Source organism: Streptomyces sp. NPDC060028 (genome assembly GCF_042736725.1).
In the GTDB taxonomy this organism is placed as follows: domain Bacteria; phylum Actinomycetota; class Actinomycetes; order Streptomycetales; family Streptomycetaceae; genus Streptomyces.
This window is the reverse complement of the sequence record NZ_JBHWVJ010000014.1, coordinates 1-111,066: the sequence shown is the minus strand read 5'-3', so window position 1 is coordinate 111,066 and position 111,066 is coordinate 1. Positions and strand designations below refer to the sequence as shown.

110 protein-coding genes, 1 pseudogene and 1 riboswitch (1 of these 112 only partly in view) are annotated in these 111,066 nt (G+C 72.2%); of the genes and pseudogenes, 66 read left to right on the top strand and 45 right to left on the bottom strand.

Annotation, left to right across the window (positions count from 1 at the left end):
* Positions 1-914, bottom strand: the 5' portion of a protein-coding gene (gene tkt, locus ACFWBF_RS10475; RefSeq protein WP_385598249.1) for a transketolase. Its footprint begins 1,189 nt before the window's first position; the window shows 914 of its 2,103 coding nt (coding positions 1-914); it begins with the start codon at positions 912-914; its stop codon lies off the left edge, out of view.
* A 272-nt stretch (positions 915-1,186) separates the two neighbouring features.
* On the opposite strand from tkt, the gene ACFWBF_RS10470 reads away from it, so the two are divergent.
* The 3 genes from ACFWBF_RS10470 to ACFWBF_RS10460 all read left to right on the top strand — a co-directional run bounded on the left by ACFWBF_RS10470 (position 1,187) and on the right by ACFWBF_RS10460 (position 3,726).
* Positions 1,187-2,128, top strand: a complete 942-nt coding sequence (locus ACFWBF_RS10470) for a heme o synthase (RefSeq protein ID WP_385598246.1) — start codon at positions 1,187-1,189, stop codon at positions 2,126-2,128.
* A gap of 24 nt (positions 2,129-2,152) precedes the next feature.
* A complete protein-coding gene (locus tag ACFWBF_RS10465; RefSeq protein ID WP_385598244.1) occupies positions 2,153-2,515 on the top strand; it encodes a hypothetical protein in 363 nt (120 codons plus the stop codon).
* A gap of 110 nt (positions 2,516-2,625) precedes the next feature.
* A complete protein-coding gene (locus tag ACFWBF_RS10460; RefSeq protein WP_385598241.1) occupies positions 2,626-3,726 on the top strand; it encodes an amidohydrolase in 1,101 nt (366 codons plus the stop codon).
* Positions 3,727-3,746: 20 nt separating this feature from the next.
* Here ACFWBF_RS10460 and ACFWBF_RS10455 read toward each other — a convergent pair whose 3' ends face one another.
* The 4 genes from ACFWBF_RS10455 to ACFWBF_RS10440 form a co-directional block, all read right to left on the bottom strand.
* Positions 3,747-4,715, bottom strand: a complete 969-nt coding sequence (locus ACFWBF_RS10455) for a heme A synthase (protein ID WP_385598276.1) — start codon at positions 4,713-4,715, stop codon at positions 3,747-3,749.
* A gap of 25 nt (positions 4,716-4,740) precedes the next feature.
* On the bottom strand, positions 4,741-5,877 hold the full coding sequence (locus ACFWBF_RS10450; protein ID WP_385598238.1) for a hypothetical protein: 1,137 nt from the start codon (positions 5,875-5,877) through the stop codon (positions 4,741-4,743).
* A gap of 80 nt (positions 5,878-5,957) precedes the next feature.
* A complete protein-coding gene (locus tag ACFWBF_RS10445; protein WP_385598234.1) occupies positions 5,958-6,725 on the bottom strand; it encodes an ABC transporter permease in 768 nt (255 codons plus the stop codon).
* Positions 6,722-7,648: an ABC transporter ATP-binding protein gene (locus tag ACFWBF_RS10440; RefSeq protein ID WP_385598231.1), complete on the bottom strand. Its 927-nt coding sequence runs from the start codon at positions 7,646-7,648 to the stop codon at positions 6,722-6,724. The genes ACFWBF_RS10445 and ACFWBF_RS10440 overlap by 4 nt, the downstream gene beginning before the upstream one ends.
* 331 nt (positions 7,649-7,979) lie before the next feature.
* Here ACFWBF_RS10440 and ACFWBF_RS10435 point away from each other — a divergent pair, with 331 nt between their 5' ends.
* The 9 genes and pseudogenes from ACFWBF_RS10435 (at position 7,980) to ACFWBF_RS10395 (ending at position 16,120) form a co-directional block, all read left to right on the top strand.
* Positions 7,980-8,741: a helix-turn-helix transcriptional regulator gene (locus ACFWBF_RS10435; RefSeq protein ID WP_385598228.1), complete on the top strand. Its 762-nt coding sequence runs from the start codon at positions 7,980-7,982 to the stop codon at positions 8,739-8,741.
* Positions 8,738-10,153, top strand: coding sequence for a Fe-S cluster assembly protein SufB (sufB, locus tag ACFWBF_RS10430; RefSeq protein ID WP_073914009.1), 1,416 nt, complete (start codon positions 8,738-8,740; stop codon positions 10,151-10,153). The genes ACFWBF_RS10435 and sufB overlap by 4 nt, the downstream gene beginning before the upstream one ends.
* 60 nt (positions 10,154-10,213) lie before the next feature.
* Positions 10,214-11,392 (top strand): Fe-S cluster assembly protein SufD, encoded by a 1,179-nt coding sequence (gene sufD, locus ACFWBF_RS10425; protein ID WP_385598224.1) that lies wholly within the window; start codon positions 10,214-10,216, stop codon positions 11,390-11,392.
* Positions 11,392-11,709: a bifunctional 3-phenylpropionate/cinnamic acid dioxygenase ferredoxin subunit gene (locus tag ACFWBF_RS10420; RefSeq protein ID WP_385233765.1), complete on the top strand. Its 318-nt coding sequence runs from the start codon at positions 11,392-11,394 to the stop codon at positions 11,707-11,709. Before sufD ends, ACFWBF_RS10420 begins: the two co-directional genes overlap by 1 nt.
* Before the next feature lie 7 nt (positions 11,710-11,716).
* On the top strand, positions 11,717-12,481 hold the full coding sequence (sufC, locus tag ACFWBF_RS10415; RefSeq protein ID WP_385598221.1) for a Fe-S cluster assembly ATPase SufC: 765 nt from the start codon (positions 11,717-11,719) through the stop codon (positions 12,479-12,481).
* On the top strand, positions 12,478-13,734 hold the full coding sequence (locus ACFWBF_RS10410; protein WP_385598218.1) for a cysteine desulfurase: 1,257 nt from the start codon (positions 12,478-12,480) through the stop codon (positions 13,732-13,734). The genes sufC and ACFWBF_RS10410 overlap by 4 nt, the downstream gene beginning before the upstream one ends.
* Before the next feature lie 20 nt (positions 13,735-13,754).
* Positions 13,755-14,216 carry a Fe-S cluster assembly sulfur transfer protein SufU gene (gene sufU / locus ACFWBF_RS10405; RefSeq protein WP_385598215.1) on the top strand — a complete coding sequence of 154 codons (462 nt, stop codon included), beginning with the start codon at positions 13,755-13,757 and terminating at the stop codon, positions 14,214-14,216.
* Positions 14,213-14,545 (top strand): annotated as a pseudogene (locus ACFWBF_RS10400) (metal-sulfur cluster assembly factor); the annotation flags it as partial. The gene sufU and the pseudogene ACFWBF_RS10400, both read left to right, overlap by 4 nt.
* A 267-nt stretch (positions 14,546-14,812) precedes the next feature.
* Entirely contained in the window at positions 14,813-16,120 is a 1,308-nt protein-coding gene (locus ACFWBF_RS10395) for a DUF3616 domain-containing protein (protein WP_385598273.1), read from the top strand.
* Here the strand turns inward: ACFWBF_RS10395 and ACFWBF_RS10390 are convergent.
* The gene (locus tag ACFWBF_RS10390; protein WP_385598212.1) at positions 16,107-16,889 is read right to left on the bottom strand and encodes a hypothetical protein; all 783 of its coding nucleotides are present in this window, start codon (positions 16,887-16,889) and stop codon (positions 16,107-16,109) included. The two genes, ACFWBF_RS10395 and ACFWBF_RS10390, sit on opposite strands and share 14 nt — an antisense overlap.
* Before the next feature lie 131 nt (positions 16,890-17,020).
* On the opposite strand from ACFWBF_RS10390, the gene ACFWBF_RS10385 reads away from it, so the two are divergent.
* Both ACFWBF_RS10385 and ACFWBF_RS10380 read left to right on the top strand, forming a co-directional pair.
* On the top strand, positions 17,021-17,341 hold the full coding sequence (locus ACFWBF_RS10385) for a DMT family transporter (protein WP_385598209.1): 321 nt from the start codon (positions 17,021-17,023) through the stop codon (positions 17,339-17,341).
* Positions 17,341-17,877, top strand: a complete 537-nt coding sequence (locus ACFWBF_RS10380) for a TetR/AcrR family transcriptional regulator (protein WP_385598206.1) — start codon at positions 17,341-17,343, stop codon at positions 17,875-17,877. Before ACFWBF_RS10385 ends, ACFWBF_RS10380 begins: the two co-directional genes overlap by 1 nt.
* A gap of 59 nt (positions 17,878-17,936) precedes the next feature.
* Here the strand turns inward: ACFWBF_RS10380 and ACFWBF_RS10375 are convergent, their stop codons facing one another.
* Positions 17,937-18,809, bottom strand: a complete 873-nt coding sequence (locus tag ACFWBF_RS10375) for a winged helix-turn-helix transcriptional regulator (RefSeq protein ID WP_385598204.1) — start codon at positions 18,807-18,809, stop codon at positions 17,937-17,939.
* Between the two features lie 94 nt (positions 18,810-18,903).
* Here ACFWBF_RS10375 and ACFWBF_RS10370 point away from each other — a divergent pair, with 94 nt between their 5' ends.
* Both ACFWBF_RS10370 and dapD read left to right on the top strand, forming a co-directional pair.
* Positions 18,904-20,133: an MFS transporter gene (locus ACFWBF_RS10370; protein WP_385598271.1), complete on the top strand. Its 1,230-nt coding sequence runs from the start codon at positions 18,904-18,906 to the stop codon at positions 20,131-20,133.
* Positions 20,134-20,142: 9 nt separating this feature from the next.
* Positions 20,143-21,123 (top strand): 2,3,4,5-tetrahydropyridine-2,6-dicarboxylate N-succinyltransferase, encoded by a 981-nt coding sequence (gene dapD / locus ACFWBF_RS10365; protein WP_385598201.1) that lies wholly within the window; start codon positions 20,143-20,145, stop codon positions 21,121-21,123.
* Positions 21,124-21,217: 94 nt separating this feature from the next.
* Here dapD and ACFWBF_RS10360 read toward each other — a convergent pair whose 3' ends face one another.
* The 3 genes from ACFWBF_RS10360 to ACFWBF_RS10350 form a co-directional block, all read right to left on the bottom strand.
* Positions 21,218-21,472: a hypothetical protein gene (locus ACFWBF_RS10360; protein WP_385598199.1), complete on the bottom strand. Its 255-nt coding sequence runs from the start codon at positions 21,470-21,472 to the stop codon at positions 21,218-21,220.
* Between the two features lie 159 nt (positions 21,473-21,631).
* A complete protein-coding gene (locus ACFWBF_RS10355) occupies positions 21,632-22,069 on the bottom strand; it encodes a GNAT family N-acetyltransferase (RefSeq protein ID WP_385598196.1) in 438 nt (145 codons plus the stop codon).
* Positions 22,070-22,131: 62 nt separating this feature from the next.
* Complete coding sequence (locus ACFWBF_RS10350) at positions 22,132-23,973, bottom strand: endonuclease/exonuclease/phosphatase family protein (RefSeq protein ID WP_385598193.1); 1,842 nt, start codon at positions 23,971-23,973, stop codon at positions 22,132-22,134.
* Positions 23,974-24,253: 280 nt separating this feature from the next.
* Here ACFWBF_RS10350 and ACFWBF_RS10345 point away from each other — a divergent pair, with 280 nt between their 5' ends.
* Both ACFWBF_RS10345 and ACFWBF_RS10340 read left to right on the top strand, forming a co-directional pair.
* On the top strand, positions 24,254-25,834 hold the full coding sequence (locus tag ACFWBF_RS10345) for a hypothetical protein (protein WP_385598190.1): 1,581 nt from the start codon (positions 24,254-24,256) through the stop codon (positions 25,832-25,834).
* Positions 25,835-26,057: 223 nt separating this feature from the next.
* Complete coding sequence (locus ACFWBF_RS10340; protein ID WP_385598187.1) at positions 26,058-27,497, top strand: alkaline phosphatase PhoX; 1,440 nt, start codon at positions 26,058-26,060, stop codon at positions 27,495-27,497.
* Positions 27,498-27,608: 111 nt separating this feature from the next.
* On the opposite strand, the gene ACFWBF_RS10335 is transcribed toward ACFWBF_RS10340, so the two are convergent.
* From ACFWBF_RS10335 to ACFWBF_RS10320, 4 genes are all read right to left on the bottom strand, one after another.
* Positions 27,609-27,785, bottom strand: a complete 177-nt coding sequence (locus ACFWBF_RS10335; RefSeq protein ID WP_385598184.1) for a hypothetical protein — start codon at positions 27,783-27,785, stop codon at positions 27,609-27,611.
* A gap of 102 nt (positions 27,786-27,887) precedes the next feature.
* Positions 27,888-29,174, bottom strand: a complete 1,287-nt coding sequence (locus tag ACFWBF_RS10330) for a TerD family protein (RefSeq protein WP_385598181.1) — start codon at positions 29,172-29,174, stop codon at positions 27,888-27,890.
* Positions 29,175-29,267: 93 nt separating this feature from the next.
* The gene (locus ACFWBF_RS10325; RefSeq protein ID WP_385598178.1) at positions 29,268-29,489 is read right to left on the bottom strand and encodes a hypothetical protein; all 222 of its coding nucleotides are present in this window, start codon (positions 29,487-29,489) and stop codon (positions 29,268-29,270) included.
* Between the two features lie 42 nt (positions 29,490-29,531).
* Positions 29,532-31,103 (bottom strand): aldehyde dehydrogenase (NADP(+)), encoded by a 1,572-nt coding sequence (locus tag ACFWBF_RS10320; protein ID WP_385598175.1) that lies wholly within the window; start codon positions 31,101-31,103, stop codon positions 29,532-29,534.
* Positions 31,104-31,250: 147 nt separating this feature from the next.
* Here ACFWBF_RS10320 and ACFWBF_RS10315 point away from each other — a divergent pair, with 147 nt between their 5' ends.
* The 8 genes from ACFWBF_RS10315 (at position 31,251) to ACFWBF_RS10280 (ending at position 39,356) form a co-directional block, all read left to right on the top strand.
* The gene (locus ACFWBF_RS10315; protein WP_385598172.1) at positions 31,251-32,042 is read left to right on the top strand and encodes an IclR family transcriptional regulator; all 792 of its coding nucleotides are present in this window, start codon (positions 31,251-31,253) and stop codon (positions 32,040-32,042) included.
* Positions 32,043-32,172: 130 nt separating this feature from the next.
* The gene (locus tag ACFWBF_RS10310) at positions 32,173-33,198 is read left to right on the top strand and encodes a hypothetical protein (protein WP_385598169.1); all 1,026 of its coding nucleotides are present in this window, start codon (positions 32,173-32,175) and stop codon (positions 33,196-33,198) included.
* Between the two features lie 62 nt (positions 33,199-33,260).
* Positions 33,261-34,631 (top strand): sensor histidine kinase, encoded by a 1,371-nt coding sequence (locus ACFWBF_RS10305; protein ID WP_385598268.1) that lies wholly within the window; start codon positions 33,261-33,263, stop codon positions 34,629-34,631.
* Complete coding sequence (locus ACFWBF_RS10300; RefSeq protein WP_385598166.1) at positions 34,628-35,287, top strand: response regulator; 660 nt, start codon at positions 34,628-34,630, stop codon at positions 35,285-35,287. The genes ACFWBF_RS10305 and ACFWBF_RS10300 overlap by 4 nt, the downstream gene beginning before the upstream one ends.
* A 73-nt stretch (positions 35,288-35,360) precedes the next feature.
* A complete protein-coding gene (locus ACFWBF_RS10295; protein ID WP_385598163.1) occupies positions 35,361-36,818 on the top strand; it encodes a peptidoglycan D,D-transpeptidase FtsI family protein in 1,458 nt (485 codons plus the stop codon).
* Between the two features lie 80 nt (positions 36,819-36,898).
* Positions 36,899-37,378, top strand: coding sequence for a GNAT family N-acetyltransferase (locus ACFWBF_RS10290; protein ID WP_385598160.1), 480 nt, complete (start codon positions 36,899-36,901; stop codon positions 37,376-37,378).
* 64 nt (positions 37,379-37,442) lie between these two features.
* Positions 37,443-38,198, top strand: coding sequence for a DsbA family oxidoreductase (locus ACFWBF_RS10285; RefSeq protein WP_385598156.1), 756 nt, complete (start codon positions 37,443-37,445; stop codon positions 38,196-38,198).
* Positions 38,199-38,285: 87 nt separating this feature from the next.
* A complete protein-coding gene (locus tag ACFWBF_RS10280) occupies positions 38,286-39,356 on the top strand; it encodes an aminotransferase class V-fold PLP-dependent enzyme (RefSeq protein WP_385598153.1) in 1,071 nt (356 codons plus the stop codon).
* A gap of 2 nt (positions 39,357-39,358) precedes the next feature.
* Here the strand turns inward: ACFWBF_RS10280 and ACFWBF_RS10275 are convergent, their stop codons facing one another.
* Positions 39,359-40,459 carry a pyridoxal-phosphate-dependent aminotransferase family protein gene (locus tag ACFWBF_RS10275; protein WP_385598150.1) on the bottom strand — a complete coding sequence of 367 codons (1,101 nt, stop codon included), beginning with the start codon at positions 40,457-40,459 and terminating at the stop codon, positions 39,359-39,361.
* Between the two features lie 145 nt (positions 40,460-40,604).
* Here ACFWBF_RS10275 and ACFWBF_RS10270 point away from each other — a divergent pair, with 145 nt between their 5' ends.
* On the top strand, positions 40,605-41,681 hold the full coding sequence (locus ACFWBF_RS10270; RefSeq protein ID WP_385598147.1) for an amidohydrolase family protein: 1,077 nt from the start codon (positions 40,605-40,607) through the stop codon (positions 41,679-41,681).
* Between the two features lie 305 nt (positions 41,682-41,986).
* Positions 41,987-42,925 (top strand): SCO1860 family LAETG-anchored protein, encoded by a 939-nt coding sequence (locus ACFWBF_RS10265; RefSeq protein WP_385598143.1) that lies wholly within the window; start codon positions 41,987-41,989, stop codon positions 42,923-42,925.
* Positions 42,926-42,953: 28 nt separating this feature from the next.
* Here ACFWBF_RS10265 and ACFWBF_RS10260 read toward each other — a convergent pair whose 3' ends face one another.
* Complete coding sequence (locus tag ACFWBF_RS10260) at positions 42,954-44,201, bottom strand: CapA family protein (protein ID WP_385598140.1); 1,248 nt, start codon at positions 44,199-44,201, stop codon at positions 42,954-42,956.
* 104 nt (positions 44,202-44,305) lie between these two features.
* Positions 44,306-45,727 carry an Rv2231c family pyridoxal phosphate-dependent protein CobC gene (cobC, locus tag ACFWBF_RS10255; RefSeq protein WP_385598136.1) on the bottom strand — a complete coding sequence of 474 codons (1,422 nt, stop codon included), beginning with the start codon at positions 45,725-45,727 and terminating at the stop codon, positions 44,306-44,308.
* A 98-nt stretch (positions 45,728-45,825) separates the two neighbouring features.
* Here cobC and ACFWBF_RS10250 point away from each other — a divergent pair, with 98 nt between their 5' ends.
* Entirely contained in the window at positions 45,826-46,569 is a 744-nt protein-coding gene (locus ACFWBF_RS10250; protein WP_385598133.1) for a ZIP family metal transporter, read from the top strand.
* A 2-nt stretch (positions 46,570-46,571) separates the two neighbouring features.
* On the opposite strand, the gene ACFWBF_RS10245 is transcribed toward ACFWBF_RS10250, so the two are convergent.
* The 7 genes from ACFWBF_RS10245 to ACFWBF_RS10215 all read right to left on the bottom strand — a co-directional run bounded on the left by ACFWBF_RS10245 (position 46,572) and on the right by ACFWBF_RS10215 (position 55,200).
* A complete protein-coding gene (locus ACFWBF_RS10245) occupies positions 46,572-47,972 on the bottom strand; it encodes a cobyrinate a,c-diamide synthase (protein WP_385598130.1) in 1,401 nt (466 codons plus the stop codon).
* A complete protein-coding gene (gene cobO, locus ACFWBF_RS10240) occupies positions 47,966-48,565 on the bottom strand; it encodes a cob(I)yrinic acid a,c-diamide adenosyltransferase (protein ID WP_385598127.1) in 600 nt (199 codons plus the stop codon). Before cobO ends, ACFWBF_RS10245 begins: the two co-directional genes overlap by 7 nt.
* Entirely contained in the window at positions 48,565-50,712 is a 2,148-nt protein-coding gene (locus ACFWBF_RS10235; RefSeq protein ID WP_385598125.1) for a putative cobaltochelatase, read from the bottom strand. The genes cobO and ACFWBF_RS10235 overlap by 1 nt, the downstream gene beginning before the upstream one ends.
* 175 nt (positions 50,713-50,887) lie before the next feature.
* Positions 50,888-52,408, bottom strand: coding sequence for a cobyric acid synthase (locus ACFWBF_RS10230; RefSeq protein WP_385598122.1), 1,521 nt, complete (start codon positions 52,406-52,408; stop codon positions 50,888-50,890).
* Complete coding sequence (locus ACFWBF_RS10225) at positions 52,405-53,367, bottom strand: cobalamin biosynthesis protein (protein WP_385598119.1); 963 nt, start codon at positions 53,365-53,367, stop codon at positions 52,405-52,407. Before ACFWBF_RS10225 ends, ACFWBF_RS10230 begins: the two co-directional genes overlap by 4 nt.
* Before the next feature lie 37 nt (positions 53,368-53,404).
* Positions 53,405-53,548: riboswitch (cobalamin riboswitch) on the bottom strand.
* Between the two features lie 124 nt (positions 53,549-53,672).
* Positions 53,673-53,894, bottom strand: coding sequence for a hypothetical protein (locus ACFWBF_RS10220; protein ID WP_385598116.1), 222 nt, complete (start codon positions 53,892-53,894; stop codon positions 53,673-53,675).
* Positions 53,895-53,922: 28 nt separating this feature from the next.
* Complete coding sequence (locus tag ACFWBF_RS10215; protein ID WP_385598111.1) at positions 53,923-55,200, bottom strand: anion permease; 1,278 nt, start codon at positions 55,198-55,200, stop codon at positions 53,923-53,925.
* Positions 55,201-55,492: 292 nt separating this feature from the next.
* Between ACFWBF_RS10215 and ACFWBF_RS10210 the strand changes: the two genes are divergently transcribed.
* Positions 55,493-56,635, top strand: a complete 1,143-nt coding sequence (locus tag ACFWBF_RS10210) for an alpha/beta hydrolase family protein (protein WP_385598108.1) — start codon at positions 55,493-55,495, stop codon at positions 56,633-56,635.
* 117 nt (positions 56,636-56,752) lie between these two features.
* A complete protein-coding gene (locus ACFWBF_RS10205) occupies positions 56,753-58,159 on the top strand; it encodes a hypothetical protein (RefSeq protein WP_385598105.1) in 1,407 nt (468 codons plus the stop codon).
* A 74-nt stretch (positions 58,160-58,233) separates the two neighbouring features.
* On the opposite strand, the gene ACFWBF_RS10200 is transcribed toward ACFWBF_RS10205, so the two are convergent.
* Together ACFWBF_RS10200 and ACFWBF_RS10195 are read right to left on the bottom strand one after the other, a co-directional pair.
* Positions 58,234-58,629 carry a VOC family protein gene (locus tag ACFWBF_RS10200; RefSeq protein WP_385598102.1) on the bottom strand — a complete coding sequence of 132 codons (396 nt, stop codon included), beginning with the start codon at positions 58,627-58,629 and terminating at the stop codon, positions 58,234-58,236.
* An 85-nt stretch (positions 58,630-58,714) separates the two neighbouring features.
* On the bottom strand, positions 58,715-59,608 hold the full coding sequence (locus ACFWBF_RS10195; RefSeq protein ID WP_385598099.1) for a neutral zinc metallopeptidase: 894 nt from the start codon (positions 59,606-59,608) through the stop codon (positions 58,715-58,717).
* A gap of 260 nt (positions 59,609-59,868) precedes the next feature.
* Between ACFWBF_RS10195 and ACFWBF_RS10190 the strand changes: the two genes are divergently transcribed.
* The 8 genes from ACFWBF_RS10190 to amaP all read left to right on the top strand — a co-directional run bounded on the left by ACFWBF_RS10190 (position 59,869) and on the right by amaP (position 65,272).
* Positions 59,869-61,467, top strand: a complete 1,599-nt coding sequence (locus ACFWBF_RS10190) for an ABC-F family ATP-binding cassette domain-containing protein (RefSeq protein ID WP_385598096.1) — start codon at positions 59,869-59,871, stop codon at positions 61,465-61,467.
* Positions 61,468-61,808: 341 nt separating this feature from the next.
* Positions 61,809-62,030 (top strand): helix-turn-helix domain-containing protein, encoded by a 222-nt coding sequence (locus ACFWBF_RS10185; RefSeq protein ID WP_007263382.1) that lies wholly within the window; start codon positions 61,809-61,811, stop codon positions 62,028-62,030.
* Positions 62,031-62,202: 172 nt separating this feature from the next.
* Positions 62,203-62,982: an enoyl-CoA hydratase/isomerase family protein gene (locus ACFWBF_RS10180; RefSeq protein WP_385598094.1), complete on the top strand. Its 780-nt coding sequence runs from the start codon at positions 62,203-62,205 to the stop codon at positions 62,980-62,982.
* 146 nt (positions 62,983-63,128) lie between these two features.
* Positions 63,129-63,560, top strand: coding sequence for an Asp23/Gls24 family envelope stress response protein (locus ACFWBF_RS10175; RefSeq protein WP_385598091.1), 432 nt, complete (start codon positions 63,129-63,131; stop codon positions 63,558-63,560).
* 27 nt (positions 63,561-63,587) lie between these two features.
* Positions 63,588-63,779 carry a hypothetical protein gene (locus ACFWBF_RS10170; RefSeq protein WP_385598088.1) on the top strand — a complete coding sequence of 64 codons (192 nt, stop codon included), beginning with the start codon at positions 63,588-63,590 and terminating at the stop codon, positions 63,777-63,779.
* 7 nt (positions 63,780-63,786) lie between these two features.
* Complete coding sequence (locus ACFWBF_RS10165) at positions 63,787-64,167, top strand: hypothetical protein (RefSeq protein ID WP_385598085.1); 381 nt, start codon at positions 63,787-63,789, stop codon at positions 64,165-64,167.
* The gene (locus ACFWBF_RS10160) at positions 64,164-64,709 is read left to right on the top strand and encodes a DUF6286 domain-containing protein (RefSeq protein ID WP_385598083.1); all 546 of its coding nucleotides are present in this window, start codon (positions 64,164-64,166) and stop codon (positions 64,707-64,709) included. Before ACFWBF_RS10165 ends, ACFWBF_RS10160 begins: the two co-directional genes overlap by 4 nt.
* 5 nt (positions 64,710-64,714) lie before the next feature.
* Positions 64,715-65,272 (top strand): alkaline shock response membrane anchor protein AmaP, encoded by a 558-nt coding sequence (gene amaP, locus ACFWBF_RS10155; protein ID WP_385598080.1) that lies wholly within the window; start codon positions 64,715-64,717, stop codon positions 65,270-65,272.
* Positions 65,273-65,303: 31 nt separating this feature from the next.
* On the opposite strand, the gene ACFWBF_RS10150 is transcribed toward amaP, so the two are convergent.
* The 5 genes from ACFWBF_RS10150 to ACFWBF_RS10130 all read right to left on the bottom strand — a co-directional run bounded on the left by ACFWBF_RS10150 (position 65,304) and on the right by ACFWBF_RS10130 (position 69,580).
* Complete coding sequence (locus tag ACFWBF_RS10150; protein ID WP_385598077.1) at positions 65,304-66,059, bottom strand: SDR family oxidoreductase; 756 nt, start codon at positions 66,057-66,059, stop codon at positions 65,304-65,306.
* Positions 66,060-66,069: 10 nt separating this feature from the next.
* Entirely contained in the window at positions 66,070-66,867 is a 798-nt protein-coding gene (locus ACFWBF_RS10145; protein ID WP_385598075.1) for an SURF1 family protein, read from the bottom strand.
* Between the two features lie 101 nt (positions 66,868-66,968).
* Positions 66,969-67,202, bottom strand: coding sequence for a hypothetical protein (locus ACFWBF_RS10140; protein WP_385598073.1), 234 nt, complete (start codon positions 67,200-67,202; stop codon positions 66,969-66,971).
* Positions 67,203-67,455: 253 nt separating this feature from the next.
* Complete coding sequence (locus ACFWBF_RS10135) at positions 67,456-68,439, bottom strand: DEDDh family exonuclease (protein WP_385598070.1); 984 nt, start codon at positions 68,437-68,439, stop codon at positions 67,456-67,458.
* Positions 68,440-68,929: 490 nt separating this feature from the next.
* A complete protein-coding gene (locus tag ACFWBF_RS10130) occupies positions 68,930-69,580 on the bottom strand; it encodes a TetR/AcrR family transcriptional regulator (RefSeq protein WP_385598067.1) in 651 nt (216 codons plus the stop codon).
* A 141-nt stretch (positions 69,581-69,721) separates the two neighbouring features.
* Between ACFWBF_RS10130 and ACFWBF_RS10125 the strand changes: the two genes are divergently transcribed.
* Genes ACFWBF_RS10125 through ACFWBF_RS10110 form a run of 4 tightly spaced genes read left to right on the top strand, consistent with a single transcriptional unit; the run spans position 69,722 to position 73,935 of the window.
* Positions 69,722-70,519, top strand: a complete 798-nt coding sequence (locus ACFWBF_RS10125) for an acetoacetate decarboxylase family protein (RefSeq protein ID WP_385598064.1) — start codon at positions 69,722-69,724, stop codon at positions 70,517-70,519.
* Between the two features lies 1 nt (position 70,520).
* Positions 70,521-71,405, top strand: coding sequence for an SDR family NAD(P)-dependent oxidoreductase (locus ACFWBF_RS10120; RefSeq protein WP_385598062.1), 885 nt, complete (start codon positions 70,521-70,523; stop codon positions 71,403-71,405).
* 17 nt (positions 71,406-71,422) lie between these two features.
* Positions 71,423-72,715, top strand: a complete 1,293-nt coding sequence (locus ACFWBF_RS10115) for an amidohydrolase family protein (protein WP_385598265.1) — start codon at positions 71,423-71,425, stop codon at positions 72,713-72,715.
* Complete coding sequence (locus ACFWBF_RS10110; protein ID WP_385598059.1) at positions 72,712-73,935, top strand: amidohydrolase family protein; 1,224 nt, start codon at positions 72,712-72,714, stop codon at positions 73,933-73,935. The genes ACFWBF_RS10115 and ACFWBF_RS10110 overlap by 4 nt, the downstream gene beginning before the upstream one ends.
* Positions 73,936-73,959: 24 nt before the next feature.
* Here the strand turns inward: ACFWBF_RS10110 and ACFWBF_RS10105 are convergent, their stop codons facing one another.
* The gene (locus ACFWBF_RS10105; RefSeq protein ID WP_385598057.1) at positions 73,960-77,082 is read right to left on the bottom strand and encodes an NACHT domain-containing protein; all 3,123 of its coding nucleotides are present in this window, start codon (positions 77,080-77,082) and stop codon (positions 73,960-73,962) included.
* Positions 77,083-77,196: 114 nt separating this feature from the next.
* Here ACFWBF_RS10105 and ACFWBF_RS10100 point away from each other — a divergent pair, with 114 nt between their 5' ends.
* From ACFWBF_RS10100 to ACFWBF_RS10090, 3 genes are read left to right on the top strand one after another with little or no spacing between them, the layout of a single operon-like run.
* A complete protein-coding gene (locus ACFWBF_RS10100) occupies positions 77,197-78,084 on the top strand; it encodes a sterol desaturase family protein (protein WP_385598054.1) in 888 nt (295 codons plus the stop codon).
* A complete protein-coding gene (locus ACFWBF_RS10095; RefSeq protein WP_385598052.1) occupies positions 78,081-78,770 on the top strand; it encodes a lysoplasmalogenase in 690 nt (229 codons plus the stop codon). Before ACFWBF_RS10100 ends, ACFWBF_RS10095 begins: the two co-directional genes overlap by 4 nt.
* Positions 78,771-78,804: 34 nt before the next feature.
* Complete coding sequence (locus ACFWBF_RS10090) at positions 78,805-79,848, top strand: zinc-dependent alcohol dehydrogenase family protein (RefSeq protein WP_385598049.1); 1,044 nt, start codon at positions 78,805-78,807, stop codon at positions 79,846-79,848.
* Between the two features lie 69 nt (positions 79,849-79,917).
* Here the strand turns inward: ACFWBF_RS10090 and ACFWBF_RS10085 are convergent, their stop codons facing one another.
* Positions 79,918-81,462 carry a S8 family serine peptidase gene (locus ACFWBF_RS10085; RefSeq protein ID WP_385598047.1) on the bottom strand — a complete coding sequence of 515 codons (1,545 nt, stop codon included), beginning with the start codon at positions 81,460-81,462 and terminating at the stop codon, positions 79,918-79,920.
* 274 nt (positions 81,463-81,736) lie between these two features.
* Between ACFWBF_RS10085 and ACFWBF_RS10080 the strand changes: the two genes are divergently transcribed.
* From ACFWBF_RS10080 to moaA, 3 genes are all read left to right on the top strand, one after another.
* The gene (locus tag ACFWBF_RS10080; protein WP_385598044.1) at positions 81,737-82,099 is read left to right on the top strand and encodes a DUF485 domain-containing protein; all 363 of its coding nucleotides are present in this window, start codon (positions 81,737-81,739) and stop codon (positions 82,097-82,099) included.
* Positions 82,096-83,736: a cation acetate symporter gene (locus tag ACFWBF_RS10075; RefSeq protein ID WP_385598041.1), complete on the top strand. Its 1,641-nt coding sequence runs from the start codon at positions 82,096-82,098 to the stop codon at positions 83,734-83,736. The genes ACFWBF_RS10080 and ACFWBF_RS10075 overlap by 4 nt, the downstream gene beginning before the upstream one ends.
* Before the next feature lie 196 nt (positions 83,737-83,932).
* Entirely contained in the window at positions 83,933-84,922 is a 990-nt protein-coding gene (gene moaA / locus ACFWBF_RS10070) for a GTP 3',8-cyclase MoaA (RefSeq protein ID WP_385598038.1), read from the top strand.
* Between the two features lie 29 nt (positions 84,923-84,951).
* On the opposite strand, the gene ACFWBF_RS10065 is transcribed toward moaA, so the two are convergent.
* Together ACFWBF_RS10065 and ACFWBF_RS10060 are read right to left on the bottom strand one after the other, a co-directional pair.
* Positions 84,952-85,227, bottom strand: coding sequence for a hypothetical protein (locus tag ACFWBF_RS10065; protein ID WP_385598035.1), 276 nt, complete (start codon positions 85,225-85,227; stop codon positions 84,952-84,954).
* A gap of 146 nt (positions 85,228-85,373) precedes the next feature.
* A complete protein-coding gene (locus ACFWBF_RS10060; RefSeq protein WP_385598032.1) occupies positions 85,374-85,706 on the bottom strand; it encodes a DUF3099 domain-containing protein in 333 nt (110 codons plus the stop codon).
* Between the two features lie 178 nt (positions 85,707-85,884).
* Between ACFWBF_RS10060 and ACFWBF_RS10055 the strand changes: the two genes are divergently transcribed.
* Positions 85,885-86,163, top strand: coding sequence for a GlsB/YeaQ/YmgE family stress response membrane protein (locus ACFWBF_RS10055; RefSeq protein WP_385598029.1), 279 nt, complete (start codon positions 85,885-85,887; stop codon positions 86,161-86,163).
* Positions 86,164-86,269: 106 nt separating this feature from the next.
* On the opposite strand, the gene tyrS is transcribed toward ACFWBF_RS10055, so the two are convergent.
* The 3 genes from tyrS to ACFWBF_RS10040 are packed head-to-tail and all read right to left on the bottom strand — an operon-like array spanning position 86,270 to position 90,545.
* A complete protein-coding gene (tyrS, locus tag ACFWBF_RS10050; protein ID WP_385598027.1) occupies positions 86,270-87,535 on the bottom strand; it encodes a tyrosine--tRNA ligase in 1,266 nt (421 codons plus the stop codon).
* 50 nt (positions 87,536-87,585) lie between these two features.
* Entirely contained in the window at positions 87,586-88,983 is a 1,398-nt protein-coding gene (locus ACFWBF_RS10045; RefSeq protein WP_385598024.1) for a metallopeptidase TldD-related protein, read from the bottom strand.
* Positions 88,983-90,545 (bottom strand): TldD/PmbA family protein, encoded by a 1,563-nt coding sequence (locus ACFWBF_RS10040; RefSeq protein WP_385598022.1) that lies wholly within the window; start codon positions 90,543-90,545, stop codon positions 88,983-88,985. The genes ACFWBF_RS10045 and ACFWBF_RS10040 overlap by 1 nt, the downstream gene beginning before the upstream one ends.
* A gap of 147 nt (positions 90,546-90,692) precedes the next feature.
* Here ACFWBF_RS10040 and fabG point away from each other — a divergent pair, with 147 nt between their 5' ends.
* The 3 genes from fabG (at position 90,693) to ACFWBF_RS10025 (ending at position 92,872) form a co-directional block, all read left to right on the top strand.
* Positions 90,693-91,412 (top strand): 3-oxoacyl-[acyl-carrier-protein] reductase, encoded by a 720-nt coding sequence (gene fabG / locus ACFWBF_RS10035; RefSeq protein WP_385598018.1) that lies wholly within the window; start codon positions 90,693-90,695, stop codon positions 91,410-91,412.
* 5 nt (positions 91,413-91,417) lie between these two features.
* Positions 91,418-92,188, top strand: coding sequence for an enoyl-ACP reductase FabI (fabI, locus tag ACFWBF_RS10030; protein WP_385598015.1), 771 nt, complete (start codon positions 91,418-91,420; stop codon positions 92,186-92,188).
* A gap of 237 nt (positions 92,189-92,425) precedes the next feature.
* Positions 92,426-92,872, top strand: a complete 447-nt coding sequence (locus ACFWBF_RS10025; protein ID WP_385598012.1) for a hypothetical protein — start codon at positions 92,426-92,428, stop codon at positions 92,870-92,872.
* A 3-nt stretch (positions 92,873-92,875) separates the two neighbouring features.
* Here ACFWBF_RS10025 and ACFWBF_RS10020 read toward each other — a convergent pair whose 3' ends face one another.
* The gene (locus ACFWBF_RS10020; RefSeq protein ID WP_385598010.1) at positions 92,876-93,553 is read right to left on the bottom strand and encodes a FadR/GntR family transcriptional regulator; all 678 of its coding nucleotides are present in this window, start codon (positions 93,551-93,553) and stop codon (positions 92,876-92,878) included.
* A gap of 99 nt (positions 93,554-93,652) precedes the next feature.
* On the opposite strand from ACFWBF_RS10020, the gene ACFWBF_RS10015 reads away from it, so the two are divergent.
* The 4 genes from ACFWBF_RS10015 (at position 93,653) to ACFWBF_RS10000 (ending at position 96,084) form a co-directional block, all read left to right on the top strand.
* Positions 93,653-94,942 (top strand): CynX/NimT family MFS transporter, encoded by a 1,290-nt coding sequence (locus ACFWBF_RS10015; RefSeq protein ID WP_385598007.1) that lies wholly within the window; start codon positions 93,653-93,655, stop codon positions 94,940-94,942.
* A 5-nt stretch (positions 94,943-94,947) separates the two neighbouring features.
* Positions 94,948-95,067: an SGM_5486 family transporter-associated protein gene (locus tag ACFWBF_RS10010; protein ID WP_385236225.1), complete on the top strand. Its 120-nt coding sequence runs from the start codon at positions 94,948-94,950 to the stop codon at positions 95,065-95,067.
* A gap of 159 nt (positions 95,068-95,226) precedes the next feature.
* Entirely contained in the window at positions 95,227-95,442 is a 216-nt protein-coding gene (locus ACFWBF_RS10005) for a hypothetical protein (RefSeq protein WP_385598004.1), read from the top strand.
* A 120-nt stretch (positions 95,443-95,562) separates the two neighbouring features.
* Entirely contained in the window at positions 95,563-96,084 is a 522-nt protein-coding gene (locus ACFWBF_RS10000; protein ID WP_385598001.1) for a SixA phosphatase family protein, read from the top strand.
* Positions 96,085-96,154: 70 nt separating this feature from the next.
* On the opposite strand, the gene serB is transcribed toward ACFWBF_RS10000, so the two are convergent.
* Positions 96,155-97,354 carry a phosphoserine phosphatase SerB gene (serB, locus tag ACFWBF_RS09995; RefSeq protein WP_385597998.1) on the bottom strand — a complete coding sequence of 400 codons (1,200 nt, stop codon included), beginning with the start codon at positions 97,352-97,354 and terminating at the stop codon, positions 96,155-96,157.
* A gap of 328 nt (positions 97,355-97,682) precedes the next feature.
* Here serB and ACFWBF_RS09990 point away from each other — a divergent pair, with 328 nt between their 5' ends.
* Positions 97,683-100,178: an FHA domain-containing protein gene (locus tag ACFWBF_RS09990; protein WP_385598263.1), complete on the top strand. Its 2,496-nt coding sequence runs from the start codon at positions 97,683-97,685 to the stop codon at positions 100,176-100,178.
* Between the two features lie 131 nt (positions 100,179-100,309).
* Here ACFWBF_RS09990 and ACFWBF_RS09985 read toward each other — a convergent pair whose 3' ends face one another.
* Positions 100,310-100,966 (bottom strand): transglycosylase SLT domain-containing protein, encoded by a 657-nt coding sequence (locus tag ACFWBF_RS09985; protein ID WP_385597995.1) that lies wholly within the window; start codon positions 100,964-100,966, stop codon positions 100,310-100,312.
* A gap of 477 nt (positions 100,967-101,443) precedes the next feature.
* Between ACFWBF_RS09985 and ACFWBF_RS09980 the strand changes: the two genes are divergently transcribed.
* The 3 genes from ACFWBF_RS09980 (at position 101,444) to ACFWBF_RS09970 (ending at position 103,630) form a co-directional block, all read left to right on the top strand.
* Positions 101,444-102,601: a GAF domain-containing sensor histidine kinase gene (locus tag ACFWBF_RS09980; protein ID WP_385597992.1), complete on the top strand. Its 1,158-nt coding sequence runs from the start codon at positions 101,444-101,446 to the stop codon at positions 102,599-102,601.
* Positions 102,594-103,244, top strand: coding sequence for a response regulator (locus ACFWBF_RS09975; RefSeq protein ID WP_385597988.1), 651 nt, complete (start codon positions 102,594-102,596; stop codon positions 103,242-103,244). Before ACFWBF_RS09980 ends, ACFWBF_RS09975 begins: the two co-directional genes overlap by 8 nt.
* A 140-nt stretch (positions 103,245-103,384) precedes the next feature.
* The gene (locus ACFWBF_RS09970; protein WP_385598261.1) at positions 103,385-103,630 is read left to right on the top strand and encodes a chaplin; all 246 of its coding nucleotides are present in this window, start codon (positions 103,385-103,387) and stop codon (positions 103,628-103,630) included.
* Positions 103,631-103,753: 123 nt separating this feature from the next.
* Here ACFWBF_RS09970 and ACFWBF_RS09965 read toward each other — a convergent pair whose 3' ends face one another.
* Complete coding sequence (locus tag ACFWBF_RS09965; protein ID WP_385597984.1) at positions 103,754-104,533, bottom strand: hypothetical protein; 780 nt, start codon at positions 104,531-104,533, stop codon at positions 103,754-103,756.
* A gap of 145 nt (positions 104,534-104,678) precedes the next feature.
* On the opposite strand from ACFWBF_RS09965, the gene ACFWBF_RS09960 reads away from it, so the two are divergent.
* The 4 genes from ACFWBF_RS09960 to ACFWBF_RS09945 all read left to right on the top strand — a co-directional run bounded on the left by ACFWBF_RS09960 (position 104,679) and on the right by ACFWBF_RS09945 (position 107,921).
* Entirely contained in the window at positions 104,679-105,473 is a 795-nt protein-coding gene (locus ACFWBF_RS09960) for an ABC transporter ATP-binding protein (protein ID WP_385597981.1), read from the top strand.
* Between the two features lie 102 nt (positions 105,474-105,575).
* The gene (locus ACFWBF_RS09955) at positions 105,576-106,004 is read left to right on the top strand and encodes an NfeD family protein (protein WP_385597978.1); all 429 of its coding nucleotides are present in this window, start codon (positions 105,576-105,578) and stop codon (positions 106,002-106,004) included.
* 85 nt (positions 106,005-106,089) lie between these two features.
* Positions 106,090-107,067, top strand: a complete 978-nt coding sequence (locus tag ACFWBF_RS09950; RefSeq protein WP_385597975.1) for an SPFH domain-containing protein — start codon at positions 106,090-106,092, stop codon at positions 107,065-107,067.
* Between the two features lie 83 nt (positions 107,068-107,150).
* Positions 107,151-107,921: a sulfite exporter TauE/SafE family protein gene (locus tag ACFWBF_RS09945; RefSeq protein WP_385597972.1), complete on the top strand. Its 771-nt coding sequence runs from the start codon at positions 107,151-107,153 to the stop codon at positions 107,919-107,921.
* Positions 107,922-107,982: 61 nt separating this feature from the next.
* On the opposite strand, the gene ACFWBF_RS09940 is transcribed toward ACFWBF_RS09945, so the two are convergent.
* From ACFWBF_RS09940 to ACFWBF_RS09930, 3 genes are all read right to left on the bottom strand, one after another.
* The gene (locus tag ACFWBF_RS09940; protein ID WP_385236186.1) at positions 107,983-108,486 is read right to left on the bottom strand and encodes an HNH endonuclease; all 504 of its coding nucleotides are present in this window, start codon (positions 108,484-108,486) and stop codon (positions 107,983-107,985) included.
* Positions 108,487-108,648: 162 nt separating this feature from the next.
* On the bottom strand, positions 108,649-109,182 hold the full coding sequence (locus tag ACFWBF_RS09935; protein ID WP_385597969.1) for a YbhB/YbcL family Raf kinase inhibitor-like protein: 534 nt from the start codon (positions 109,180-109,182) through the stop codon (positions 108,649-108,651).
* 39 nt (positions 109,183-109,221) lie between these two features.
* On the bottom strand, positions 109,222-110,004 hold the full coding sequence (locus tag ACFWBF_RS09930; RefSeq protein ID WP_385597966.1) for a sporulation protein: 783 nt from the start codon (positions 110,002-110,004) through the stop codon (positions 109,222-109,224).
* 98 nt (positions 110,005-110,102) lie between these two features.
* Between ACFWBF_RS09930 and ACFWBF_RS09925 the strand changes: the two genes are divergently transcribed.
* Positions 110,103-110,744 carry a DNA-3-methyladenine glycosylase gene (locus tag ACFWBF_RS09925; RefSeq protein ID WP_385597963.1) on the top strand — a complete coding sequence of 214 codons (642 nt, stop codon included), beginning with the start codon at positions 110,103-110,105 and terminating at the stop codon, positions 110,742-110,744.
* The last annotated feature ends 322 nt before the right edge of the window (positions 110,745-111,066 follow it).

Here is a 111,066-nt window from a genome sequence, read left to right as displayed (position 1 = left end):
TCGAAGGTCTGCTCCGGGTCGAAGCCGAGCACGCGCTTGGTGGCCGCGACCTCGTCGTTGCCGAGGGCGGAGCCGTGCGAGGCCTCGGTGCCCTGGGCGTGCGGGGCGGGCCAGGCGATGATCGAGCGGGCCGCGATGAAGGACGGGCGCCCGGTCTCGGCCTTGGCGGCCTGGAGGGCGGCGTACAGCGCCTTCGGGTCGAGGTCGCCGTTGTCCTGCTGCGCGACGCGCTGGACGTGCCAGCCGTACGCCTCGTAGCGCTTGAGCGTGTCCTCGGAGACGGCCGTCTCCGTGTCGCCCTCGATGGAGATGTGGTTGTCGTCCCACAGCAGCACCAGGTTGCCGAGCTTCTGGTGACCGGCCAGCGCGGACGCCTCGTGGGAGATGCCCTCCTGCAGGCAGCCGTCGCCCGCGATCGCGTAGACCATGTGGTCGAACGGGGAGGTGGCCGCGGGGGCCTGCGGGTCGAACAGACCGCGCTCGTAGCGGGCGGCCATGGCCATGCCCACCGCGTTGGCGATGCCCTGGCCCAGCGGGCCGGTGGTGGTCTCGACGCCGGCCGTGTGGCCGTACTCCGGGTGGCCCGGGGTCTTCGAGCCCCAGGTGCGGAACGCCTTGAGGTCGTCCAGCTCCAGGCCGAAACCGCCCAGGTAGAGCTGGGTGTAGAGGGTCAGGGACGAGTGGCCCGCGGAGAGCACGAAACGGTCGCGACCGACCCACTCCGGGTCCGCCGGGTCGTGGCGCATCACCTTCTGGAAGAGGGTGTACGCGGCGGGGGCCAGGCTCATCGCCGTGCCCGGGTGGCCGTTTCCGACCTTCTGGACCGCGTCCGCGGCCAGGATGCGGGCGGTGTCAACGGCCCGCTGGTCCAGTTCGGTCCACTCGAGCTCTGTGGTGGTCGGCTTGGTGCTCACCGTTTTTCAGGGCTCCTCTCCACATGTCTGTTCCCGGTACGAACGGTGCACCGGCGCGATTCCGAGCCTACCCCCGCCACGGCGTGCAGCTATTCGAGTACCCACGGTCCGTCGTGACGTCTGGGCGCCGATCGGACCAACACGGGGTGACCCCCGCGCGGGACGGGATCAGAGCTACGTCTACAGTGGCGTGGTACGCGCAAGTCCTTACCGGGCCTTCCTATCCGAAGCGTCTGCGCCGGAGCTTGCTGGATTCTCTGTCAGGGGTGTGCGTGACGGCCGTCGAATCCCGTCCAGCGGGGGTGCTCGGGACGAGCCCCGGTCACCGGCCGCTCGGGGCCCGGGCCATGGCTTTCGTGGCATTGACCAAGCCGCGGATCATCGAACTTCTGCTGATCACCACAGTGCCGGTGATGTTCCTCGCCGAGCAGGGCGTGCCCTCGCTCTGGCTGGTCCTCACGACCTGCTTCGGCGGCTACCTGTCCGCGGGCGGCGCCAACGCGCTGAACATGTACATCGACCGCGACATCGACGCGCTGATGGACCGCACCTCGCAGCGACCGCTGGTGACCGGCATGGTGAGCCCGCGCGAATGCCTGGCGTTCGGCATCACCCTGGCCGTGGTTTCCACCCTCTTCTTCGGCCTGCTCGTCAACTGGCTGTCGGCCGCGCTCTCGCTCGGCGCGCTCCTCTTCTACGTCGTGGTCTACACGATGCTGCTGAAGCGGCGCACCTCGCAGAACATCGTCTGGGGCGGCATCGCGGGCTGCATGCCGGTGCTCATCGGCTGGTCGGCCGTCAAGAACGAGGTCTCCTGGGCCGCGGTCATCCTCTTCCTCGTCATCTTCTTCTGGACGCCGCCGCACTACTGGCCGCTGTCGATGAAGGTGAAGGACGACTACGCGCGTGTCGGCGTCCCGATGCTCCCGGTCGTGGCCGGCAACCAGGTCGTGGCGCGCCAGATCGTCCTCTACAGCTGGGTGATGGTGGCGGTCTCGCTGCTGCTGACCCCGCTGGGGTACACCGGCTGGTTCTACACCGCGGTCGCGCTGGTGGCGGGCGGCTGGTGGCTGTGGGAGGCGCACGCACTGCACGCGCGGGCCAAGGCCGGCGTGACGGGCGCGAAGCTCAAGGAGATGCGGCTGTTCCACTGGTCCATCACCTATGTGTCGCTGCTCTTCGTGGCGGTGGCCGTGGATCCCTTCCTCCGTTGATTACTCGCCGGTAGCATGCCTTCCATGGCAGACACCACGGCAGAGACCGCAGGCAGCGAAGGCGCCGCGGACAAGAAGCAGGAGCGCACGGCGGCGAAGCTGGCCAGGCAGATCGGCGCGTTCGCCAAGCTGCACGGCGGCGCCGAGGGCCAGCTCGCCCACATCGGGCAGGCCGGCACCCGGATCGTGCTCGTCGGCACGGACGGCGGCTGGGGCGACCTGGTGGCCCCGACGTACGAGGTGGCGCAGCTCGCCGCCGAGAAGGCCGGGCTGACCCTCCACGAGGAGTTCGACGGGGAGTTCGCCGCGCGCGTGAAGACCGGACCGTACGAGTGGGACCGGATGGCCGGCATCCAGCTCGGCGGAACCGCGCACCCGGCGGCCTGACCCCGCGCCCCGGGGAGCGCTCGGTCAACAGCGCGAGCAACACCTCACACCCCGCTCACCCGTTAGGACGTGTGGAAGCCCCTTCCTCACGTCCGCAACGGGATGCCCGGATGATCGAAACGCCGCCCCTGGTGGACCAGTACTGCCAGGGAGTGCTCCGCACGGAGCTGGGTCTCGGCACCTTCGAGGCCCAGTTGATCCGCTCCGCCGGCCCGCCCGCCGCCGGCACCACCTTCTTCGACACCCAGACCGGGTTCGCGGTGCGCCGCTGGTGCCCGCCCCTGCTGGGCCTCGAACCGCACTGCGCTCCCGCCCGGTACCTGGCCCGGCGCCGTGAACTGGGCGCCGCCGAGTCCGCACGGCTGCTCCTGCGGGGCTCGGGCGTCGCCGCGTACCTGGTCGACACCGGTGCGGACGGTGACCTCACCGGGCCCAAGGAGCTGGCGCTCGCCGGGGACGCCGAGGCCTTCGAGGTGGTCCGGCTGGAACTGCTGGCCGAGCGGGTCGCCGACACCTCCGGGACGGTGACCGCCTTCCTCGCCAACCTCGCCGAGGCCGTCCACCACTGCGCCGCCGGAGCCACGGCCTTCTCCTGCGGCGCCGCCGCGGCCCTGGACCCCGAGCCGCCCGGCCCGGGGGAGGTGCGCGGGGCGGCCGGCCGGTGGCTGGCCGGCCGCACCAGGGGCGAGGCCGTACGGGACCCCGTACTCCTGCGGCACCTGCTGTGGAGCGCGGTGTCGTCCGGGCTGCCGCTGCAGCTGCACACCGCCGCGGCCGCGGGTGCGGGCCTGGCCGGGGGCGATCCGGGGCTGCCGACCGGGTTCGTACGGGCCACCGCGGGCCTGGGCACGCGCCTCGTGCTGCTCGGCGGATACCCGCACCACCGCCGCGCCGCGCAGCTGGCGGCGGCCTTCCCGCACGTGTACGCCGATGTCGGCGCGGCCCTCGGGCAGACCGGGGCCCGGGCCTCGGCGGTCCTCGCCGAGCTGCTGGAGCTCGCGCCGTTCGGGAAGCTGCTCTTCTCCAGCGGCGGGCGGAGGCTGCCCGAACTGCACGTGGTGGGCGCCCTGGTGTTCCGGGAGGCCCTGGGCCGCGTACTGGGCGGCTGGGTCGCCGACGGGGCCTGGTCCTGGCCGGACGCGGGCCGGGTCGCCGCCATGGTCGCGGCGGGCAACGCCCGCCGCGTCTACCGGCTGGACGGGCGCGTCTGACGCTCCGGCCGGCCGGAGCGTCAGACGGTGGAGAGCTGCGCGTCGCCCTGGGCCGGGATCTCCGCCTGCGCCGCCGGCCGCTCGCGCAGGCTCAGCGCGACGCGGAGCACCGCGATCCACACCAGACAGGAACCGAGCATGTGGGCGGCGACCAGGGCCTCCGGCACCTTGGTGAAGAACTGCACGTAGCCGATGCCGCCCTGGGCGAGCAGCACGATCAGCAGATCGCGGGCGCGCGCCCGGGTGTCGGTGGGGGCGTCCACCACGCGCAGCACCAGCCACATGGCCACGGCGAGCGCGCACACCAGCCAGGCGGCGACGGCGTGCACGTGGGCGGTGGTCGACCAGTCGAACGGCATGCGCTTGATCTCGCTGCTGTCGCCGGCGTGCGGACCGGAGCCGGTCACGACCGTGCCCGCCGCGATGAGCACCAGGGTGGCCACGAGCATCGTCCACGACAGCTTGCGGACCGGACCGGGCACGCGCGGCCGGGCCTCGGTGTCACCCTCGCGGGTGCGCTGCCAGGTGATCGTCGCCACGGTGATGAGCGAGGTGGCGAGCAGGAAGTGCCCGGCCACGCTGTAGGGGTTGAGCCCCGTCATGACGGTGATGCCGCCGAGCACGGCGTTGCCCATCACGATGGCGAACTGGAGCCAGCCGAGCCGGGTGAGCGAACGGCGCCAGGGCTTGGCCGAGCGGGCGGCGATGATCCCCCAGCCAACGGCCGCGCAGAGCACGTACGTCAGCATGCGGTTGCCGAACTCGATGGCGCCGTGGATGCCCTGTTCCCGGGTCGCGACCAGGCTGTCGTCGGTGCACTTGGGCCAGGTGTCGCAGCCGAGACCTGATCCGGTCAGCCGCACCGCGCCGCCGGTGACGACGATGACCACGCTCATCAGGAGCGCGGCGGCCGCGGCCCGCCGGACGGTCCGGGGTGACGGAGTCCAGCGGCTGGCGATGTAAGCGAGAGGGGTCAACACGGCCCTTATCGTACGCGGACCCTTGTGCAAACTTTCACGAGGGGGTGGCCGCCGGGGCGTCCGGGCCGACGACCAGCCGGAACCTGGCCCCGGCGGGGTCGCCTTCGGCGTGCCACCAGACGCGGACCCGCCAAAGGGCGCTGTCGCCGGGGTAGTCGGCCGACGCCGCGAAGCCCCGTACCAATTCGGCCCCTACGTCCTCGGCTGTCCTGTTCCTCACCTCTGCACCGTTGTGCCACGGATGGCCCGGTACGTTCCACAGCCCGTCAGGACCCCGCACCTCGACGCGCCACACCGCGACCCAAGGGGTGACCTCCAGCATCGTGCGCACCTGGTCTCCCTCCAGGTGCAGCCGGACCGCGATCTCGGACTCCGCCGCGCCCTGGATCCGGGCCGCCACCACGGCCTGGGGCAGCAGCCGTTCGGGCAGCAGACCCCGGGTGCGCAGGCTGACCAGGGAGTCGAAGGACAGGAAACGCAGCCGCAGTTCGAGCTGGCGGCCGATGTGGTCCAGCGCCTCCTCGGCCTCCTGGGACTCCTCGGAGCCCGGATCCGCGAGCAGCAGGCGCCGGAAGTGGCCCTCGGCGTCCACCGCCCAGGCCACCGCGTCCTCGGCGAGACCCAGCTCCGCGAGCCGGTCGCCGAGGAAGACCTTCGCCTGCGCGAGCCCCCACTGGTTGACCGGGTCCTCCTGGTCCAGGGAGGCCCAGACGCCGACCGCGCCGCGGGTCAGGTCGCGGGCGCGCTCACCGGCCGCCCGCTCCATGGCACTCGGGCCGTTCTCGGACCCCGGGCCGAGCGGGTGCCGGGGGAGCCGCTCCCCGTCGCTCAGCGGCCAGGACAGCCAGACCCCCTGGTTGATCAGGCCCCGGGCGTACCAGCGCGCGTACTCCGGGGCGTGCCCGGCCGCCTGCTGGGAGAACCGCAGCCCCTCCTCGATCGCGGACAGCGCCCCGGCCCGGTCGCCGCCCGCGAAGCGCCGGGCCGCCAGGTCACCCAGGCGCAGCCCGAGCCGGGCGGCGCACTCCGCATCCGTACGGGCCGGCTCACGCAGGGCCCCGATCAGCTCGGCCAGCAGCGCGTCGGCCTCAGCCGGCTCCGCGTGCGCCGCGCCCGACCGGATCCGTGCCCACTGCTCGTCCAGCCGCAGAACGGCCTCCCGCTGCGCCATGCCCGCCCCCCGGCGTCTGTGGTGCGCTGTCGTGTGGAGGCGCCCATCCTCCTCGCAACGTCAAGCCCAGGGGAAGGGATTCACTCCCAGCGGAAGTAGCGCGCGGCGGCGCCCAGACCGAGTACGGACCAGCCGGCCAGCACGGCCGCGTCGCCCCACGGCAGCGCGGCCCCGTGCTGGAGCACCTCGCGCAGACCATCGGACAGGGCCGAGATCGGGAGCAGGGCGAGGACGGACTGCACCGCACCCGGGAACTTCTCCAGCGGCACGATCACCCCGCCGCCGACCAGCAGGAGCAGGAAGACCAGGTTGGCGGCGGCCAGGGTCGCCTCGGCCTTGAGGGTGCCCGCCATCAGCAGTCCGAGGCCGGAGAAGGCGGCCGTGCCGAGCAGGACCAGCAGGGCGGCCGAGAGCGGGTTGCCGTGCGGGGACCAGCCCAGGGCGAACGCGATCGCCGTCAGCAGCGCGATCTGCAGCACCTCGGTGACCAGCACGGACAGGGTCTTGGCGGCCATCAGCGCCCAGCGCGGCAGCGGCGAGGCCCCGAGCCGCTTCAGCACCCCGTAGCGGCGGTCGAAGCCGGTGGCGATGGCCTGGCCGGTGAAGGCCGTGGACATCACCGCGAGCGCGAGGATCCCCGGAGCCAGGAAGTCGACCGACTTCTCGCTGCCCGTGTCCACGATGTCGACGGCGGAGAAGAGCGTCAGCAGCAGCGCCGGGATGATCACGGTCAGCAGCAGCTGCTCCCCGTTGCGCAGCAGCATCCGGGTCTCCAGCGCCGTCTGCGCCAGGATCATCCGGGACACGGGCGCGGCCCCCGGGCGGGGGGTGAACGTACCGGCGCTCATGCGCGCAGCTCCTTACCGGTCAGTTCGAGGAAGACGTCTTCGAGTGTGTGCCGCTCGACGGAGAGGCTGTCCGGCATCACGCCGTGCTGCGCGCACCAGGAGGCGACCGTGGCCAGCAGCTGCGGGTGGACGTCGCCGGTGACCCGGTAGGTGCCCGGGACGAGCTCGGCGGCCTGGGTGCCGTCGGGCAGCGCCTTCAGCAGCGAGGCGAGGTCGAGGGCGGGGCGGCCGGTGAAGCGCAGGGTGTTCTCGGCGCCGCCGCGGCACAGCTGCTCGGGGGTGCCGTGGGCGATGACCTTGCCGGCGTCGATGATGGCGACCTCGTCCGCGAGCTGCTCGGCCTCGTCCATGTGGTGGGTGGTGAGGACGACGGACACCCCGTCGGCGCGCAGTTCCCGTACGAGGTCCCAGGTCGCGCGGCGGGCCTGCGGGTCCAGGCCCGCGGTCGGCTCGTCCAGGAAGACCAGCTCGGGGCGGCCCACGACGGCCATGGCGAGGGCCAGGCGCTGCTGCTGGCCACCCGAGAGCCGGCGGTAGGCGGTGCGGCCGCAGCCGCCGAGGCCGAGGCGTTCCACGAGGGTGTCGACGTCGAGGGGGTCGGCGTACAGCTTGGCCATGTGGCGCAGCATCTCGACGGCCCGGGCGCCGGAGTAGACGCCGCCGGACTGGAGCATCACGCCGATGCGGGGGCGCAGGGCCTCGGCCCGGGTGACGGGGTCGAGGCCGAGGACGCGGACGGTTCCGGCGTCGGGGCGGCGGTAGCCCTCGCAGGTTTCCACGGTGGTCGTCTTGCCCGCGCCGTTGGGGCCCAGGACCGCGGTGACGCGGGCCCTGCGGACGGTGAGGTCCAAGCCGTCCACCGCTGTCTTGGGGCCGTACCGCTTCACCAGTCCGCGGATCTCCACGGCGGGGTCGTTGCTCATGAAGGGTGAGTCTACGGAGCCGGGGGAGGTGTCCGGAGAGGGGTCGTACGTCGCGAACACGGCTCTTTTCAGCCTTGCGATCCTGGATGGCCCAACCGCATTCGGTGATCTTTTCCGGAACCCGATGTTTACCGGGCCGGGAACGTCGTGGGCGGGGGATTGCTGGTGGGGCCGTGTACTGGACCACCGGCGGGGCTCTGCGGCAGAGCAGAGAATCGACCCCCGCTTAACTCTCCGTGGATAAATAAGGTAACCCTTAGTGATGGAGGCCACCTGGAGTGGCCTCGGTCACGGCTTGTCGGAGCTCGACTAATTACGCAACAATGGCGTTGTGAAATACGGCGAACGGCAGACAGAGACCCCCCAGGGGGAACTGGCGACCGGGGAGCGGTCAACCCGCAACCGGGTCGCGCGGTCCATCCTGGACCACGGTCCGTCCACCGTCGCCGACCTCGCCCAGCGCCTCGGCCTCACCCAGGCCGCCGTCCGCCGCCACCTCGACACGCTCGTCGCAGACGACGTGGTCGCACCCCGCGAGCAGCGCGTGTACGGCGCGCGCACCCGGGGCCGGCCCGCCAAGGTCTTCGCGCTGACCGACTGCGGCCGCGACGCCTTCGACCAGTCCTACGACACGCTCGCCGCGGACGCCCTGCGCTGGATCGCACAGTCCGTGGGCGGCGGGGAACAGGGTGAGGCGGCCGTCGCCGCCTTCGCCCGGGCCCGGATGGAGACGCAGGCGGTGAGCTACCGGGAAGCCCTGGAGGCGGCCGCCCCCGCGCAGCGGACCGAGGCCCTCGCCAAGGCGTTGACCGCGGACGGGTACGCTGCTACGGCCAAGAGCGCTCCTGGTCCGCACAGCGGTGAACAGCTCTGCCAGCACCACTGCCCGGTCGCTCACGTAGCCGAGCAGTTCCCGCAGCTCTGCGAGGCGGAGACCGAGGTCTTCTCCCGCCTGCTCGGGACGCATGTGCAGCGTCTCGCCACGATCGCCCACGGCGACGGGGTGTGCACCACGTTCATTCCGCGAGGCGCGGGCGCGACACACACCGACACATCAGCATCTGCAAGCACGGCCGGGAGGAACCCCGCATGACCACGGAGACTGCTCACCCTGAGCTCGATGGCCTGGGCACCTACGAATACGGCTGGGCCGACTCCGACGCGGCCGGCGCCGCTGCCAAGCGGGGTCTGTCCGAGGATGTCGTCCGCGACATCTCGGCCAAGAAGTCCGAGCCGGAGTGGATGCTGAAGCTCCGCCTCAAGGGCCTCAAGCTGTTCGACAAGAAGCCCATGCCGAACTGGGGCTCCGACCTCTCGGGCATCGACTTCGACAACATCAAGTACTTCGTGCGCTCCACCGAGAAGCAGGCCGCTTCCTGGGAGGACCTGCCGGAGGACATCAAGAACACGTACGACAAGCTCGGCATCCCGGAGGCGGAGAAGCAGCGCCTCGTCGCCGGTGTCGCGGCCCAGTACGAGTCCGAGGTCGTCTACCACCAGATCCGCGAGGACCTGGAGGAGCAGGGCGTCATCTTCCTCGACACGGACACCGCGCTCAAGGAGCACCCGGAGCTCTTCCAGGAGTACTTCGGCACGGTCATCCCGGTCGGCGACAACAAGTTCGCGTCGCTGAACACCGCCGTGTGGTCGGGCGGCTCGTTCATCTACGTGCCCAAGGGCGTCAAGGTCGACATTCCGCTCCAGGCCTACTTCCGTATCAACACGGAGAACATGGGCCAGTTCGAGCGGACGCTGATCATCGTCGACGAGGACGCGTACGTCCACTACGTCGAGGGCTGCACCGCCCCGATCTACTCCTCGGACTCGCTGCACAGCGCCGTGGTCGAGATCATCGTGAAGAAGGGCGGCCGCTGCCGCTACACGACCATCCAGAACTGGTCGAACAACGTCTACAACCTGGTCACCAAGCGCGCCGTGGCGTACGAGGGCGCGACCATGGAGTGGGTCGACGGCAACATCGGTTCCAAGGTCACCATGAAGTACCCGGCCGTCTACCTGATGGGCGAGCACGCCAAGGGCGAGACGCTGTCCATCGCCTTCGCGGGCGAGGGCCAGCACCAGGACGCCGGCTCCAAGATGGTCCACATGGCGCCGTACACCTCCTCGAACATCGTCTCCAAGTCGGTGGCGCGAGGCGGCGGCCGCACCTCGTACCGAGGCCTCGTCGAGATCGGCGAGGGCGCCCACGGCTCGAAGTCCAACGTGCTGTGTGACGCGCTCCTGGTCGACACCATCTCCCGCTCGGACACGTACCCCTACGTGGACGTGCGCGAGGACGACGTGTCCATGGGCCACGAGGCGACCGTCTCCAAGGTCTCCGACGACCAGCTCTTCTACCTGATGAGCCGCGGTCTGACGGAGTTCGAGGCCATGGCGATGATCGTGCGCGGCTTCGTCGAGCCGATCGCGCGTGAGCTCCCGATGGAGTACGCGCTGGAGCTGAACCGGCTGATCGAGCTGCAGATGGAGGGCTCGGTCGGTTAGTCCCGACCGCCCGATTTCCGCAGACATTCTTTGACGTAGGAAGAGAGCACGAAGACAGCCATGGCTGAGGCTCAGAACATTCCGGCGGGTTCGACCACCGCCGGCGCGATCGCGGTGGCCGCCGAGTCCACCGTCGCCACCCGGACGAGCGCCCCCCCGTCCTTCGACGTGGCGGACTTCCCCGTGCCCCACGGCCGCGAGGAGGAGTGGCGCTTCACCCCGCTGGCGCGCCTGCGTGGTCTCCACGACGGCACCGCGGTCGCCAACGGCACCATGAAGGCCCAGATCGACGCGCCCGAGGGCGTCACGATCGAATCGGTGGAGCGCGACGACGCCCGCATCGGCAAGGCCGGCACCCCGGTGGACCGGGTCGCCGCGCAGGCGTTCTCGTCGTTCGCCAAGGCCACGGTCGTCACCGTGCCCAAGGACGCCGTCCTGACCGAGCCGGTGCGCGTCTCGCTGCACGGCGAGGGCGGCACCACCTTCGGCCACACCGTCTTCGACGTACAGGCCTTCGCCGAGGCCGTCATCGTCATCGACCACACCGGTGACGGCGTGCGCGCCGCCAACGTCGACTTCCTCGTCGGCGACGGCGCCAAGCTCACCGTCGTGTCCGTGCAGGACTGGGACGACACCGCCGTCCACTGCTCCCAGCACAACACGCTGGTCGGCCGCGACGCGACCTTCAAGTCGATCGTGGTCACCTTCGGCGGCGACGTCGTACGCCTGCACCCGCGCGTGACCTACGCCGGCCCCGGCGGCGACGCCGAGCTCCTCGGCCTGTACTTCACCGACGCCGGCCAGCACCAGGAGCACCGTCTCCTGGTCGACCACAGCGCCCCGCACTGCAAGTCGCACGTGGTCTACAAGGGCGCGCTCCAGGGCCAGGACGCCCACGCGGTCTGGATCGGCGACGTGCTGATCGAGAAGACCGCCGAGGGCACCGACACCTACGAGATGAACCGCAACCTCGTCCTCACGGACGGTGCGCGGGTCGACTCGGTGCCGAACCTGGAGATCGAGACCGGCGAGATCGTCGGCGCCGGGCACGCCTCGGCGACCGGCCGCTTCGACGACGAGCAGCTCTTCTACCTGCAGGCCCGCGGCATCCCGGCCGACGAGGCCCGCCGCCTGGTCGTGCGCGGCTTCTTCGCCGAGCTCGTCCAGCAGATCGGTGTCCCGGACATCGAGGAGCGCCTTCTCGCGAAGATCGAGGTCGAGCTCGAGGCGTCGGTCTGATGACGTACCTCAAGGCCTGTGCGCTGAGCGAGCTGGAGGAGAACACCCCCAAGCGGGTGGAACTCGACGGCACGCCGGTGTCCATCGTCTCCGCCGAGGGGGAGGTGTTCGCGATCAACGACATCTGCTCGCACGCGAACGTCTCGCTCTCGGAGGGCGAGGTCGAGGACTGCATGATCGAGTGCTGGCTGCACGGGTCGTCCTTCGACCTGCGCACCGGCAAGCCGTCCAGTCTGCCCGCGACGCGCCCCGTACCCGTATACCCCGTAAAGATCGAAGGGGACGACGTGCTCGTCTCCCTCACCCAGGAGTCCTGAGGTATCCATGGCAACGCTTGAAATCCACGACCTGCACGTCTCCGTCGAGGCCGAGCACGGCGCCCGCGAGATCCTCAAGGGCGTCGACCTCACCGTCAAGCAGGGTGAGACGCACGCCATCATGGGTCCGAACGGCTCCGGCAAGTCCACCCTGGCGTACTCCCTCGCCGGTCACCCGAAGTACACCATCACCCGTGGCACCGTGACCCTCGACGGCGAAGACGTCCTGGAGATGTCCGTCGACGAGCGCGCCCGCGCCGGCGTCTTCCTCGCCATGCAGTACCCGGTCGAGGTCCCCGGCGTCTCGGTCTCCAACTTCCTGCGTACGTCGGCCACCGCCATCCGCGGCGAGGCGCCGAAGCTGCGTACCTGGGTGAAGGAGGTCAAGTCCGCCATGGAGCAGCTCCAGATGGACACGGCCTTCGCCGAGCGCAACGTCAACGAGGGCTTCTCCGGCGGTGAGAAGAAGCGCCACGAGATCCTCCAGCTGGAGCTCCTCCGGCCGAAGATCGCGATCCTCGACGAGACCGACTCCGGCCTGGACGTCGACGCCCTGCGCATCGTCTCCGAGGGCGTCAACCGCGTCCGCGAGACCGGTGAGGTCGGCACCCTGCTGATCACCCACTACACGCGCATCCTGCGCTACATCAAGCCCGACTTCGTGCACGTGTTCGCGAATGGCCGCATCGCCGAGTCCGGTGGCGCCGAGCTCGCCGACCAGCTGGAGGCCGAGGGCTACGACAAGTACGTGAAGGGTGGCGCGACCGCGTGACACAGCTGCCTGGCCTCCTCGACATCGAGGCGATCCGCAAGGACTTCCCCCTGCTGGATCGTGTGGTCCACGACGGGAAGAAGATCGTTTACCTGGACAACGCGGCGACTTCGCAGAAGCCGCGCCAGGTGCTCGACGCGCTGAACGAGTACTACGAGCAGCACAACGCCAACGTCCACCGTGGCGTGCACGTGCTCGCCGAGGAGGCCACGGCGCTGTACGAGGGCGCTCGCGACAAGGTCGCCACCTTCATCAACGCACCGAGCCGCAACGAGGTGATCTTCACCAAGAACGCCTCGGAGTCGCTCAACCTCGTCGCGAACATGCTCGGCTGGGCGGACGAGCCCTACCGCGTCGACCGCGAGACCGAGATCGCCATCACGGAGATGGAGCACCACTCCAACATCGTGCCGTGGCAGCTGCTCTCGCAGCGCACCGGCGCGAAGCTGAAGTGGTTCGGCCTGACCGACGACGGCCGCCTCGACCTGTCCAACATCGAAGAGGTCATCACGGAGAAGACGAAGATCGTCTCCTTCACGCTGGTCTCCAACATCATGGGCACGGTCAACCCGGTCGACGCGATCGTGCGCCGGGCGCAGGAGGTCGGCGCGCTGGTGCTGATCGACGCCTCCCAGGCCGCTCCGCACATGCCGCTGGACGTCCAGGCCCTCGGCGCCGACTTCGTGGCCTTCACCGGCCACAAGATGTGCGGCCCGACCGGCATCGGCGTGCTCTGGGGCCGCCAGGAGCTGCTCGAGGACCTGCCGCCGTTCCTCGGCGGCGGCGAGATGATCGAAACCGTCTCGATGCACTCCTCGACGTACGCCCCGGCGCCCCACAAGTTCGAGGCCGGTACGCCCCCGATCGCCCAGGCCGTCGGCCTCGGCGCGGCCGTGGACTACCTGACCGCGATCGGCATGGACAAGATCGCCGCGCACGAGCACGCGATCACCGAGTACGCGATCAAGCGCCTCGCCGAGGTGCCCGACCTGCGGATCATCGGCCCCACCACGGCCGAGGACCGCGGCGCCGCGATCTCCTTCGTGCTCGGTGACATCCACCCGCACGACGTCGGCCAGGTTCTGGACGAGCTGGGCATCGCGGTCCGCGTGGGACACCACTGCGCCCGCCCGGTCTGCCTCCGGTACGGAATTCCGGCGACGACGCGAGCGTCTTTCTATCTGTACTCCTCTCCGGCCGAGGTCGATGCACTGGTCGACGGGCTGGAGCACGTACGGAACTTCTTCGGATAGCGACGAGGCGACGAGGCGCAGTGAAGCTGGAATCGATGTACCAGGAACTGATCCTGGACCACTACAAGCACCCGCGCGGGCGTGGCCTGCGCGACGGCGACGCCGAGGTGCACCACGTCAATCCGACATGCGGCGACGAGATCACGCTGCGCGTGAAGTATGACGGCGAGACGCTCACCGACGTCTCCTACGAAGGCCATGGCTGCTCCATCAGCCAGGCCGGCGCGTCCATACTGAACGAGCTGCTCGTCGGCAAGGAGCTCGCCGAGGCTCAGAAGATCCAGGCCGTGTTCCTGGAGCTGATGCAGTCCAAGGGCAAGATCGAGCCCGACGAGGAGATGGAGGAGGTGCTGGAGGACGCGGTCGCGTTCGCCGGTGTCTCCAAGTATCCGGCGCGGGTGAAGTGTGCTCTGCTGAGCTGGATGGCGTGGAAGGACGCGACCGCCCAGGCACTGGGCGACGCCGAGAGGAAGACGGCATGACCGAGAACGCGACACCCGAGGCGTCGATCAAGCCGGCCACCGAGGAAGAGGTCCGCGAGGCCCTCTACGACGTCGTCGACCCCGAGCTGGGCATCGACGTCGTCAACCTGGGCCTGATCTACGGCATCCACGTCGACGACGCGAACATCGCCACCCTGGACATGACGCTGACGTCGGCGGCCTGCCCGCTGACGGACGTCATCGAGGACCAGGCGAAGTCGGCGACGGACGGCATCGTCAACGAACTGCGCATCAACTGGGTCTGGATGCCCGGGGGGCCCCCTCAAACTAACTCGTCCGCGGGCGGTCCGCCGCTGCGCGCGCCCGGAATCACCTACTCACCCACCGCATGTCGAGACGGCCCCCCGGCACCGCCGGGGGCCCTTCTCGTTCTCCGGCGTCCCGGGAGGCCCTCCGTGTTCGTCCGGCGGACGGGTGACGTGCACCGGGAGTTGGCCACGGTGGCCGAATCTTCTCGACGGCCGTCACGACGTGGCGCCCCACACCACTCCTGGGGGACACCGATGAAACCGATGAAGAAGCAGTTGGGCATCGCGGGGCTCGCGGCGCTGGTCGTCGCCGGGACGGTCTCGGTCATGCCGGCGCAGGCGGTGACGTACGGTACGCCGACCATCAGCCTGTCCGCCGCGTACCTGTCCGGGGCCGTCGGCGCGGTCGGCGACCCGGTCGTGGACGTGACCGTGGGCCAGAGCGGGGCGGACGTCTCCGCGCTCACCGTCAGCGCCTCGGCGTCGAGCAGGTCCTCGGTCGCCGGGACGGGCGACGTGACGGTGACCGGGGCCGGTGCGGTACGGCAGCTGGCCGTCACCGCGCGGGGGCGCGGTTACACCAACCTCACCGTCAAGGTGACCGGGCTGGGCGGCAAGAGCGCCACCAAGACCCTGTCGTACGCGGCGTCCCCCGCGGTGCTGAACCCCGCCGACGCCCGCTACTTCACCGGCGCCTCGGACTCCTCGGCCGCCGTGGACGTGGGCGGCGGCTACACCGTCGTCGCCGACGACGAGTCCAACGTGCTGCGCCTGTACGACCGTTCCCGCTCGGCCGCGCCGGTCAAGACCTGGGACTTCAGCTCGCAGCTCGGGGTCAGCAAGGAGGTGGACATCGAAGGGGCGACCCGGATCGGCAACACCGTCTACTGGACGGGTTCGCTCGGCAACAACAAGGACGGCGAGTACAAGGCGCCCCGCAACACCGTGTTCACCACCACGGTGAGCGGCTCCGGACCGGGTACGCAGCTCGCGTACGGGCGCTCGTACAAGAAGCTCCGCGACGACCTGGTGGCCTGGGACACGGCGAACGGCAACCGCTACGGATTCGCGGCGGGGACGGCAGCCGGCGAGGCCCCGAAGCAGATCGACGGGTTCAACGTGGAGGGGCTGGAGTTCGCCCCCGGCTCGACGACGACCGCGTACCTCGGCTTCCGTGCCCCGCTGGCGCCGGCGATGCCGGGCGGCAAGGCGCTGATCGTGCCGGTGACCAACTTCGACATGGTGCTCTCCAGCGGCGCCAAGGCGGCCTTCGGGGCGGGCATCGAGCTCGACCTCGGCGGGCTCGCGATCCGCGACATCCGCAAGAACACGGCCGACCAGTACCTGATCCTGGCCGGCTCCTGGGCGGCGGACGACAACTCCGACCCGTACGCCCTCTACCAGTGGGACGGCGTCGCGGGTCACGCCCCCGTCAAGCGCGCCGACCTGCCGACCTCCGACCCGGGCGGCTGGGAGGCCATCGTGGACGTGCCCGACCTGTCGGCCGCGGGGGCGCGGGTGCAGCTCGTCACCGACAGCGGGTCCGCGGACCTGTACGGCGACGGCACCGAGGCCAAGGACCTGACGCACCCGGAGTGGAAGAAGGCACGGGCGGCCTGGTTCACGCTGGGCTGATGCCGTGGCGCAGCCGCCGGTCCACGTGGTGCAGGCCGGCGGCCAGCTGGGGGAGGGTGAGCAGGAGGGCGGGCGCGATCAGCGCGCCGAGTGCGCCCAGCCACAGCACCACCGCTGCGGCGGCCCCCGCCGCCAGCACCCCGGCCGGCACCGTGACCGCGAAGGTCCGCCACCACGCGCCGCGCACCAGGCGGGCCGAGCGGCGCACGGCGGCCGCCGGGCCGAGCCCCTCGTACCCGGCGGCGGTCGGCGCCAGGGCGAGCAGCACCCCGAGCCAGAGGGCGACCGGTACGAGGGGCAGCAGGGCGGCCGCGGGGAGCCCGGCGGCGAGGAGGGCCGCGGCGGGGCCCGCCACGGCGAGCAGCACCAGCAGCTGGGTGCCGAAGACGGCCGGGACCCGGGGCGCGGCGGCCCGCAGCAGCCCGGGCACGCTCACCGGCCGCCCGAGCACCGCGGGCCGGAGCAGGGCCGAGACCAGGGCGGCGGCCAGCGCGCAGCCGAACAGCAGGAACAGTGCCGCCGTCGGGAGCAGGGCGTAGACGAAGACCCGGCTGCCGGCCGAGCGGGAGAGCGAGGCGAGCGTGGCCGCCCCGGCGATGACGGCGACCGGGAGCAGCGCCGCGGCCTGGCCGAGCAGCAGCGCGCCGAGCAACCGGCCGCCGTACCGGCCGAGGGTGGCGAAGGCGCCGCCGAGTATCTCCCCGGGCCGCAGTGGGCGCAGGGGTACCACCCCGGCCCGGGGCGGCTGAGGCATCCAGTACTGCGCCATGCGCGGGCCCCCTGTTTCCCCGGAGGCGGCCAGGGTAGCGCGGCGGGGGGCAGGAGTCCCCGGGCGTGCGTGGATCCGTGCACCGGCATCGATGTGTACGAACGTACGCAACGCTGTGTACACTCGTACACATGCCTTACGTACTGCTTGCCGCGGCCATCGCCGCAGAGGTCGCCGGGACCACCGCAATGAAGTACAGCGAGGGCTTCACCAGGCTGTGGCCCTCGCTGATCACGGTGGTCGGCTACGTCATCGCCTTCTCGCTGCTCGCCCAGACCCTCAAGTCGATGTCGGTCGGCACGGCGTACGCGATATGGGCGGGCGTCGGCACGGCCGCCATCGCCGCCATCGGGATGGTGTTCATGGGCGAGGCCGCGACGGCCGCGAAGATCGCCGGCATCGCGCTGGTGATCGGCGGCGTGGTGCTGCTGAACATGGGCGGGGCCCACTGATGCCCCCGGGCGCGCGGCGTTACGACCCCGACCGGCGGCAGCGGATCATCGACGCGGCGATCCGGGTGGTGGGCGCGAAGGGCATCGCGGGGCTGAGCCACCGGAGCGTGGCCGCGGAGGCGGACGTCCCGCTGGGTTCGACGACGTACCACTTCAGGTCACTGGACGACCTGCTGGTGGCGGCGCTGCGTCAGGCGAACGAGGCCTTCGCGCCGGCCCTGGCCGTGCGGGAGGGCGGTGACCTCGCGGCGGCGCTGGCGCGATTGCTGGGGGAGCTGCTGTCGGCGGACCGGGGCCGGGTGGAGCTCGAGTACGAGCTCTACCTCGCGGCCCTGCGGCGCCCGGCGCTGCGTCCGGTGGCGGCGGAGTGGGTCGAGGCCGTGGCCGCGGCCCTGGCCCCGCGGACCGACCCGGGCACGGCCCGCGCGCTGGTCGCGGTCATGGACGGCATCAGCCTGCAGGTCCTGCTGACGGACGCCGAGTACGACGAGTCGTACGCCCGCGAGATCCTGCGGCGCGTGCTGGGTCGCCGCTAGTGCTGTGACCGGCCCGGCCAGGCGTCTGCGTCCGGGTCCGGGCCCGCGGCCGGGACCGGTTACGCCGCGCGGACGGCCGCCAGGGCCGCGGTGACGCTCGCCTCGATGTCGACGATCGGGTAGAGCACCTCGCGGACCGTGCGGTCCCGGTCCACCACCAGGGTCAGCCGCTTCAGCCGGCTCACCCCCGCCGCGCGGAACGTCGGCAGCCGCAGCGCCGCCGTCAAGGTGAGCTCCGCGTCCGAGAGGAGCGGGAAGCGCAGCCGCTCCTGCTCCGCGAACTCCCGCTGCTCGTCCGGCCGTTGTGTCGAGACCCCGTGCACCGTGGCCCCCGCCGCCGTGAACTCCTCCAGCTGGTCGCGGTACGTGCACGACTCGAACGTACAGCCCTTGGCGCCCGGGATCCCGGCCCAGCCGGGCGGGTAGGCCTCGGCCCGGGCGTACGCGCCGGGGAAGCAGTACAGGACCGTGAACGGCGTGTCCGCCACCGGGTCGCGCAGCTCGCCGAAGCGGTCCGGCAGCAGCAGCCCGGGCAGGCGGGTGCCGCGCAGCGCGTGCACGCGTACCGCCTCCCGTGAGGCCTCGTCCGTCGTCGCCGTCATCTCTCCCTCTCCCAGGACCCAGGTGTCTCCCCAGTCCTGGAGGGCCACCAGGACCGGCAGCAGCCCCCGCCCGCGCGGGGTCAGCCGGTATTCGTGCCGCACCGGGCGTTCCTGGTACGGCTCGCGCGTCAGCACCCCGGCCTCGACCAGCAGCTTCAGCCGCTCGGCCAGCACCTTGCGGGAGACCCCCAGCTCGCGCTGGAACTCCTCGAAGCGGTGCACACCGCGTGCGGCGTCGCGGACGATCAGCAGTGTCCACCAGTCGCCCACGACGTCGAGGGCCTGGGCGATGGAGCAGTCCGCGTCGCCGAGGTGCGTGCGCTGGGCCATGGGCACTCCTTTGTCCGTTGACCCAAGGCTGTCATGCTGACATAGTCAGTTCCCAAAAGGAACTGACCAGTCTGAAGGCGGGGGCCACGGTGTGCTGCAGGGGTTCAAGGACATACCGAGGGTCGTGTGGCTGCTGGCTGCGGGGGTCTTCGTCAATGCCGTCGTCAGCTGCACCTTCGTCTTCGTCTTCGTCTACCTGACCGGTCCGCGCGGCCTCGGCACCGCCCAGGCGGGGCTGATCGTCGGCGTCGGCGGCCTGGGCCTCGTGGCGGGGAACTTCACCGGCGGCTGGTACGGGGACCGCTTCGGCCACCGGAGCGTGCTGCTCACCGCCTCCGCGCTCGGCGGGGCCGTTCTCATCGCCCTGCCGGCGCTGCCCACCGGCCCGCTCACCCTCGCCCTGCCCGTCGCCCAGTACGCCGCAGGGGTGATCCGCGCGGCCCACTCCGCGCTGGTCGCCGTCACCGTGCCGGAGGGATCCCGCCGGCAGGCCTTCGCCGTCACCCGCTGCCTGTCCAACGGCGGGTTCACCATCGGCACGCCGCTCGCCGCCCTGGTCGCGACCGGGCTCTCCTATGACTGGCTCTTCGTCGCGGACGGCCTCGGCACCCTCTTCTTCGCCCTCTGGACCGCCCGTGCCGTTCCGGCCCGAGGCGCCGCCCGTCCTCCCGCGGCCCCGGACGGGGGTCTGGGCCGCGGGGGGCTGTGGAAGGAACTGCGCGCGCGGCCCGCCGTACTCGTCCTGCTCGGCGCGATCGTCGTCGTCGACGTCGTCTACCGGCAGCACTACACGACCTTCCCCGTCTTCCTCGCCGACCACGGCCTGGACACCCGTGCGTACGGACTCCTCATCGCCATCAACGGCGGCGTCATCCTGCTCCTGGAGATCCCCGCCGCCGTCGCCCTGCGCAAGCGCTCCCCGTTGCACATCATCGGCGCCGGACTGGTGCTGGTGGGCGGTGGCTACGCCATGCTGGCGCTCGGCGTGGGCGTGGCCCCGGCCGTCGCCATGATGCTGCTCCTCACCCTCGGCGAGATCCTGTACAAGACCACCGCCACCGCCTACGTCGCCGACGAGTCACCCGAGCACGCGGTGGGCCGCTTCCAGAGCCTGTACGCGGGAGTCTCCGTCAGCGGCGTGGTCCTCGCCGCCCCGCTCGGCGGCGCCCTGTACGCGGCGGCGCCCGACCTGCTGTGGCCGCTCTGCTCGGTGCTCGGCGCCGGCGCCGGCGCGACCGTGCTGTTCGTGGGCGCTCGGTTGGCACGACGACCCGCGCGACCGGCACATGAGACCGGTTCGCCCGCGGCGGCCGTCGCCGGTTAGGTTTCGGACATGACTGCTACGCGTACCACCGGCGCCGTCGCCGCCGGACTTGCCACCATCACCGCCGACGGCACCGTCCTCGACACCTGGTTCCCGGCGCCCGAGCTGGTCGCCGAGCCCGGCCCGGCCGGCACCGAGCGCCTCACCGCCGAACAGGCCGTGGAACTGCTGGGCGCCGCCGCGGCCAAGGCCCTGCGCGCGGACGCGGTCCGCGGGGTCGAGGTCGTAGCCGTCCGCACGGTCATCTCCTCGCTGGAGGACAAGCCGCTGGACGCGCACGACGCGTACCTGCGTCTGCACCTGCTCAGCCACCGCCTGGTCAAGCCGCACGGCCAGAACCTGGACGGCGTCTTCGGCCTGCTGGCCAACGTCGCCTGGACCTCGCTCGGCCCGGTCGCGGTCGACCAGGTGGAGACCGTACGCCTCAACGCGCGTGCGGAGGGCCTGTACCTGCAGGTCACCTCGATCGACAAGTTCCCGCGGATGACGGACTACGTCGCCCCCAAGGGCGTCCGCATCGCCGACGCGGACCGCGTCCGCCTCGGTGCGCACCTCGCCGAGGGCACCACGGTCATGCACGAGGGCTTCGTCAACTTCAACGCCGGCACGCTGGGCACCTCCATGGTCGAGGGCCGCATCTCGGCGGGCGTCGTGGTCGGCGACGGCTCCGACATCGGCGGCGGCGCGTCCACCATGGGCACCCTCTCGGGCGGCGGCAAGCAGATCATCTCGATCGGCGAGCGCACCCTGATCGGCGCCGAGGCGGGCGTCGGCATCGCGCTGGGTGACGAGTGCGTCGTCGAGGCCGGCCTCTACGTGACCGCGGGCACCCGCGTCACCCTCCCGGACGGCCAGATCGTCAAGGCCCTGGAACTCTCGGGCGCCAACAACATCCTCTTCCGCCGCAACTCGGTCACCGGCGCCGTCGAGGCCCGCCCGTACAAGGCGGCCTGGGGCGGCCTGAACGAGATCCTCCACAGCCACAACTGACCCACCACCGGGCCCGCGCCGCCTGCGGGGGCCGGCTGTCGCAGCGCCCCTCGTCCCCCAGCCGGGGGCGGGGGCGTTCTGCTTTCGGACCGGGTCAGCGCAGGGGGATGGTGCGGATCAGGCCCGCGAAGGCCTGCTGTTCGGCCTCGGTCAGTTCCACCGACTCCATCGGGTGCGCGGCCGAGCCGCGCTGGGCCGGGATGACCCCGAGGCCGTCGAAGGCGCTTGGCTGCGGGTGGTGGAAGCGGCTGTCCCACATCATGTGGCCGAGACCGACGACCCAGACGACAGCGGCGACGAGCAGGACGGCGAGGCCGATTTCCTGGGCGAGGGAGATGGAGGGGAACACGCGGTCCTCCAGGGAGTGCGAGCGGTCCGGGGCGGTGCAAGATCGAGCGTGGGGACACTCAACACCAGAACGGGCCGAATGGGTAGCGATGTGGCGAGCCTCACGCCAGGGCCGAAAGTCCCCCTCGTTCCCGCCATCCGCCGCGGCGCGCTCAGGTCGTCAGCGCGTCAGCGCGAGCTTGAAGCCCTCGTGGCTCCGGGCGAAGCCCAGCCGCTCGTAGAAGCGGTGCGCGTCGGTCCGCCGCTTGTTGCTGGTCAGCTGGACCAGGCCGCAGCCCCGCTCGCGGGCCCGCGCCACAGCCAGTTCCATCAGCTTCGCCCCCAGGCCGCCGCCCCGCCGGTCCGCGCGGATCCGTACCGCCTCCACCAGCGCCCGCTCCCGGCCGCCCTGGCCGAGGCCCGGGATGTAGGTCAGCTGGAGGCAGCCGAGGACCTCGTCCCCGTCCGTGAGGACGAGCAACTCGTTGCGGGGGTCCGCCTCGATGTCGGCGAAAGCCCGCTCCTGGGCTTCGCCGAGGGCGGTCGGCTCCCGGCCCTCCTCGGCCAGCAGGGCGAGGACGGCGGGCAGGTCCTCGCGCGTGGCGGTACGGAAGATCATGCCCAGGAGTGTGGCAGGAGGCCCGGTCGGGACGGCGACCGGGCCTCCTGCGGTACAGGGGACTACGGACGGAAGCGCAGCACCTGCGGGTCGTGGTCGCTGTTCTGGGCCGCGAACTCGGCGTTGACGTGCACGCTGTCGTACGTGAACGACTTGATCGCCGGGCTGGTCAGGATCTGGTCCAGCACCTGGGCGTTGCCCTGGTAGACGTACGAGTACCGCTCCGCCTTCGGCAGCGACTTGATCGCCGGGTACAGCGCCCCGCCGTCCGCCAGCGCGTTCGCCGTCGCCGAGAACTCGAAGTCGTTGATGTCGCCGAGGGCGATCACGTTCGCGTTCTTCTCGGTCGCCAGGATGTCCTTGACGAAGCCGTTCACGGCCTGCGCCTGGAGCAGTCGCTTGGCCTCCGAAGAGCGCACCGGCGGCTGGTGGTGCGAGACCAGGCCCTCGTCGCCGCCCTTGGAGCCGAAGTGGTTGGCGATCACGAAGACCGTCTTGCCGCGGAAGACGAACTCCCCGGCCAGCGGCTTGCGGCTGTCCGCCCACGCCGGGTTCGCCGGGTCGATGCGGCCGGGGGAGTGGGTCAGGGCGGCCTTGCCGTTCTCCTTCACCACGCCGGTCGCGGTCACCGCGTCACCCGGGGCGCGCTCGGTGAAGGAGACCCGCGCCGGGTTGAAGAGGAACACCTGGCGGATGTTGCCGCCGGGCTCGCCGCCGTCCTTCTTGTCCTCGGGGTTGACGGTCCGCCACTGGTACGCCGGGCCGCCCGCGGCCGCGATGGCCGCGGTGAACTTCGTCAGCGTCTGCTCGGCCGAGACCGTGCCGTCGTTCTTGGCGCCGTTGTCGTCCTGGATCTCCTCCAGGGCCACGATGTCGGGGGAGGCGAGGTTCTCGACGACCGCCTTGGCGAGGTTGTCGAACTTCTCCTGCGGGTCGGTCGGGTCGAGGTTCTCGACGTTGTACGTGGCCACCGCGAGCTCGTTCGCCGCCTGCGGCTTGGTCTTCTCCGGGGCGAGGGTGCCCGCCTTGACGGTGCCGAGGGTGCGGGCCACCAGCGTGTAGCCGCCGAACTGGTTGAAGTCCAGCGGGCCTTCGGTGGTGCCGGTCAGCTTGTCGCCGACGTTGGCCACCGGGAAGGGCTGCTGCGCGAGGGGCGCGAGCTGCTGGATCTGGAGGCGGCCGGTGTTCTGGGACTCGTAGGAACCGTAGATCGTGCCCCCGCGCTTGGCCTGGTTCTCCCAGCCCTTCACGGTGACCCACAGCTCCGCGTACGGGTCGGTGGCGCCGACCACGCGCGAGGTGCCGATCTGGACGTTCATGCCCTCGAGGGACTCGTAGTAGTCCAGGGCGTAGCGCGCGGGGTCCAGGGTCAGGCCGTTGATGCTGCCCGCGGCGGCCGGGTCGCCGGCCGGGGCGTACTCGGCGGGGACCGAGTACTCGTTGACGGCGGTGGCCGCGGGCAGGGCGTTGCCCGAGGAGACGACGGTCACGGCCGGCTTGGAGATCTGGGTGACCGACTGGTTGCCGGAGGAGACGCCGCCGGGTATGTACTCGCCGACCAGGCCGGAGACCTTGACCGCGTCGCCCACGGCGACGGTCGGGACGGAGCTGGTGAAGACGAACACGCCCTCGCTGGTGGCGGCGTTGTCGTCCGCGTCCGGGTCCTGGATCCAGAAACCGCGCGAGCCGTACGTGCGCACGCCCGTCACGATGCCCTCGACGTCGATGACCTGCTTGCCGTTGAGCGGGGATATCCGGGTGGCGCCCTGAATGTCGTGGATGCGTATCGGATCGGCCGACGCGGCGCCCTCGGCGGCGTCGGCGGAACCGGCGAGCAGGCCGGTGGCCAGTGCGGTGGCGACGAGGGCCGCGACGGCGGCGGAGCGGGGATGCGAGGAGCGCATGGGCAGGAACTCCGGTGTGAGTTGAGGAAAGCAGAGATCTACGCGCGTCAATTTCCTTCTTGGTCAGCAAAGTTGTCAAGCCCTACAGGGGATACGAAAGCTGTCTGTGGGATGAACCAAAAGGGATGCCCCGCCGGGCGCGCCCGAAATGCGTCTACGCTGGAGCGCCGCAAGAAGGTCACGACCGCCTGCCGCCCGGCCGCACGGCTGCCAGGCCGCCCCGCCGCAGGGCTGTCCGACCGAACCATCGCCCCACCGCGCCCGCGAGGAGAACCGCCCCATGTCCGCAGAGTCGCACCCCACGCTGCCGCCGGTCCGGCTGCTCTCCGACGCGGAGCTGGCCCGAGACGCGCTCGCCGCCCCGCTGTTCGCCCGCGCGGTACGCCTGGCCCGCTGGGCCGGACCCGACACCCGCGTGGACGTCGGCGGCGAACTCGTCGCCGCCCAGCTGCCCGACGCCGTCGCGGTGCTCGGCCTCGACGCCGCCGACGAGGACTCCCCGGTGTACGCGAGCCAGGCCTGGCGGGTCGCCGTGGACACCGGCCTGGTCGACGTGACCGAGCCCGACGAGGACGAGGCGGCGGACGAGGCAGCGGACGCGGCGGCGCAGGAGGCGCCGGGCGCGGCGGCGGACGAGGGCGCGGCCGACGGGGACCGGGGCGAGGCCGAGGAGGCGCGGGACTTCGGCACCGCGGCGCCGGGCGAGGACCTCGCGCTGGTCACGGGCGGCGCCCCCGGCGACGTGCTCGACCTGTGGCTCGCGGCCCTGGACACCGTCCTCGCGGACGCGGCGGTGCCGGCCCTGGACGACCTCGTGGACGCGCTCGACGCGGGCGGTGAGATCGACTTCGACCAGCTCGACTGGAACCCGCGCCGCGAGGCGGACTTCCTCGACGGGGTCCTCGCCAACCTCTACCTGCTCACCGTCGCCGAGGGCGGGGCGGCCGACAGCCCGGTTCCGCTGCCCGTGCTGGCCGCCTCGATGGTGGTGCCCGACGACATGGGCGAGCCGACCGACGCCGTCCTGGAGCAGGTCTCGGACGCGATGATGCGCCTCGACGACCAGTTCCGGCAGTTGGAGCCGATCGGTCTCGTCGAGTTCCGCCCGGTCGACGAGGACCTGCTCGCGGAGGCGGGCGAGGAAGAGCCGGCCGCCGCGGGACCGGAGGGCGCCGAGGGCGACGACGAGGACGAGGACGATGTCGCCCGGTACGGGATGGTGCGCCTGACCCCGCTCGGCCTTTACGGGATCCGCGCCCGCATGCTGGAGGCCGGGGTCGAGGCGCCGGCCATCGGCGAACTGGCCGACAAGGGCGCCGACGCACTGCTCGACGCGATCTCCCACTACCCCGAGGGCGCGGCCCAGGCGGAGATCGAGCAGTGGCTGGCCGACCGCGCGCTGCCCGCGGCGGCCGCCGAGCTGCTCGCCGCCGCCAAGGGGGACGACGAGAGCGCCCCGCTGCGCCGGCTGCGCTGCCAGCAGGCCCTCGCCCCGGCCGGGGCGCAGGCCGAGCCGGCACTCCGCGCGGTGCTGGACGACCCGCAGCTGGGCGGTCTCGCCCGGGTCTGGCTGGCGGAGCGCGGGGCGGCCGACGTACCGGCGCCGGACGGGGCGATGGTGTTCTGGCTGACGGTCGACACGATCGCGGCGCAGCTCGGTGCGGACGGGGAGACGGAGGAACTGCCGGCCCTGGTGGAGACGCTGACCGCCCATCACGCGGGGTTCTTCGACGAGGTGTGGCGGGTGGAGCACCCGGCGACGGCGGACGTCTTGGAGGCGATGGGACGGCTGCACCCGGACAAGAAGATGGCGAAGGAGGCCCGCAAGGCCGCGTTCAAGGCGCGTTCCCGGCAGCCGTGAGGCGACGCGGGAGGCGACGCGGGAGGCGCGGGTGAGGCATGCCTGAGGCACGCCTGAGGCGTCGGTAATGAGACGTTCCTGAAGGGGAGTTGGCCATACCGAACCGGGCGAAGGGGTCGCTTCGTTTTCGTGGGTAGTTCAGCGGGCGTTCAGGTGCGGGCGGGAGCGTGTGCGCCGACGACTGCACCGCAGGCGCACCACCTCCCCACCCCCAGGAGACCCGATGCCGCTCAGCCGTAGAGACTTCACCGCCCGCACCGTCATCGCAGGTGCCGGCGTCGCGCTCACCGGGACGGTCGGCGCACTCGCCACCGCCCCGGGGGCGCTGGCGGCCGACGACAGCACCCACCAGGACGAGCGCGGCCGCCCGAACGGCCCCGGCTACGGCCCGCTGGTCCCCGACCCGGCGGGCCTCCTCGCGCTCCCCGCCGGGTTTTCGTACCGCGTCGTCACGCACAGCGGTGTCACCACGCTCGAATCGGGCGAGTCCACCCCGTCCAACCACGACGGCACGGCCGCCTTCGAGGGCCACCGCGGGGTCACCCTCCTCGTCAACAACCACGAGCTGAAGGGCCCGCGCTCCGACTGGGCGCACCCCGTACCGCTCACCGAGGGCCTCGTCTACGACCCGGGCGCGTCCGGCGGCTGCACGGTGGTCGAGGTCCGGTGCGGCGGCGAGGTCGCCGAATGGGTGGGCATCGCCGGTACGTCGACCAACTGCGCGGGCGGGGCCACTCCCTGGAACACCTGGCTGACCTGCGAGGAGAACGAGGACCTGGCGGGCAAGAACGGCATGACCAAGGACCACGGGTACGTCTTCGAGGTGGACCCGCACGACCGCCGCGCCAACCGCGACCCGAAGCCGGTCAAGGCCTTCGGCCGGTTCGCGCACGAGGCCGTGGTCATCGACCCCAAGCAGGGCCACGCCTACCTGACCGAGGACGCCTCCGGCCCCAACGGGCTGCTCTACCGGTGGACACCGCCGCGCGGGTTCCACCACGGGCGCGGCAAGCTGCGTACCCTCGCGGACGACGCCGGGGTGCTCGCGGCCGCCAAGTGCTTCGACAGCTCGGGCGTGTTCGTCGACGACCTCTCGCGGGCGACGAAGATCGGCACCGTGTACGGGGTCGACTGGGCGCCGGTCGCGGACCGTGACGCGCGGACGGTCCCGGTGCGCAAGCAGTTCGGGGCCGGCGCCGTGACGCGGGCGCGCAAGCTGGAGGGGATGTGGTGGGCCGACGGCGGTACCTACTTCGTCTCCTCGTACGCCCGTACGGAGAGCCCCGGCGCCCCGCACGACGGGCAGGTGTGGTTCTACGACCCCAAGCGGCGCACGATCCGGCTGACGGTGCTGTTCGGAGTGAACGCGGACCCGGCGGCCGACGGCGGATACGACGGCCCGGACAACATCACGGTCTCCCCGTACGGCGGCCTGGTCATCGCCGAGGACGGCTCGGGCCTGCAGCACCTCTTCGGCGCGACCGAGTCGGGGCGTACGTACCCGCTGGCGCGCAACGAGCTGAACATGGGGACCGCCGAGGAGCCGGAGTACTCGGAGTTCACGGGGGTCTGCTTCTCGCCGGACGGGCGCACGCTGTTCGCCAACATCCAGGACCCGGGCATCATGCTCGCCATCACGGGCCCGTGGCGGCGTACGCGCTGACGCCCGGCACCCGGCACGACTGAGCCGCCGGGCGGTGGGCCCGGCGGCTCGGAGCCCGTGGCTCATGGAGTCGGCGGCCCGGCCATTCGGAGGCCGGGCCGCTTCAGAGCTTCATCGGTTGGGATATGCCTCGGCGCGGCTGGCCGCGGCCCACTCCTCCAGCAGGAATTCATACGCGTCGGAGGGCCACTCGCCATCCACCCGAGTCTCTACGAGGTGCCGGATCGCGTCGTTCGCCTCGGCGGCGGACGGGCGCGCGGGACCCGCGGGCTGGAGTGTCTGGTGCATGGGATCCAGGCTACGGGTGGGCACTGACAGCCACCGCCCGATTAAGGGTGGAATCGATCACCCGGAGCAGTGATCGGTGGCTCCATGTGCCCGCCCACCTGCTCAGAGTGCCTGGGAAGCGGGCTTGACCATGCCGCGCACTGTGCGGGACTTCACAAACTCGCCCATGGCCGTCATCTCCCATTCGCCGGAGAACTGCTTGATCAGCTTGGCCATCATCACGCCGGTCTGGGGCTCCGCGCCGGTGAGGTCGAAGCGCACCAGCTCCTCGCCGCTCGCCGCGTCGATCAGGCGGCAGTAGGCCTTGGCCACCTCGGTGAACTTCTGGCCGGAGAAGGAGTTGACCGTGAAGACAAGCCCCGTCGCGTCGGCGGGGAGCCGGCCGAGGTCGACCACGATGACCTCGTCGTCGCCCGAGCCCTCGCCGGTGAGGTTGTCGCCGGAGTGCTTGACGGCCCCGCCCAGGATGGACAGCTTGCCGAAGTAGCAGCTGTCGATGTGGTTGCGCTGCGGGCCGTACGCGATGACCGAGGCGTCGAGGTCGATGTCGCGGCCGCCGAACGCGGGCTCCCAGCCCAGGCCCATCTTGACCTGGGAGAGCAGCGGGCGGCCGCCCTTGACCAGGGACACGGTCTGGTTCTTCTGGAGGGTGACGCGGCCCTTGTCCAGGTTGACCTTGCCGCTTCCGGGCGCGGCGGCGGGGGCCGACGGGGCGGCGGGCGCCGCGGGCGCGGCCGGTGCGGCCGCCGGGGAGCTCGGCCAGGAGGCGGCGGTCGGGGCCGAAGGGGTGGGCGTCTGGCCGCCGAGCCAGGGGGAGACCGGATGGGCGGGCGCCGTCGGAGGGGCGGGGGGCGCCGGGGGCGCGACCGGCGCCGGGGCCGCCGCCGCGGGGGCGGGCTCCTCGTCCACCGAGACCCCGAAGTCGGTCGCGATGCCGGCCAGGCCGTTCGCATACCCCTGGCCGACCGCGCGGACCTTCCAGGCGCCGCCGCGCTGGTAGATCTCGACGACCACGAGGGCCGTCTCGGAGCCGAGCTGCGGCGGGGTGAAGGTCGCGATCACCGAGCCGGCCGCGTCCCGTACGGTCGCGGTCGGCTCGATGCCCTGGAAGGTCTGCCCGGCGGCATCGGGGCTGGCCGTGACCACGATCCGCTCGATGCCCGGCGGCAGCGCGCCGGTGTCCACGGTGATCGAGTCCGGTGCCGCACCGCCGCCGGACCGGTAGGTGACACCGGGGCCGGAGGGCTGGTTGTAGAAGATGAAGTCGGCGTCGGAGCGCACCTTGCCGTCCGCCGTGAGAAGGAGCCCGGACACGTCGAGCCGCACCGGAGCAGCCACGTCCACCGTCACGCTGACGGAAGGGAGCGGCAGATTGGAACCAGGGGTCATAGCGGTCATGCATCCAGAACGACCGACGCAGCTTTACCGTTCCCTTACCCTCGCGCGAGATTTCGTACGGGGCGAACGCGGCGGAGGCAGGCCTCAGCGCCGGTTGCGGGGGTGGTTCTTGGCCATGCGCTCGTTCCCGAACTTGTACGCGCCGGTCCAGCGCGCCATGACGAGCTGCGCGTCCCCGGACTCCACCTCGGCCAGGAACTTCTCGGCCCGGCCGCCCCGCAGGGTGCCCGCGGCCCGCCCCTGGTGCGTGATGACGACGCTGTGATCGCCCAGTTGTTCGTACGAGAATCCGTGCGGCTTCGGCATGGGCGGCAGCCTGCCCCGCCCGGGGCGGGGCAGGCAACGGGATCAGGGGGTGACCCGGCGCGGCAGCCCCAGCGGATTGGCCTCGCGCAGCTCCGGCGGGAGCAGCGCGTCGGGCACCGACTGGTAGGCCACCGGGCGCAGCCAGCGCTCGATCGCGGTCCCGCCGACCGAGGTGGAGTGGGAGGTCGCCGCCGGGTAGGGGCCGCCATGGTGCTGGGCCGGGGCCACGGCCACCCCGGTGGGCCAGCCGTTCACCACGACCCGCCCGGCCAGCGTCGTGACCTGCGCGATCAGCTCCGCGGCGGGACCGGCGCCGCCCTCGGTCTCGGCCGCCGACAGGTGCAGCGTGGCACTCAGGTTCCCGGAGAGCAGGCCCAGTACCGCGGCCGCCTCGCCTTGGTCGGCGTACCGGACGACCACGGTGACCGGGCCGAAGCACTCCTCCAGCAGGACCTCGTGGCCGCTGCCGCCGCTGCCGCCGGCGCCGGCGCCGGCGTCGGCGTCGGCGCCGACGGTGCCTTCCACGAGGGCGCGCGCCGGCACGGTCAGGTAGCCCGCCCCCACGGAGTGCTCGCCGCCCGAGCCCGGGGTGACGGGCGCGGTGACCGCGGCCAGCGCGGCCCGCTCGCGGACGCCCGCGATGAAGTTCTCCCGCATCCGGTGGTCCAGCAGCACGCCCGGCTCGGTCTCCCCGAGCGCCTTGGTCAGCGCCCCGGTGACCCGGTCGCCGTCCGCCCCCTCGGGCACCAGCACCAGGCCCGGCTTGACGCAGAACTGGCCGACGCCGAGGGTGACCGAGCCCGCCAGCCCGGCGCCGATCTCCTCGGCGCGCTCGGCGGCGGCCGCGGCGGTGACCACGACGGGGTTGAGGGAGCCGAGCTCCCCGTGGAAGGGGATCGGCACGGGCCGGGCGGCCGCCGCGTCGAAGAGGGCCCGCCCGCCCCGGATGGACCCGGTGAACCCGGCCGCCGTGACCAGCGGATGGCGGATCAGCTCCAGGCCCGCGTCGAACCCGTGGACCACGGCCACCACCTCGGGCGGCAGCCCGGCGGCGACGGCCGCCCGGCGCAGCAGCGAGGCGCACAGCTCGGAGGTGGCCGGGTGGTCCGGGTGCGCCTTGACCACCACGGGGCAGCCGGCCGCCAGGGCGCTCGCGGTGTCGCCGCCGGGCACGGAGAAGGCGAGCGGGAAGTTGGAGGCGGCGTAGACCGCGACCACGCCCAGCGGCACCTTGTAGCGGCGCAGTTCAGGGCGCGGCGGAGTCAGGGCGGGGTCGGCGCGGTCGATGCGGATGTCGAGGTACGCACCCTCGTCGACCGCATCCGCGAAGGCCCGCAGCTGTCCGGTGGTGCGGGCGAGTTCGCCCGTGAGGCGGCCCGGGCCGAGCGCGGTCTCGGCGTCCGCGGCCTCCACGACATGGGCGGCCGACTCGTCGAGGAGGTCGGCGGCGGCGCGCAGGAAGGCGGCGCGGACGACGGCGTCGGCGAGCGCACCGCGGGCGGCGTGGGCCGCGCGTACGGCCTCGTCCACCTCCCGGGATGTGGCTTCGACCGCAACCTGCTCGCGCTGCTTCCCGGTGCGGGGGTCCACACTCCAGACTGGTGTTGCTGTCATGGCGCACTGCCTCCTGGATCTACGCTGACCCGCGCGATGTCGTTCAGTATTCTGAACGCCGTTCCGATGGATGAATGATCACATCCATCGTGGACTCTATTTCCGCGTCTTCCGGGTTGACAAGGGACAAGAGGGGCACGAAGGCGAATGACCACAACCGAGTCGGAGGCCTCGTCGGGCCCAGGCGCGTCGGCGGCAGTGAAGTCGGCGGTGCGCACGGTCCTGTTGCTGGAGCACTTCGCGGCCCGGCCGGGGCTGCACAGCCTGGCCGACATCCAACACGACCTGTCCCTGCCCAAGTCCAGCCTCTACATGCTGCTGCGCACCCTGGTGAACCTGGGGTGGGTGGAGACGGACGCGACCGGGACGAGGTACGGCATCGGCGTACGGGCGCTGCTCGTCGGCAGCTCGTACATCGACGGGGACGAGGTGGTCGCGGCCGCCAGGCCCACCCTGGACCGGCTGTCCGACGACACCACGGAGACCATCCACCTGGCCCGGATGGACGGGACGAGCGTGGTCTACCTGGCCACGCGCCAGTCGCAGCACTACCTGCGGCCCTTCACCCGGGTCGGGCGCCGGCTGCCCGTGCACACGACGGCGCTGGGCAAGGCGCTGCTGGCCACGCACACGGACGAAGAGGTACGGGGACTGCTGCCCCGGCGGCTGGAGGCGGTCACCGAACACACCGTCACCGACCGGGAGCGGCTCATCGAGGAGCTGGCCCTGGTGCGGGAGCAGGGCTACGCCGTGGACCGCGAGGAGAACACCCTGGGGCTGCGCTGCTTCGGGGTGGCGCTGCCCTACCGCACGCCGGCGCGGGACGCGGTGAGCTGCTCGGTGCCGGTGGCGCGGCTGACGCCGGTGCACGAACGGGCCATCAAGGACGCGCTGTTCGAGGCGCGGGACCGGCTGTCGGTGGTGACTCGGCGGATGTGACCCGGGGGACGTGCCGGGGAGGGCGGCGGGGAGGGTGGTCGGGGGAGGCGGTGGTTTCTCCCCCGGGTGGGGGAGGCGGTTCCCCTTCACGGGGGAGGTGGCGGGGCCGCGGGCGCGGGACCGTTGGGTCATGACCACACGAGCCGTTCACACCCCGTCCGAGTTGCAGGTGAAGCAAGCGAAGCAGGCGAAGCAGGCGAAGCAGGCGCCGGCCCCCGGCCCGGGGACGGGGACCGGGCGGCGGATCCTGCGGGCGGTGGCCCTGGCCGCCACCGTGCCGTACCTGTGCCTGAAGGCCGCCTGGCTGTCCGGGAGCCGGATCGGGATACCCGAGGGCAGCGTGCTGCTGGAGCCCGGGCTGTTCCTCACCCTGGCCAATGCCCTCACGCTGGCCATGGACGCGAGCGTGATCCTGCTCGTGCTGGTGCTCACCCGGCCGTGGGGGAGGCGGGTGCCGGCCTGGCTGCTCACCGTCCCGGCCTTCGTCGCCACCGGGCTGCTCACCCCGATCCTCACCGGGTTCCCCGGCCAACTGCTCATACGGGCGCTGGGCCTGGGGGCGGGCGGCCCCGGGAAGACGTACCAGGCGCCCTTCCTCGACCCGTGGGTGTTCACGGTCGTCTACACCGGCTTCACGGTCCAAGGACTCGCCCTGGCCGGACTGTTCGTGCCCTATGCGCGGGAGCGCTGGGGGCGGCGGTGGCAGGGCGCGGCGGGTAAGCGGCTCCCGCCGTCCACGGGGGTGGTGGCGGGAGCCGCGGCGCCGGCCGGACTGATGGTGGGGGCGGTGCATCTGTACTGGGCCTTCGGCGGTACGGCGGCATTGGGCGCCGAGCGGGCGGCCGAGTACTCGGCCGCGGCGGGAGTGGTGTCCGCGGTGCACGGCGCGTGCGCGCTCGCCGCCGGGGCGGGGGCGGTGCTCCTGGCCCGGGGCCGGGAGTGGGGTGGGCGGTGGCCGCTCGCCCTCGCCTGGACGGGGTCGGCGGCGGCGCTGACCTGGGGGCTGTGGATGCTGATCGCCTCGCTGGGCCCGGAGTTGGACGGCGGCGAAGGGCCCACCCGCGCCACCCTGCTGATCTACGCTGGCCAGATGATCACCGGATCCCTCGGAGCTGTCGTCCTCACCCGGTTCCTCACCTCCCGCCGAGAGGGGTGATGCGTGACGGGGCGATGCGCGAGGGGCGGGGCGAACCGAGCCGGCTGGGACGGCTGGGACGGCTGGGACGGCTGGGACGGCTGTTGGGGGTGCGGGCCCGGCTGCGCTGGGTGCACCTGATACTCGGCGGGGCCCTGCTGATGCCGTACTTCCTGCTCGCCCAGGTGGTGGTCGGCGTGGCCGCCGGCGGGGTCAACGCCCTCGCCTCCCTCCCGTTGAGTTTCGCCGCCTACGCGGCCGCCCTGCCGCTGGTCGCGGTGACGGCGGTGTCCCCGCTGGTCCGGCCGATGTCGGTGGCCGCGGTCCGGGCCATGTGCGGGGTGCCGGGGGAGCGGCTGGCCGACGGCCCGGCCCGGTCCTGGGCGGCCCGGGGGCGGACCGCGGCCTGGTGGACCCTCCACCTGGGGCTCGGCGCGCTCGTCAGCGGGGCGAGCCTCGCGGTGCCGCCCATGGCTGCGGTGCTGATCGCGCTGCCGTTCGTGAGGGGGCTGCGCGGCAAGGGGCTCGGGCTGGGCTGGTTCGGCACGCAGGCCGAGCCGTACCTGGCACCCCTGCTCGGGGCCGGGCTGCTGGCCGGGCTGGTCCTGTGCGCCGCCGGGGCGGGGGCGCTGCTGGCCCGGCTGGCACCCGTACTGCTCGGGCCGACGGCGGCGGACCGGCTGGCGGCGGCCGAGGAGCGGGCCGCCGACCTGGCGGTGCGCAACAGGCTGGCGCGGGAGCTGCACGACTCGGTCGGGCACGCGCTGAGCGCCGTCACCCTCCAGGCGAGCGCCGCCCGGCGGGTGCTCGACAGCGACCTGGGCTTCGTACGGGAGGCGCTGGCGGCGATCGAGGACACCACCCGGCGTACGGTCGGCGAGCTGGACGCGGTCCTCGGACTGCTGCGCGACGGTGACCCGGACCGGCCGGACGCCGCGCCCGCGCCGACCCTCGCCGCCGACCTCGAAGGGCTGCTGGCCCGCACCCGGGCGGCCGGCACTCCGATCACCGCCCACCTGGACCCGGGGGCGGCCGGGGGCTGGGCGCAGCTCCCGGTGATCGTCTCCCGCGAGGCGTACCGGATCGTCCAGGAGGGCCTGAGCAACGCCCTGCGGCACGGCGAGGGCCCGGTGGAAGTGCGGATAGCCGTCCGCGGCGCGGGCGATCCGGGTCGCGGGGGCCGCGGGGAGCAGGGGGATGAAGCGAGTGAAGGGGGCGAACGGGGCGAAGGGGGCCAGGGGGGCGAGGGAATGAACGGACCCGTTGAACTGGAGATCACCATGACCAATCCGCCGGCCGCCCCGGAGGGTGGAGAGCCCCGGACCACCGGGGGCCGCGGCCTGCGCGGCGCAGCCGAGCGGGCCGCGCTCCTCGGGGGCCGCGTCGAGGCGGGCCGCCACGAGGGCCGGTGGCGGCTGCGGGCCGTCCTTCCGCTGGGCGGGGGCCCCCGATGAGCCGGCCGCCGCTGCGGATCGTGATCGCCGACGACGAGCGGATGGTCCGTACCGCCCTGCGGGTCATCCTCGAGGCCGAGCCCGACCTGGAGGTGGCGGGGGAGGCGGCGTCCGGCGCCGAGGCCGTCTCCCTGGTCCGGGCGCTGGCCCCGGACGTGGTGCTGATGGACGTCCGGATGCCCGAGGTCGACGGCATCCGGGCCACCGAGCAGATCCTGGCGACCATGGCCGACCCGCCCCGGATCCTCGTCGTCACCACCTTCGAGAACGACTCCTACGTGTACGGGGCGCTGCGCGCGGGCGCCGCCGGGTTCCTGCTCAAGCGGGCCGACCCCGACGAGCTGATCGGCGCGGTCCGGCTCGTGGCCCGCGGCGACTCGGTGCTCTTCCCGGCCGCGGTCCGCTCCCTGGCCGTCGCCCACGCGCCCGGGGCTGCGGCCGCGCCGTGGGTGGCCCGGCTCACCGACCGGGAGGCCGACGTACTGCGCCTGATGGCCACCGGGCTGTCCAACCACGAGATGAGCGAGCGCCTCGGCGTCGGGCCGCAGACCGTCAAGACGCACGTCGCCGCGGTCCTGGCCAAGACCGGGTCCCGGGACCGCACCCAGGCGGTCATCGCGGCGTACGAGGGAGGCTTCCTCCCGAGGAACAGATGAAGAAAAGCTGAGAACCCCGCCACAATCGGGGCAGAGCGGAACGGTCGGGGCCCTTGAGACGTCCTTCAGGGGGATGAACAAAACGATCAGGCGTGCGTCGGTCTTCTGTCTTCTCCTGGTGCTGGCCCTTTTGGTGCGGGTCACCTGGGTGCAGGCATACCAAGGCCAGGCCCTCGCAGACGACAAGAACAACCGACGGAACACGATCGACCAGTACGCGAACCCGCTCGGGAACATCATCGTGGGCGGAGAGGCGATCACCGGCTCGACGAAGACCACCGATGACAAGGACTTCGGGTACAAGCGGACGTATGTCGACGGCCCGCTCTACGCGCCGATCACCGGCCGCAGCTCGCAGGTGTACGGCACGAGCATGCTGGAGGGTGTCTACAAGGACGTCCTCAACGGCTCCGACAGCCGACTGAAGTCGATCATGGACGTGCTGACGAACAAGCGGGCCGCACCGGGCAACGTCCTGACCACCATCGACAAGGACGTGCAGAAGGCCGCGTACGACGCGCTCCAGGGCAAGCAGGGCGCCGCCGTCGCCATCGATCCCGCCACCGGCTCGATCCTCGCCGTGGTGAACAACCCGTCCTTCGACCCGGGCCGCATCGCGGGCGCCAACGACGGGGCCGCCTGGAAGGAGTACCTCGGCGAGGACGGCAAGGGCAAGGCCATGGACAACGTGGCCCTGCGCAAGCCGCAGGCACCGGGCTCCACCTTCAAGCTGGTCACCCTCGCCGCGGCGATCGAGAACGGGCTGGTCACCAACATCGACGCGCCGACCGGCATCGCGGCCCCGTACACGATCCCGGGCACCGTCACCAAGCTGCCGAGCGAGGTCGGCGACGAGGCCTGCAACAACGTCTCGGCGCGCGACGCCCTGAAGAAGTCCTGCAACAACGTCTTCGCGGAGTACGCGCACCGGCTGGGTCAGGACAAGATGCGCGCGATGGCCGAGAAACTCGGCTTCAACAAGGAGATCGACACCCCGGTCCGCACCAGCCCGTCGAGCAAGTACCCGGAGAAGAAGATGTCGGTCGACGAGGTCGCGCAGACCGGTATCGGCCAGTTCGACGTGCAGGCCACGCCGTTCCAGATGGCGATGGTCACGGCCGCGATCGAGAACGGCGGCGAGCTCGTGGCCCCGCACATGGTCTCCGAGGTCACCGACTCCAACGGCAACGTGCTGGAGAGCTTCAAGCACCCGGAGTCGGAGCAGGTCATGAGCGCCAGGACCGCCTCGATGCTCCGGGACGCCATGCGCACCGTGGCCACCGACGGCGGCGGTAAGAGCGCACAGGTGCCGGGCGCAGAGGTGGGCGGCAAAACCGGCACCGCGCAGCGCGGCGTCAACAACAGCCTCGACCCGCTCGCCTGGTTCACCTCGTACGGAAAGGCCAACGGCAAGCAGATCGCGGTGGCCATCGTGATCGAGAACTCCAGCACCGAGCGCAGCGAGATCGGCGGCGGCAAGCTGGCCGCGCCGATCGCCCAGAAGATGATGGCGGCCTGGCTGAAGCAGTAGCCGCCTCGCGGGGCTGGCCGAATCGCGCGGGCACCGAACGCGCCGGGAACCGACAGGCTTCCCGGCGCGTTTTCTTTCCCATGATCAGAATCGCGCGACCCGCCGACCTCGACGCCATAGCCGCCCTCCACACCCGGGCCCGCGCCACGTACTACCAGGGCCGGATTCCCGAGGAGGAGTACGGAGGCGTCGGCGAGCTCGCGCGGACGCGCGAGGGCTGGTCCGCGGCCATCGCCCGGGCCGGCGCCGACGGCGGGGTGCTCTGCGCCGAGCAGGACGGCGCACTCACGGGGATCGCCGCGTTCCGCACGACGGCCGGCGAGACCACCCTCACCCAGCTCCATGTGGACCCCGTCCACTGGCGCCGTGGCACCGGGGCCGCCCTGCACGCCGCGTGCGTCGAGGCCTGGCGCCGGGCCGGCGTTGACCGGGTCCGCCTGGAGGTCTACGAGCACAACCTCCGCGCCCAGGCCTTCTACGCCGCCCACGGCTGGCTCCCGGCCCCCTCCGGGCCCCGCCCCGGCTCCCACCGCATCCTCTGGCTCGGCCTGGGGGAATGACTCCCCGAGCCGGTTGGTTGAACTCGGAACAGTCCGTTCCGGGATCGAGGAGAGAAGAAGCAACATGCGCGTCGAGATCTGGGCGGACATCGCCTGTCCCTGGTGCTTCGTAGGCAAGGCGCGGTTCGCCAAGGGGTTGGCCGGCTTCGCTCATCGCGACGAGGTGGAACTCGTCTTCCGGTCCTTCGAGCTCGACCCGAACCGCGCCAAGGGTGAGGTGTCGCCCGTTCTGGAGCTGCTGGCCCGGAAGTACGGCCGCAGCCTCGACGAGGCGCGCGCGATGGAGGAACACGTCGCCGCCGCTGCCCGTGCCGAGGGGCTGGAGTACCGGACCGAGGGGCGGGACCACGGCAACACCTTCGACATCCACCGGCTGCTGCACCTGGCCGCCGCGCGCGGTCGGCAGGAGGAACTGCTCGACCTCGCGTACCGGGCCAACTTCGCCGAGGAGCGGTCCGTCTTCGACCCCGAGGTGCTGGTCGCGCTCGCCGTCGAGGCCGGGCTGGACGAGGCCGAGGCCCGCGCGGTGCTCGCCGACGACTCCGCTTACGCCGCCGAGGTGCGGGCCGACGAGCGCGAGGCGGCCGAGCTGGGGGCCAACGCCGTGCCGTTCTTCGTCCTCGACCGCCGTTACGGGATCTCCGGCGGGCAGCCCGCCGAGGTGTTCACCCGGGCGCTGGAGCAGGCGTGGGCCGAGCGCGGGGCCGTCGAGCCGGAGCCCGCCCGGCCCGCGGACGCCGAGCGCGAGCCCCACGTGGGAGCCGGGGCCGGGGCCGAGGTCTGCGAGCCCGAGGGGGCCTGCGCGGTCCCGCAGTCCTGACGAGCGAGGGGACCATAAGGAATCCTTTGGTGGGGCGCAGGTAATTCGGCCATGGACTTTGGGTGGATCCTCGCGCAGAGTGGTCGCATGGATCTTCCGCTCTCCCAGGCGAACCGCGCGGTGATCGACGCCGAGTTCGCGCCCACCACCACCTACCTCAACACCGCCACCTGCGGGATCCTCCCGCGTTCCGCCGTCTTGGCGGTACGGGAGCTGGCCGAGGCCACCGCGGCCGCAGTCCCCGCCGGTTTCGGGGACTTCGACCGCGTGAACCGCGTGCGGGAGTCCTTCGCGCGGTTGGTCGGAGTCGCCGCCGAGCGCGTGGCCGTCGGCTCGACCGTGGCCACCCACGTCGGGCTGGTCTCGGCCTCGCTCCCGGCGGGGGCCGAAGTCCTCTGCCCGGAGGGCGACTTCGCCTCGGTGATCAACCCCTTCGTGGTGCGGGACGACCTCAAGGTCCGCTTCGCCCCGCTGGAGGCCCTCGCCGAAGCCGTAGGCCCCGACACCGCCCTGGTCGCGCTGAGCGCCGTACAGTCCGCCGACGGCCGTACGGCGGACCTGGCCGCGGTGCGCGCCGCGACGGCCGCGCACGGGGCGCGGATGCTCGTGGACGCCACCCACGCGGCGGGGTGGCTGCCCTTCGACGCCTCCCCGTACGAGTACACGGTCACCGCCGGGTACAAGTGGCTGCTCGGCGGGCGCGGGGCCTCGTACCTCACGGTCTCGGAGGAGGCCCAGCAGACGCTGGTGCCGCTGCACGCCGGCTGGGTGGCGGCGGAGTCGATGTGGGACGCGACCTACGGCCCGATGCCGGAACTGGCCCACGGGGCACGCCGGTTCGACGAGTCGCCGGCCTTCCTCGCCTACCACGCCGCCGAGCCCTCGCTCGCGCTCCTGGAGCGGATCGGCGTGGAGGCGGTCCTGGCCCACGACACCGCCCTGGCCGCCCGCTACCGGGAGGGCCTCGCCCGGCTGGGCCACGAGCCGGTCCCCGGCACCGCGCCCATCGTGTCGGTACCGGGCCTGGCCCACCGTCAGCCCGCCCTCCAGGCGGTCGGCATCGCCACCGCCGCCCGCGACGGCGGCCTGCGCGCCTCCTTCCACCTCTACAACACCGAGGCGGACGTGGACCGGCTGCTCGACGTGCTCTCCGGCTGACCTCAGGCCGCGGGAGCGCCCGGAGCCGACGCCGCCGACCAGGCGGCGGCGGCGCCGGCGACGGCCGGCGCCGGGTCGGCCGCCAGGGCCGTCGCGAGCGCCGTCAGGGAGGCCTGGACCGCATCGAGGGCGGCCGCCGGGCCGTAGTGGTTGACCCGGATCATCTCGCCGGCCGGCGCGCCGCCGCCCGCCGCGAGCGGAACCGACGGGTCCGCCGCCAGGGCCTTGGCCACCACCAGCGAGGCCTCCGGGACGCGCAGGGTGGTGGCCACCGGGGCCGCCGCCGACGCCCCGCCGACGTACGGGGAGATGCCCAGCGCCGCCGCGCCCGCGCGGGTCGCCGCCGCGGCAGCCGCGTGGCGAGCCATCAGCGCGGGCAGCCCCTCGGCCGCGATCCGGTCCAGGCACGCCTCCAGCGCCAGCATCTCCAGCTGCGCCGGCGCGTGCAGCAGCGTCTTGCGCCCGCCGTCGATCCAGCGCTCCTTCCAGTCCAGCAGGGACAGGTACGAGCGGCGGGGCGCGGCCGGGTTCTCGGCGAAACGGGCCCAGGCCCGGTCCGAGACCGACACCATCGAGACGCCCGCCGGGCCGCCCATCGCCTTCTGCGCGCCGATCACGCACAGGTCCACGCCCCACGCGTCGGGCAGCAGCGGCTCGGCGCCCACCGACGCCACCGCGTCGAGCATGAACAGCGCCCCGTGGGCCCGTACGACCTCGCCGATCTCCGCGACCGGGTTGGTGTTGCCGGTGGCCGCCTCCGCGTGGACGAGCGAGACGAAGTCGATCGCCGGGTGCGCCGCCAGCGCGTCGGCGACCTGCTGCGCCGTCACCGCCGTGTCGAAGGGGACCGCCAGGTCCACCACCGTCGCGCCGCAGTCGCGCAGCCAGTTGCCGAAGGTGGTCCCGTACGGGCCGGTGACGATGTTCAGCGCCGTCGAACCGGGCCGCGCGCCCGACCGGATGCACCCCTCCAGCGGCAGCAGCGCCTCGCCCTGCGTGATCACCACGTCCTGCCGGGTGGAGAGGAGGTCCGCGACCCCCCGCTCGATCGACGCGAAGTGCTCCGCGGTGAGCGGCGGAAGGTCCAGGAAGGGGTGGGTCACGGCGGTGCTCTCTTCGTCCGGGGTTACCGCGAAAGCCTATCGAGCACGCACGTAAGGTGCCGACATGAGCGATGCGAGCGCAGTGAGCGGTCCCAGCCGTCCTGGCCCTCCCGGCCCTCCCCGCGGTTCCGGCGACCCGAGTCCGGTGCTGCACGTGAAGGGGCGGGTGCTCATCGGCCCCGACGAGGTCCGCGACGAGCTGTGGGTGGTCGGCGGCCGGATCTCGTACGAACGCCCGCGCGCCGCCCGCGAGATCACCGAGGTCGCCGGCTGGGTCCTGCCGGGACTGGTCGACGCGCACTGTCACGTGGGACTCGATGCCCACGGGCCGGTCGACGCCGAGACCGCCGAACGCCAGGCGCTGGAGGACCGTGCCGCGGGCACCCTCCTCATCCGCGACGCGGGATCCCCCTCCGACACCCGATGGACAGACGACCGCGAGGACCTGCCGAAGATCATCCGGGCCGGCCGCCACATCGCCCGCACCCGGCGCTACATCCGCAACTACGCCCACGAGATCGAGCCGGCCGACCTCGTCGAGTACGTCGGCAGGGAGGCCCGCCGCGGCGACGGCTGGGTCAAGCTGGTCGGCGACTGGATCGACCGCGACGCCGGGGACCTGACCGCCTGCTGGCCGCGCGCCGAGGTGGAGGCGGCCATCGCCGAGGCGCACCGGCTCGGCGCCCGGGTCACCGCGCACTGCTTCGCCGAGACCGCGCTGCGCGACCTGGTCGAGGCGGGCATCGACTGCATCGAGCACGCGACCGGGCTCACCGAGGACACCATCCCGCTGTTCGCGGAGCGCGGGGTCGCGATCGTGCCGACCCTGGTGAACATCGCGACCTTCCCGAAGCTGGCGGCCGGCGGCGAGGCGAAGTTCCCCACCTGGTCGGCGCACATGCGCCGGCTGCACGAGCGCCGCTACGACACCGTCCGGGCGGCCTACGACGCGGGCATCGGGGTCTACGTCGGCACGGACGCGGGCGGCGCGCTGCCGCACGGCCTGGTCGCCGCCGAGGTGGCGGAGCTCGTGAAGGCCGGGATCCCGCCGCTGGAGGCGCTCTCGGCGACGGCGTGGGCGGCCCGCGGCTGGCTCGGCAGGCCCGGTCTGACCGAGGGGGCGCCGGCGGACCTCGTCGTCTACGCGAGCGACCCGCGGGCCGACGTACGGGTGCTGGCCCAGCCGCTGCGCGTCGTCGTCAACGGCCGGGTCGTGGCCTGAACCTGGCCCGAACCGTCCGGTTGACGGGGCGTGACGTCGGCGGCCCGTCGCTCGTTGTGAACGGTCTCGCCGGGCGGCGGCGGGGCTTGGTGTCCGTCATGTCCGGGGACTGAGGGAACTCGAGTTCCTCATGAGGCGCAACAATTCGAATGTATGCGTGGAAACCACCCTTTGGGGTGAACTCACGTCAGGTTGCCGCCCGTTCACTCACAGTGCGTAAAGATTCCGGGGTCGAGGCCGTCGGCGCGCGCAATGTCCCCCATTGGCGGCGCGACGGCTCCCATCTCCCCGGGGGTTCCACCAACTTGAACAGCAACACCTTCCGCATGCCCGCGGCCGCTCTGCTCGCCACGGGGGCGGTCGCCCTGCTCGCCGCTCCGCCCGCCTTCGCCACGGGAGGCGGCCCCGCCGGGGGTGAGGGCAAGGCCAGTGCCGTCGTCCTGCGCGCCGGACTGGACGTGGGCCTGCTCAACAAGACCGTGCACGTCCCGCTGACCACGACCCTCAACGAGGTCAGTGCCCCGGCGTCCGCCGGGAAGACGGCGCTGACCGTGACCCTGGACGGCGTCGAAGGGGGGCAGCCCGTCAGCGTGCTGCGGGCCGACGTCGCCACGTCCAAGGCGACCGCGGACAAGAACCGGGCCGAGGCGGAGGCCAACCTCGCCAAGGCCCGCGTGCACGTGCCGGGTCTGCCCGGCCTCTCGCTCATCGAGGTGGAGAAGGTCACCTCCAAGGCGGTCTGTGAGGCGGGCCGCAAGCCCGTGGCCACCTCGAACGTCCTCGGCACCGTGACCGCGCTCGGCAAGAAGGTCACCCTCTCCGCGGGCGGCCCCACCAAGATCGAGGTGCCGGGCGTGGGCCTGGTCAGCCTGGAACTGTCCGGTACCGAGACCACCTCCACCACGGCCGCCGCGGCGGCCCTGCGCCTGAAGGTCTCGGTGAACCCGCTCAACCTGAACGTGGCGCAGGTGGAGGGCGAGCTCGTGCTCGCCGAGGCACGCTGCGAGTCCCCCGCGGGGCCGGCGCCGAGCCCGGCCGTCACGCCCGGCACCACGCCCGGCACCACGCCCGACGTCAAACCCCAGACGGGCGCCTCCGGGACCGGATCGGCCCTCACCACCGAGGCCAACCTCGCCGAGACCGGCGGCGGTTCGCTCACCCCGTACGTCGCGGGAGGCGCGCTGATCCTGCTCGGCGTCGGCGCGGGCGCGCTGGTGATCACCCGGCGCGGCAGGGCCTCGTAGGCAGGTCGCGCCGCCGCAGGCTCCCGCGTCAGCGGGTCGCGTGCGCCAGCCCCTGCTCCCCGGCGCCACGTGACATCACGGCCGCGCTGACCTGGCGGTCGACGGCGGCGTACGCGGCCCGCTCGGCGGCGGGGAGGCCGGGGTCGGCCGCGGCGCAGGAGGCGCACACGACCCGGAACGGCGGCCCCGTGTCCGCATGCTGCGTGAGGTATTCGGCCTTCACCACCTCCCAGCGGCCCGGGTGCGCGGCCGCCGGGGCGAAGGTGAAGCGCGGGATGGAGGACATGTTGCCGCGCAGTTTGTCGGCCTCGTAGAAGCTGGCCACCTGGTCGCCCATGCCGTAGACCACCCAGGTGTCGTTGATCTTCTCGTAGGGCTGCGGCACGTGGTTGTGCGTGCCGATGATCAGATCGATGTCGGGGAGTCCGTCCGCCCCGCGGGACGCGGTCAGCACCTGTGCCAGTTCGCGTTGCTGCCGGTCGGGCGCGGTCTGCCACTCGGTGCCCCAGTGGACGCTGAGGACGACGACGTTCGCGCCGGCCGCCCGGGCGGCGCGGGCGTCGGCGATGATCCGGTCCTCGTCGATCAGACTGACCGCCCAGGGCTTGTCGGCCGGGAGCGGGATGCCGTTCGTGCCGTACGTGTAGTCCAGTTGCGCGACCAGGGCGCCGCCGGCCCGGAGCAGGGCCGGGGCCCTGGCCTCCTCGGCGCTGCGGGCCGAGCCGACGTGCTTCACGCCGACGCGGTCGAGGTGGTCGAGGGTGCGGGCGAGGCCTTCGTACCCGTCGTCCAGGGTGTGGTTCGAGGCGGTCGAGCAACTGTCGTACCCGGTGTCCCGCAGGGCGTCGGCGAGCTCGTGCGGAGCCTTGAAGAGCGGGTAGCCGGCGTAGGGTCCGCCGGGCCGCCCGTACGGTATCTCGTGGTGGCATATCGCCAGGTCGGCCCCGGATATGAGGGGTTTGACCCCGGCGAGGATGGGCCGGAAGTCGTACGCCCCGGCCTTCCCCGCGTCATCCGCCGCCCGCCGGATGATCGACGGGTACGGGATGACGTCACCGGTCGCGACCAGGGTGAACGGCTGCCCGGCGGGCGAGGGCGCACGCGGGCTCGGGGCCGGGCTGGGGCTGGGGTCCGGCCTCGCCTGGAGCCGCTGCTGCGCGGCGGCCCCGCCACCCTTGCCGGGCAGGCGCGGCGCGGCGTCGATCCCGCCGCCCACGGCCACGCCCACGACCGCGAGCCCGGCGATCGCCGCGCCCGTCCTGGCGGATGCCCTCATCCTCGAACCCCCGTTGCCGTGCGGCCGACGCCTCCGGGGATCCTTGCCCACCCGCGGCCCCGCCGCCATCGGAAACGGGCCGTCCGGGTGACGAACGGGCCTCCCTAGGGCATCCCGAGCGCGAGCGCGTGGTCGAGGGCCTGCAAGAGCCGTCCCGTCGTCGCCCGGTCGCGGACCGCCAGCCGCAGCCAGGACCGGTCCAGCCCCGGGAAGGTGTCCCCGCGGCGCACGGCGAAGCCGAGGGCCCGCAACCGGGTCCGCACCTCCGCCGCGCCCGGCACCCGGATGAGGACGAACGGGCCCTCGGCCACCCCCGCCACCGAGACCTCGTCGAACTCCGCGAGCCCGGCCAGCAGGTGCGCCCGGTCCACGGCGATCTGCCGGGCCGCCGCCTGTGCCTCGGCCAGCGCCCCCGGGGTCATGCAGGCCTCGGCCGCCACCAGCGCCGGCGTGGAGACCGGCCACAGCGGCTGCGCCGCCGCCAGCTTCGCGATCACCTCCGGCTCGGCCAGCACGTAGCCGATCCGCAGCCCGGCCAGCCCCCAGGTCTTGGTCAGGCTCCGCAGCACCACCAGCCCGGGGACGTCCATCCGCCCGGCCAGCGCCTCCCGTTCGCCCGGGACCGCGTCCATGAACGCCTCGTCCACCACCAGGATCCGGCCGGGCCGGGCCAGCGCGGTCAGCGTGGCCGCCGGGTGCAGCACCGAGGTCGGGTTGGTCGGGTTCCCGACGATCACGAGGTCCGCGTCCTCGGGCACCGCCGCCGGGTCCAGCCGGAACCCGTCCGCCGCCCGCAGCAGGACCCGCTCGACTTGGTGCCCGGCGTCCCGCAGAGCCGCCTCCGGCTCGGTGAACTGCGGGTGCACCACCACGGGCCGGACGGCGCCCAAGGCCCGCGCCACGAGTACGAACGCCTCCGCGGCCCCCGCTGTCAGCAGCACCCGCTCGACCGGAAGCGAGTGCCGATCCGCCACCGCCGCGCGGGCGGAGCGGCCGTCGGGGTACGCGGCGAGATCGCCGAGGGACGCCGCGATGTGCTGTTTGAGCCAGTCCGGGGGAGTCAGCGCCCGTACGTTCACCGCGAGGTCGACCAGCGACCCGTCGGCGTCCACCACCTCCGCGTCCCCGTGGTGGCGCAGGTCGTGACCCTGGGCCGTCGCGACCGCGCACGTCGCCGCCACGGACCGCCGCTTGGGTACGAGGAGCTCCCCGCCCCCCGCGAGCGCCGCGGCCTCCGCCACCGACGGCGTACCGGCCGCATCGCGCGCGGAGTCCGAGGGATGCGGGACCTCGATGGCGGCCAGCCGCTCGGCGGGATAGCTGAGCAGGGGCACGCCGAAACGTTCCGCCGCGCCCGCTATCCCCGCCTCGGCCGCCTTCGCCTCCACCGTCGCCAGCGCCGTCACCGACCCGGCGGCGAGCCCGGCCCCGCGCAGCGTCTCCTCCACCAGGGCGCAGACCTCCGCCACGGAAACCCCCGCGCGGCCGCCCACACCGACCACCAGCTGCGCCGCGTACTCGCCCACCGGGATCACCCCTCTTCCGTCGTCTTCGTCAACAGTCCGTGGTCCGCTACCCGCGCGGGGAAGTGCGCGCACGGCGAGGAATCGGTATTCAGGGGCACATGGCCGTGATCGTGGCGTTGGGTGCGTTCCTGATGACCCTGGCAGGCGGATGGACGGCGCAGCGCGTCACCGACCGCCGCCACCTGGTGCTGGGCCTGGCCGGGGGGTTGATGCTCGGCGTGGTCGGCCTCGACCTGCTGCCCGAGGCACTGCGGGCGGCGGGCGGGAAGGTCTTCGGCGTCCCGCTCGCCCTGCTGCTGTTCGTCGGCGGGTTCCTCGTCGCGCACGTCGCGGAACGCGTCCTGGCCGTCCGCCAGGCCGCGCACGGCGCCGACAACGACGACGGGCACGCGGGCCAGGGCCGGGCCCCGGAGGTCGGCCTGACCGCGGCCGCGGCGATGGTCGGCCACAGCCTCGCCGACGGGGTGGCCCTGGGCGCCGCCTTCCAGGTCGGCGGCGGGATGGGCGTGGCCGTGGCGCTGGCCGTCATCACCCACGACTTCGCCGACGGGTTCAACACGTACACGCTCACCCGGCTCTACGGCAATGCCCGCCGCAAGGCCCTGATGATGCTCTTCGCGGACGCGCTGGCGCCCGTGGTGGGAGCGGCGTCCACTCTGCTGTTCACCCTTCCGGAGGAACCGCTCGGTGCGTACCTCGGCTTCTTCGGCGGGGTGCTGCTGTACCTGGCGGCCGCCGAGATCCTGCCCGAGGCGCACCACAAGCACCCCGCCCTGTCCACGCTGATGTGCACGGTGGGCGGGGTGGCCGGGATCTGGCTGGTCGTGGGCCTCGCGGAGTGACCTCACCGGTTGCCGGCCGCGGCTCGGGCGAACCGGAGCGCGACGGAAGGCTCCGCCGCCCAGTGCGTGTGCAGGTAGCTCGCGTGCACGCCCTGCTGTACGAAGCCCTCGACGCGGCGCTCCGGACGGGTGAACCCCCATGCGGGCGCGGCTCCGGCGCCGGGCTCGACCACCGTGCGGTGGAACTCGTGGCCGCGCAGCCGGGTGCCGGTGGCCGCGAGCGGGCTGTCGGACACCGCCACCGCCTCGCGGTAGCCGAGGGTGAGGCGCTCCGACATCCGCGCGTCGGCGTCGAGCACCCCGCACATGGGCTTCCCGTCGAGCGACCGGGCGAGGTAGAGCAGCCCGGCGCACTCGGCGGCCACGGGGCCGCCTCGTGCGGCGAATGCCGCCACGGCCTCGCGCAGCCGCTCGTTGGCGGACAGCTCGGGCGCGTACACCTCGGGGAAACCGCCGCCGATGACCAGGCCGGCAGTGTGTTCCGGGAGCGACTCGTCGCGCAAGGGGTCGAAGGTCACGACCTCCGCTCCGGCGGCGTTGAGCAGTTCCGCGTGCTCGGCGTAGGAGAACGTGAACGCCGGGCCGCCCGCGACGGCGATGACGGGGGGCCGGCCGGGGCTCCGCCCCAGATCCCGCGCCTCACATGCCGGCGAGGCCGGATCGGCCCCCTCCGGGGACCACGGCTCGCACGCCATCGGCGGAGCGGTCCGGGCCAGGGCCATCAGCGCGTCCAGGTCGCAGCCGGCCCGGACCTGCTCGGCCAGGGCCGCCACCGCGGCGAGCGCGTCGGCGCGGCGTTCCGCGACCGGGACCAGGCCCAGGTGGCGGGACGGCGCGGCGACCTGGGGGGCCCGCCGCAGGACGCCCAGTACCGGCATCCCGGCCTCCTCCAGGGCCTCCCGCAGCATCACCTCGTGCCGGTCGGAGCCGACCTTGTTCAGGATCACGCCCCCCAGCCGGACCTGCGGGTCGAACGAGGCGAAGCCGTGCACCAGCGCCGCCACCGACCGCGACTGCGAGGACGCGTCCACCACGAGCACCACCGGCGCCCGCAGCAGCTTCGCGACCTGCGCCGTCGACGCCAGCTCGCCCCGCCCCGCGGCCCCGTCGTACAGCCCCATCACGCCCTCGACGACCGCGAGGTCACACCCCGCCGCCCCGTGCGCGAACAGCGGGCCGACCAGCTCGGGCCCGCACATGAAGGCGTCCAGGTTGCGCCCCGGCCGGCCGGTGGCCAGCGCGTGGTAGCCGGGGTCGATGTAGTCGGGCCCGGCCTTGTGCGGGGACACGGCGAGGCCGCGCTCCGAGAAGGCCGCCATCAGGCCCGTCGCGACGGTGGTCTTGCCGCTGCCGGAGGACGGCGCGGCGACGACCAGCCGCGGTACGTTGAGCGAGGTCACCACTCGATGCCCTTCTGGCCCTTCTGGCCGGCGTCCATCGGGTGCTTGACCTTGGTCATCTCGGTGACGAGGTCCGCGAACTCCACCAGCTTCTCCGGCGCGTTGCGGCCGGTGATCACCACGTGCTGGGTACCGGGACGGTTGCGCAGCACCTCGATGACCTCGTCCACGTCGATCCAGCCCCAGTGCATCGGGTACGCGAACTCGTCCAGCACGTACAGCCGGTGCGTCTCGGCGGCCAGGTCGCGCTTGACCTGCTCCCAGCCCTCCTTGGCCGCCTGCTCGTTGTCGAGCTGGGCGTCGCGCTGGACCCAGGACCAGCCCTCGCCCATCTTGTGCCAGACGACCGTGCCGCCCTCGCCGGAGGCGCCGAGCACCTTGAGCGCGTTCTCCTCGCCGACCTTCCACTTCGCCGACTTGACGAACTGGAACACCCCGATCGGCCAGCCCTGGTTCCAGGCGCGCAGCGCCAGCCCGAAGGCGGCGGTCGACTTGCCCTTGCCCGGTCCGGTGTGGACGAAGACGAGCGGGCGGTTACGGCGCTGACGCGTCGTGAGTCCGTCGTCGGGAACGACGGTCGGCTGTCCCTGAGGCATTACGCGGCCCTCCTGTTGCTGCTGTGCGAAGCGTGGGATGCGACGGATGTACGTACGTTCTTGACGAGCCCGGCCAGCGAGTCGGCCCGCAGCCCGTCGAGGCTGACGGCCGGACCGCCCAGATCGGCGGCCAGCACGCCGGCCAGCCCCAGCCGGACCGGGCCGGTCTCGCAGTCCACGACCACCGACGCGACCCCTTCGGCCGCGAGCAGCCGGGCCCCGCGGCCCGCGAGGGCGCGCGGATCGCCGCCGAGGGAGCCGGCCGAGGTGGCCCGCCCGTCGGTGACGACCACGAGCAGCGGCCTGCGCGACGGGTCGCGCAGCCGCTCGATGCGCAGCACCTCGTGGGCCTTGAGCAGCCCGGCGGCCAGCGGGGTGCGGCCGCCGGTCGGCAGCCGCTCCAGACGGGCCGCGGCGGCGTCGACGGACGAGGTGGGCGGCAGGGCCAGTTCGGCGGCCGCTCCCCGGAAGGTGATCAGGCCGACCTTGTCGCGCCGCTGGTAGGCGTCCAGCAGGAGCGAGAGGACCGCGCCCTTGACCGCGCTCATGCGCTGCCGGGCGGCCATCGAGCCGGAGGCGTCGACCACGAACAGCACGAGGTTGCCCTCGCGTCCTTCGCGCGTCGCCTGGCGCAGGTCGTCCCCGCGCACCACGAGCCCGCGCCCGCTGCGGCCGCGCGCCTTCTGGTGCGGGGCGGCGGCCTGGATGGTCGCGGCGAGGTGCAGCTTCGTCAGCTGGCCCCGGGGGCGGACGGCGCCGGTGGTGCGGCCGTGCGCGGTGCGGGCGCGCGAACGGCGTCCGGCCGCGCCCTCGCCGAGCCCGGGGACGCTGAGCATCTTGGTGCGGAACGGCTCGCCGGCCCGTACGGCGGCCTGCTCGGGCGCGTCCGCTCCCCGGGCGGAGGGCTGCCCCTCGGGGGCCTCGGCCTGCGCGGGGGCCGGCTCCTCGGCCGGAGCCTGCGCGGGGTCGTCCGGAGTTCCGGATTCCGGGGTCTCGGCGTCGCCGTGCGGGCCTTCGCCCTGCGGGGGCACGCCGCCGCCGTCGCCGTCCGGGCCGTCGCTGCCGTCGCCGCCGTCGCCGCCGTCGTCCGGGCCCTCGGGCTCCGGGTCCGGGTCGGGGTCGTGGTCCGGTTCCTCGTCGGGGAAGCGGTCCAGGATCTCGTCGAGCTTGTCCTCGTCGAGTCCCGGCGCGTCGAAGGGGTTGCGGCGCCGCCGGTGGGGGAGCGCCAGCAGCGCGGCCTGCCGTACGTCCTCCTTGCGTACGCCGGTCCGTCCGGCCCACGCGGCCAGCGCGGTCGCGGTACGGGCCATCACGATGTCGGCGCGCATGCCGTCGACCTCGAAGGCGGCGCAGGTCGCGGCGATCTGGAGCAGCGAGTTGTCCCCGAGGACGACCTGCGGGAGCAGCGCCCGCGCGGCCACCACCCGGGCGCGGACCTCGTGTTCGTCTCCGGCCCACCGGGTCGCGAAGCCCGCGGGATCGTCCTCGTACGCGAGGCGGCGGCGCACCACCTCCACGCGCTGGGCGGGTTCCCGCGAGGCCGCGACCTCGACGGTCAGCCCGAACCGGTCCAGGAGCTGCGGCCGGAGCTCGCCCTCCTCGGGGTTCATCGTGCCGACGAGCAGGAAGCGGGCCGCGTGGCGGACCGAGACTCCCTCGCGCTCGACGTAGGAGGCGCCCATCGCGGCGGCGTCGAGCAGGAGGTCGATCAGGTGGTCGTGGAGCAGGTTGACCTCGTCGACGTACAGGATCCCGCGGTGCGCGTCGGCGAGCAGGCCGGGCTCGAAGGCCTTCACGCCCTCGGCGAGGGCGCGTTCGATGTCGAGGGCGCCGACGAGGCGGTCCTCGGAGGCGCCGACGGGCAGCTCCACCATGCGGGCGGGGCGGGCGGCGCCGGGGCCGGACTCGTGGGGGCCGTCGGGGCAGGCGGGGTCGGGCGCGGTGGGCGCGCAGCTGAAGCGGCAGCCGGGTACGACGTCCACCTGCGGCAGCAGGGTGGACAGGGCGCGGACGGCGGTGGACTTGGCGGTCCCCTTCTCGCCGCGCACGAGCACGCCGCCGACCGCGGGGCTCACCGCGTTGAGCAGGAGCGCGAGCCGCAGGTCGCTCTGGCCGACCAGTGCGGTGAACGGGTAGGGCGTGCTCATGCGTTGCTCACTCCTTCTAGTGTGCGGACCGTTGCCGGGGCTCCGCCCCGGACCCCGCGCCTCAAACGCCGGCGGGGCTGAAAGTCAGCCCGTCCGGCGTTTGAGGACCGGGTCTGGGCGGAGCCCAGTTTCGGGAAGGGGCGGGGTGGGGGAGAGCCTCGCAGGGCCCGGCCCGTCACGGGGCGCCCGGCGGTAGAAAGGGCAGGCCCGTCGGGGCGCCCGACTCGATCAGCCGCAGCAGCGCAGCGGTATCGGCGTGTTCCTCGATCAAGTCCCCCAGCAGGTCCAGCTGTTCCTCCCGCAGCGCGGCGAAGGACGTGTCCGGGGCCGGGACGAAGCGGCGCCCGGCCGCCGAGGCCACCTCGCGCAGGAACGCCCGGCGGAAGCCGTCCGACTCCAGCGAGCCGTGCCAGTGCGTCCCCCACACCGAACCGACCCGGCATCCGTCCAGGAACGGGGTCCCGCCCAGGACTTCGGCCACGCCGTGGTGGATCTCGTACCCCTCGACCGGCTCGCCGAGCGCCGAGCCCACCGGCCGCGCGAGGGTCTTCTCCCGCTCGAAGCGGATGCGTACCGGCAGCAGGCCGAGGCCGTCCACCGCTCCCGCCCGGGATTCGACCTCGTCCTCGATGTGCTCGCCCAGGACCTGGAACCCGCCGCAGATCCCCAGCACCGGCCGCCCCTGCGCGGCCCGCCGCACCAGCGCGTCCGCGAGGCCGCGCTCGCGCAGCCAGGCCAGGGCCCTGACCGTGCCGCGGGTGCCGGGCACGACGACCAGGTCCGCGTCGGCGAGTTCCTCCGCCCGGTCCACGAACCGCACGACCACTCCCGGCTCCGCCGCGAGCGCGTCCACGTCCGTGAAGTTCGACATCAGCGGCACCGCGCACACCGCGACCCGCAGCACGTCCTCGCCGACCGGCGGGGCGACCACGGACTCCCGTACCGCGCCGCGCAGCGAGACCCGCAGTCCGTCCTCCTCGTCGATGCCGAGCCCGTGCTGGAACGGCAGCACCCCGTACGTCGCCCGCCCCGTGAGCCCGCGCAGCATCTCCATGCCGGGCTCGAGCAGCGAGACGTCGCCGCGGAACTTGTTCACCAGGTACCCGGCGATCAGCGACTGGTCCTCGGGCGACAGCAGCGCCGTCGTCCCGAAGAAGGACGCGAAGACCCCGCCCCGGTCGATGTCCCCGACCACCACCACCGGGAACCGCGCGGCCCGCGCGATCCCCATGTTCACGATGTCGGTCCGGCGCAGGTTGATCTCGGCCGGACTCCCCGCCCCCTCGCAGATCACGGCGTCATACGTGCCCCGCAGCTGCTCCAGGCAGTCCGTGACGATGCCGAGCAGCTGCTCCTGGCGCCCCCCGTGGTAGCCACGGGCGCTCATCTCGCCCACCGGCTTGCCCAGCAGCACCACCTGGCTGCTCCGGTCGCTGCCGGGCTTGAGCAGCACCGGGTTCATCAACGCGGTCGGCTCCACGCGCGCGGCCTGCGCCTGCATCGCCTGCGCCCGCCCGATCTCGGCGCCCTCCCGCGTCACGAACGAGTTCAGCGACATGTTCTGCGCCTTGAACGGGGCCACCTTGACGCCCTGTCGGGCCAGCCAGCGGCAGATGCCCGCCGTGACCACGCTCTTGCCCGCGTCCGATGTCGTACCGGCGACCAGCAGTCCGCCGCCGCGCCTCGCGCCGCTCATGCGCGCCGCCCCTTCCTCTTCGTACGGGAGACCAGCAGCCGGGCCGCCACGCAGGCCCCCAGCGCCAGCCACGTCACCTGCCGCGAAAGACGTACCGCCCGCTCGATGTCCGCGACCTCCACGGGCCGCCCCGCCCCGCCGTTCAGCACGGCCCGGTGCTCGACCCGGCCCCCGTACGCGAGCGTCCCGCCCAGCCGTACGCCGAGCGCCCCGGCGAACGAGGCCTCCACGGGCCCGGCGTTGGGGCTCGGGTGGGCGGCGGCGTCCGCGCGCCAGGCCCGTACGGCCCCCCGCCGGTCGGGGCCGGCCACCACGGCGGCGAGCGCGGTCAGCCGGGCGCCCGGCCAGCCCGCGACGTCGTCCAGCCGGGCGGAGGCCCAGCCGTAGCGCAGGTGGCGGGGCGACTTGTGGCCGACCATCGCGTCCAGGGTGTTCACCGCGCGGAACGCGAGCAGCCCGGGGACGCCGGCGAGGGCTCCCCACACCAGGGCCCCGACGACCGCGTCGGAGGTGTTCTCGGCGACCGACTCCACGACGGCGCGGGCCATCTGCTGCTCGTCCAGGGCCTGTGGGTCGCGCCCGCACAGGTGAGGCAGCCGCTCCCGGGCCACCTCGGCGTCCCCGGCGGCGAGCGCCCCGCCGATGGCGCGGGCCTCCCGGCCCAGCGAGGTGCCGCCCACGACGGCCCAGGTGGCGGCCGCGGTCAGGGCGATACGGGCTGCCGCGGGCCGGGAGCGCACGGCTCGCGCGCCCAGCGCGCCGACGGCGGCCGCGCCCCCGGCGCACAGCAGGGTGTGCAGGACGCCTCGGGCGCGGTCGTCGCGCCACAGGGCGCGCTCGACGGCGGCGGCGGTTCGTCCGAAGGCTGCCACGGGGTGCCCTCGGCGCGGATCCCCGAGGATCCGGTCGCCGATCAGGCCCGCCGTGGCCCCGTACGCGAAAACGCGATCGGCACGCATGGTGGCAGGTATGTCCTCACTCAGGGTCCGCGCCCTGGTTCGACGTGACCGGCGACGAGAGTTCCTGGCTCCCGGATCGCACTCGGCCGAGTGGTCCGGTGACAGTGGCGGGACCGCGCCGGATTCGCACCGGACTTCCTCTCCATGCCGCCGTATTGGCTCGGGCAGTCCACCACGCACCGCGAAGGCCCGTCAACTCGCCGTTGACCTGGGACGGGGCAGGCGACGGGGTAGGCGACGAGGTATGCGAAAGCTCCCCCCGGGACAAACCCGGAGGGAGCCTTGACGCGTGGTGCGCAGGTGCCTCAGCTGATGATCAGGTAGATGCCGTACGTCACGGCCACCGCGCACAGCGCGAAGCAGGCGTACGCGCCGCTGCGGGCCAGGGTGGCGGCGCCGCCCTGCTCGGTGGCGGACTCGTGCTTGGAGAGGCCCACGAGACCCAGGGTGAAGAGGGCCACGAGCGCGACGGTGGCGGAGAGGCTGACCCCGAAGACGGAGCCGAGTGCTGCCCAGTCGATCTTCATACTGCCGTTTCCTCTGTCGTTCTCGGGGTCAGACCGCGGCGGCCGGAGCCGCAGGGGTCGTGAGGGTCGCCGTCGCGGCCGGGATGGTGGCCTTGAGGTCTTCGTCCGTCACCGCGGCGGTCGTGCCCGCGGTCGGCGGGACGGCCACGGCGGCCATGGCGGCGGTGACCACGCCGGGCTGCTCCGCCTCGGTGGCGGCGAGCGGCTCCACGTCGTTGACGTTGTGGTGGTCGACGACCTGGCGGCGGGAGATGACCCAGATGGCGAAGCAGGAGGCGACCAGGAAGAGCGCGACGGCGACGACGCCGACGTCACCGGTCCGCATGACCAGCTCGGCGCCGGAGGCGACCAGGGCCGCGGCCGGCAGGGTCAGGCCCCAGGCGATGAACATGCGGGTGGCGGTGGACCAGCGGACCACACCGCCCTTGCGGCCCAGGCCCGCACCCATGACCGCGCCGGAGCAGGCGTGGGTGGTGGAGAGGGAGAAGCCGAGGCTGGAAGAGGCCAGGATGACGCTGGCGGCCGAGGTCTGGGCGGCGAAGCCCTGCTGCGGCTGCAGCTCGGTCAGACCGCTGCCCATGGTGCGGATGATGCGCCAGCCGCCCAGGGAGGTGCCCAGCGCGATGGCCATGCCGGCGGAGACGATGACCCACACCGGCGGGTTGGAGCCGGGGGCGAGCGCACCGCCGGCGATCAGCGCCAGGGTGATGATGCCCATCGTCTTCTGCGCGTCGTTGGTGCCGTGCGCGAGGGAGACGAGACCGGCCGAGGCGATCTGGCCGGCGCGGTAGCCCTTGGTGGAGGTCTTCTCGCCGACCTTGTTGCCGAGCTTGTACGTGACCTTGGCGGCCAGCAGCGCGGCGATTCCGGCGACCAGGGGCGCGGCGAGCGCGGGGATGAGCACCTTGGTGACGACGACGCTGCCGTTGACGGCGTCGAGGCCGGCGGAGGCGACCGCGGCACCGATCAGACCGCCCATGAGGGCGTGGGAAGAGCTGGAGGGGAGCCCGACGAGCCAGGTGACCAGGTTCCAGAGGATCGCGCCGACCAGGGCGGCGAAGATCACTTCTGGCTGAATGCCCTCTTCGTTGACCAGGCCCTTGGAGATCGTCTTGGCGACCTCCACGGACATGAACGCGCCAACGAGGTTCAGCACGGCGGACATGGCCACCGCAGTCTTGGGCTTGAGGGCGCCGGTCGAGATGGTGGTGGCCATCGCGTTGGCCGTGTCGTGAAAACCGTTCGTGAAGTCGAACACGAGAGCGGTGATGATCACGATCCCGAGGAGAAGCGTTATGTGCTCCATTTACCCAGGCTTCTGTTTGACGTCAGTGGCTCGTGGACCGTAAGCAACCTGGATGAACGGAAGGTGAACTGACATGGGCGGTGTGGTGTCTGCCCGAGACGTGTGATCGGGACGTTTGTCCCCCCACTGGCGTAGATATACCCATTAATGCACGTCAGGGCCCGGTGAACGGAACCCACGGCAAGGGACTTCCGGCGCCCCGGCTCCCTCGCACGGCCCCGCGAGGAGATCCAGATCACCCTCCGTGGCGCGCCCGGTGGCCCCCGGGAGCCCCGGCCCCGACACTGGAGCGGTGCGCACCGCTACAGCGACGGCAGCGGCCGTCACCACGACCCTCCTGGGTACCGGCGCGGCCGCGGTCGTGGCCGCCGTCCTGGCCGGCCGGTACGCCGCCGACGCGGCGCTGCGGCCCGAGCTCGGCCGCCCCCTGCCCGGCGGGCCCCGGCTCAGCGTCCACTCCACCGCCGCCGGCCGCATCGAACTGACCCGCTCCCTGGCCTCCCTGCGCGCCGGTACCTACGGACTGACCGCGCCCGGGGTGCACGCGGTCGTCGGCCCGGTGATCGCCGACGCCCCGCACGATCCCGACACCGTCGTACGCCGTCTGCTCGCCGTCACCCACGGCAGCCTCGACCCGGGCACCCGCGTCACCCTGACCCCGCAGGTGCACCTGGGCAATCCGCGCACCGCCCTCGGCCTCGACCACGCCGACGTGGACATCCCCGGCGAGCTCGGGGCGCTGCCCGCCTGGTTCGTGCCCGCCGCCCGCGACACCTGGGTGATCACCGTCCACGGGCTCGGCGCCACCCGCGAGCACCCGATGGTGGTGATGCCCTTCCTGCACCGCCACCGGCTGCCCGTCCTCGACGTGGCCTACCGGGGTGACCTCGGCGCCCCCGCCTCCCCGGACGGTCTCGGCCACCTCGGCGAGTCGGAGTGGCGCGACCTCGACGCCGCCATCCGCTACGCCCTGCGCTACGGCGCCCGCCGCGTGATCCTGCACGGCTGGTCCAGCGGCGCGGCCATGGCCCTGCGGGCCGCCGAGCGCTCGGCGCTGGCCGACCGGATCTCCGGGCTGGTGCTCGACTCGCCCGTCCTCGACTGGCACGCCACCCTGCGCGCGCTCGCCGCGGCCCGCCGCACCCCGGCCGTGCTGCTGCCCTTCGCGGTCCGGGCGGCCGAGGCGCACGCCGGACTGCGGGCCGACCACCGGGCGCCGGGGGCGGACCCCGGCGCGCTGAAGGTGCCCGTCCTGATCTTCCACGGCCCGGACGACACCCTCGCCCCTTGGGAGCCCGCCCGCCGGCTCGCCGCCGCGCGGCCGGACCTCGTCACCCTGCGCCCCGTTCGCGAGGCCGCGCACGGGGCGATGTGGAACGCCGACCCGGCGGGTTACGAGGAGGCCTTGCGCCGCTTCCTCACCGCTCTTGTGTAAAGGCCGTGTGCCGTAGGAGGCAGGGTGGGTGGTTTGTCCTATTATCTCCCGGTGGTCACAGGTGGAACTGGCTGGTTCCGTTTGGGCTTTCGGCCGGTGACGGGCGAGACTGCTTCCGTGACGTCCCGAAAGCCTGATGAGCAGTTGGCTCGCGACTCCAGACTCCGCCTCGTCTCCCCGCGGTCCGTTGCCACGGCCCGCAAGGCGGTGACCGACCGGCGAACCCGGACCACCCCTAGGCCTCCGGCGGGCACCCCCGCCACGGCCGACCTCGCGAACCGGGCCCGCGCCTCGCTGGCCGACGCCGTACGGCTGGCGCGCTGGGCCGAGCTCAACCTCGGTGCCGGGGACGGCGGTCGGCCCGCCCCCGCGGCCGCGCTGCCCGCCTCCGACGTCGAACGTGCCGCCGCCGAACTGCACCTGACGCACGGCCAGATCCGGGTCGGCTGGGACCGGTCCCGGCTCGCCGGCCTGGTCGAGGTGCACGGTGGCCATGCCCGCCCCGGTTGGCGGCTGCGCGCCTGGGACCGCGACGACACCGCCGTACTGCGCGGCTGGGTCGCCCTCTTCGACGCCTGGTCGCTGGTCCACCCGGCCCCCGCCGACATCGCCCCCGCGGTCGTCGCCGAGGTCGTCGAGGCCATGCCCCAGCTGCTCTCCCTGCTCCAGCTGTCCGCCGGACCCGTGAGCGTCCCCGACCTGCTGGACCTGCTCGGACAGCGCGTCGAGGAACTGCGCGACGAACGGTGCGAGATCCCCTACGAGACCGCCGCGCCGGACGCCATGCCCGCCGTGGCCCCCGTGCCGCTCGCCCGCCTGCTGCGCTGGGCGCTCGGCGGACTCGCCGCGGTCGACGCCGTCACCCTCGGCCCGGCGCAGGCCACCCTCACCCCGCTCGGCAGCTGGGCGGTGTGGGTCAAGCTGGAGCAGATCTGCGTCGCCGCGCAGAGCCCGGCCGGGAACATCGAGCAGTCCGCCGCCGCCATGCTGCACGGGTGCGCCCGGCTCACCCCGGGCCCGGCCCGTGCCGAGTACCAGGCCTGGCTCGCCGCCCGGCCGGTCGGCCACGCCGTTTCCGAGCTGCTGCACGCGGCCCGCGGCGAGGACGCCCTGCTGCGCGGCCTGGCCTTCGAGGCCTTGCGCGTGGTCGGCGCCCCCGCCGAACCCGACGTGCGGGCGGCCTCGCGCGAGGCGACGCTGCGCCCCTACGCGCTGCTCTGGCTCGCCGAGCACGACGGGGTGGACCCCGACGAGGCCCAGGACGTCCTGACCGCCGAGGAGTCGACCTGGCTCTGGGTGGACACCGCGGCCGCCATCGCCGACCACGGCGAGGCCGACCTGCTGGCCCGCCACCTGGACTCGGCCGTGCGGACCACCGTCCCGCGACTGCTGGACGAGGTCCGCGCGGTCGGCCACCCCCGCACCGTGCAGGTGCTGGTCGCGCTGGCCGCCGCCCACCCCGACCCGGCCCTCGCCAAGGCGGTGCGCCGGGCGGCCTTCCAGGTCCACACCGGCGGCGCGTAGCGCCCCGTACGAGGGCAGTGGGGGGCGGAAGTGGAACCGGAAGCGGAACCGGAACCGGAAGCGCCGCGGGTCGGTCAGACCTGCGGCGCGTAGGTCCCGAAGCTCCAGATGTTGCCCTCGGCGTCTTTGGCCATGTAGTCCCGCGACCCGTAGTCCTGGTCGGTCGGCTCCATCAGGATCTGCACCCCGTGCTCGACGGCTCGGCGGTGGTGCGCGTCCACGTCGTCGACCACGACATAGACCCCCACCGGGCCCGCGCCCTCCATGGCCTTGTCGAAGACGCCGCCCCGGCCCTTGCTGCCGAGCATCACCGCGCCGTTCCCGTACGACAGCTCCGCATGCATCACGGCGCCGTCATCCCCTTCGTACACAGCCACCTGGGTGAAGCCGAAGGCCTCCGTCAGCTGCTGGATCGCGGACTTGGCGTCGCCGTAGAGCAGCGTCGGGTAAATGGACGGAACACCTGCCATGACGATCACTCCCTCTCGTGCAGTGCGGGTCGGTCAATGGGCCGGCAAGTGACCCGCACCACAGCATGGCAGGCGCCGCCGACAGTCAGCGGAAGGTGTTGCACTGGGCCATGTCGCCCGTGCGGTACCCCTGGTAGAACCACTGCTGGCGCTGCTCGGCGCTGCCGTGGGTCCAGGACTCCGGGGTCACCCGGCCCTGGAACTTCTCCTGGATCCGGTCGTCGCCGACGGCGGCCGCCGCGTCCAGGCCGTCCCGGATGTCCTGGTCGGTCAGGCTGGTGATCAGCGGGCGGCCCGTGGACTCGTCCGGCGTCGTCGTCGCGTGGCGCGCCCACACCCCGGCGTAGCAGTCGGCCTGGAGCTCGACCTTGACCGCGTTGCTGTTCGCGCCCTGCTGCCCGTCCTGGGCCCTTTGCAGGGTGCCGGTCAGGTTCTGGATGTGGTGCCCGTACTCGTGGGCGATCACGTACGCCTGGGCGAAGGGTCCACCGGAGGCGCCGAACTTCGTCCTCAGGTCGCCGAAGAAGCCGAGGTCCAGGTAGACCTGCCGGTCACCGGGGCAGTAGAAGGGGCCGACCGCCGCGGTCGCCGCCCCGCAGGCCGTGTTCACCCGGCCGGTGAAGAACACCGTCTGCGCCGGGCTGTACTGGCCCTGGCGCCGCTGGAATTCCTGCTTCCAGAAGTCCTGGACGCTGTTGACCACCGCGACCATCCGGCAGTCCTCCCGCTCGTTCGCGTCCTTGCCGGTCTTGCACGTCTGCTGCACCTGCGCGACGGAGGAGGAGGTCGCCGTGGGCTCCGAGCTGCCGTCGGTCAGGCCCAGCTGCTCCGGACCCACGCCGAACAGCAGCCCCATGATCAGTGCGATGAGACCGACGACGCCGCCGCCGATCGTGGCCTTCCCGCCCGGGATCCGGCCGCCGCCGCGCACGTCCTTGACCTCGGAAGTGTCCAGGTTGGCGTTGTCGTCGAACTGCATCCCGCACCGCCCTCGCATCCTCGTGGCCGCCCCTGCGGCGAGTATCAACCCGTTCATCCTGATGCGCGCCCGGGCGCACCGGCGTGATCCGTGGGCCGAACGGGGGACCCGGGGGCGAGGAGGCCGGCCGTCCGGCGGCCCGGAAAGTAGTTGCGCACCCCCGGTAGAATGACTCTCATGGCAAATCTCCTCGCGGATTAGCGGCGTCGAAGCTTCGCGTCCTGCCTTCCGCCGTCCCCACCCCGCCCTGGAGTATTTCCGTGATCACCGCCACCGGCGTCGAGCTGCGCGCCGGCGCCCGCGTCCTCATCGAGTCCGCTTCCTTCCGCATCGCCAAGGGCGACCGCATCGGCCTGGTCGGCCGCAACGGAGCGGGCAAGACCACCCTCACCAAGTGCCTCGCCGGCGAGGGTCAGCCCGCCGCCGGCTCCATCGCCCGCTCGGGCGAGGTCGGCTACCTCCCGCAGGACCCGCGCACCGGCGACCTCGACGTCCTGGCCAGCGACCGGATCCTGTCCGCGCGCGGTCTCGACGTCCTGCTCAAGAAGATGCGGATGAACGAGGAGCGCATCTCCAACGGCGCCGGCGCCACCCGCGAGAAGGCGATGCGCCAGTACGAGCGCCAGGAGACGGAGTTCCTCACCAAGGGCGGGTACGCCGCCGAGTCCGAGGCAGCGACCATCTCCGCGGCCCTCGGCCTTCCCGACCGGGTGCTCGGCCAGCCGCTGCACACCCTCTCCGGCGGTCAGCGCCGCCGCGTGGAGCTCGCGCGCATCCTCTTCTCCGACGCCGACACCCTGCTCCTCGACGAGCCCACCAACCACCTCGACGCCGACTCGATCGTGTGGCTGCGCGACTACCTGAAGAACTACCGCGGCGGCTTCATCGTGATCTCCCACGACGTCGACCTGGTCGAGACCGTCGTGAACAAGGTGTTCTACCTGGACGCCAACCGCGCCCAGATCGACGTCTACAACATGGGCTGGAAGCTCTACCAGCAGCAGCGCGAGGCCGACGAGAAGCGCCGCAAGCGCGAGCGCCAGAACGCCGAGAAGAAGGCTGCGGCCCTCAACTCGCAGGCCGACAAGATGCGCGCCAAGGCGACCAAGACCGTCGCCGCGCAGAACATGGCCAAGCGCGCCGAGCGGCTGCTGTCCGGCCTGGAGGCCGTCCGCGTCTCCGACAAGGTCGCCAAGCTGCGCTTCCCGGACCCGGCGCCCTGCGGGAAGACCCCGCTGACCGCCGAGGGCCTGTCGAAGTCGTACGGCTCGCTGGAGATCTTCACCGACGTCGACCTGGCCATCGACAAGGGCTCCCGCGTCGTCATCCTGGGCCTCAACGGCGCCGGCAAGACCACCCTGCTGCGCCTGCTGTCGGGCACCGAGAAGCCCGACACCGGCACGGTCGTCCCGGGCCACGGTCTCAAGCTCGGCTACTACGCCCAGGAGCACGAGACCCTGGACCCCGAGCGCACGGTGCTGGAGAACATGCGCTCCTCCGCGCCGGACCTGGACCTGGTCGCGGTACGCAAGACCCTCGGCTCCTTCCTGTTCTCCGGCGACGACGTGGACAAGCCGGCCGGGGTGCTCTCCGGCGGCGAGAAGACCCGTCTGGCCCTGGCCACGCTGGTCGTCTCCTCCGCCAACGTGCTGCTGCTCGACGAGCCCACCAACAACCTCGACCCGGCCAGCCGCGAGGAGATCCTGGGCGCGCTGCGCACGTACAAGGGCGCGGTCATCCTCGTCACGCACGACGAGGGGGCCGTGGAGGCGCTGGAGCCGGAGCGGATCATCCTGCTCCCGGACGGCGTGGAGGACCTGTGGGGCCCGGACTACCGGGACCTCGTGTCGCTTGCCTGACGTGTGATCCAGTTCCTTATGGATCATTCGGCTCAGGCGTGATCCATCATCTGAGTGAGACGGTCTCGTACCGCTGCACGCTCTTCGACGGCCCCGGCCGCATCCTCGCGGATGCGTGACCGGGGTCGCTCTTTTTCGACGTCCGGCCCCTGACCTGGTGATTCCTGCCGAGCGGTAAGGAGTGTGACGCAGGTCATGCGGCGGAAGAGGAGATTCCGTTCTGCTCGCATGTCCACTCCTCGGGAAATGCCGTCGTACCGACCTTGCTGAATGGGTGGCCAGGAAGCGTGGGAGGGGTGATCATGAGAAGTCCAGAGCGCACTTCCCATGAGGAGGCACGGGTGGCCGAGACTCTGAAGAAGGGCAGCCGGGTAACCGGCGCCGCGCGCGACAAGCTCGCGGCAGACCTGAAGAAGAAGTACGACTCCGGTGCGAGTATCCGGGCGCTGGCCGAAGAGACCGGCCGGTCCTACGGATTCGTCCACCGGATGCTCAGCGAGTCCGGAGTCACGCTGCGCGGTCGCGGTGGCGCGACGCGTGGCAAGAAGGCGGCTGCGGCCTGACCCACCGGTTCCACATTTGGTCCCGATCAGTCCCAATGGTTCCCATGGTTCCAGGGGTTTCAGCTCCGACGGTTCCTTCGGTGACCCCCGGTCGGCCCCATGGCCGGCTGGGTGGTTACTGTGCAGTCACTTAGGCCGAGATCGCGGCCGACTGCACACCGGAGGCACACAGATGGCTCTGCTCGACAAGGACGGCGTACGGCTCACCGTCGACGACACGGTCGCCACGGTGACACTGACCAATCCGGCCAAGCGAAACGCTCAATCCCCCGCGCTCTGGCGGGCGTTGACGGAGGCCGGACGGTCGTTGCCGGGCACCGTCCGGGTCGTCGTGCTGCGCGGCGAGGGCAAGTCCTTCTCCGCAGGGCTCGACCGGGCGGCATTCACCCCCGAGGGCTTCGAGGGTGAGCCTTCCTTCCTTGACCTGGCGCGCGGTTCGGACGAACTGCTCGACTCCACCATCGCCGAATACCAGGAGGCATTCACCTGGTGGCGGCGCAACGACGTCGTCTCCGTCGCCGCCGTGCAGGGGCACGCGATCGGTGCCGGCTTCCAGCTCGCGCTCGCGTGCGACCTGCGCGTTGTCGCTGACGACGTGCAGTTCGCCATGCGCGAGACCAGTCTGGGCCTGGTGCCCGACCTCGCCGGCACCCACCCGCTGACCTCCCTGGTCGGCTACGCCCGCGCGCTCGAGATCTGCGCGACGGGCCGCTTCGTGCATGCCGAGGAAGCCGAGCGCGTCGGCCTCGCCAACCTGGTCGTACCGGCCGAGGAGCTCGACGCCGCCGTCCAGGACCTCACCACCGCGCTGCTGGCTGCGCCGCGGGACGCCGTGGTCGAGACCAAGGCGCTGCTGCGCGGCGCCGGGTCCCGGGCGTACGACGAGCAGCGCACCGCCGAGCGTGCGGCGCAGGCCCGCCGGCTGCGCGACCTGGCCGGCCTCTCCGACTGACCCGCGGCTCCACCCCTGGGGCTCCACCCCCTGGGGCGGGGGTCCGGGCGGAGCCCCGGACTCCGCCGACGGGAGGTGGTGCCGCGCGGTCGCGGGCTCGGAGGCATACCGTGGTGGGGGAGTCCGTACGCGCGAAGGGACAGCCGATGACCGATTCCGTTTCAGGGAGCATCGCCAAGGACCCCGGCGACCGGGGCCGCACCACCATCGCCGACGGAGTGGTCGAGAAGATCGCCGGGCTGGCCGCCCGCGAGGTGGTCGGCGTCCACGCCATGGGCAGCGGCAGCGGCCTCTCCCGTACCTTCGGCGCCGTCCGGGACCGGGTCCCCGGCGGCTCCAAGGCGTCCGTCAGCCGGGGCGTGAAGGCCGAGGTCGGCGAGGTCCAGACCGCTCTGGACCTGGAGATCATCGTCGATTACGGCGTGTCGATCCGGGACGTGGCCCGGGCCGTCCGTGAGAACGTCATCTCGGCGGTGGAGCGGATGACCGGCCTGGAGGTCGTCGAGGTGAACATCGCGGTCAGCGACGTCAAACTTCCGGACGAGGAAGACGAGGAGCCGGAATCACGGCTCCAGTAGCCGTTCCTCTTGCCGAAGGGAGCTCGTATGAGCATGGCGGTCGTCGGCCTGTTGGCCGGCATGGCACTGGGGTTCGCCGGCTACTTCGGCGGATTCGGGGCCTTTCTGCTGGTGGCCGCCCTCGGCGCCATCGGCTTCGTCGTCGGCCGGTTCCTCGACGGCGATCTGGATCCGGGCGACCTCTTCCGCCCCCGCAACCGCGACGACCGGCGCAGGTGAGGCCCCGATGAGCGCACCGCGCACCACCCCGCCCCGGGTGGCCGCCGCCGATCGGGGGACCACCCGTATCGCCGACCGGGTCGTGGCCAAGATCGCCGCGCAGGCAGCCCGGGAGGCGCTCGCCGCGCAGCGCGGCGCGAGGAGTACGGGCGCACCCCCTCCGCATGCCGTCGTCACCGTGCACCATGACATCGCACGCGTACGGGTGAGCCTGGAGCTCGACTACCCCAGCGACCTCGCCGCCCAGTGCGCGGCCGTACGAAGCCTGGTCGCCGACCGCGTGGAGGCGTACGCGGCGATGGCCGTACCCGAGGTGGACATCGACGTCGAGCACCTCCACGCCCCGCCGACGGGGCCCGCCACCGGCCGGGTCCGGCGGCTGCGGTGACGGCTCGGCTGCACTCCGCCCGGCGGGTCCCGGCCGCCCTCGCCGCGCTCGTCGTGCTCGGGGTGGCGGGCCTGTTCCTCTATGACCTGGCCGCCGTACGGGCCCACCGGCCCGGGATGCGCTGGCGCCGCGAGCTCGCCCACCAGCTGGAGCGCCACACCCCGGCGGACCTGTGGGTGCTGGTCGCGGGCGTGATCCTCGCCGTGGCGGGGGCCGTACTCCTCACGCTCGCCGTCACCCCGGGGCTGCGCGGGCTCCTGCCGATGCGCACCGCGACCGCCGGGGTCCGCGCCGGGCTCGACCGCAAGGGCGCCGCGCAGGTGCTGCGGGACCGGGCCATGGAGGTGTCCGGGGTGCGCTCGGTACGGGTCCGCGTGGGCCGCAGCCGCGTCGGGGTCCGGGCCGCCTCGCACTTCCGCGAGCTGGAGGACGTACGGGCGGACCTGGACGCGGTGCTCGCCGTCGGCATCGAGGAGCTCGGGCTGGCGGACCCGATGGCGTCCCGGGTACGGGTGAACCGCGCCGCCCGGGACAAGCGGTGAGCGGGATGCCCGGAGCCGTGAACCGGGCGCTGCTGGCGCTGTGCGGGCTCGCGCTGCTGGCGGGCGGGGTCTTGCTGCTGGCGGCTGCCGGGCCGTTCGGCGGGCGCCACGCACCGCTGCTGAGCGCCGAGGCACGGCGCCGCTACTGGCACGCCGAGGGCTGGTGGTGGTGGGCGGTGGCGGCCGGGCTCGCGCTGTGCGTGCTGATGGCGCTGTGGTGGCTGCTGTCCCAGCTGCGGCGCCCCCGGGTGGCGGCGGTGCTGGTGGACACCGGGGACGGCGCGTTCGCCGTGCTGCGGGGCCGGGCGCTGGAGGAGGCGGTGGCCGCGGAGACGCGCGCCCTGGACGGGGTCGCGCGGTGCCGGGTCGCGCTGGTGGGCCGCCGGGGCGCGCCGCGCCTGCGGGTGGCGGTGGAGCTGGAGCCCCACGCGGTGCCGGCCGACGTGCTGGCCACTCTGGTGGGCCCGGTGCTCGAACACGCCCGCACCTCGACGGGTCTGCCCGAGCTGCCGGCCGAGGCCCGCCTGGAGGTGACCTCCCACCGGGCGCGGCGGGTCGTGTGACGCGCGCGCCCCGCCCGGTGGCGCGGGCCCGTCAGAAGCCGTGCCGGGCGCCGCCGTCCACCGGGAGCATCAGGCCCGTCAGGTAGGAAGCCGCCGGGGAGAGCACGAAGGCGGCCGTGCGGCCGAACTCCTCCGCGGTGCCGTAGCGGCGCAGCGGGATGCGGGACTCGTGCCCCGCGCGGGCCGCCCGCGCGTCGCCGGACAGGGCGTCGAGCTCCCGCACCCGGTCGGTGTCGATCCGGGCCGGCAGCAGGCCGACCACCCGGATCCCGCGGGGGCCGAGCTCCACCGACAGGGACTTCGCGAAGCCCGCGAGCCCGGGGCGCAGCCCGTTGGAGATGGTGAGGCCCGGGATGGGCTCGTGGACCGAGCCCGACAGGACGAGGCCGATGACCCCGCCCTCGCCCAGTTCCGCCGCCGCCGCGCGGGCGAGGCGCACCGCGCCGAGGAAGACCGACTCGAAGGCCGCCGTCCACTGCTCGTCGGTGTTGTCCTGCGCGGAGCCGGGGGCCGGGCCGCCGACGCTGATGAGGATGCCGTCGAAGCGGCCGAAGTGCTCACGGGCCGCGGCGATCAGCCGGGAGGCCGCCGCCGGGTCGGAGTTGTCCGCCGCCACGCCCAGCGCGTTCGGGCCCAGTTCGGCGGCGGCCCGCTCGGCGCGCTCCGCGTCGCGGCCGGTCACGATCACCTTCGCGCCGTCGGCGGCCAGTTCGCGGGCGGAGGCGTAGCCCAGGCCCCGGGTGGCGCCGGTGACGACGTAGACGCGGTCCTTCAGTCCAAGATCCATGCGGCCAACGCTACGCGGTCGTCGGCTCCAGGTCCGCGGCCGCGGCGGCCTCCTTGGCCGCGGCCTCCTCACGGTCGCGCTTCTCCCGCCGGACCAGGACCACCCAGCCCGCCGGAACGCCCAGCGTGAAGAGCCACCACTGGATGGCGTACGCCATGTGCGGGCCGATCGAGTCGTGGTCGGGCTCGGCGACCGGCTCGGGGCTGCCGTCCGACGGGACCGGAGCGGTGAGTTCCAGGTAGCCGCCGAGGACCGGCTTGCCCAGGGACTCCTGCTGCTGCTCGCTGTTGATGAGCATCACCTGGCGGTCGGGCAGGCCCTTGCGGTCCTTGATGCCGCTGCCGCCGCTGGTCTCGTCGGCCTTCAGCCGTCCGGTCACCGTCACCTCGCCCGAGGGCGCGGCCCGCACCGGCGGGTAGGCGCGCGGGTCGTCGCCGCCCGGCACCCAGCCACGGTTGACCAGCACCACGTGGCCGTCGGCGAGCACCAGCGGGGTCAGGACCTGGAAGCCGACCTTGTCGTCGTTGGAGGTGCGCATGCGTACGACGACCTCGTGCGCGGGGTCGTACGTGCCGGTGGCGGTGACGGCGCGCCAGAAGTCGGCGCGCGGGACCTCGTGGCCGGGGGCGGTGATCTCGGCCATGGGGACCGGCTTCGCGGACAGGTTCGCGGCGATCAGCTCGTTCTGCGCGACCCGGTGCTCATGGCGGTGGAACTGCCAGAACCCCAGCCTGATCATCGCGGGGATGAGGACGAGGCCGATGAGGGTGAGGCACACCCACTGCCGGGTCAGCACAAAGCGGTACACGCCCAAGACGGTACCCCCAGCGACGAGGACCCCGGTGGCCGGGTGGCCGTCCGGGGTCGAAGGAAGGGGGGAAGGGGGAGGGGGTGTCGGGGGAGCGGGAGTCAGACGCGGTCGGTGATGCCCGCCTTCCCCTCCGCGCGGGCGCAGTGCCCGCCGCAGAACCACTGGCCCTCGACCTCGACGCCCTGACCGATGATCTGGACCCGGCAGTGCTCGCAGATGGGCGCCATGCGGTGAATGGCGCAGGAGAAGCAGTCGAAGACGTGCACGGCGCCCTGCGCGTGCACCTCGAAGGACATGCCGTAATCGTTTCCGCAGACTTCACAACGTGCCATGGGCCGCATGCTGCGCAGGGCGGCCCCCCGGAACAAGATCCACCGGGGTGAGTCGTCGCGCCTGCACCCGCCCGGCCCAACGCGGGGCCCAACGCCGGGCCCACCGCCTCGGTCCCGGCGGAGTCTCCGGCTCGCGCCTCGGGCTCCCGCGCGTCGGGCTCGCGCGTCGGGCTCGCGCCTCGGGCTCACCGCCTCCGCCTGGCGGCCCGGGCCCGCCGCCTCGGGTTCCCGTCCCTTGGCTGCGGCCCCGGGCTCAGACGCAGTCCTGCGCCGGAGCCACGTCCCGCAGCAGCTGCGTGAAGGCGGCCTCGTCGACGACCGGCGTGCCGAAGGCCTTCGCCTTGACCGTCTTGGAGGTCGCCGAGTCCGGGTCGTTGGTCACCAGCAGGCTCGTGAGCCGCGACACGCTCGTCGCGATGTGCAGCCCCGCCTCCACCGCGCGGTCCTCCAGCAGCTCCCGGTCCACCGAGGTGTCGCCGGAGAACGCGATCCGCATGCCCTGCTTGAGCGGCTTGCCGTCCTCGAAGCGCCCCGGGTTCGGGTGCGGGCACGGCGGCCGCTTGCGCGAGGGCCGCCAGCTGCCGCTCCCGTACGAGGCCTGGTACCCGATGCGCGGGACGGCGGGGGAGTCCGACCACTCCGTCAGCGGCCGGCACTCCAGCAGCGGCAGCCGCACGTTGTCCCGCGCGGCCGTGTGCAGCGACGGACGGAACGCTTCCGCCAGCACCCGGGCGTCGTCCAGCGCGTGGTGCGCGCGCTGCTGGACCACGCCGAAGTGCGCCGCGAGCGACTCCAGCTTGTGGTTGGGCAGCGGAAGGTTCAGTTCCTTCGACAGGGCGATGGTGCACAGCCGCTGACGGGTCGGCGCGGTCTCGGCGGCCCGCGCGTACTCCCGGGCGATCATCTGCCAGTCGAAGATGGCGTTGTGCGCGACGAGCACCCGGTCCGCGAGGCGGCCGGCGAACTCCTCGGCGATGTCCTTGAAGAGCGGCGCATCGGCGAGCACGTCACTGGTGAGCCCGTGGATCCACACCGGTCCGGGGTCCCGCTGCGGGTTGACCAGGGTGTACCAGTGGTCCTCCACATTGCCGTGCGCGTCGAGCCGGTAGACGGCGGCAGAGACTATCCGGTCGTCACGAGCGAGCCCGGTGGTCTCCACGTCGACGACCGCGTACCCCTGTGGGTAGGCGGTCGGCCACGTCGTCTCTGTGGTCGTACGGTCGGCGAGCATGGTCACAGAGGATATCGGCCCGGACCGACAGCCGGGGCCCGATGTCCTGTCAGCCCCGTTCCGTCACGAGGTCCCCGGCGCTCACCCGGGCGAAGGAATCCGGTACCCCGGCCGGCCCGGGGAGGAGCCGGTACGCCGTACCCGAAGCCCTTCGGGGCCACGCTCGCGGCCGTCAGCGCCGGGAACGCCCGCCCGTCCGCGGCCGGTTCGGCGGTGGCCGCGTCGGCGTCAGCGCGCGGCGTCCGGGCCTGCAGCGGCTCCAAGGCCGCGATCCGGGCGGCGAACCCGGCGGGCTCCCCGGAGGCCTGCGCCCGGGTGCGGGCGCGGCAGGTGGTCGAGGCGGCGTACGAGCTCCCCCGTGCGCTGACCGGCGAGCGCGGCCGCGTCCCCCTCGGCGAGGGCCTGCTCCAGCCGCGTCCGGGTGCGCGGCGGCGCTCTCCGGCAGCCCGGCCCCGAACGCCGCGCCGGGCGGCGGTCCCCCGTCGCCTTGATCCCGTCACGGGCGTCCGGCCGGGGGGAACCGACGGGCGTCGGGCTGCAGCAGGGCCGCGACCAGGGCCCGTACGGAGAGCCGGAAGAGCCGTTCGGGATCCGCCGGGCGGGCCAGGGCGCGGGCGAGCGGCGGGTCGTGGGGGGCGCCCGCCGGGTCCCAGAGCTCGCTTTCGGCCGGGGACTGGGCGGGGGAGCGCTCGCGATTGCGCTCCACGAGCACGAAGCCGATGATCTGGAACTGGATCGCGCGCACCGCGTCGGCGGCCCGGGCGCCGCGCAGCCCGGCCGCGTGCACCTCGTGGACCAGGGCCTGCTGCGAGGGCAGGAACATCCGCTCGGTGAGACCGCGTTCGTGGACCATCGCGATCAGGTGCGGACGCGCCCGCAGTTCCCGGCGCAGGATTCGGGCCACCGAGAGGATCCGCTCGGCGGGGGTCCGGCCGGCCGGGCGGATGGCGCCCATGTCCTGCACGGTCCGCTCCACGAGGGCGTCGAGCAGGGATTCGCGGTTGCCGACGTGCCAGTAGATCGAGGTCACCGCCGTGCCCAGCTCGGCGGCCAGTTTGCGCATGGTGAGGGCGGCCGGACCGTGCTGTTTGACGAGCAGCGCGGCGGCGTCCAGCACCTCGTCGCGGGTCAGGTTGGTTCTGGCCATGGGATCCGCCCACCTTTCTGTCGGTCCGTCAGTTCTCTTGGGTGCAGGGGTCTTTACCCTTCATCGGTGTCGGTGTAACTGTGTTACAGACCTTCCTCCCGGCTACCGCTGGGCGGTACCCCCAGAAGGGTGGTGCGAGTCATGGCACGCGTACGGTACGGAGCGCGCACGGAGGCCGAGATCGCGGCGTCGCGCGAGAAGAGTTCCAAGCTCCCCGACATCTGGTCCACCGGGGTGGTGGCCGTCTGGGAGAGCGACCCGGACGTGGTGGCGGCGGTGCTGCCGCCGCCGCTCAAGCCGGCCGAACGGCCCCTCGTACGGGCCAACATCAGCAAGGTGGACCTGCCCGGCTACCCGCTCGGCGCCGGCTCGGTGGCGGTCGCCGCCCAGCACGGCGGCGTCGAGGGCTGGTACCCGCTGGTCATGCCGATGACCCACGAGCGCGCCCTGGTCGGCGGCCGCGAGGTCTTCGGCGAGCCGAAGAAGCTGGGCGAGGTCACCGTGGAGCGCGAAGGGCTCGTCGTACGGGCCTCCCTCGCCCGGCACGGGATCGCCTTCGTGGAGGTGCGCGGCGCGGTGGACCGCGAACTGCCGCCGCCCGAGCCGACGGTGAAGACCGACTTCTACTTCAAGTTCCTTCCCGCCGTGGACGGTTCGGGCTTCGACGCCGATCCGGTGCTCGTGCACTGCACGCGCAACGAGAAGGTCCGCAAGCTGGAGCACGTCACCGGGGACGTGGTGCTCCGCGAGTCGATGTTCGACCCCGTGGCAGACCTCCCCGTACGCCGGATCGTGGAGATCACCATCGGCGAGAAGACCACCGACCAGAAGGGCCGGGTCGTCGAGAGGGTCAGCGCCCAGGCCCTGCTCCCCTACATCCACCAGCGCTACGACGACCCGATGCAGATCCTCGACGGGCCGCCCGAGGGGAGCGTCTGACATGCGACTCGAACCGGGACAGGTGGCCGTCGTCACCGGCGCCGCGAGCGGCATCGGCCTCGCCATGGCCCGCCGCTTCGCCGCCGAGGGCCTCAAGGTCGTCCTCGCCGACGTGGAGGAGGGCGCCCTGCGCAAGGCGGCCGAGGAACTTTCCGCCGAAGGGGCGCAGGTGCTGGCCAGGCCCGTCGACGTGAGCGAGCGCGACTCCGTGATCTCCCTCGCGGACGCCGCGTACGAGACCTTCGGAGCCGTGCACGTGCTCTGCAACAACGCGGGCGTCGGCTCCGGCGCCGAGGGCCGGATGTGGGAGCACGAGCCCAACGACTGGAAGTGGGCCTTCTCCGTCAACGTCTGGGGCGTCTTCCACGGCATCCAGGCCTTCGTACCCCGCATGATCGCCGCGGGCGGCCCCGGCCACGTCGTCAACACCTCCTCCGGCGACGGCGGCATCGCCCCGCTGCCCACCGCGTCCGTGTACGCCGTCACCAAGGCCGCCGTGGTCACCATGACCGAATCCCTCTACGCCCACCTCAAGGCGGAGGGCACGGACATCGGCGCCTCCGTCCTCTTCCCCGGACCGCACATGCTGCGCACCGGGCTGTGGGAGTCGCACCGCAACCGGCCCGAGCGGTATGCGAAGGAGAAGCCGCGCAAGGCCCCGTACCGCAGCCTCGACCAGTACGAGGCCGCGATGAAGCAGGCCGGCCACGAGGTGAACTTCACCCCGGTCGAGGAGGTCGCCGACCACGTCGTGGACGGCATCCGCGCCGGCCGCTTCTGGATGCTCCCGGCCAGCGAGCACAGCGACCGGCAGATCCGCGCCCGGTCGCAGTCGATGCTCGACCGCGCCAACCCCGCCTACCTGGAAAGCTTCATCCTCGACTGAGGGGCTCAGCCGTGACCGTGCCAGACGCCGCACACGAAGACCCGTATCTGATCATTTCCTCCGACTGCCACGCGGGCCTGCCGACCGAGCAGTACCGCCCCTACCTCGACTCCCGCTTCCACGCCGAGTTCGACGAGTTCCTCGGCCAGCAGGGCGCCCGCCGAGAGGAGGCCACCCGGCTCGGCGTGCGCAACGAGGCCTTCGCCGAGAAGTGGTTCCACGACCACGAGGAGGGCCTCAAGGGCGGCTGGGACTGCACCCAGCGGCTCAAGGAACTCGACGGCGACGGCGTGGCCGCCGAGGTCGTCTTCCCGGACGCCGACGCCGTCGACAGCCAGACCGCCGCCCCCTTCGGGGTGGGCCTCGGGCTCTCCGGTGACCAGGACCCCGAGCTCGGCATGGCGGGCGCGCAGGCGCACAACCGCTGGCTCGCCGAGTTCGTGGGCCAGAACCCCGAACGGCACTGCGGGGTGGCCCTGCTGCCCATCACCGGCGAGCCGTCGAAGGTGGTCGCCGAGATCCACCGGGCCAAGGAGTCCGGGCTGGGCGCGCTGATGATCCCCTCGATGTGGGTGGACAAAGCGCCGTACCACGACCGCCGCTACGACCCCGTCTGGGCGGCGGCGGCCGAGACCGCGATGCCGATCGTCACCCACTCGGGGGCCGCGCCCCGCCACGAGTACGGCGACCACCTCGGCATCTACGTCTCCGAGGTCACCTGGTGGCCGGCCCGGCCGCTGTGGTTCCTGCTCTGGTCCGGAGTCTTCGAGCGGCATCCCGGCCTGAAGTTCGGCGTCGCCGAGTCGGGCTGCTGGTGGTTGCCGAACCAGCTGTGGTTCATGGACCGGCTCTACCTCGGCGCGCACGGCGGCAAGAAGCTCTCGCCGTTCTCCGAGCTGAAGCGGCCGCCGAGCGAGTACCTGGACCGCCAGGTCTTCGTCTGCGCGACGAACACCAAGCGCCGGGAGCTCGCGCAGCGCTACGAGATCGGCGTCGACAACATCCTGTGGGGTTCGGACTTCCCGCACCCCGAGGGCACGTGGCCCGACACCCGCAACTGGCTGAGGAACACCTTCCACGACATCCCAGTCGGCGAGAGCCGCCGGATGCTGGGCCTGGCCGCGGCCGACGTCTTCGGCTTCGACACCGCGAAGCTGGCCCCGATCGCCCGCCGCATCGGCCCCACGCCGGCCGAACTGGGCCAGAGCGCGGACCAGGCGGCGGTGGAGGCCTCCTGGGCCCGCTCGCGCGAGGTGGGCCGCCACTGGCTGACGGACAACGACTTCCCGGTGCTGGGGGTGAACCCGTGACGTCCGCCGAGCGTTACACCGTCATCTCGGCGGACTGCCACGCGGGCGCGGACCTGCTGGACTACAAGCCGTACCTGGAGAAGCGGTACCACGACGACTTCGACGCCTGGGCCGCCACCTACGTGAACCCGTACGAGGACCTCCTCGCGGACACCGCCGACCGCAACTGGAACTCCCGGCGCCGGCTCTCCGAGCTGGAAGCGGACGGCATCGTCGCCGAAGTCGTCTTCCCCAACACCATCCCGCCGTTCTTCCCCAAGACCTCCCTGATGGCGCAGCCCCCGACGGCAGCGGAATACGCGATGCGCTGGGCCGGGCTCCAGGCCCACAACCGGTGGCTGGCGGACTTCTGCGCGGACGCGCCGGGGCGCCGCGCCGGGGTGGTCCAGATCCTGCTCAACGACGTGGAGGCGACGGTTCGCGAGATCCGCCGCACGAAGGAGGCGGGCCTGACGGGCGGCATCCTGCTTCCCGGTGTCCCGCCGGGCTCGGGCATCCCGGAGCTGTACTCCGCCTCCTACGACCCGATCTGGGCGGTGTGCGACGAGCTGGACGTCCCGGTCAACCACCACGGCGGCTCGGCCTCGCCGCCGCTGGGCGACGAACCGGCGGCCCGCGCCGTCTTCATGGTGGAGACCACCTGGTTCTCGCACCGAGCCCTGTGGCACCTCATCTTCGGCGGTGCCTTCCGCCGCCATCCCGGGCTGAAGCTGGTCCTGACGGAGCAGGGCTCCGGCTGGATCCCGGGCGTGCTGGAGATGCTGGACTACTATCACGGCCGCCTGGTCGCGGCCTCGGCGACGGCCGAGTCCAAATTCGGCGCGGGCCTCGCCGAGTCCATGGGCAAGGGCCCGGGGGAGGTCTGGCGGGACAACTGCTTCGTGGGCGCGAGCTTCATGCGCCCCCACGAGGTCCCGCTGCGGGACCGGATCGGCCTCGACAAGATCATGTGGGGCAGCGACTACCCCCACGACGAGGGCACCACCCCCTACTCCCGCGAGGGCCTGCGCATCGCCTACGCGGGCCTCCCGCGCGAGGAGGTGGCCGCCATGGTCGGCGGCAACGCGGCCCGCGTCTACGGCTTCGACCTCCCCCGGCTCGACGCGCTGGCGGCGAAGCACGGCCCGACGGTCACGGAGATCGCCGAGCCCCTGACAAAGGTCCCGCCCGAGGCCACCAGCCCAGCCTTCGCCCGCGGGGGCTCGGTCCGGGTCTGGTGACACCGCGGTCCCGCCGGGGTGGTTTCAGGCACCGAGCCTGAGTCGCCCCGGCGGGAACGCCCCGGTGCCCAGCACCTGGGTACTGCCCGAGAAGCTGACCCGTAGCTGCTCCAGATCGCCCAAGGGGCCGAGGTCGATCCCCGGACCGCACTGGTGGATGCTGAGCTGGGTCAGCGCCGGCAGCTCGCGCAGCGGTTCCAGCCCGGTGGCCAGTGTGCTGGTGCTGAGGTACAGGTCGGTGATCCCCTGATGGCGCACCAGAGCGTTCAGGTCGAGGGCGGACTGGTCGGACAGCTGAAGCGTTCGCAGCCGTGGAGGGGGAGCCATCTGCTCCAGCTCTGCGGCCTGCGCATCTCCGCTGAGGGTGAGCCAATCGAGGCCCGTCCACTCCTCCATGCCCTCCAGTCGTATCCGCCGCGCTCCCTTGTACAGCCCGAGGCCTTGGAGCGGACTGCTGACGGGCAGGTCAGCCACCCGGTCGATGCCGGGGGCCGGCTCGAAGTCGAGCCCGAGGTGGGCGAGGGCCGGCAGATCGGAGAGCGGCGACAGGTCCAGAGCGTCGGGGAGCCGGTAGAGGTAGAGGGTTTCCAGGGGGAGGCCGCGCAGCCCGTCCAGGCTCACGGTCCGACAGTCGTCGAGGCCCAGCAGGGCGAGGTGCTCCAGCGCGGCCAGTGCCGAAAGATCGCCGAGCCTGCTGTTGCCGCTGAAGAAGAGCCGCTTGACTTCCCGATGCCCCAGGATCTCGCGGGGGACCCCGAACTCGCCTTCCAGGCGTATCCGATCCAGGTGCCGTAGCCGCGGCAGCAGCGCCAACTGTTGTGCGGTGTACACCTGCAGGAAGGCGGCAGGTCCCAGGGTGCAGTCGGCGAGCAGTGCCTCGACGTACTCGACGGCGTCGAACCTGCGCCAACTGCCGGACAGTTCGTGGCAGACCGAGAAGCGGGTGTCCTCGCGGAAGGCGGCGACCAGGTCGAGTGCACGTGGCCCGCCCACGAGCGCCGCCGTACGGATGGTGGACGCGGCCTCCATCTCGGTCAGACCGGCCGGCTCGGGCAACAGCTCCAGCACCAGCTCGCCGGCCTGGGCGAGCTCCTCCGCCTGCGACAGGGACTTGGGCGGCAGCAGCTCCGCCGTACGGTCCTTTATCCGGCTCCAGACTGCCGGTGCCAACTCGGGTGCGTGCTCCAGACTGGTCGCGGCGAGCATGACCAGCCGGTGGTGATGGCCGGGTGAGGCGTCAGCCCGCTTCAGCAGCCTGTCGAGGAGGCGGTTGCGCTCGTCGAACCGGGCGTGACCCACAGCCATCCGGACGACGTCCTCCCAGGTGTCCTCGTGGGCGTGGCGGACGAGGAGGCCGAAGTCCCGCGCCTCCACGGCGGCTTTCGCAGCGAGGAAGTCCTGGAAGGTGCGGTGCACGAAGTCCACCGTGCCCTTTGCGGGCTCACGGAGCAGCCCGCTGCGGATCAGCAGGTGTTGGAGCATCCTGTCCGCTCCTCCCTGCACCGCGACGTGCGGCATGGCCGCCAGCCATTCGTGGAGCAGGTCGACCGCTTCGCCCCGTGTCACCTCCAGCCGGTCATTGCGGATCATCCAGTAGGCCAGGCGCTGCAACAGCACGATCTGCTCGTCCCTGGTCGAGTGGATGCTGTCGGCGATCTCCCGTTCGGTGTCCCGGCGGACGAGCAGCATGTCCAACCCGGCTTCGTACAGTTCTTTGCGCGCTCGGGGAAGGTACATCCTGCGGTCGCGGTTGAGCGCGCATAAAAGTGCGCACATGAGCGGATTCGTCCCGAGCCGTGTGAGGTCCCGTCGTCCCCTCACGGCCTTCAGCAGTGCCGTCTCGTACCGGCCGATCTCGTCCGCGTCCGTGCCGGGATCCGCCTCCGACCGGGCCGCGTCGTGCCATCGCGAGATGAACGCCGAGAGGTCCTCCCGTTCCATCGGCAGCAGGGAACAGGGGGTGAAGCCCTGGGAGAAGAGCCAGTCCTCGGGAACGGCGGGCGGGCGCGTCGTCACGACGTACCGCGCCTCGGGGAAGGCCGAGACCAATGAGCGCAGCCACTCCTCGGTGAGTGCGCGCATTCGCTGGGGCACCTCGTCCACTCCGTCGACCAGCACCAGCGCCCGGCCGCTGATCATCAGATCCTCCGCCCAGCCGGGCGGCGCGGTCAGCGGCACGCGGCTCGCCCGCAGGAACTCCTCGGGCCGCGGGAGGCTGTCCGAGGAGCTGAAGGAACGCATCCGCAGCACGAAGGGGACCAGGGTGTTCCAGGAGGACAGTTCGGGTTCGAAGGAGCGGGCGGCCGCATTCACCGCCAGCCACTGGAGGAGGGTGCTCTTCCCCGAGCCTGCCTGCCCGCGCAACAGCATCCGGTCCACTCCGGCCAGCGCCTGCTCCGTCTTGACCGTGGCGGCCTGTCCCGGCCCCGTCAGGCCCGTCTCCTCCCGTATGAGGTTGCCGCTCACCGCGAGGCTGATGTAAGCGAGGTCCAGGGGCCATTCCTGCCGGGCCCGGCTGACGGTCAGTCCGAACAGCCTGAGCCGCCCGTGCTGCCGGGCCACGTACTCGGCGTACCGCTCCTCGAAGGCGTGGGCCGCCGACCCTGCCGGCGGGCCCAGCCGTGCGCGGATGTCGTCCTGGGAGCGCTTCAGCTCCCCCGTCCGGCGGATCAGTTCCACCCCCGCCCGAGCTCCGAAGCCCGGCAGAGTTGTCGCGTATTCCACCGCGTGCTCGCAGCACAGCGCGACCAGTTCTCGGTACGCCGCCTCGGCCCCCGCGCTCAGGCCCGCCGGCGGGGTGTGGGCCAGGGCTGCCGCCGCCAGGGCCGTCGGGTCGAGGTCCGCCGCGAAGAGGGAGTGCGCGTCCAGGGTGCCCAGTGCGGCGAAGGCGTCGCCGACCGCGTCCACCGCGGCCAGGCGTTCGTGTTCCGGGAGCCGGGTGGCCGCCTCTCCCAGGCGGGTGGCCAGGGTCTGCGCCAGGCGGCGGATCTCCGGGTCGCCCAGCTCGGCCGGGCGGCGCCAGCGGGCGGCCGGTGCCACCGGGTCCGGCGCCAGGCCCGCCCCCGGTGTGCGTCCCAGCAGCGACTTCGCCAGCGCCCCCGCCGCCGTGCCCGCCACCCGTAAGAGAACCGTCTCGAAACCCGTCATTCCCCGCCCTCCCCTCGGCCCGGACATCATCTCGCGAACCCGCGGTAACCCAGATGGATACCGATCGGTAACAACCCCTAGCGGCGCCCCCGAACGCGCCTCTATGGTGCGGACATGCCGAACCTGCCCGATGTCGTGCTGTGGTCCATACCCGCCTTCGTGCTGCTCACCGTCGTAGAGCTGGTGAGCTACCGGATCCACCCCGACGAGGACACCGCCGGGTACGAGACCAAGGACGCCGTCACCAGCGTCGGCATGGGACTCGGCAGCCTCGTCTTCGACCTGCTCTGGAAGATCCCGGTCGTCGCGATCTACACCGCCGTCTACGAGCTCACCCCGCTGCGGGTTCCCGTGCTCTGGTGGACGCTCCTGCTCATGCTGCTCGCGCAGGACTTCTGCTACTACTGGCAGCACCGCGGGCACCACGTCATCCGGATCCTGTGGGCCTGCCACGTGGTGCACCACAGCAGCCGCAAGTTCAACCTGACGACCGCCCTGCGCCAGCCCTGGACCAGCGCCACCTCCTGGCCGTTCTACCTGCCCATGATCGCCCTCGGCGTGCATCCGGCCGCCGTCGCGTTCTGCTACTCGGTGAACCTCGTCTATCAGTTCTGGATCCACACCGAGCGCATCGGGAAGCTGCCGCGCCCGTTCGAGTACGTCTTGAACACCCCCTCCCACCACCGCGTCCACCACGCCTCCCAGGGCGGCTACCTGGACCGCAACTTCGGCGGGATCCTGATCGTCTGGGACCGGTTGTTCGGCTCCTGGGTGGGGGAGACCGACAAGCCCGTCTTCGGCCTCACGAAGAACATCAGCACCTACAACCCGCTGCGGGTCGCCACCCACGAGTACGCCTCCATCGCGCGCGACGTACGCGCCGCCCGCAGCTGGCGCGAGCGCGCCGGACGCGTCTTCGGCGGCCCCGGCTGGCAGCCCGCGCAGCCCACCGCCCAGCCCGCCGCCCAAGCCGCCGCCCCGGAGCAGGAGCGCGTCGCGTGAGCGCCACCGCCCCCCGTACGCCGTCCTGGGCGCGCCCCGTCCCCGATGCGGGCGGCGCCGGCCGGGTCCTGCTCGCCGCCTTCGGCGCGGCCGCCGTCGTCGACCTGGCCTCGCTGCTGGCGGGCTGGCACCTCGGGCACGTCCTGGCCAAGCCGGTGCTGATGCCGCTGCTGGTGGCCCACGTGCTCACCCGCGGCGCGCCCCGACTGCTGGTCGCCGCCCTGCTGTTCGGGTGGGGCGGGGACCTGGCCCTGCTCTTCGACGCCGACGCCGCCTTCCTCGTCGGCATGGGCTCCTTCGCCGCCGGGCACGTCTGCTATCTCGTGCTCTTCGGCCGGGGCAGGACGAGCCCCGCGCTCGGGGGCGCGTACGCCCTCGCGCTCGTCGGGACCGTCGCGCTGCTCTGGGGCGACCTCCCGGCCGACCTGCGCGTGCCCGTCGCCGGATACAGCCTGCTGCTCACCACCATGGCGCTGCGCTCCAGTGCCCTCGGCCGGGCGGCGGGGCTCGGTGGGGCGCTGTTCCTGCTCTCCGACACCCTCATCGCCACCGGCGTCGCCGAGTGGCCCCAGCTGCCCCGCCCGGACTTCTGGATCATGGCCACGTACCTCGCCGCCCAGTACCTGCTGGCCGTGGGCGCGCTCACCTCGGGGCGGGCGTACCGTGGGATGGTCATACAAGACTGAACGATCCACCCCCGAGCCGGAGGACTGCACCACCATGCGCGCCACCGTCATCCACGCCCCGCACGACATCCGCGTGGAGGAGGTGCCCGACGCTGCGATCCAGCGCCCCGAGGACGCCGTCGTCCGCGTCCTGCGTGCCTGCATCTGCGGCAGCGACCTGTGGGCCTACCGCGGCGAGGCCCAGCGCCAGCCCGGCCAGCGGATCGGCCACGAGTTCCTCGGCATCGTCGAGGAGACCGGCTCCGCCGTGTCCGGCCTGCGGCCCGGAGACCTCGTCGTGGCCCCCTTCATGTGGTCCGACGGCACCTGTGAGTACTGCGCCGAAGGCCTTTACACCTCCTGCGAGCACGGCGGCTTCTGGGGCTCGGTCGGTCACGACGGCGGCCAGGGCGAGGCCGTCCGCGTCCCGCACGCCGACGGCACCCTGGTGAAGCTGCCCGCCGAGGCCGCGTCCGACGACCACCTGCTGACCGGGCTGCTCGCGCTGTCCGACGTCATGGGCACCGGGCACCACGCCGCGCTGGGCGCCGGCGTGCGCAAGGGCGCCACGGTCGCCGTCGTCGGTGACGGCGCGGTCGGCCTGTGCGGCGTCCTCGCCGCCAAGCGCCTCGGCGCCGAGCGGATCATCGCACTGGGCCGCCACACCGCCCGTACGGACATCGCGAAGCTCTTCGGGGCCACCGACGTCGTCGCCGAGCGCGGCGAGGCCGCCGAGGCGGCCGTCCGCGAGCTCACCGGCGGCCGGGGCGCGCACGCCGTCATCGAGGCGGTCGGCACCGAGGTGTCCATGCGCACCGCCGTGAACATCACCCGCGACGGCGGGGCCGTCGGCTACGTCGGCGTTCCGCACGGCAGCGGCACCGGACTCGACCTCGGCGTCATGTTCGACCGCAACATCACCCTGCGCGGCGGTGTGGCCCCCGTCCGGGCGTACATTCCGGAGCTGCTGGAGGACGTGCTGGCCGGCACGATCGACCCGGCGCCCGTCTTCGACCGGGCCGTCTCCCTGGACGAGGTCCCGGACGGCTACCGCGCGATGGACGACCGCAGCGCGCTCAAGGTGATGATCAAGCCCTGAGCCGGGGCTCGGCATGCAAAGAGGGCCGGGCGGGTGAACCCCGCGCGGCCCTCTCGCTCGCTTCGGTGACTACTTGACGGCCTTCAGCGCGTCGACCACGCCGTAGCCGTAGTAGCCGGTCTGGCCCCACTTGCTGTTGCAGGTGGTGGCGTCGACCAGCGCGCCCGCGGCGTCGTACACCTTCTCGGGGCAGGCCGCCTTGGTGGCCTGGGCCTTCAGCATCGCCTGGAGCTGCGAGGGCGTGGCGGACGGGTGCGCGCTCTTGAGCAGGGCCGCGACACCGGCGACGTGCGGGCCGGCCATCGAGGTGCCCTGCTTGTAGCCGTAGCCGCCGCCCGGGAGGGTGGACAGCACGCGGCCGTTGGCGTCCGGGGTGCCCGGGATCTGGTACTTGTCGCCGCCGGGGGCCGCGACGTCGACGACGCCCAGGCCGTAGCTGGAGTAGTACGACTTGAAGCCCTGGTCGCCGGTCGCGCTGACCGTGACCACACCCGGCAGCTGGGTGGGCAGGTCCAGGCAGACGTGCGGGTCTATCGTGCGGGGGACCGGGGTGCCGTCGTCCGGGCTCGTGTCGTCGACGATCGCGTTCGACGCCAGGTCGTGGTTCGAGTTCCCGGCCGAGGCCACGCTGAGCACGCCCTTGCGCTCGGCGAACTTCGTGGCCCGGGTGAGGGCCTCCACCAGTGCCTTCTGGTCGTCGTCCGACTTGCAGTTGTACAGCCAGGGGTCGACGTAGTAGCTGTTGTTGGTGACCTCGATCCCCTTCTCGGCGGCGAACATGAAGCCGCAGACGACCGCCTCGGTGTAGAAGAGGCTGGTCGCGGGCTCGCTCACCTTGATCGCGGCGACCTTCACGCCCGGCGCCACGCCGCTGATGCCGATCCCGTTGCGCGCGGCCGCGATGGTGCCCGCCACGTGGGTGCCGTGGTCGCTGCCGTCCGGGTACGGACGCCAGGCGCCCTCGGTGGTGTCGGCGACGCCGCCGACGCAGTTGGCGGACTGGCCCTTGGAAAAGTTCGCGGCGAGATCCGGGTGGGTGTCGTCCACACCCGTGTCGATGACGCCCACCGTGACGTTCGGGCTGCCATCGTTGATCTTGTGAGCCTGGTCGGCCTTGATCGCCCGCAGGTCCCACTGGTTGGACTCCAGGGGTTCCTGCCCCGGCTCGGCCTGCGCCGCCGCCTTGGCGGCGTCCGCAGCGCTCAGCTGCTGCGTGGTGCCCTCCTCGGTGGTCTGCACCACCGAGAGGGGGGCCGTACGGGTGGCGCCGACCGACACGAACAGACTGCGCTGGGCGCGCAGCTGCTTGGCGAAGTCCGGGTTCTGGGAGTGTGCGACGACGACCCCGATCTGCTCATAGGCCGTCACCACCGTTCCGCCGGCCCGCTCGATCGACTTCTTCGCCTGCTTCACCGTGCCGTACGCGGTCAGGTTCGCGACGTACGACAGCTTGGGGCCGGAGGTGTCGGACGTGGCGGCGGCCGCCGTGCCTGCCGTGTTGCCCAGCGGCGCGGCGGAAGCCGCGACCGAGGGCAGGAAGGCGAGCGAGGCCGTGAGGGCCAGTCCGACCGGAACGGCGAGAGCGCGTCCGCGACCGGTTCCCAGATGAGCCATGGGTTCTCCACATCATCGTGACAAAGCCGTGCGGGGCGCGGTCGCGTCCCGACGGGTGCATGTCACGCGAACCTAGTGCCGCCGTTCGGTTCTGCGCCATCTGTTCGAGAAATCAGCGTTCAAAAAGATAAGCAGCCAAAGAATCAGCGGGTGTTGAACCGTCCCGACGCGCCGGCCGTGCCGTTGACAGGGGGGATCAGCGCCACCGTCCCCCCACACGGAGGTTGTCTTGTCCGTAGTCCCCACCGCACCCGCGTCACAAGGAGAGTCCCCCGTGACCGAAGCAGCGTCGCCGCCGCGCACCGCGGGAACGCCGCCGGCGAGCCCGACGGCCGAAGAGTTCGCACGCGTGCAGCAGAGCACCGAGTTCGCCGAACTGCGCAGCTCCTACCGCTCCTTCGCCTTCCCGCTCACCGTGGCCTTCATCGCCTGGTACCTGCTCTACGTCCTGCTGTCCATCTACGCGGGCGACTTCATGGGGACCAAGCTCTTCGGCAACGTCAACGTCGCCCTGGCCCTCGGCCTCGGCCAGTTCGCGACGACCTTCCTCATCGCCTGGTGGTACTCCCGCCACGCCAACGCCAAGCTCGACCCCAAGGCGGCTGCCATCAAGGCGCGGATGGAGGCCGGAGAATGAGCAGTACCCTCCACGAGTCCGCCCGGCTGACCACGGTCGCCGCCGGCGCCACCGAGCACCGGCCGCTGATCATCACCCTCTTCGGGCTGTTCGTCGTCGCCACCCTGATCATCACCGTCTGGGCCGGCCGCCAGACGAAGGGCGCAGCCGACTTCTACGCGGGCGGCCGCCAGTTCACCGGCTTCCAGAACGGCCTCGCCATCTCCGGCGACTACATGTCCGCCGCGTCCTTCCTCGGCATCGCCGGAGCCATCGCCCTCTTCGGCTACGACGGCTTCCTGTACTCCATCGGCTTCCTCGTCGCCTGGCTGGTCGCGCTGCTGCTCGTCGCCGAGCCCCTGCGCAACTCCGGCCGCTACACGATGGGCGACGTACTCGCGTACCGCATGCGCCAGCGGCCCGTCCGCACCGCCGCGGGCACCTCCACCATCGTGGTGTCGATCTTCTACCTGCTCGCCCAGATGGCCGGCGCCGGCGTGCTCGTCTCGCTGCTCCTGGGCATCACCAGCGACGGCGGAAAGGTGGCCATCGTCGCGCTGGTCGGCCTCCTGATGATCGTCTACGTGACCATCGGCGGCATGAAGGGCACCACCTGGGTGCAGATGGTCAAGGCCGTCCTGCTCATCGCGGGCACCCTGCTGATCACCTTCCTGGTGCTGCTGAAGTTCAACTTCAACATCTCCGACCTGCTGGGCAAGGCTGCCGAGAACAGCGGCAAGGGCGCCAAATTCCTGGAGCCGGGCCTGAAGTACGGCAAGGACTCGACCACGAAGCTGGACTTCATCTCACTCGGCCTCGCCCTGGTCCTGGGCACCGCCGGCCTGCCGCACATCCTGATCCGCTTCTACACCGTCCCCACCTCGAAGGCCGCACGCAAGTCCGTGAACTGGGCCATCGGCATCATCGGCGGCTTCTACCTGATGACCATCGCCCTCGGTTTCGGCGCCGCCGCGCTGCTCGACCGGGACGAGATCATCAAGTCCAACAAGGCCGGCAACACGGCGGCCCCGCTGCTCGCCCAGGCCGTCGGCGGCGGCGCCGGCTCCACCGGCGGCGCGATCCTGCTCGCCGTGATCTCGGCGGTCGCCTTCGCCACCATCCTCGCGGTCGTCGCGGGCCTCACCCTCGCCTCCTCTTCCTCCTTCGCCCACGACATCTACGTGAACGTGATCCGCAAGGGCGAAGCCACCGAGAAGGAGGAGGTACGGGCCGCCCGCTGGTCCACCGTGGTCATCGGCGCCGTCGCCATCGGCCTCGGGGCCCTCGCCCGCGACCTCAACGTCGCCGGCCTGGTCGCCCTCGCCTTCGCGGTCGCCGCCTCCGCCAACCTGCCGACGATCCTTTACAGCCTCTTCTGGAAGCGCTTCACCACCCAGGGCGCGCTGTGGTCCATCTACGGAGGCCTGGTCTCCTCGGTCGTCCTGGTGCTCTTCTCCCCGGTCGTGTCCGGGAAGCCCACCTCGATGTTCAAGGACGCCGACTTCTACTGGTTCCCGCTGGAGAACCCCGGGATCATCTCCATCCCGCTCGGCTTCCTGCTGGGCTGGCTGGGGACCGTACTGTCCAAGGAGAAGGCCGACCCCCAGAAGTTCGCGGAGCTGGAGGTACGCTCCCTCACCGGCACCGGCGCCCACTGACATACTGCGCCTCAGCGAGATGCTCCGAACACCCAGCGTGGCCGCGTCGTACTTCCCTACGACGCGGCCGCGCTGCGTCTCGTTCATTCGGGCAGCTCTACATGTCACAGGCGTCGCGTAGGCTCGAACGAGGCGCAGCACTCTTCCCGAAGCGGCGCGAACCTTCACACAACCGGACAAGGGGAGGAGGCCCACAGTGCTTCTCGACACCTACGGCCGCGTGGCCACTGACCTGCGCGTCTCACTCACCGACCGGTGCAACCTGCGCTGTACCTACTGCATGCCCGAGGAGGGTCTGCAGTGGCTCGGCAAGTCCGATCTGCTCAGCGACGAAGAGATCGTCCGGCTGATCCGCATCGCGGTCACGCAGCTCGGGATCACCGAGGTCCGCTTCACCGGCGGCGAGCCGCTGCTGCGGCCCGGCCTGGTCGGGATCGTCGAGCAGTGCGCGGCCCTGGAGCCCCGCCCCCGGATGTCGCTGACCACCAACGGCATCGGCCTCAAGCGCACGGCCGGGGCACTGAAGGCCGCGGGCCTGGACCGGGTAAACGTTTCCCTGGACACCCTGCGGCCCGACGTCTTCAAGACCCTCACCCGGCGCGACCGTCACCACGACGTCATCGACGGCATGGCGGCGGCTCGCGAGGCCGGCCTCACCCCGGTGAAGGTCAATGCCGTCCTGATGCCCGGGCTCAATGACGACGAGGCCCCCGACCTGCTCGCCTGGGCCGTGGAGAACGAGTACGAGCTCCGCTTCATCGAGCAGATGCCGCTCGACGCCCAGCACGGCTGGAAGCGCGACGGCATGATCACCGCCGGGGACATCCTGGAGTCCCTGCGCACCCGCTTCACGCTCACCGAGGAAGGCGCCGACGAGCGCGGCTCCGCCCCGGCCGAGCGCTGGGTCGTCGACGGCGGCCCGGCCACCGTCGGCGTCATCGCCTCCGTCACCCGCCCCTTCTGCGGGGCCTGCGACCGTACGCGGCTCACCGCCGACGGCCAGGTCCGTACGTGCCTGTTCGCCACCGAGGAGTCGGACCTGCGCGCCGCCCTGCGCTCGGGCGCGCCGGACGAGGAGATCGCCCGGCTGTGGAAGCTGGCGATGTGGGGCAAGAAGGCGGGGTCCGGTCTGGACGACCCGTCCTTCCTCCAGCCCGACCGCCCGATGTCGGCGATCGGCGGCTGAGCCGCTGAGCCGCTGAGCCGCACAGACGCTCAGCCGCGCTCCGAGCCCTCCGGCTGCACCCACTCGTCGAGCTTCACGACGTCCTTGAGGAAATCGCGGACCCCCAGGAACCGGGAGAGGGGTTCGCGGTGCTCCTCGCACGCCAGCCAGGTCTTGAGGCGCTCCGGCGCGTGCAGCTTAGGGTTGTTCCACGCCAGGACCCAGACGGCCGCGTCGCGGCAGCCCTTGGCGGAGCAGGTGGGGACGGCGTCGGTCCCGGAGGAGCCGGAGAAGTCAGGGAAGCCGGGGGAGTCAGGGGAGTTCACGCCTCAACCCTACAAACCCCTGAAACGGGAAGGCGACGCCGAGCAGCCACGGGGGGAGCTGCCCGGCGTCGGTCCGTCGCTCCGACGGGGGATGCGGAGCGCGTAGGCAGTATGTCACGCAGGACCCGGTGCGGTGCACCGGAACGTCATGATTGATCTGAGCTTTCCTTGAGGTTTCCCGTCTCCAAGGCCGGGTGCACCGGAGCCGGGACGAAGTGAGAGGGCAGCGAGGGCGCCGACTCGCGCCCCGCGTTGGCGATGACCACCGCCACGTACGGCAGCAGGGCGCCCGCGACCAGCGTCACGATCGCCACGGGTCGCTGCACGTTCCACAAGACCACGGTCGCGATGACCGACAGGGTCCTGACGCCCATCGAGATCACGTATCGGCGCTGACGGCCCCGCACGTCCTCGGCGAGCCCCATCCGCGCTCCGGTGATCCGGAAGACCTCGGCCCCGTTCCGTTTCGTCCGCTGCACAATCCACCACCCGATCGACCGCCGGACACTCCCCGGCCCGGACCCTTCCACCGTACGCCCGGCGTCCAGAGCCGGGGAGAGCGGGTGTCCCCCGAACGGAGCCGTCCGAAATGCGCCGTACGCCGGACGGGCCGAGACTGGGCGCACATGCGCACAACGCGCCAGGAGGAGGCTCGACATGCATTGGTTGTGGGCGATCATCGTCGGTTTTGTGCTGGGTCTCATAGCCCGGGCCATCCTGCCGGGAAAGCAGCACCAGCCCCTCTGGCTCACCGTGATCTTCGGCATCATCGGCGGCGTGCTCGGCAACGCCGTCGCCACCTGGATCGGTGTCAACGACACCAAGGGCATCGACTGGATCCGGCACTTGCTGCAGCTTGCCGGAGCCGTCCTCATCGTCGGACTCGGCGACATGATCTACATGTCGGTCCGGGGCAACAAGCGTCAGATGACCTGAGGCCGCCTGCGGACCCGGGACATGCCGGAGGGGCCGGTCGGACCATGCGTCCGAACCGGCCCCTCCGCCGTGCCGCGCTCTTACAGGCGTCCAGGCGTACGAGCGGTCAGCCCGTGACCTCGACCGCGGCCAGGTTCCTCTTGCCGCGGCGCAGCACCAGCCAGCGTCCGTGCAGCAGGTCCTCCTTGGCGGGGACCGCGTCCTCGGCGGTGACCTTCACGTTGTTCACGTAGGCACCGCCCTCCTTCACGGTCCGGCGCCCGGCCGACTTGCTGGCCACCAACCCGGTCTCCGCCAACAGGTCGACCACCAGGCCGAGCTCGGCGACCTTCGCGTGCGGCAGCTCCGACAGGGCCGCCGCCAAGGTGGCCTCGTCCAGCTCCGTCAGCTCGCCCTGACCGAACAGCGCCTTCGACGCGGCGATCACGGCGGCGGTCTGGCCGGCGCCGTGCACCAGCGTCGTCAGCTCCTCGGCCAGCGCCCGCTGGGCGGCGCGCGCCTGCGGCCGCTCGGCGGTCTGGGCCTCCAGCTCCTCAAGCTCCTCGCGGGACTTGAAGGACAGGATCCGCATGTAGGTGGAGATGTCCCGGTCGTCCACGTTCAGCCAGAACTGGTAAAACGCGTACGGGGTGGTCATCTCCGGGTCGAGCCAGACGGCGCCGCTCTCGGACTTGCCGAACTTGGTGCCGTCCGCCTTGACCATCAGCGGGGTGGCCAGCGCGTGCACCTGCGCCCCCGGCTCCAGACGGTGGATCAGGTCGAGACCGGCCGTCAGGTTGCCCCACTGGTCGGACCCGCCCTGCTGCAGCACGCAGCCGTGGCGCCGGTACAGCTCCAGGAAGTCCATGCCCTGGAGCAGCTGGTAGCTGAACTCCGTGTAGCTGATGCCCTGGTCGGACTCCAGACGCCGGGCGACCGAGTCCTTCGTCAGCATCTTGTTGACGCGGAAGTGCTTGCCGATGTCCCGGAGGAACTCGATGGCGGACATGCCCGCCGTCCAGTCCAGGTTGTTCACCATGACCGCCGCGTTCTCGCCCTCGAAGGACAGGAACGGCTCGATCTGGGTGCGCAGCCGCGTCACCCAGTTCGCGATGGTCTCCGGGTCGTTCAGCGTCCGCTCGGCGGTCGGCCGCGGGTCGCCGATCTGGCCGGTGGCCCCGCCGACCAGCGCCAGCGGCCGGTTGCCGGCCAGCTGGAGCCGGCGCACGGTGAGCACCTGGACCAGGTGCCCCACGTGCAGCGAGGCCGCGGTCGGGTCGAAGCCGCAATAGAACGTGACCGGACCGTCCGCGAAGGCCTTGCGCAGCGCTTCTTCATCGGTGGACTGGGCGAAGAGCCCGCGCCACTTCAGTTCGTCGACGATGTCCGTCACGGTCTTTCGACTCCTTCGAATGATGGGATTGCCGTCTCAGTCTATGGGGGTCAGACCCCCTTGCTGACCGAGCTCATGTTGAAGTCCGGGATGCGCAGGGCCGGCATCGCGGCCCGGGTGAACCAGTCGCTCCACTCGCGCGGCAGGGTCTTCTCGGTCCGCCCGGCCTCCGTGGCCCGCGACAGCAGGTCCACCGGCGACTCGTTGAAGCGGAAGTTGTTGACCTCGCCGACGACCTGGCCGTTCTCCACCAGGTAGACGCCGTCCCGGGTCAGGCCCGTGAGCAGCAGCGTGGCCGGGTCCACCTCGCGGATGTACCAGAGGCAGGTCAGCAGCAGCCCCCTCTCGGTGGCGGCCACCATCTCCTCCAGCGACTTGTCGCCGCCCCCGTCCAGGATCAGGTTCCCGAAGGCGGGGGAGACCGGCAGCCCGGTCAGGCCCGCACTGTGCCGGGTCGTGGTCAGCCGGGCCAGCTCGCCGCCGCTGATCCACTCGGTCGCCGGGACCGGCAGGCCGTTGTCGAAGACCGAGGCGTCGTCGCCCGAGCTGTGCGCGATGACGAACGGCGCGGACTCCAGCCCGGGAGCGTTCGGGTCGCTGCGCAGGGTCAGCGGCAGCTCGGAGAGCTTCTCGCCGAGCCGGGTGCCGCCGCCGGGCTTGGAGAAGACCGTCCGGCCCTCCACGGCGTCGCGGGCCGCCGCCGACCACATCTGGTAGATCAGCAGGTCCGCCACGGCCGTCGGCGGCAGCAGGGTCTCGTACCGTCCGGCGGGCAGCTCGATCTTCCGCTCCGCCCAGCCCAGGCGTACGGCGAGCTCCGCGTCCAGCACGGTCGGGTCCACGTCCTTGAAGTCCCGGGTGGCGCGGCCCGCCCAGGCGGAGCGCTGCCGGTCGGGGGACTTCGCGTTCAGTTCGAGGGTGCCCTTGGGCTGGTCGTGGCGCAGCCGCAGCCCGGTGGAGGTGCCGACGTACGTGGACACCAGCACGTGGTTGGCGAAGCCGTACAGCTCCCGGCCGCCCGCCCGGGCCCGGGCGAAGGCCTCGCCGAGCGCCGGGGCGAAGTCGGCGAACACCGCCGGGGAGGTCTCCGCCGGGGCGTCGGTGAAGTCCGGCGAGGCCGGGGTCCCGGTCACCAGCGGCTGGGCGTCCTCCGCGGGGCCCGCCCCCCGGGCGGCCGCCTCGGCGGCCCGTACCAGCGGCTCCAGGTCCGCGGCGGTGACGGCGGAGCGCGAGACGACCCCCGAGGCCGTGCCCTCCTTGCCGTCGACCGTCGCGATGACCGTCAGGGTCCGGCCGCGGGTGACGCCGTTGGTGGTGAGCGCGTTGCCCGCCCAGCGCAGGTTGGCGGTGGACTCCTCGTCGGCGATGACGACGCAGCCGTCAGCGGTGGAGAGCTCCAGGGCCCGCTCGACGATCTCGTGGGGCTTGATCGTGCGACTCGTCGACATCAGCGTCCCGCCTCCTGCGTGGTGTTCAGGATGTTCACGTCGCGGAACAGCGCGGACGGGCAGCCGTGCGAGACGGCCGCGACCTGACCCGGCTGGGCCTTTCCGCAGTTGAAGGCGCCGCCCAGGACGTAGGTCTGGGGGCCGCCGACCTTCTCCATCGAGCCCCAGAATTCGGTGGTCGTCGCCTGGTACGCGACGTCGCGCAGCTGACCGGCCAGCCTGCCGTTCTCGATCCGGAAGAACCGCTGACCGGTGAACTGGAAATTGTAGCGCTGCATGTCGATCGACCAGGAGCGGTCGCCGACCACGTAGATCCCGCGCTCCACCCCGCCGATCAGGTCCTCCGTGGACAGCCCGCCCGGATCCGGCTGCAGCGAGACGTTCGCCATCCGCTGCACCGGCACGTGCCCGGGGGAGTCGGCGAAGGCGCAGCCGTTGGAGCGCCCGAGGCCGGTCAGCTTCGCGATCCGCCGGTCCAGCTGGTAGCCGACCAGCGTGCCGTCCTTGACCAGGTCCCAGCTCTGCCCCTCGACGCCCTCGTCGTCGAAGCCGACGGTCGCCAGCCCGTGCTCGGCGGTCCGGTCACCCGTCACGTTCATGATCGAGGAGCCGTACCGGAGCTTGTTCAGCTGGTCGAAGGTGGCGAAGGAGGTCCCCGCGTACGCCGCCTCGTAGCCCAGCGCCCGGTCCAGCTCGGTGGCGTGCCCGATCGACTCGTGGATGGTGAGCCACAGGTTGGACGGGTCCACGACCAGGTCGTAGCGGCCGGCCTCGACGCTCGGCGCCCGCATCTTCTCGGCGAGCAGGCCGGGGATCTGCTCCAGCTCGGCGTTCCAGTCCCAGCCGGTGCCGGTCAGGTACTCCCAGCCGCGCCCGGCCGGCGGGGCGATGGTGCGCATCGAGTCGAACTCGCCCGTGGCGGCGTTCACGGCGACCGCGGTGAGCTGCGGGTGGATCCGGACCCGCTGCTGGGTGGTGGAGGTGCCCGCGGTGTCGGCGTAGAACTTGTTCTCGTGGACGGCGAGCAGCGAGGCGTCCACGTGGGCCACGCCCTCGGCCGCCAGCAGCCGGGAGCTGAAGTCGGCGAGCAGCGCCGCCTTCTCCGCGTCCGGTACCTCGAACGGGTTCACGTCGTACGCCGAGATCCACGTCCGGTCCGCGTGCACCGGCTCGTCCGCGAGCTCGACCCGCTCGCCCGAACCCGCCGCCTTGATCACCTGGGCCGACAGCTTCGCCATGGCCACGGCCTGCGAGGCCACCTTGGCGGCGCCGTCCATGGTCAGGTCCACACCGGAGGCGAACCCCCAGCTGCCCCCGTGCACGACCCGGACCGCGTATCCCAGGTCGGTGGTGTCGGACCCTCCGGAGGGCTTGGCGTCGCGCAGCCGCCAGGAGGCGCTGCGGATCCGCTCCAGCCGGAAGTCGGCATGGTCGGCGCCCAGCGCGCGGGCCCGCGCGAGCGCCGCGTCGGCGAGCGCCCGCAAGGGCAGCGCGGTGAAGGCCGCGTCGATGGAATGGGGCACGGAAGTCCTCCCGGGGTCGGGGCCGGTCGCCTCGATCATGTCGCGCTCGCGGCTGTTGTGCCTACTTCTTTCTGTAGGGACTCGACAGAGCCCGTCCCAAGGCCCTGTGGGAGCCCGATTCTCCGTACGGGCGATGCGACCTATAGGTTTTTGGTATTCAGAGCCGCTAGTCGAAAGGGTGATCCGTTGAGCCGCTCGGTTCTCGTCACCGGAGGTAACCGGGGCATCGGCCTCGCCATCGCCCGAGCTTTCGCGGAGGCCGGGGACAAGGTCGCGATCACGTACCGGTCGGGCGAGCCGCCGGCGGAGCTCGCCGCGCTCGGCGTGCTGGCCGTGCGCTGCGACATCACCGACTCCGAGCAGGTGGAGCAGGCCTACAAGGAGATCGAGGACAAGCACGGCGCCGTCGAGGTGCTGGTGGCCAACGCCGGCATCACCAAGGACACCCTGCTCATGCGGATGTCCGAGGAGGACTTCGCGTCGGTCGTCGACACCAACCTCACCGGCACCTTCCGCGTGGTCAAGCGGGCCAACCGCGGCATGCTGCGCGCCAAGAAGGGCCGCGTCGTCCTGATCTCCTCGGTGGTCGGACTGCTTGGCTCGGCGGGCCAGGCCAACTACGCCGCCTCCAAGGCGGCCCTGGTCGGCTTCGCCCGCTCCCTCGCCCGGGAACTGGGCTCCCGCAACATCACCTTCAACGTCGTCGCCCCCGGTTTCGTGGACACCGACATGACGAAGGTGCTCACCGACGAGCAGCGCGCGGGCATCGTCGGCCAGGTGCCCCTGGGCCGCTACGCGCAGCCCGAGGAGATCGCGGCGGCCGTGAGCTTCCTGGCGTCCGACAACGCCGCGTACATCACTGGAGCCGTCATTCCCGTTGACGGCGGATTGGGCATGGGTCACTGATCACCATGAGCGGAATTCTCGACGGCAAGCGCATCCTCATCACCGGGGTGCTGATGGAGTCGTCCATCGCCTTCCACACCGCCCGGCTGGCCCAGGAGCAGGGCGCCGAGGTCATCCTCACCGCGTTCCCGCGGCCGACGCTGACCGAGCGAATCGCCCGCAAGCTGCCCAAGCCCGCCAAGGTGATCGAGCTCGACGTCACCAACGACGAGCACCTGGCCCGGCTGGAGGACCTCGTCCGCGCGGAGCTCGGCGGCCTCGACGGCGTCGTCCACTCCATCGGCTTCGCGCCGCAGGACGCCCTGGGCGGCAACTTCCTGAACACCCCCTTCGAGTCGGTCGCGACCGCGATGCACGTCTCGGCGTTCTCGCTGAAGTCGCTGACCATGGCCTGCAAGCCGCTCTTCCCGGCGGAGGGCGCGGCCGTCGTCGGCCTGACCTTCGACGCGCAGTACGCGTGGCCGCAGTATGACTGGATGGGTCCGGCCAAGGCGGCCCTGGAGGCCACCAGCCGCTACCTCGCCCGCGACCTGGGCAAGGAGAAGATCCGCTGCAACCTGGTCTCGGCCGGTCCGATCGGCTCGATGGCCGCGAAGTCCATCCCCGGCTTCTCCGAGCTGGCGGACGTCTGGAACCACCGCTCCCCGATGGAGTGGGACATGAGCGACCCGGAGCCGGCGGGCAGGGGCGTCGTGGCCCTGCTGTCGGACTGGTTCCCCAAGACCACCGGCGAGATCGTCCACGTGGACGGCGGCCTGCACGCGATGGGTGCCTGACCGCATCGATCGCGGGCCCGCCCCCGGGCGCGCTCCATCCATCCGTACGGCGGCGGCCGCGTCTTCCTTCTCGGAGGCGCGGCCGCCGCCGTTTTTGGTGGCGAGCCCCGCCGAGGGCCGCTCACTCGATCAGATTTTCGGCGTCTGACCGGATCTTCCCGAGTCGAAAACTGGGACATTCCCCTGCAAACTGACCTGGTCGGGATCTTCCCGGCTCCTGCGGGCGGAGGTACGGGAGTGCGCGCGAGGCGGAGCCGAGCGGTATCGCTGCTGGTCACCTCGGTGGTCCTGACCGGATTCGTGGTCCCGGGAGCCGTCGCGCAGCCCGACGCCGACGACCCCGCGCCCGGCCCGGAGATCGTGGCCCCGGCCGTCGTGGCCCCGGCCGTCGTGGACCTGGCCGAGATCCCCGCCGAACCGCCCGTACGCCCCGCGCCGGACGCCGCCCGGGAGCTCTTCGGGGCCGACTGCGAGACCGTGATCACGGGCTCGCAGGTGGTCGCGTACTGCCACAACAGCTTCCCCGAGACCGACCTGGTCCGCCTGCACGTGGAGTGCGACCGCTGGTGGGACGTGGACGGGGACGGCGCCGCCGTGGCCCTCGGCCCGGCCGGCCGCGTCGAGCTCACCAGCCGCTGCTGGAAGGAAGTCCGCACCGCCTGGGTGAGCCACCAGCGCCCCTGAGCTTCAGCGGGCCTTCTCATTCAGGCAGACGTACGGGTAGCCCGCCGCCTCCGAGGCGGCCGTGTCCCCGTCCCCGCGCCGGACCGCCTCGATCAGCCGGGCGTGGTCCAGATGGGCCTCCGGCCTCAGCTCGCTGCCGACGTCCGTGCGCAGCCAGTCCGCCACCAGGTCGCCGAGGTCCGCGTAGAGCTCGATCAGCACGTCGTTGTGCGAAGCCGCCACCACCGCCATGTGCAGGGCCACGTCCGCCGCGACGAACACCTCCGCGTCCCCGCCCGCCCAGGCCTCCTCGCGCCGCGCCAGCAGCGCGTCCAGCTGTACGAGGTCCCGGTCGGTCCGCCGCTCGGCCGCCAGCCGGGCCGCCGAGGACTCCAGCGTCGAGCGCAGCTCCGCGATGTGCCGCGGGTCGGCCCCGGCGAAGCGCCGGTGCATCACCCCGGCCAGCTCGCTCGTGGCGACGACGTACGTGCCCGACCCCTGCCGGATGTCCAGCAGGCCGTTGTGCGCCAGGGCCCGCACGGCCTCCCGCACGGTGTTGCGGGCGACGCCGAGCAGCTCCACCAGCTCCGGCTCGGTGGGGATCCGGGCGCCGACGGGCCACTCGCCGGAGGTGATCTGGTTCCGCAGCTGGGTGATCACCTGGTCGACGAGGGCGGAGCGCCGTGGCGAGGTCAGCGGCATGGGTTCCTCTCAAGGGCGGCGGGAGCCGACGGGAGCCGGCGGGAGCCGACGGGCACGACGACTGGACAACCAATCATCCCATGATTCTATGATGGGTGAATGTCCGACGAAGAAATCCAGACCCTGAGCCGCCCGGCGGCCGTGCGCAGCAGCGCCGGCCGGCCCCTTCCCGCCCCCGTCCACGTCGCCCCCACGTGGCTCGGCCCGGTGCTCATCGTCGGAATCGTGCTGGCCGCCCTCAACCTGCGGCCCGCCATCACCAGCCTCGGCGCCCTCTTCGAGGAGACCCGCACCGGCCTCGGCATGAGCGGCACCGTCGCCGGACTCATCACCTCCGTACCCGCCCTCTGCTTCGCCGTCTTCGGCATCACCGCACCCCGGCTCTCCCGCCGCTTCGGCCCCGCCGCCGTCGTCTGCGCCGGCATGGCGGCCGTCGCCACCGGACTGCTGATCCGCCCCTTCGCGACCAACGCCGCCGGGTTCCTCGCCGCCAGCGCCTTCTCGCTCGCCGGCATAGCCCTGACCAACGTGCTCCTCCCGGTGATCGTCAAGCGCTGGTTCCCGGACCGCGTCGGCACCATGACCGGCCTGTACTCCATGGCCCTGGCCGCCGGCACCTCGCTGGCCGCCGCCGCCACCGTCCCGATGACCGCCGCCCTCGGAGGCAGTTGGCGCACCGGCCTGCTGATCTGGGCCGTGCTCGCGCTGGCCGCCGTACTGCCCTGGCTGGCCATCGCCACCGCCGCCCGCCGGGAGAAGGCCGCCGCCCCCGCCGCGTCGGTACGCCCCGACGCCGGACCGCGCGTCGTCCGCAGCCGCACCGCATGGGCCCTGGCCTCGTACTTCGGCCTCCAGGCCACCGGCGCCTACGTCACCATGGGCTGGCTCCCGCAGATCTTCCGCGACGCCGGCGTCTCCCCGGGCACCGCCGGAGTCCTGCTCGCCGTCACCATGGTCATGGGGGTCCCGCTCGCCTTCGTCATCCCGGGCCTGGCCGGCCGGATGAGGAACCAGGGCCCCATCGCCGTCGTCCTCGGCTTGTTCGGCCTCGCCGGCTACCTCGGGCTCTACTTCGCCCCCGCCGCAGGCGCCTGGGCCTGGGCCCTGCTGCTCGGCATCTCCAACTGCGCCTTCCCGCTCGTCATCACGATGATCGGACTGCGCGCCAAGTCCCCGGCCGGCGTCGTCAAGCTCTCCGCCTTCGCCCAGAGCACCGGATACCTCATCTCCATCCCCGGACCGCTCGTCATCGGCACCCTCTACCAGCACAGCGGCGGCTGGGACCTGCCCCTCGCCCTGATGGCCGGACTGCTGGTCCCGCAGATCGCCCTCGGCATCCTGGCGGGCCGGGACCGCACGATCGAGGACGAATGCGGCATGCGAGACTGAACGGCATGTCGCCCGTACTCGAACCGAACCCCCAGAACGGCCACAAGAAGCTCGGCCTCGTGCTCGGCGCGATGCTCCTCGTGACCGTGATCATCGCCATCATCGCGACGCTCGCCTCCCCGTGACACCGCGCCCCGGCCGGGGTTGGTAGGGCTACCCCCACCAACCCCTAGGGGGCCAGGCTCAGGGTGAAGTGGGGTGTGCCCCGGATGGGCAGGGCTCCTTCGGATCCATAGATTCGAAGACAGAGAGCCCGTCCCACCCGCACACCCACGGAGGCGGCCATGTCGGCCCCCGCACACACCCCGTCCCGCGCCACGGCCATCGGCGCCGGCGCCCGCCTGCACTGGTGGGGGCTGGCCCTGCCCGCGCTCGCCTTCGGCCTCCTCCTGCTGCTCCTCGCCGGATCCGGCCAGGCCCACGCCGCGTCCGGGACCCCCGCGAGCGAGGGCGGCACCCTGGTCCAGGTCGTCCAACAGGTGCTGCGCGCCGTCCACTGACCCCGCACCACCGCCTACGAGCCCGCGCGCCCGGCCGCGCGCCCGGGCGCGCCCCGCCCCCGGGGCCGGGCACCCCAACACCCTGCGCCCCATGGCTCGTTTCATGCCAAGCTGGGAGCCATGAGCGCCGACACACCCCGCAGGATCGCCCTCCTCCGGCACGCCAAGGCCGACTGGCCCGAGGTGTCCGACCACGACCGTCCGCTGGCGGAGCGAGGCCGCAAGGACGCACCGGCCGTCGGTCTGAAGCTGGCCGAAACCGGCATCGCCTTCGACCTGGCCCTCTGCTCCACCGCCGCCCGCACCCGCGAGACCTGGAAGCTGGCCGTCCAGGAACTGCCGCACCGACCGAAGACCGCGTACGAGGAGCGGCTCTACGAGGCCTCGCCGGGCGAGCTCATCGCGCTGCTGAACGAGACCTCCGACGAGGTCTCCAACCTCCTCGTCATCGGCCACAACCCCGGCATGCACGCCCTCGCCGACGCCCTCGCGGGACGCGCGCAGGGCGACACCCTCGCGCGGATGACCCGTACCGGATTCCCGACCGCCGCGCTCGCCGTGATCTCCTTCACCGGCTCGTGGAAGTCGGTCCAGCACGGGGTGGGCACGCTGCTGGACTTCTGGACGCCCAAGGATCACTGACCGGCCGTACGCACGCGAGGAGGGCCCGGCGCTCGGATGTGCGCCGGGCCCTCCTCGCGTATCGGGGGCCTCAGGCCAGGTCGGCGGCCTCGACCTCTTCCCGGGTGATCCCCAGCAGGTACAGCACCGCGTCCAGGAACGGCACGTTCACCGCGGTGTCCGCGGCCTCGCGGACCACCGGCTTGGCGCAGAACGCCACGCCCAGCCCGGCCGCGTTCAGCATGTCCAGGTCGTTGGCGCCGTCGCCGATGGCCACCGTCTGGGCCAGCGGTACGCCGGCCTCCGCGGCGAAGCGGCGCAGCAGCCGGGCCTTGCCGGCCCGGTCCACGATCTCGCCGACGACCTTGCCGGTCAGCTTGCCGTCCACGATCTCGAGGGTGTTGGCGGAGGCGAAGTCCAGGCCGAGCCGCTCCCGCAGGTCGTCCGTGACCTGCGTGAACCCGCCGGAGACCACACCCACCTGGTAGCCGAGCCGCTTCAGGGTGCGGATCAGGGTCCGGGCGCCGGGAGTGAGCCGGACCTCGGAGCGGACCTTGTCCACGACGGAGGCGTCCAGCCCGGCCAGCAGGGCCACGCGGGCGTGCAGCGACTGCTCGAAGTCCAGCTCGCCCCGCATGGCCCGCGCGGTGACCTCGGCGACCTCGGCCTCGCAGCCGGCGTGCGCGGCGAACAGCTCGATGACCTCGTCCTGGATCAGGGTCGAGTCCACGTCCATGACGACCAGGCGCTGGGCCCGCCGGTGCAGACCTGCCGAGACCACGGCGACATCGACGCCGATCTGCGCGGCGGCGGTGGCCAGAGCGGTGCGCAGCGGCTCGGTCTCGGTGCCGGAGACGGCGAATTCCACCGCCGTCACCGGATACTTCGCCAGGCGGAAGACACGGTCGATGTTGCCGCCGGTCGCGGTGATCCGGGCGGCGATGGCGGCCGTGGACTCGGCGGTGAGCGGGTTGCCGAGCACGGTGACGTGGGAGCGGCCACTGCCGCGCGGCCGGTTGTCACCGGTGCCGGAGAGGATCTCGGCCTGGAGCTTGAGCGACTCTGCCCAGCTGTGGACGGTGGCCCGCAGCTCGCCGTCGGTGTTTCCGGCGGGCTTGGTGACGAGGGCGCACAGGACGATGCGGCCGCGGGTGACGACCTGCTCGATGTCGACGACATCGACGGAGTAGGCGGCGAGGGTGTCGAACAGCCCGGCGGTGATCCCGGGACGGTCCTTGCCGAAGATCTTGACGAGGAGGGTGGGGACGTCGGAGGTCTGCGAAGCGCTCATGGTGATCTCACCGTATCCCCCCGGCCTCCCGGACAGGACCCCCGTCCCACGTCTTGAACGCGCAGGTCGCCCGGCGGCCCGCTCCCGGCCCGCTCCCGGTCCGCGGGCGGGGCCGGCGACGGGGCGAGAAGTCCCGTATCGCACTCTCCGGGTGCCTTTCGACCCCGTCCGGGGGCGGGCGCGGAGGCCGCCGCGCGGCCCCGATTCCACTTGTGGCCCCGGGCCTGAAATAGTTCCCCCGGATGTTCGCCATCCCTAGACTCCCTGACGTCATGGGGGATTCTCGGGGGACTTAAGTGGGGCTGGAGTGCCGGAACTCGTACTGGAATTGAATGGAAGGACCTGGACGCTCGATCCGTCCAGGTCGTACTCGCTGGGGCGTGATCCTCAGGGAGATGTGGTGATCGATGACGCCCGGGTGTCGTGGCGGCACGCCACCATCAGCTGGAACGGCCGGGGTTGGGGCATCGAGGACCACGGCAGCACCAACGGCACCTATGTGCACGGGGCGAGGGTCCAGCAGGCCGAACTCGTACCCGGCACGCCGGTACACCTGGGCAACGCCACCGACGGCCCGCGGCTGAATCCTGTCGCCGCCGCGGCGCCGCAGCCGGCCGTGGCCCAGCAGATGCAGCAGTCACCGGCGGCGGCCTACGCGCAGCCGCAGGCCCCGGCCTACCAGCCTCCGGCCCAGCAGCAGCCCCAGCAGGCCTGGGAACAGCAGCAGCCGCAGCAGCCGCACGTGCCGCATCAGCAGGGCGGCGCCGGCTCCGCCACGCCCCGCCCGGCACAGGGCGCGGCGCCCGCCTACGGCGACCGCAGCCCGACGACGTTCCACCAGCTCGCGCTGGGCCACGTCATGCGGATCGGCCGTGCGCTGGAGAACGAGCTGGTGGTCTCCGACCTCCAGGTCTCCCGCCACCACGCCGAGTTCCGCTCGATGCCGGGCGGCCGCTTCGAGATCCACGACCTCGGCAGCCACAACGGCACCTACGTCAACGGTCAGCCGCTGGCCAAGTCCGGCACGGCGCTGCTCGGCCCGAACGACATCGTCGGCGTCGGCCACTCGACGTTCCGGATCGTCGGCGACCGCCTCGAGGAGTTCGTCGACACCGGCGACGTCTCGTTCTCGGCCCGCCACCTCACGGTCACGGTCGACGGCGGCAAGCAGATCCTCAAGGACGTCACCTTCGGCGTCCCGGAGAAGTCGCTCATCGGCGTCATCGGCCCCTCCGGCTCGGGCAAGTCGACCCTGCTCAAGGCGCTGACCGGCTACCGTCCGGCCAACGAGGGCGACGTCCTCTACGACAACCGCAACCTGTACAAGCAGTTCGCGGAGCTCCGCCAGCGCATCGGCCTGGTCCCGCAGGACGACATCCTGCACAAGGAGCTGAAGGTCAGCACCGCGCTCAAGTACGCGGCCAAGCTCCGCTTCCCCGGCGACACCGCCGAGTCCGAGCGAGCCGCCCGTATCAACGAGGTGCTGCGCGAGCTCAAGCTCGACATCCACAAGGACAAGAAGATCACCTCGCTCTCGGGTGGTCAGCGCAAGCGCGTGTCCGTGGCCCTGGAGCTGCTCACCAAGCCGTCGCTGATCTTCCTGGACGAGCCGACCTCCGGCCTCGACCCGGGCATGGACCGCGACGTCATGCAGCTGCTGCGCGGCCTCGCCGACGACGGCCGCACGGTCCTGGTCGTCACCCACTCGGTCGCCGAGCTGGCCATCTGCGACAAGCTGCTGGTCATGGCCCCGGGCGGTTCGGTCGCGTACTTCGGCCCGCCGGACGAGGCGCTGAACTTCTTCGGCTACACCACGTGGGCCGACGTGTTCTCCGCCTTCGAGAACTACCGCGACTACGACTGGGCCGGCCGCTGGAAGGGCTCGCAGCACTACCAGCTGTACGCCGCCGACATCGACGCGGTCGCCCCGCAGTCGGTCGCGATGCCCTCCCCGCAGCAGATGAACCCGCCGAAGCCGCAGGCCTGGGGTGCGCAGCTGTGGACCCTGATCCGCCGCTACGTCTCGGTCATCGCCTCCGACAAGGGCTTCCTCGGCCTGATGCTGATCCTGCCCGCTGTCCTGGGCGTGGTCTCCACGGTCATCCCCGCGACCTTCGGCCTCGCGCCCCCGACTCCGCCGTCGAACTTCAACGGCGACGCGGGCACGATCATGCTGATCCTCTGCGTCGGCATGTGCTTCTCGGGTGCGGCGAACTCGGTCCGTGAGCTGATCAAGGAACGGGTCATCTACGAGCGTGAGCGCGCGACCGGCCTGTCCCGGTCGGCGTACCTCATGTCGAAGGTGATCGTCCTCGGCGTCATCACGGCCATCCAGGGCGTGGTCATCTGCGGGATCGGCTTCTTCCCGCGCGACCTGCCGGCCGAGGGCCTGCTCATGCCGCCGGCCGTCGAGCTGTGCGTGTCGGTCATCGCGCTGGGCTTCACCTCGATGATGTTCGGCCTGGTGATCTCCTCGCTGGTGAAGACCGCCGAGAAGACCATGCCGCTGCTGGTCATGTTCGCGATCATCCAGGTCGTCTTCACCGGCATCCTCTTCCAGGTCTACGATTCCGTGGGTCTGGAGCAGTTCGCCTGGCTGATGCCGTCCCGCTGGGCCGTCGCCGCCGCGGGCACCACGCTGAACCTCGGCAAGCTCATGCCGCCGTGGGACCGCGACAACCCCACCAACACCGACCCGCTGTGGGACCACTCGATCGGCCAGTGGAGCCTGGACATCATCGTCCTGCTGCTGCTCGGCATCGCCTGCGGCTTCGCGGTCCAGCGGCTGCTGCGCCGCCACGAGCCCGAGGTCATGCGCAAGTAGCACCGCCCGTACGACCCCGCCGTACGCGCAACCCGTACGCGCAGGGCCGTACGCGCAAACGCCTCAGGGCGGCCCCCGGAAGTCCGGGGGCCGCCCTGAGGCGCGTGGGGGGTCTTGAGGGACGCCAGGGCCTAGTAGGCGCTGTTGACGTTGTCCATCGAGCCGTAGCGGTCGGCGGCGTAGTTGCACGCGGCGACGATGTTCGCGACGGGGTCGTACAGGTCGAACTTCGTACCCTTGACGTGGTACGTGGCGAAGGTCGGCGGAATGACCTGGAGCAGGCCCTTCGACGGGATGCCGTTCTGGGCGTTGATGTCCCAGTTGTTGATCGCGCGGGGGTTGCCGCTCGACTCGCGCATGATGTTGCGGTGGATGCCGGAGTAGGTGCCGGGGATGCCCTCGCGCTTCATGATGGAGAGGGCTTCCTTGATCCAGCCGTCAAGGTTGTTCGCGAAGACGGGGGTGCGGGCGGCGGAGCGGCTCGCGGCCTCCTTGTCGGCGCGGGCCTTCTTCGCGGCGGCCTCGGCCTTGGCCTTCGCCGCGTCCTTCGCCTGCTTGTCCGCGACGACCTGCTGCACGGTGAGGTGCTTCTGCACGGCCTTCGCCTGAGCGCCGTCGACGGCCTGGGTCCATGCCACAGGGGCGACGGCGACGGCCTGGGCCTCACCGGCACCGGCCGGGACGAGGGAGAAGGCGAGCGCGGCGGCACCGAGGGTGGCGACACCGGCAACGGACAGCTTGTGTGCCTTCGTCAGACGACTGTGACCGGGAATGCTGGAAGCAGACATGGCGGGGCAACCTCTTCGAATCGCGGGGGCCGCAGGAAAGCGCCGGTTCGGATCCGGGATCCGGCGGCGCTGTGCGACGAGGGCAATTCTTAGCGGTGGCAAAAACGCCTGGCAAAGGTGTGACGTACGAAGCCGCTTAGTGGATCACGGGCTGGCGTCGAGCCCGGATTTCCCGGCCAGACACTAGGCGCAGCAGCGCTGACAGGGCCTTTATCTGTCCACTAGGCAACTTCGTAAGTGATGTGCGTCCTATGCCCGGGCTCACATCGAGCACGTAACAGTCTCACCGTCCGTTGCGGCAGCAATGCAATGCGTGACCGGTTCTCCGCCCGGAGGACCAGCAACTCGCCCCGGCCCTCCTCCTCAAGGCAGAGACCGGCGCCCCGGGACCTAGTGCCCAAGGAGGGCACACATATGCGTCCGCCCTAGGGCCGCAGCCCGATCCCGCAGGTCAGGGCCGCGAGTACGGTGAGCCCCATGCAGCGCAGCAACCCCACCGGACCCCGCAGCGGCCTGGCCGCCGTGAGCACCGCACTGCTCGCCATGAGCCGGCGCCTCGAGGTCCGCGACGTCCTGCGCACGATCGTCGCCTCCGCCCGCGCCCTGCTCGACGCCGAGTACGCCGCCCTGGGCGTCCCGGACGACCACGGCGGCTTCTCCCAGTTCGTCGTGGACGGCATCAGCGAGGAGCAGTGGCGCCGCATCGGCCCGCTGCCCCGCCAGCACGGCATCCTCGCCGCGATGCTCCACCAGGGCGGCCCCGAGCGCCTGGCCGACGTACGCAAGGACCCCCGCTTCGAGGGCTGGCCCGCCGCCCACCCGGAGATGTCCGACTTCCTCGGCCTGCCCGTCCGGGACGGCGAGGAGACCCTCGGGGCCCTCTTCCTCGCGAACAAGAAGACCGCCCCCGGCGAGAGGCCCGGCTTCACCGACGAGGACGAGGAACTCCTCTCCCTCCTCGCCCAGCACGCGGCCATCGCCCTCACCAACGCCCGCCTCTACGAGCGCAGCCGCGAGCTCACCATCGCCGAGGAGCGCTCCCGCCTCGCCCACGAACTGCACGACGCCGTCAGCCAGAAGCTCTTCTCGCTGCGCCTGACCGCCCAGGCCGCCGCCGCCCTCGTCGACCGCGACCCGGCCCGCGCCAAGGACGAGCTCCACCAGGTCGCCCTCCTCGCCGCCGAGGCGGCCGACGAACTGCGGGCCGCCGTCACCGAGCTCCGCCCGGCCGCCCTGGACGAGGACGGCCTGGTCGCCACCCTGCGCAACCAGGTCCGCGTCCTGGACCGCGCGCACACCGCGCACGTCACCTTCACCTGTGACGGCGTACGGGCCCTGCCCGCGACCCAGGAGGAAGCGGTCCTGCGCGTCGCCCAGGAAGCCCTCCACAACGCACTGCGCCACTCCGGCGCCGGCCGCATCGAGGTCACCCTGACCCGCCGGGACGGCGCGGCGGCGGTGCTCACGGTCCGCGACGACGGCTCGGGCTTCTCCCCTTCCACCGTCCGCAGCGCCGGCCGGCACCTCGGCCTGGTCTCCATGCGGGACCGGGCGGCCGGCGTCGGCGGCCGCCTCAGCGTGCACTCGGAGCCCGGCACGGGCACCACGATCGAACTGGAGGTCCCCGGTGGCTGACACGCCCCACCCCGTCCGCGTGCTGCTGGTGGACGACCACCAGGTGGTCCGGCGCGGCCTGCGCACCTTCCTGGAGGTCCAGGAGGACATCGAGGTCGTCGGCGAGGCCCCGGACGGCGACGAGGGCGTCGCCCGCGCCGAGGAGCTGCGGCCCGACGTGATCCTCATGGACATCAAGATGCCCGGCACCGACGGCATCGAGGCCCTGCGCAGGCTCCGAGCCCTGGACAACCCGGCGCGGGTGCTGATCGTCACCAGCTTCACGGAACAGCGGACCGTCGTCCCCGCCCTGCGCGCGGGCGCCGCCGGATACGTCTACAAGGACATCGACCCCGACGCCCTCGCAGCGGCCATCCGCTCCGTCCACGCCGGCCACGTGCTCCTCCAGCCGGAGGTGGCCGTGGCCCTGCTCTCCGAGGACGGCCAGCCCGCCCCGGCGGGCCGCGGCGGCTCCCTGACGGACCGCGAACGGGAGGTCCTGCTGCACATGGCGGACGGGCGTTCCAACCGGGAGATCGCCCGGGCGCTGGTGCTGTCGGAGAAGACGGTCAAGACACACGTCTCGAACATCCTGATGAAGCTGGACGTCGCCGACCGCACACAGGCGGCGCTCTGGGCGGTCAGGCACGGGATCACGGACTGAACCGGTCCGTCCATGCAACAAACTGAGATTCATACGGTCGGGTGTATGTCGCCCACATGGCGTATCCGGTCCGTCGGATGACCGTTCTCCATGACGTGCCGCGGCGGCTGGCCGCGGCAGACGTACTGGAGGACGAGAACGTGAAGAACTTCAAGAAGGCCACCGCCGTCACCGTGCTCGCGGGCGGCCTGCTCGCCGCCGGCGCCGGAATCTCCTCGGCGCACGGCGGTGCGTCGGCGGAGGGCGAGGCACTGAGCTCGCCGGGCGTGGCCTCCGGGAACCTGCTCCAGGCTCCGGTCCACGTCCCCGTGAACGTGGTGGGCAACACGATCAACGTGATCGGCCTGCTGAACGGAGCCTTCGGCAACACCGGCGTGAACGCCTGACGAGCCCGTCCACCCCGGCCCCGCTTCCCCCCACCTCTCCCCGGGAAGCGGGGCCGCGGCATGCCGCGGCAACAGAAGGGGCGCCCGCCCCGGCAACGGGCACCCGGCCCGCACAACGAAGCCTCAGCCCTCGCGCGCCTCAACGGCGGAGTTGTACGCCGCGACCAGCGCCCGCCGCGCCACCCGCTCCACCGGCCGCAAGGCCTCGGCCCGCGCCGCCATCTCGGAGGCGGCCACCGCACCCCCGTGCCCGTTCTCGTACGCCAGCGACACCATCAGGTCCACCCGCTGCGCCAGCGCCAGCACCCGCACCGCCCGCGGCGGATACCCCGGAGCCAGCGCCTCCCGCCCCGCCTCCGCCCGCGCCCGGTACGCCGACAGCGCCGCGTCCGCCACCGGCCCCGACCCCGCCACGTCCAGCCGGGTCAGCGCCGTCGTCGCCTCGCGCAGCGCCTCCGCCAGCTCCCGCTCGGCCTCGCTCAGCGACGGCACGTCCGCCGGGGGTGCCTCCCGTACCGGCAGGCAGTGCCACACCACCGAGACGTGCACGTCACCCGCGGGACCCGCCTCATGGACCTCCGGCACCAGTCCCAGCGCCGCGCCCGCGCAGACCACCGCTTCCTCGGCCTCCAGCGCCCGCGCGTTGAACTCCGGCGGGCCGCTCAGCCCCAGCGGATGCCCCGGCGCGGGCAGGGCGATCCGCAGCCCGGTCACCCCCAGCGCCCGCATCCGCCCCAGCGCGAGCGTGAGCCCCACCGGGCCCGATTCCCCCGGCAGCCCCGCCACCCGGTGCACGGCGTCCTCGCCCACGATCGACAACACGGCCTCGTCGGGCGAGACCAGACCGGCCAGCAGAGCGTTCCCCCAGGCGGCCAGCCGCCCTGAACGTGGTTCGAAAAGCATCCCCCCACTTTACGGATCCGGCCCCGCCCGGGACCCCGCACCCGGCCCCGGCCCCGGACCCCTCCCGCAGTGGCGTAGGTTTTCCCCTGGGGCCGCGCCTACAGGCGCGCACAGAACCGTGACTGCAAGGGGTGACAACACGCTCATGAGCGATGTTCTGGAGCTGGTGGACGTATCCGTGGTCCGCGAGGGCCGGGCTCTGGTGGACCAGGTCTCCTGGTCGGTCAAGGAGGGGGAGCGCTGGGTGATCCTCGGGCCCAACGGTGCCGGGAAGACCACCCTGCTCAACGTCGCCTCGAGCTACCTCTTCCCCACCAAGGGCGCCGCCACCGTCCTCGGCAGCACCCTCGGCAAGGTGGACGTCTTCGAGCTGCGCCCCCGCATCGGCGTCGCCGGCATCGCGATGGCCGACAAGCTCCCGAAGCGGCAGACGGTCCTGCAGACCGTGCTCACCGCGGCCTACGGCATGACGGCCACCTGGCAGGAGGAGTACGAGGACATCGACGAGCAGCGCGCCCGCGCGTTCCTCGACCGCCTCGGCATGACGGACTACCTCGACCGGAAGTTCGGCACCCTCTCCGAGGGCGAGCGCAAGCGCACCCTGATCGCCCGCGCCCTGATGACCGACCCCGAGCTGCTCCTCCTCGACGAGCCCGCCGCGGGCCTGGACCTCGGTGGCCGCGAGGACCTCGTACGCCGTCTCGGCCGCCTCGCCCGCGACCCGCTCGCGCCCTCCATGGTCATGGTCACGCACCACGTCGAGGAGATCGCGCCGGGCTTCACCCACGTCCTGATGATCCGCCAGGGCAAGGTCGTCGCCGCGGGCCCGATCGACCTCGAACTGACCTCCCGCAACCTCTCCCTCTGCTTCGGGCTCCCGCTCGTCGTCGAGCGCAACGAGAACGAGCGATGGACCGCCCAGGGCCTGCCCCTGCGCTAGTGCTGTGACCGGTGCGGTGACCGCCCCGGCCCCGGGCAGCCGGAGCCAGTGCGGCCGCCCGCACCCTGTCCCGACCGTGCCCCACCGACCTACCATGACCATGTGGACATCAACGCGTGGGTGTGGTGGCTCGTCGGCGCGGTCGGACTGGGGATCCCCCTCGTCCTGACCGCGATGCCCGAGTTCGGCATGTTCGCGGTCGGCGCGGTGGCGGCCTCCGTCACGGCCGCCCTCGGCGGGGGAGCGGTCGCCCAGGTCCTGGTCTTCGTGATCGTGTCGGTCGCGCTCATCGCGGTCGTCCGCCCGATCGCCAACCGGCACCGCAACCAGAAGCCCCAACACCGCAGCGGCATCGACGCGTTGAGGGGCAGAAGCGCCCTCGTACTGGAACGGGTCGACGGCAGCGGCGGCCGCATCAAGCTCGCCGGCGAGGTCTGGTCCGCCCGCACCCTCGACTCGGACACCAGTTTCGAACCCGGCCAGTCCGTCGACGTGGTGGAGATCGACGGGGCGACCGCGGTCGTCATGTGAGCAAGCAGCCGACTCGCCGCCCCGGGGTCTGCGAGACTCCGATCAACGGGGCAGCACAGACAGCCGGAAGGGCACGGGGAACCGCATGCAACCGATCATCATCGTCCTGATCATTCTGGTGGTTCTGGTCTTCATCGCACTGGTCAAGACGATCCAGGTGATCCCGCAGGCCAGCGCCGCCATCGTCGAACGATTCGGCCGCTACACCCGCACCCTCAACGCGGGCCTCAACATCGTCGTCCCGTTCATCGACTCGATCCGCAACCGGATCGACCTCCGCGAGCAGGTCGTCCCCTTCCCGCCGCAGCCGGTCATCACCCAGGACAACCTGGTCGTCAACATCGACACCGTCATCTACTACCAGGTGACCGACGCCCGCGCCGCGACGTACGAAGTGGCCAGCTACATCCAGGCCATCGAGCAGCTCACCGTCACCACGTTGCGCAACATCATCGGCGGCATGGACCTGGAGCGGACCCTGACCTCCCGCGAGGAGATCAACGCGGCCCTGCGCGGCGTCCTCGACGAGGCCACCGGCAAGTGGGGCATCCGCGTCAACCGCGTCGAGCTCAAGGCCATCGAGCCGCCGACCTCCATCCAGGACTCGATGGAGAAGCAGATGCGCGCCGACCGCGACAAGCGCGCCGCGATCCTCCAGGCCGAGGGTGTCCGCCAGTCCGAGATCCTGCGCGCCGAGGGTGAGAAGCAGTCCTCCATCCTGCGCGCCGAAGGTGACGCCAAGGCCGCCGCCCTGCGCGCCGAGGGCGAGGCCCAGGCCATTCGTACGGTCTTCGAATCCATCCACGCCGGCGACGCCGACCAGAAGCTCCTCGCCTACCAGTACCTCCAGATGCTCCCGAAGCTCGCCGAAGGCGACGCCAACAAGCTCTGGATCGTGCCCAGCGAGATCGGAGACGCACTCAAGGGCCTCTCCGGCGCCATGGGCAACTTCGGCCCCATGGGCAGTGGTTCGGGCTTCAACCCGCAGAACACCGGCAAGGACGGCGGCACCCCGGGCGACAAGGCGGCCGCGGAGCGCCGCGAACAGCCCCCCATCGACTGAGCGGCCCGTCCCTGCTGCATGATCAGTGAGGCCCCTCGACCTTCATGGCGGGGAGGCGACTCACTCATGCAAAGGGGATGGCCTTGTCCATCTGGGAATCACTCGCGGTCTTCGCCGCGGGCATCGGCGCCGGCACCATCAACACGATCGTCGGCTCCGGCACCCTGATCACCTTCCCGGTGCTGCTGGCCACCGGCCTCCCGCCGGTCACCGCCAACGTCTCCAACACCCTCGGCCTCGTGCCCGGCGCCATCAGCGGAGCCATCGGCTACCGCAAGGAGCTCCGGGGCCAGCGTGCCCGCATCCTGCGCCTCGGCGCCGTCTCCCTCGTCGGCGGACTCACGGGCGCCGTCCTGCTCCTCGCGCTGCCGTCCGACTCCTTCGACACGATCGTGCCCGTCCTGATCGGACTGGCCCTCGTGCTCGTCGTCCTCCAGCCCAGGCTGGCGGCAGCCCTGCGCAAGCGCCAGGACGCCGCGGGAGGCGACACCGGCAACCCCGACGGCGGCCCGGCCCTGCTGTGCGGAATGCTGCTCTCCAGCGCGTACGGAGGCTACTTCGGGGCCGCCCAGGGCGTGCTCTACCTCGGCCTGATGGGCCTGCTGCTCCGCGAGGAACTCCAGCGCATCAACGCCGTCAAGAACGTCATCGCCGCCATGGTGAACGGCATCGCGGCCGTCTTCTTCCTCTTCGTCGCGGAATTCGACTGGACGGCCGTCCTCCTGATCGCCGTCGGCTCCACCATCGGCGGCCAGATCGGTGCCAAGGTGGGCCGCCGCCTCCCGCCGACCGCCATGCGCGCGGTCATCGTGACCGTCGGCGTCCTCGCGATCGTCCAACTGCTGCTCCGCTGAGCGACGTAGCGAAACTACGCCGCCCAGCGCGCGGTCGTACACGGCAGACGGGGCAGGAGGGCTATGCGGAACGCCCCAGCCACTCGGGCAGCACCTCACGCCCACCCGCGCCCATGGCCAGCAGCATGGCGTCCGCCGGAGACGGCACGAAGGGCTTGCGCAGCAGCGGCATCCCCGCCTCCTCCGGAGTCCGCGCCGCTTTGCGGTGGTTGTCCTCGGCACAGGAGGCCACCGTGTTCAGCCAGGTGTCCCCGCCTCCCTGCGCCCGCGGAAGCACATGGTCCACGGTCGTCGCGCGCTTCCCGCAGTACGCGCACCGGTGCTGGTCCCGGACCAACACCCCCCTCCGTGACCAGGGAGCATGTCTTCGGAAGGGCACCCTGACGTACCTGCACAGCCTGATCACCCGCGGCATCGGCAACTCCATGGTGGCCGCGCGCACACGCAGCTCGGGATGCGACTGTTCGACCACGGCCTTGTCCTGCAGCACCAGGACCACGGCCCGGTTCAGCGTCACCGTCGACAGCGGCTCGAAGCTCGCATTCAGCACCAGCGTGTCCCGCATCTCGCCCACCTCCCGTGTGCAGGCCCCGCGACCACCCTGGCGGCACGGCCCGCAACCACTCTGGCCGCGCGCGCCACGCGGGACAACGCAATAAAAATGCCCGGTCCTGGCCGTCTTTAGACCAGGACCGGGCAAACGCTCGGAGAACGGCGAACGCGGTGATCAGCTCGCGGGGGACCCGTACTCACCGATCAGCTGGGCCCGGCCGAGCGCGTGGAAACGCAGATGGAACCCGACGACCGCCGGAGACGAGTCCGCGTCCGGGCCGAGCTGCTCCCGGTCCACCGCGTACACGGTGAACACGTACCGGTGCCGCTCCCCGCGCGGAGGAGCCGCCCCGCCGAAGTCCCTCGTGCCGTAGTCGTTCCGTACGTGCACGGCCCCCTCCGGCAGCCCCTCGAACTCCCCGCTCCCCGCCCCGCCCGGCAGCTCCGTGACCGACACCGGCAGGTCGAAGAGCACCCAGTGCCAAAACCCGCTGCCTGTCGGCGCATCCGGGTCGAAGCACGTCACGGCGAAGCTCTTCGTCCCCTCGGGGAAGCCCTCCCACCGCAGCTGCGGCGAGACGTTCCCACCCGTCAGGGCCTGGGCGTCGCCCAGCTCCCCGCCCGGCGTGAGATCCGCACTGGTCACCGTGAAGGAGTGCACCTCCGGGTGAAAGGCATGCGGAAGGGGCGCCCTGTTCTGCTCGGCCACTGCTGTACCTCCTGATCGGATACGCGTACCGGGCCGAGCCTAGAACCAGTTGCGCTGCGAACCGACGGAGGCGATCCACTGGTTCAGGTATGCCGCCCAGTCGGTCCCCTGGTACGACTGCAGGCCCACCTGGAAGCAGCGGTAGGTGTCGCTGCCCTCGGAGAACAGCCCCGGCTTCTTGTCCATCTCCAGTACGACGTCCATCTCACGGCCGTCCGAGACGAAGGTCAGCTCGACCTGGTTCAGCCCCCGGTACTGCGACGGCGGCAGGAACTCGATCTCCTGGTAGAAGGGCAGCGTCTGCCGCGTCCCGCGGATGTGCCCGCGCTCCATGTCCGCACTGCGGAAGGAGAAGCCCAGCTGCACGAAGGCGTCGAGGATCGCCTGCTGCGCCGGCACCGGGTGCACGTTGATCGCGTCCAGGTCCCCGGCGTCCACCGCGCGAGCGATCTCCAGCTCGGTGCTGACCCCGATGTTCATCCCGTGCAGGTGCCGCCCCCCGAAGTGGGTGATCGGCGTCTCCCACGGGATCTCCAGTCCGAACGGCACCACGTGCAGCGCGCCGGCCTGCACCTGGAAGGCACCGCCGAGACGCTGCTTGGTGAAGACGATGTCCTGCTTGTATTCCTGGTCGCCGCCCTCCACCTCCACCCGCGCCTGCAGGCCCACGGACAGCCCCTCGATCTGCTGCTCCACGGATCCGCCCTGGATCCGGACCTCGCCCTGGACGATTCCGCCCGGCACGACGTTCGGCTCGGTGATGACCGTGTCAACCGAGGCACCGCCGGCGCCCAGGCTTGCGAACAGCTTCTTGAACCCCATGCTCTGACTCCCCTTGAAAGGCTCGTGCGACTACCCCCTACCAACGCGGAACCTTAGGCCCCGGTTGCAGGTGCACGCGCTCCAGTACGCTCGACCGGATGAGCGCGCGCCCCGACCGTACGCCCCTGCCCCGGGCCTTCTTCGACCGGCCGGTCCTCACCGTGGCCCCGGACCTCCTCGGCCGCACCCTGGTCCGCCGTGGCCCGGACGGCCCCATCGAACTGCGCATCACGGAAGTGGAGGCGTACGAGGGAGAGGCCGACCCGGGCTCCCACGCCTACCGCGGCCGCACGGCCCGCAACGCGTCGATGTTCGGTCCGCCCGGACACGCGTACGTCTACTTCATCTACGGCATGTGGTTCAGCCTCAACCTGGTGTGCGGTCCGCCGGACCACGCGAGTGGGGTGCTGCTGCGCGCGGGGGAGATCACGGTGGGCGCGGACCTGGCCCGTAAACGTCGACTTTCAGCCAGAGGGGACCGAGAACTCGCCAAAGGCCCGGCCCGCCTGGCCACGGCCCTGGCCGTGGACCGCTCCCTGGACGGCACCGACCTCTGCGCGGGCCCCGATTCCCCCCTGTCCCTCCTTACGGGCACCGCCACCCCGGCCGACCTGGTGAGCAACGGCCCCCGTACCGGAGTGGCCGGCGCCGGCGCGGGACACCCGTACCGCTACTGGATCACCCACGACCCGACGGTGAGCCCGTACCGCGCCCACGCGCCACGCCGCCGCTCAACTTGACTCGCCCCTGGCGGACGCCTAACGTAGCCCGAGCCGCTTGAACGGGGCACTGCTGTCGGCAGACCCCCAGAGCGGCCAACCCACTACCTACGACTTACCCCTGGCGGGGTCCTATTCGGCATGCCCGAATTCGAATCCGCCGGCCCGATTATGAGCCGCACGGGATAAGCGCTAATGTGGTGGAGCGCCGAAAGGCAAAGGCCCCCAACGGCCACCGAATTCAAATCCAATCCGGAAACGGCGCGGAAATGATCTGGTAGAGTTGGAAACGAAGGAAGCGCCCGGAGGAAAGCCCCAGTCGATGTACTGCGGGTGAGTACAA

Excerpts from the sequence above, each read along its gene's own strand:
- ACFWBF_RS09925 (WP_385597963.1), top strand. The coding sequence starts at position 110,103 with ATGAGCGCGCGCCCCGACCGTACGCCCCTGCCCCGGGCCTTCTTCGAC.
- ACFWBF_RS09950 (WP_385597975.1), top strand. The coding sequence starts at position 106,090 with ATGCAACCGATCATCATCGTCCTGATCATTCTGGTGGTTCTGGTCTTC.
- ACFWBF_RS10340 (WP_385598187.1), top strand. The coding sequence starts at position 26,058 with ATGCCGCTCAGCCGTAGAGACTTCACCGCCCGCACCGTCATCGCAGGT.
- ACFWBF_RS10075 (WP_385598041.1), top strand. The coding sequence starts at position 82,096 with ATGAGCAGTACCCTCCACGAGTCCGCCCGGCTGACCACGGTCGCCGCC.
- ACFWBF_RS10215 (WP_385598111.1), bottom strand. The coding sequence starts at position 55,200 with ATGGAGCACATAACGCTTCTCCTCGGGATCGTGATCATCACCGCTCTC.
- ACFWBF_RS10330 (WP_385598181.1), bottom strand. The coding sequence starts at position 29,174 with ATGACCCCTGGTTCCAATCTGCCGCTCCCTTCCGTCAGCGTGACGGTG.
- ACFWBF_RS09940 (WP_385236186.1), bottom strand. The coding sequence starts at position 108,486 with ATGCGGGACACGCTGGTGCTGAATGCGAGCTTCGAGCCGCTGTCGACG.
- ACFWBF_RS10130 (WP_385598067.1), bottom strand. The coding sequence starts at position 69,580 with ATGGCCAGAACCAACCTGACCCGCGACGAGGTGCTGGACGCCGCCGCG.
- ACFWBF_RS10295 (WP_385598163.1), top strand. The coding sequence starts at position 35,361 with ATGAACAAAACGATCAGGCGTGCGTCGGTCTTCTGTCTTCTCCTGGTG.
- ACFWBF_RS10140 (WP_385598073.1), bottom strand. The coding sequence starts at position 67,202 with ATGGCACGTTGTGAAGTCTGCGGAAACGATTACGGCATGTCCTTCGAG.
- fabI (WP_385598015.1), top strand. The coding sequence starts at position 91,418 with ATGAGCGGAATTCTCGACGGCAAGCGCATCCTCATCACCGGGGTGCTG.
- ACFWBF_RS10040 (WP_385598022.1), bottom strand. The coding sequence starts at position 90,545 with ATGATCGAGGCGACCGGCCCCGACCCCGGGAGGACTTCCGTGCCCCAT.
- ACFWBF_RS10195 (WP_385598099.1), bottom strand. The coding sequence starts at position 59,608 with ATGCAGTTCGACGACAACGCCAACCTGGACACTTCCGAGGTCAAGGAC.
- ACFWBF_RS10235 (WP_385598125.1), bottom strand. The coding sequence starts at position 50,712 with ATGAGCACGCCCTACCCGTTCACCGCACTGGTCGGCCAGAGCGACCTG.
- ACFWBF_RS10345 (WP_385598190.1), top strand. The coding sequence starts at position 24,254 with ATGTCCGCAGAGTCGCACCCCACGCTGCCGCCGGTCCGGCTGCTCTCC.
- ACFWBF_RS10170 (WP_385598088.1), top strand. The coding sequence starts at position 63,588 with ATGAGCATGGCGGTCGTCGGCCTGTTGGCCGGCATGGCACTGGGGTTC.
- ACFWBF_RS09980 (WP_385597992.1), top strand. The coding sequence starts at position 101,444 with ATGCAGCGCAGCAACCCCACCGGACCCCGCAGCGGCCTGGCCGCCGTG.
- ACFWBF_RS10020 (WP_385598010.1), bottom strand. The coding sequence starts at position 93,553 with ATGCCGCTGACCTCGCCACGGCGCTCCGCCCTCGTCGACCAGGTGATC.
- ACFWBF_RS10315 (WP_385598172.1), top strand. The coding sequence starts at position 31,251 with ATGACCACAACCGAGTCGGAGGCCTCGTCGGGCCCAGGCGCGTCGGCG.
- ACFWBF_RS10200 (WP_385598102.1), bottom strand. The coding sequence starts at position 58,629 with ATGGCAGGTGTTCCGTCCATTTACCCGACGCTGCTCTACGGCGACGCC.
- sufB (WP_073914009.1), top strand. The coding sequence starts at position 8,738 with ATGACCACGGAGACTGCTCACCCTGAGCTCGATGGCCTGGGCACCTAC.
- ACFWBF_RS10355 (WP_385598196.1), bottom strand. The coding sequence starts at position 22,069 with ATGATCTTCCGTACCGCCACGCGCGAGGACCTGCCCGCCGTCCTCGCC.
- ACFWBF_RS10385 (WP_385598209.1), top strand. The coding sequence starts at position 17,021 with ATGCCTTACGTACTGCTTGCCGCGGCCATCGCCGCAGAGGTCGCCGGG.
- ACFWBF_RS10460 (WP_385598241.1), top strand. The coding sequence starts at position 2,626 with ATGATCGAAACGCCGCCCCTGGTGGACCAGTACTGCCAGGGAGTGCTC.
- ACFWBF_RS10280 (WP_385598153.1), top strand. The coding sequence starts at position 38,286 with ATGGATCTTCCGCTCTCCCAGGCGAACCGCGCGGTGATCGACGCCGAG.
- ACFWBF_RS10175 (WP_385598091.1), top strand. The coding sequence starts at position 63,129 with ATGACCGATTCCGTTTCAGGGAGCATCGCCAAGGACCCCGGCGACCGG.
- ACFWBF_RS10005 (WP_385598004.1), top strand. The coding sequence starts at position 95,227 with ATGTCGGCCCCCGCACACACCCCGTCCCGCGCCACGGCCATCGGCGCC.
- ACFWBF_RS10375 (WP_385598204.1), bottom strand. The coding sequence starts at position 18,809 with ATGGCCCAGCGCACGCACCTCGGCGACGCGGACTGCTCCATCGCCCAG.
- ACFWBF_RS10180 (WP_385598094.1), top strand. The coding sequence starts at position 62,203 with ATGGCTCTGCTCGACAAGGACGGCGTACGGCTCACCGTCGACGACACG.
- ACFWBF_RS10325 (WP_385598178.1), bottom strand. The coding sequence starts at position 29,489 with ATGCCGAAGCCGCACGGATTCTCGTACGAACAACTGGGCGATCACAGC.
- ACFWBF_RS10225 (WP_385598119.1), bottom strand. The coding sequence starts at position 53,367 with ATGCGTGCCGATCGCGTTTTCGCGTACGGGGCCACGGCGGGCCTGATC.
- ACFWBF_RS10250 (WP_385598133.1), top strand. The coding sequence starts at position 45,826 with ATGGCCGTGATCGTGGCGTTGGGTGCGTTCCTGATGACCCTGGCAGGC.
- ACFWBF_RS10085 (WP_385598047.1), bottom strand. The coding sequence starts at position 81,462 with ATGGCTCATCTGGGAACCGGTCGCGGACGCGCTCTCGCCGTTCCGGTC.
- sufC (WP_385598221.1), top strand. The coding sequence starts at position 11,717 with ATGGCAACGCTTGAAATCCACGACCTGCACGTCTCCGTCGAGGCCGAG.
- ACFWBF_RS10380 (WP_385598206.1), top strand. The coding sequence starts at position 17,341 with ATGCCCCCGGGCGCGCGGCGTTACGACCCCGACCGGCGGCAGCGGATC.
- ACFWBF_RS10100 (WP_385598054.1), top strand. The coding sequence starts at position 77,197 with ATGCCGAACCTGCCCGATGTCGTGCTGTGGTCCATACCCGCCTTCGTG.
- ACFWBF_RS10320 (WP_385598175.1), bottom strand. The coding sequence starts at position 31,103 with ATGACAGCAACACCAGTCTGGAGTGTGGACCCCCGCACCGGGAAGCAG.
- ACFWBF_RS10420 (WP_385233765.1), top strand. The coding sequence starts at position 11,392 with ATGACGTACCTCAAGGCCTGTGCGCTGAGCGAGCTGGAGGAGAACACC.
- ACFWBF_RS10000 (WP_385598001.1), top strand. The coding sequence starts at position 95,563 with ATGAGCGCCGACACACCCCGCAGGATCGCCCTCCTCCGGCACGCCAAG.
- ACFWBF_RS09965 (WP_385597984.1), bottom strand. The coding sequence starts at position 104,533 with ATGCTTTTCGAACCACGTTCAGGGCGGCTGGCCGCCTGGGGGAACGCT.
- ACFWBF_RS10150 (WP_385598077.1), bottom strand. The coding sequence starts at position 66,059 with ATGGATCTTGGACTGAAGGACCGCGTCTACGTCGTCACCGGCGCCACC.
- sufD (WP_385598224.1), top strand. The coding sequence starts at position 10,214 with ATGGCTGAGGCTCAGAACATTCCGGCGGGTTCGACCACCGCCGGCGCG.
- ACFWBF_RS10390 (WP_385598212.1), bottom strand. The coding sequence starts at position 16,889 with ATGGCGCAGTACTGGATGCCTCAGCCGCCCCGGGCCGGGGTGGTACCC.
- ACFWBF_RS10055 (WP_385598029.1), top strand. The coding sequence starts at position 85,885 with ATGCATTGGTTGTGGGCGATCATCGTCGGTTTTGTGCTGGGTCTCATA.
- ACFWBF_RS10090 (WP_385598049.1), top strand. The coding sequence starts at position 78,805 with ATGCGCGCCACCGTCATCCACGCCCCGCACGACATCCGCGTGGAGGAG.
- ACFWBF_RS09960 (WP_385597981.1), top strand. The coding sequence starts at position 104,679 with ATGAGCGATGTTCTGGAGCTGGTGGACGTATCCGTGGTCCGCGAGGGC.
- ACFWBF_RS10445 (WP_385598234.1), bottom strand. The coding sequence starts at position 6,725 with ATGAGCGCCGGTACGTTCACCCCCCGCCCGGGGGCCGCGCCCGTGTCC.
- ACFWBF_RS10450 (WP_385598238.1), bottom strand. The coding sequence starts at position 5,877 with ATGGCGCAGCGGGAGGCCGTTCTGCGGCTGGACGAGCAGTGGGCACGG.
- ACFWBF_RS10440 (WP_385598231.1), bottom strand. The coding sequence starts at position 7,648 with ATGAGCAACGACCCCGCCGTGGAGATCCGCGGACTGGTGAAGCGGTAC.
- dapD (WP_385598201.1), top strand. The coding sequence starts at position 20,143 with ATGACTGCTACGCGTACCACCGGCGCCGTCGCCGCCGGACTTGCCACC.
- ACFWBF_RS10165 (WP_385598085.1), top strand. The coding sequence starts at position 63,787 with ATGAGCGCACCGCGCACCACCCCGCCCCGGGTGGCCGCCGCCGATCGG.
- ACFWBF_RS10045 (WP_385598024.1), bottom strand. The coding sequence starts at position 88,983 with ATGTCGACGAGTCGCACGATCAAGCCCCACGAGATCGTCGAGCGGGCC.
- ACFWBF_RS10290 (WP_385598160.1), top strand. The coding sequence starts at position 36,899 with ATGATCAGAATCGCGCGACCCGCCGACCTCGACGCCATAGCCGCCCTC.
- ACFWBF_RS10120 (WP_385598062.1), top strand. The coding sequence starts at position 70,521 with ATGCGACTCGAACCGGGACAGGTGGCCGTCGTCACCGGCGCCGCGAGC.
- ACFWBF_RS10105 (WP_385598057.1), bottom strand. The coding sequence starts at position 77,082 with ATGACGGGTTTCGAGACGGTTCTCTTACGGGTGGCGGGCACGGCGGCG.
- ACFWBF_RS10285 (WP_385598156.1), top strand. The coding sequence starts at position 37,443 with ATGCGCGTCGAGATCTGGGCGGACATCGCCTGTCCCTGGTGCTTCGTA.
- ACFWBF_RS10010 (WP_385236225.1), top strand. The coding sequence starts at position 94,948 with ATGTCGCCCGTACTCGAACCGAACCCCCAGAACGGCCACAAGAAGCTC.
- ACFWBF_RS10260 (WP_385598140.1), bottom strand. The coding sequence starts at position 44,201 with ATGAGGGCATCCGCCAGGACGGGCGCGGCGATCGCCGGGCTCGCGGTC.
- ACFWBF_RS10220 (WP_385598116.1), bottom strand. The coding sequence starts at position 53,894 with ATGAAGATCGACTGGGCAGCACTCGGCTCCGTCTTCGGGGTCAGCCTC.
- ACFWBF_RS10465 (WP_385598244.1), top strand. The coding sequence starts at position 2,153 with ATGGCAGACACCACGGCAGAGACCGCAGGCAGCGAAGGCGCCGCGGAC.
- cobO (WP_385598127.1), bottom strand. The coding sequence starts at position 48,565 with ATGCCTCAGGGACAGCCGACCGTCGTTCCCGACGACGGACTCACGACG.
- ACFWBF_RS10335 (WP_385598184.1), bottom strand. The coding sequence starts at position 27,785 with ATGCACCAGACACTCCAGCCCGCGGGTCCCGCGCGCCCGTCCGCCGCC.
- amaP (WP_385598080.1), top strand. The coding sequence starts at position 64,715 with ATGCCCGGAGCCGTGAACCGGGCGCTGCTGGCGCTGTGCGGGCTCGCG.
- ACFWBF_RS09985 (WP_385597995.1), bottom strand. The coding sequence starts at position 100,966 with ATGTCTGCTTCCAGCATTCCCGGTCACAGTCGTCTGACGAAGGCACAC.
- ACFWBF_RS10350 (WP_385598193.1), bottom strand. The coding sequence starts at position 23,973 with ATGCGCTCCTCGCATCCCCGCTCCGCCGCCGTCGCGGCCCTCGTCGCC.
- ACFWBF_RS10230 (WP_385598122.1), bottom strand. The coding sequence starts at position 52,408 with ATGAGCGGCGCGAGGCGCGGCGGCGGACTGCTGGTCGCCGGTACGACA.
- ACFWBF_RS10310 (WP_385598169.1), top strand. The coding sequence starts at position 32,173 with ATGACCACACGAGCCGTTCACACCCCGTCCGAGTTGCAGGTGAAGCAA.
- ACFWBF_RS10395 (WP_385598273.1), top strand. The coding sequence starts at position 14,813 with ATGCCGGCGCAGGCGGTGACGTACGGTACGCCGACCATCAGCCTGTCC.
- ACFWBF_RS10300 (WP_385598166.1), top strand. The coding sequence starts at position 34,628 with ATGAGCCGGCCGCCGCTGCGGATCGTGATCGCCGACGACGAGCGGATG.
- ACFWBF_RS10125 (WP_385598064.1), top strand. The coding sequence starts at position 69,722 with ATGGCACGCGTACGGTACGGAGCGCGCACGGAGGCCGAGATCGCGGCG.
- ACFWBF_RS09930 (WP_385597966.1), bottom strand. The coding sequence starts at position 110,004 with ATGGGGTTCAAGAAGCTGTTCGCAAGCCTGGGCGCCGGCGGTGCCTCG.
- ACFWBF_RS10015 (WP_385598007.1), top strand. The coding sequence starts at position 93,653 with ATGTCCGACGAAGAAATCCAGACCCTGAGCCGCCCGGCGGCCGTGCGC.
- serB (WP_385597998.1), bottom strand. The coding sequence starts at position 97,354 with ATGAGCGCTTCGCAGACCTCCGACGTCCCCACCCTCCTCGTCAAGATC.